The sequence below is a fragment of the Piscinibacter gummiphilus genome (assembly GCF_032681285.1).
In the GTDB taxonomy this organism is placed as follows: Bacteria; Pseudomonadota; Gammaproteobacteria; order Burkholderiales; family Burkholderiaceae_C; genus Rhizobacter; species Rhizobacter gummiphilus_A.
Window position 1 is genome coordinate 4417471 of the sequence record NZ_CP136336.1, and the last position, 110270, is coordinate 4527740.

General features: G+C 67.5%; 109 protein-coding genes, 1 tRNA gene and 2 pseudogenes (1 of these 112 running past the window's edge). 35 read left to right on the forward strand and 77 right to left on the reverse strand.

Translation table 11 applies throughout. The features are described 5' to 3' along the window. The first annotated feature begins 180 nt into the window (after window positions 1-180). Window positions 181-1761, forward strand: coding sequence for an ATP-binding protein (locus RXV79_RS20755; RefSeq protein WP_316700007.1), 1581 nt, complete (start codon window positions 181-183; stop codon window positions 1759-1761). 18 nt (window positions 1762-1779) lie between these two features. Here the strand turns inward: RXV79_RS20755 and argJ are convergent, their stop codons facing one another. The 3 genes from argJ to RXV79_RS20770 all read right to left on the reverse strand — a co-directional run bounded on the left by argJ (window position 1780) and on the right by RXV79_RS20770 (window position 6889). Beyond that, window positions 1780-3009: a bifunctional glutamate N-acetyltransferase/amino-acid acetyltransferase ArgJ gene (gene argJ, locus RXV79_RS20760; RefSeq protein WP_316700008.1), complete on the reverse strand. Its 1230-nt coding sequence runs from the start codon at window positions 3007-3009 to the stop codon at window positions 1780-1782. Between the two features lie 30 nt (window positions 3010-3039). Next, window positions 3040-5790, reverse strand: a complete 2751-nt coding sequence (secA, locus tag RXV79_RS20765) for a preprotein translocase subunit SecA (protein ID WP_316700009.1) — start codon at window positions 5788-5790, stop codon at window positions 3040-3042. Between the two features lie 118 nt (window positions 5791-5908). After that, entirely contained in the window at window positions 5909-6889 is a 981-nt protein-coding gene (locus tag RXV79_RS20770) for a M23 family metallopeptidase (protein ID WP_316700010.1), read from the reverse strand. On the opposite strand from RXV79_RS20770, the gene RXV79_RS20775 reads away from it, so the two are divergent. Further along, the gene (locus tag RXV79_RS20775) at window positions 6879-7223 is read left to right on the forward strand and encodes a DciA family protein (RefSeq protein ID WP_296728060.1); all 345 of its coding nucleotides are present in this window, start codon (window positions 6879-6881) and stop codon (window positions 7221-7223) included. The genes RXV79_RS20770 and RXV79_RS20775 overlap by 11 nt on opposite strands. 63 nt (window positions 7224-7286) lie before the next feature. Here RXV79_RS20775 and RXV79_RS20780 read toward each other — a convergent pair. The 6 genes from RXV79_RS20780 to petA all read right to left on the reverse strand — a co-directional run bounded on the left by RXV79_RS20780 (window position 7287) and on the right by petA (window position 11515). After that, window positions 7287-7362, reverse strand: a tRNA-Thr gene (locus RXV79_RS20780). Between the two features lie 47 nt (window positions 7363-7409). Further along, window positions 7410-7937: a ClpXP protease specificity-enhancing factor gene (locus RXV79_RS20785; protein ID WP_316700011.1), complete on the reverse strand. Its 528-nt coding sequence runs from the start codon at window positions 7935-7937 to the stop codon at window positions 7410-7412. A gap of 10 nt (window positions 7938-7947) precedes the next feature. Beyond that, window positions 7948-8565 (reverse strand): glutathione S-transferase N-terminal domain-containing protein, encoded by a 618-nt coding sequence (locus tag RXV79_RS20790; RefSeq protein ID WP_201811583.1) that lies wholly within the window; start codon window positions 8563-8565, stop codon window positions 7948-7950. Window positions 8566-8685: 120 nt separating this feature from the next. After that, window positions 8686-9456 (reverse strand): cytochrome c1, encoded by a 771-nt coding sequence (locus RXV79_RS20795; RefSeq protein WP_316700012.1) that lies wholly within the window; start codon window positions 9454-9456, stop codon window positions 8686-8688. Between the two features lie 26 nt (window positions 9457-9482). Further along, window positions 9483-10883, reverse strand: coding sequence for a cytochrome b (locus RXV79_RS20800; protein ID WP_316700013.1), 1401 nt, complete (start codon window positions 10881-10883; stop codon window positions 9483-9485). 32 nt (window positions 10884-10915) lie between these two features. After that, window positions 10916-11515 (reverse strand): ubiquinol-cytochrome c reductase iron-sulfur subunit, encoded by a 600-nt coding sequence (gene petA, locus RXV79_RS20805; protein ID WP_316700014.1) that lies wholly within the window; start codon window positions 11513-11515, stop codon window positions 10916-10918. Between the two features lie 202 nt (window positions 11516-11717). On the opposite strand from petA, the gene mscL reads away from it, so the two are divergent. Both mscL and RXV79_RS20815 read left to right on the forward strand, forming a co-directional pair. Continuing rightward, window positions 11718-12146 carry a large conductance mechanosensitive channel protein MscL gene (mscL, locus tag RXV79_RS20810; RefSeq protein WP_316700015.1) on the forward strand — a complete coding sequence of 143 codons (429 nt, stop codon included), beginning with the start codon at window positions 11718-11720 and terminating at the stop codon, window positions 12144-12146. A gap of 165 nt (window positions 12147-12311) precedes the next feature. Next, on the forward strand, window positions 12312-15026 hold the full coding sequence (locus RXV79_RS20815; RefSeq protein ID WP_316700016.1) for a DUF1631 family protein: 2715 nt from the start codon (window positions 12312-12314) through the stop codon (window positions 15024-15026). Here the strand turns inward: RXV79_RS20815 and pdxA are convergent, their stop codons facing one another. Continuing rightward, window positions 15027-16043: a 4-hydroxythreonine-4-phosphate dehydrogenase PdxA gene (gene pdxA / locus RXV79_RS20820; RefSeq protein ID WP_316700017.1), complete on the reverse strand. Its 1017-nt coding sequence runs from the start codon at window positions 16041-16043 to the stop codon at window positions 15027-15029. It lies immediately after the preceding gene. 1 nt (window position 16044) lies between these two features. After that, complete coding sequence (locus RXV79_RS20825; RefSeq protein WP_316700018.1) at window positions 16045-16797, reverse strand: Nif3-like dinuclear metal center hexameric protein; 753 nt, start codon at window positions 16795-16797, stop codon at window positions 16045-16047. A 21-nt stretch (window positions 16798-16818) separates the two neighbouring features. On the opposite strand from RXV79_RS20825, the gene RXV79_RS20830 reads away from it, so the two are divergent. Beyond that, window positions 16819-17988, forward strand: a complete 1170-nt coding sequence (locus tag RXV79_RS20830) for a S1C family serine protease (protein WP_316700019.1) — start codon at window positions 16819-16821, stop codon at window positions 17986-17988. A gap of 19 nt (window positions 17989-18007) precedes the next feature. On the opposite strand, the gene tatC is transcribed toward RXV79_RS20830, so the two are convergent. The 10 genes and pseudogenes from tatC to RXV79_RS20875 form a co-directional block, all read right to left on the reverse strand. Further along, window positions 18008-18802, reverse strand: coding sequence for a twin-arginine translocase subunit TatC (gene tatC, locus RXV79_RS20835; protein ID WP_316700020.1), 795 nt, complete (start codon window positions 18800-18802; stop codon window positions 18008-18010). Window positions 18803-18812: 10 nt separating this feature from the next. After that, window positions 18813-18983 (reverse strand): annotated as a pseudogene (gene tatB / locus RXV79_RS28210) (twin-arginine translocase subunit TatB); the annotation flags it as partial. A gap of 77 nt (window positions 18984-19060) precedes the next feature. Beyond that, window positions 19061-19289, reverse strand: a pseudogene (gene tatB / locus RXV79_RS28215) (Sec-independent protein translocase protein TatB); the annotation flags it as partial. A gap of 3 nt (window positions 19290-19292) precedes the next feature. Further along, a complete protein-coding gene (gene tatA / locus RXV79_RS20845) occupies window positions 19293-19529 on the reverse strand; it encodes a Sec-independent protein translocase subunit TatA (RefSeq protein WP_316700022.1) in 237 nt (78 codons plus the stop codon). Between the two features lie 53 nt (window positions 19530-19582). After that, window positions 19583-19939, reverse strand: a complete 357-nt coding sequence (locus RXV79_RS20850) for a histidine triad nucleotide-binding protein (RefSeq protein ID WP_316700023.1) — start codon at window positions 19937-19939, stop codon at window positions 19583-19585. A 1-nt stretch (window position 19940) separates the two neighbouring features. Continuing rightward, complete coding sequence (locus tag RXV79_RS20855; protein WP_316700024.1) at window positions 19941-20300, reverse strand: DUF4870 family protein; 360 nt, start codon at window positions 20298-20300, stop codon at window positions 19941-19943. Then, window positions 20297-20650 carry a phosphoribosyl-ATP diphosphatase gene (locus RXV79_RS20860; protein WP_316700025.1) on the reverse strand — a complete coding sequence of 118 codons (354 nt, stop codon included), beginning with the start codon at window positions 20648-20650 and terminating at the stop codon, window positions 20297-20299. Before RXV79_RS20860 ends, RXV79_RS20855 begins: the two co-directional genes overlap by 4 nt. Then, window positions 20647-21036 (reverse strand): phosphoribosyl-AMP cyclohydrolase, encoded by a 390-nt coding sequence (hisI, locus tag RXV79_RS20865; RefSeq protein WP_316700026.1) that lies wholly within the window; start codon window positions 21034-21036, stop codon window positions 20647-20649. Before hisI ends, RXV79_RS20860 begins: the two co-directional genes overlap by 4 nt. Before the next feature lie 12 nt (window positions 21037-21048). Further along, on the reverse strand, window positions 21049-21495 hold the full coding sequence (locus RXV79_RS20870; RefSeq protein WP_316700027.1) for an NUDIX domain-containing protein: 447 nt from the start codon (window positions 21493-21495) through the stop codon (window positions 21049-21051). Then, window positions 21492-22364: an ATP-binding protein gene (locus tag RXV79_RS20875; RefSeq protein WP_316700028.1), complete on the reverse strand. Its 873-nt coding sequence runs from the start codon at window positions 22362-22364 to the stop codon at window positions 21492-21494. Before RXV79_RS20875 ends, RXV79_RS20870 begins: the two co-directional genes overlap by 4 nt. Window positions 22365-22623: 259 nt before the next feature. On the opposite strand from RXV79_RS20875, the gene RXV79_RS20880 reads away from it, so the two are divergent. The 4 genes from RXV79_RS20880 to RXV79_RS20895 all read left to right on the forward strand — a co-directional run bounded on the left by RXV79_RS20880 (window position 22624) and on the right by RXV79_RS20895 (window position 26013). Then, window positions 22624-23253: an esterase/lipase family protein gene (locus tag RXV79_RS20880; RefSeq protein ID WP_316700029.1), complete on the forward strand. Its 630-nt coding sequence runs from the start codon at window positions 22624-22626 to the stop codon at window positions 23251-23253. A gap of 74 nt (window positions 23254-23327) precedes the next feature. Continuing rightward, window positions 23328-24221 carry a peptidylprolyl isomerase gene (locus tag RXV79_RS20885; RefSeq protein WP_316700030.1) on the forward strand — a complete coding sequence of 298 codons (894 nt, stop codon included), beginning with the start codon at window positions 23328-23330 and terminating at the stop codon, window positions 24219-24221. Next, on the forward strand, window positions 24218-25216 hold the full coding sequence (locus tag RXV79_RS20890; protein ID WP_316700031.1) for a lipase secretion chaperone: 999 nt from the start codon (window positions 24218-24220) through the stop codon (window positions 25214-25216). The genes RXV79_RS20885 and RXV79_RS20890 overlap by 4 nt, the downstream gene beginning before the upstream one ends. Next, window positions 25213-26013 carry a peptidylprolyl isomerase gene (locus tag RXV79_RS20895; protein WP_316700032.1) on the forward strand — a complete coding sequence of 267 codons (801 nt, stop codon included), beginning with the start codon at window positions 25213-25215 and terminating at the stop codon, window positions 26011-26013. The genes RXV79_RS20890 and RXV79_RS20895 overlap by 4 nt, the downstream gene beginning before the upstream one ends. Window positions 26014-26033: 20 nt before the next feature. On the opposite strand, the gene slmA is transcribed toward RXV79_RS20895, so the two are convergent. Genes slmA through argB form a run of 3 tightly spaced genes read right to left on the reverse strand, consistent with a single transcriptional unit; the run spans window position 26034 to window position 28320 of the window. Then, entirely contained in the window at window positions 26034-26684 is a 651-nt protein-coding gene (slmA, locus tag RXV79_RS20900) for a nucleoid occlusion factor SlmA (RefSeq protein ID WP_316700033.1), read from the reverse strand. 23 nt (window positions 26685-26707) lie between these two features. Then, window positions 26708-27412: a pyrimidine 5'-nucleotidase gene (locus tag RXV79_RS20905; RefSeq protein ID WP_316700034.1), complete on the reverse strand. Its 705-nt coding sequence runs from the start codon at window positions 27410-27412 to the stop codon at window positions 26708-26710. Then, window positions 27409-28320 (reverse strand): acetylglutamate kinase, encoded by a 912-nt coding sequence (argB, locus tag RXV79_RS20910; protein WP_316700035.1) that lies wholly within the window; start codon window positions 28318-28320, stop codon window positions 27409-27411. Before argB ends, RXV79_RS20905 begins: the two co-directional genes overlap by 4 nt. Window positions 28321-28437: 117 nt before the next feature. Here argB and RXV79_RS20915 point away from each other — a divergent pair, with 117 nt between their 5' ends. Beyond that, window positions 28438-30366 (forward strand): hypothetical protein, encoded by a 1929-nt coding sequence (locus tag RXV79_RS20915; RefSeq protein ID WP_316700036.1) that lies wholly within the window; start codon window positions 28438-28440, stop codon window positions 30364-30366. A 23-nt stretch (window positions 30367-30389) separates the two neighbouring features. Here the strand turns inward: RXV79_RS20915 and RXV79_RS20920 are convergent, their stop codons facing one another. The 8 genes from RXV79_RS20920 to cyoA all read right to left on the reverse strand — a co-directional run bounded on the left by RXV79_RS20920 (window position 30390) and on the right by cyoA (window position 38400). After that, complete coding sequence (locus RXV79_RS20920; RefSeq protein ID WP_316700037.1) at window positions 30390-31538, reverse strand: zinc-binding dehydrogenase; 1149 nt, start codon at window positions 31536-31538, stop codon at window positions 30390-30392. Window positions 31539-31636: 98 nt separating this feature from the next. Then, window positions 31637-32188, reverse strand: coding sequence for a response regulator transcription factor (locus tag RXV79_RS20925; protein ID WP_316700038.1), 552 nt, complete (start codon window positions 32186-32188; stop codon window positions 31637-31639). Then, window positions 32178-33512, reverse strand: a complete 1335-nt coding sequence (locus RXV79_RS20930) for an ATP-binding protein (RefSeq protein WP_316700039.1) — start codon at window positions 33510-33512, stop codon at window positions 32178-32180. The genes RXV79_RS20925 and RXV79_RS20930 overlap by 11 nt, the downstream gene beginning before the upstream one ends. Further along, entirely contained in the window at window positions 33505-34341 is an 837-nt protein-coding gene (locus RXV79_RS20935; RefSeq protein WP_316700040.1) for an SURF1 family protein, read from the reverse strand. The genes RXV79_RS20930 and RXV79_RS20935 overlap by 8 nt, the downstream gene beginning before the upstream one ends. Further along, window positions 34338-34748 carry a cytochrome o ubiquinol oxidase subunit IV gene (gene cyoD / locus RXV79_RS20940; protein WP_316700041.1) on the reverse strand — a complete coding sequence of 137 codons (411 nt, stop codon included), beginning with the start codon at window positions 34746-34748 and terminating at the stop codon, window positions 34338-34340. The genes RXV79_RS20935 and cyoD overlap by 4 nt, the downstream gene beginning before the upstream one ends. After that, the gene (gene cyoC / locus RXV79_RS20945) at window positions 34745-35377 is read right to left on the reverse strand and encodes a cytochrome o ubiquinol oxidase subunit III (protein WP_316704172.1); all 633 of its coding nucleotides are present in this window, start codon (window positions 35375-35377) and stop codon (window positions 34745-34747) included. The genes cyoD and cyoC overlap by 4 nt, the downstream gene beginning before the upstream one ends. Before the next feature lie 26 nt (window positions 35378-35403). After that, entirely contained in the window at window positions 35404-37410 is a 2007-nt protein-coding gene (gene cyoB / locus RXV79_RS20950; RefSeq protein WP_316700042.1) for a cytochrome o ubiquinol oxidase subunit I, read from the reverse strand. Between the two features lie 9 nt (window positions 37411-37419). Beyond that, window positions 37420-38400 (reverse strand): ubiquinol oxidase subunit II, encoded by a 981-nt coding sequence (gene cyoA, locus RXV79_RS20955; RefSeq protein WP_413816707.1) that lies wholly within the window; start codon window positions 38398-38400, stop codon window positions 37420-37422. Between the two features lie 310 nt (window positions 38401-38710). On the opposite strand from cyoA, the gene RXV79_RS20960 reads away from it, so the two are divergent. Further along, window positions 38711-40054, forward strand: a complete 1344-nt coding sequence (locus RXV79_RS20960; RefSeq protein ID WP_316700043.1) for an MFS transporter — start codon at window positions 38711-38713, stop codon at window positions 40052-40054. 7 nt (window positions 40055-40061) lie between these two features. Here the strand turns inward: RXV79_RS20960 and RXV79_RS20965 are convergent, their stop codons facing one another. Continuing rightward, window positions 40062-41120, reverse strand: a complete 1059-nt coding sequence (locus RXV79_RS20965) for an RNA methyltransferase (RefSeq protein ID WP_316700044.1) — start codon at window positions 41118-41120, stop codon at window positions 40062-40064. Window positions 41121-41153: 33 nt separating this feature from the next. Continuing rightward, window positions 41154-43151, reverse strand: a complete 1998-nt coding sequence (locus RXV79_RS20970) for an SDR family oxidoreductase (protein WP_316700045.1) — start codon at window positions 43149-43151, stop codon at window positions 41154-41156. Window positions 43152-43337: 186 nt separating this feature from the next. On the opposite strand from RXV79_RS20970, the gene RXV79_RS20975 reads away from it, so the two are divergent. Further along, complete coding sequence (locus RXV79_RS20975; RefSeq protein WP_316700046.1) at window positions 43338-43856, forward strand: phasin family protein; 519 nt, start codon at window positions 43338-43340, stop codon at window positions 43854-43856. A gap of 63 nt (window positions 43857-43919) precedes the next feature. Here RXV79_RS20975 and RXV79_RS20980 read toward each other — a convergent pair whose 3' ends face one another. Next, window positions 43920-44483 (reverse strand): hypothetical protein, encoded by a 564-nt coding sequence (locus tag RXV79_RS20980; RefSeq protein WP_316700047.1) that lies wholly within the window; start codon window positions 44481-44483, stop codon window positions 43920-43922. 135 nt (window positions 44484-44618) lie between these two features. Further along, window positions 44619-45104: a YqaA family protein gene (locus RXV79_RS20985; RefSeq protein ID WP_316700048.1), complete on the reverse strand. Its 486-nt coding sequence runs from the start codon at window positions 45102-45104 to the stop codon at window positions 44619-44621. A 109-nt stretch (window positions 45105-45213) separates the two neighbouring features. On the opposite strand from RXV79_RS20985, the gene dusB reads away from it, so the two are divergent. From dusB to ruvC, 6 genes are all read left to right on the forward strand, one after another. After that, window positions 45214-46254: a tRNA dihydrouridine synthase DusB gene (gene dusB, locus RXV79_RS20990; RefSeq protein WP_316700049.1), complete on the forward strand. Its 1041-nt coding sequence runs from the start codon at window positions 45214-45216 to the stop codon at window positions 46252-46254. After that, a complete protein-coding gene (locus tag RXV79_RS20995) occupies window positions 46251-46487 on the forward strand; it encodes a Fis family transcriptional regulator (protein ID WP_257825744.1) in 237 nt (78 codons plus the stop codon). The genes dusB and RXV79_RS20995 overlap by 4 nt, the downstream gene beginning before the upstream one ends. Window positions 46488-46501: 14 nt before the next feature. Beyond that, the gene (gene purH, locus RXV79_RS21000) at window positions 46502-48073 is read left to right on the forward strand and encodes a bifunctional phosphoribosylaminoimidazolecarboxamide formyltransferase/IMP cyclohydrolase (protein ID WP_316700050.1); all 1572 of its coding nucleotides are present in this window, start codon (window positions 46502-46504) and stop codon (window positions 48071-48073) included. A 94-nt stretch (window positions 48074-48167) separates the two neighbouring features. Continuing rightward, window positions 48168-48788: a lysophospholipid acyltransferase family protein gene (locus RXV79_RS21005; RefSeq protein WP_316700051.1), complete on the forward strand. Its 621-nt coding sequence runs from the start codon at window positions 48168-48170 to the stop codon at window positions 48786-48788. Further along, a complete protein-coding gene (locus RXV79_RS21010) occupies window positions 48785-49762 on the forward strand; it encodes a phosphatidate cytidylyltransferase (RefSeq protein WP_316700052.1) in 978 nt (325 codons plus the stop codon). Before RXV79_RS21005 ends, RXV79_RS21010 begins: the two co-directional genes overlap by 4 nt. Before the next feature lie 81 nt (window positions 49763-49843). Beyond that, window positions 49844-50392, forward strand: a complete 549-nt coding sequence (ruvC, locus tag RXV79_RS21015; protein WP_316700053.1) for a crossover junction endodeoxyribonuclease RuvC — start codon at window positions 49844-49846, stop codon at window positions 50390-50392. 3 nt (window positions 50393-50395) lie between these two features. Here the strand turns inward: ruvC and RXV79_RS21020 are convergent, their stop codons facing one another. Genes RXV79_RS21020 through RXV79_RS21040 form a run of 5 tightly spaced genes read right to left on the reverse strand, consistent with a single transcriptional unit; the run spans window position 50396 to window position 55920 of the window. Further along, window positions 50396-51184 carry an enoyl-CoA hydratase gene (locus RXV79_RS21020; protein ID WP_316700054.1) on the reverse strand — a complete coding sequence of 263 codons (789 nt, stop codon included), beginning with the start codon at window positions 51182-51184 and terminating at the stop codon, window positions 50396-50398. Next, window positions 51181-52272 (reverse strand): DUF3108 domain-containing protein, encoded by a 1092-nt coding sequence (locus RXV79_RS21025; protein WP_316700055.1) that lies wholly within the window; start codon window positions 52270-52272, stop codon window positions 51181-51183. The genes RXV79_RS21020 and RXV79_RS21025 overlap by 4 nt, the downstream gene beginning before the upstream one ends. After that, window positions 52257-54011 (reverse strand): M61 family metallopeptidase, encoded by a 1755-nt coding sequence (locus tag RXV79_RS21030; protein ID WP_316700056.1) that lies wholly within the window; start codon window positions 54009-54011, stop codon window positions 52257-52259. Before RXV79_RS21030 ends, RXV79_RS21025 begins: the two co-directional genes overlap by 16 nt. Before the next feature lie 10 nt (window positions 54012-54021). Further along, window positions 54022-54801: a DsbC family protein gene (locus RXV79_RS21035; protein WP_316700057.1), complete on the reverse strand. Its 780-nt coding sequence runs from the start codon at window positions 54799-54801 to the stop codon at window positions 54022-54024. A gap of 12 nt (window positions 54802-54813) precedes the next feature. Continuing rightward, entirely contained in the window at window positions 54814-55920 is a 1107-nt protein-coding gene (locus RXV79_RS21040) for an FAD-dependent monooxygenase (protein WP_316700058.1), read from the reverse strand. A 130-nt stretch (window positions 55921-56050) separates the two neighbouring features. Here RXV79_RS21040 and RXV79_RS21045 point away from each other — a divergent pair, with 130 nt between their 5' ends. The 3 genes from RXV79_RS21045 to RXV79_RS21055 are packed head-to-tail and all read left to right on the forward strand — an operon-like array spanning window position 56051 to window position 60280. Then, a complete protein-coding gene (locus tag RXV79_RS21045; RefSeq protein WP_316700059.1) occupies window positions 56051-58504 on the forward strand; it encodes an AsmA family protein in 2454 nt (817 codons plus the stop codon). Beyond that, window positions 58501-59358 carry an MOSC domain-containing protein gene (locus RXV79_RS21050; protein ID WP_316700060.1) on the forward strand — a complete coding sequence of 286 codons (858 nt, stop codon included), beginning with the start codon at window positions 58501-58503 and terminating at the stop codon, window positions 59356-59358. Before RXV79_RS21045 ends, RXV79_RS21050 begins: the two co-directional genes overlap by 4 nt. Window positions 59359-59368: 10 nt before the next feature. Further along, entirely contained in the window at window positions 59369-60280 is a 912-nt protein-coding gene (locus RXV79_RS21055) for a DMT family transporter (protein WP_316700061.1), read from the forward strand. On the opposite strand, the gene RXV79_RS21060 is transcribed toward RXV79_RS21055, so the two are convergent. Further along, the gene (locus RXV79_RS21060; RefSeq protein ID WP_316700062.1) at window positions 60252-61121 is read right to left on the reverse strand and encodes a pirin family protein; all 870 of its coding nucleotides are present in this window, start codon (window positions 61119-61121) and stop codon (window positions 60252-60254) included. The genes RXV79_RS21055 and RXV79_RS21060 overlap by 29 nt on opposite strands. Before the next feature lie 88 nt (window positions 61122-61209). Between RXV79_RS21060 and RXV79_RS21065 the strand changes: the two genes are divergently transcribed. Next, complete coding sequence (locus tag RXV79_RS21065; protein ID WP_316700063.1) at window positions 61210-63093, forward strand: ATP-binding protein; 1884 nt, start codon at window positions 61210-61212, stop codon at window positions 63091-63093. Between the two features lie 77 nt (window positions 63094-63170). Then, window positions 63171-64268: a redox-regulated ATPase YchF gene (ychF, locus tag RXV79_RS21070; protein ID WP_316700064.1), complete on the forward strand. Its 1098-nt coding sequence runs from the start codon at window positions 63171-63173 to the stop codon at window positions 64266-64268. Window positions 64269-64562: 294 nt separating this feature from the next. Here the strand turns inward: ychF and RXV79_RS21075 are convergent, their stop codons facing one another. Continuing rightward, the gene (locus RXV79_RS21075; protein WP_316700065.1) at window positions 64563-64727 is read right to left on the reverse strand and encodes a hypothetical protein; all 165 of its coding nucleotides are present in this window, start codon (window positions 64725-64727) and stop codon (window positions 64563-64565) included. 53 nt (window positions 64728-64780) lie between these two features. Between RXV79_RS21075 and RXV79_RS21080 the strand changes: the two genes are divergently transcribed. Further along, a complete protein-coding gene (locus RXV79_RS21080) occupies window positions 64781-65398 on the forward strand; it encodes a flavodoxin family protein (RefSeq protein WP_316700066.1) in 618 nt (205 codons plus the stop codon). A 114-nt stretch (window positions 65399-65512) separates the two neighbouring features. Beyond that, complete coding sequence (locus RXV79_RS21085) at window positions 65513-66532, forward strand: hypothetical protein (RefSeq protein WP_316700067.1); 1020 nt, start codon at window positions 65513-65515, stop codon at window positions 66530-66532. Here the strand turns inward: RXV79_RS21085 and RXV79_RS21090 are convergent. Continuing rightward, window positions 66507-67469: a ribose-phosphate diphosphokinase gene (locus RXV79_RS21090; RefSeq protein ID WP_316700068.1), complete on the reverse strand. Its 963-nt coding sequence runs from the start codon at window positions 67467-67469 to the stop codon at window positions 66507-66509. The genes RXV79_RS21085 and RXV79_RS21090 overlap by 26 nt on opposite strands. Window positions 67470-67701: 232 nt before the next feature. On the opposite strand from RXV79_RS21090, the gene RXV79_RS21095 reads away from it, so the two are divergent. Both RXV79_RS21095 and rpoH read left to right on the forward strand, forming a co-directional pair. Beyond that, complete coding sequence (locus RXV79_RS21095; protein ID WP_316700069.1) at window positions 67702-70890, forward strand: PAS domain S-box protein; 3189 nt, start codon at window positions 67702-67704, stop codon at window positions 70888-70890. A gap of 126 nt (window positions 70891-71016) precedes the next feature. After that, entirely contained in the window at window positions 71017-71937 is a 921-nt protein-coding gene (gene rpoH / locus RXV79_RS21100; RefSeq protein WP_316700070.1) for an RNA polymerase sigma factor RpoH, read from the forward strand. 53 nt (window positions 71938-71990) lie between these two features. Here rpoH and RXV79_RS21105 read toward each other — a convergent pair whose 3' ends face one another. The 5 genes from RXV79_RS21105 to RXV79_RS21125 are packed head-to-tail and all read right to left on the reverse strand — an operon-like array spanning window position 71991 to window position 76040. Beyond that, complete coding sequence (locus RXV79_RS21105; protein ID WP_413816637.1) at window positions 71991-72590, reverse strand: SCO family protein; 600 nt, start codon at window positions 72588-72590, stop codon at window positions 71991-71993. Further along, window positions 72587-73498: a heme o synthase gene (gene cyoE, locus RXV79_RS21110; protein ID WP_316700071.1), complete on the reverse strand. Its 912-nt coding sequence runs from the start codon at window positions 73496-73498 to the stop codon at window positions 72587-72589. The genes RXV79_RS21105 and cyoE overlap by 4 nt, the downstream gene beginning before the upstream one ends. A gap of 22 nt (window positions 73499-73520) precedes the next feature. Further along, window positions 73521-74633, reverse strand: coding sequence for a COX15/CtaA family protein (locus RXV79_RS21115; RefSeq protein ID WP_316704176.1), 1113 nt, complete (start codon window positions 74631-74633; stop codon window positions 73521-73523). Window positions 74634-74638: 5 nt separating this feature from the next. After that, window positions 74639-75337, reverse strand: coding sequence for a hypothetical protein (locus tag RXV79_RS21120; RefSeq protein ID WP_316700072.1), 699 nt, complete (start codon window positions 75335-75337; stop codon window positions 74639-74641). Continuing rightward, complete coding sequence (locus RXV79_RS21125; protein ID WP_316700073.1) at window positions 75291-76040, reverse strand: SURF1 family protein; 750 nt, start codon at window positions 76038-76040, stop codon at window positions 75291-75293. The genes RXV79_RS21120 and RXV79_RS21125 overlap by 47 nt, the downstream gene beginning before the upstream one ends. Before the next feature lie 32 nt (window positions 76041-76072). On the opposite strand from RXV79_RS21125, the gene RXV79_RS21130 reads away from it, so the two are divergent. Next, entirely contained in the window at window positions 76073-76294 is a 222-nt protein-coding gene (locus tag RXV79_RS21130) for a twin transmembrane helix small protein (RefSeq protein WP_316700074.1), read from the forward strand. A 67-nt stretch (window positions 76295-76361) separates the two neighbouring features. Here RXV79_RS21130 and RXV79_RS21135 read toward each other — a convergent pair whose 3' ends face one another. The 7 genes from RXV79_RS21135 to RXV79_RS21165 form a co-directional block, all read right to left on the reverse strand. Continuing rightward, complete coding sequence (locus tag RXV79_RS21135; RefSeq protein ID WP_316700075.1) at window positions 76362-77246, reverse strand: cytochrome c oxidase subunit 3; 885 nt, start codon at window positions 77244-77246, stop codon at window positions 76362-76364. 56 nt (window positions 77247-77302) lie between these two features. Continuing rightward, window positions 77303-77536 (reverse strand): DUF2970 domain-containing protein, encoded by a 234-nt coding sequence (locus tag RXV79_RS21140; protein WP_316700076.1) that lies wholly within the window; start codon window positions 77534-77536, stop codon window positions 77303-77305. Further along, window positions 77533-78135 carry a cytochrome c oxidase assembly protein gene (locus RXV79_RS21145; RefSeq protein WP_316700077.1) on the reverse strand — a complete coding sequence of 201 codons (603 nt, stop codon included), beginning with the start codon at window positions 78133-78135 and terminating at the stop codon, window positions 77533-77535. Before RXV79_RS21145 ends, RXV79_RS21140 begins: the two co-directional genes overlap by 4 nt. A gap of 1 nt (window position 78136) precedes the next feature. Next, window positions 78137-78247, reverse strand: coding sequence for a cytochrome oxidase small assembly protein (locus tag RXV79_RS21150; RefSeq protein ID WP_316700078.1), 111 nt, complete (start codon window positions 78245-78247; stop codon window positions 78137-78139). A 19-nt stretch (window positions 78248-78266) separates the two neighbouring features. Beyond that, window positions 78267-79904, reverse strand: a complete 1638-nt coding sequence (gene ctaD, locus RXV79_RS21155; protein WP_316700079.1) for a cytochrome c oxidase subunit I — start codon at window positions 79902-79904, stop codon at window positions 78267-78269. Between the two features lie 32 nt (window positions 79905-79936). After that, window positions 79937-81121: a cytochrome c oxidase subunit II gene (gene coxB, locus RXV79_RS21160; protein ID WP_316704177.1), complete on the reverse strand. Its 1185-nt coding sequence runs from the start codon at window positions 81119-81121 to the stop codon at window positions 79937-79939. 234 nt (window positions 81122-81355) lie between these two features. Next, on the reverse strand, window positions 81356-82267 hold the full coding sequence (locus RXV79_RS21165) for a class I SAM-dependent methyltransferase (RefSeq protein WP_316700080.1): 912 nt from the start codon (window positions 82265-82267) through the stop codon (window positions 81356-81358). 24 nt (window positions 82268-82291) lie between these two features. Between RXV79_RS21165 and RXV79_RS21170 the strand changes: the two genes are divergently transcribed. Next, the gene (locus tag RXV79_RS21170) at window positions 82292-82996 is read left to right on the forward strand and encodes a ComF family protein (protein ID WP_316700081.1); all 705 of its coding nucleotides are present in this window, start codon (window positions 82292-82294) and stop codon (window positions 82994-82996) included. A gap of 11 nt (window positions 82997-83007) precedes the next feature. Continuing rightward, entirely contained in the window at window positions 83008-83478 is a 471-nt protein-coding gene (gene trmL / locus RXV79_RS21175) for a tRNA (uridine(34)/cytosine(34)/5-carboxymethylaminomethyluridine(34)-2'-O)-methyltransferase TrmL (protein WP_316700082.1), read from the forward strand. A 6-nt stretch (window positions 83479-83484) separates the two neighbouring features. On the opposite strand, the gene RXV79_RS21180 is transcribed toward trmL, so the two are convergent. The 4 genes from RXV79_RS21180 to RXV79_RS21195 all read right to left on the reverse strand — a co-directional run bounded on the left by RXV79_RS21180 (window position 83485) and on the right by RXV79_RS21195 (window position 85733). Then, window positions 83485-84477, reverse strand: a complete 993-nt coding sequence (locus tag RXV79_RS21180; RefSeq protein WP_316700083.1) for an NAD(P)H-dependent glycerol-3-phosphate dehydrogenase — start codon at window positions 84475-84477, stop codon at window positions 83485-83487. A 16-nt stretch (window positions 84478-84493) separates the two neighbouring features. Next, window positions 84494-84949 (reverse strand): protein-export chaperone SecB, encoded by a 456-nt coding sequence (gene secB / locus RXV79_RS21185; RefSeq protein WP_296727811.1) that lies wholly within the window; start codon window positions 84947-84949, stop codon window positions 84494-84496. Window positions 84950-85037: 88 nt separating this feature from the next. Further along, window positions 85038-85298, reverse strand: a complete 261-nt coding sequence (grxC, locus tag RXV79_RS21190) for a glutaredoxin 3 (protein ID WP_316700084.1) — start codon at window positions 85296-85298, stop codon at window positions 85038-85040. Between the two features lie 18 nt (window positions 85299-85316). Further along, window positions 85317-85733, reverse strand: a complete 417-nt coding sequence (locus RXV79_RS21195) for a rhodanese-like domain-containing protein (protein WP_316700085.1) — start codon at window positions 85731-85733, stop codon at window positions 85317-85319. A 104-nt stretch (window positions 85734-85837) separates the two neighbouring features. On the opposite strand from RXV79_RS21195, the gene gpmA reads away from it, so the two are divergent. Then, window positions 85838-86542: a 2,3-diphosphoglycerate-dependent phosphoglycerate mutase gene (gpmA, locus tag RXV79_RS21200; protein WP_316700086.1), complete on the forward strand. Its 705-nt coding sequence runs from the start codon at window positions 85838-85840 to the stop codon at window positions 86540-86542. A 6-nt stretch (window positions 86543-86548) separates the two neighbouring features. Here the strand turns inward: gpmA and RXV79_RS21205 are convergent, their stop codons facing one another. Both RXV79_RS21205 and RXV79_RS21210 read right to left on the reverse strand, forming a co-directional pair. Further along, complete coding sequence (locus RXV79_RS21205; RefSeq protein WP_316700087.1) at window positions 86549-87688, reverse strand: HD-GYP domain-containing protein; 1140 nt, start codon at window positions 87686-87688, stop codon at window positions 86549-86551. A gap of 105 nt (window positions 87689-87793) precedes the next feature. Then, window positions 87794-89182 (reverse strand): MATE family efflux transporter, encoded by a 1389-nt coding sequence (locus RXV79_RS21210; RefSeq protein ID WP_316700088.1) that lies wholly within the window; start codon window positions 89180-89182, stop codon window positions 87794-87796. Between the two features lie 116 nt (window positions 89183-89298). Here RXV79_RS21210 and RXV79_RS21215 point away from each other — a divergent pair, with 116 nt between their 5' ends. Next, window positions 89299-89784: a pilin gene (locus RXV79_RS21215; RefSeq protein WP_316700089.1), complete on the forward strand. Its 486-nt coding sequence runs from the start codon at window positions 89299-89301 to the stop codon at window positions 89782-89784. Window positions 89785-89791: 7 nt separating this feature from the next. On the opposite strand, the gene RXV79_RS21220 is transcribed toward RXV79_RS21215, so the two are convergent. From RXV79_RS21220 to RXV79_RS21245, 6 genes are read right to left on the reverse strand one after another with little or no spacing between them, the layout of a single operon-like run. Beyond that, window positions 89792-90550: a lysophospholipid acyltransferase family protein gene (locus tag RXV79_RS21220; protein WP_316700090.1), complete on the reverse strand. Its 759-nt coding sequence runs from the start codon at window positions 90548-90550 to the stop codon at window positions 89792-89794. A gap of 16 nt (window positions 90551-90566) precedes the next feature. Beyond that, window positions 90567-91862, reverse strand: coding sequence for a dihydroorotase (locus tag RXV79_RS21225; protein ID WP_316700091.1), 1296 nt, complete (start codon window positions 91860-91862; stop codon window positions 90567-90569). A gap of 18 nt (window positions 91863-91880) precedes the next feature. After that, window positions 91881-92837: an aspartate carbamoyltransferase catalytic subunit gene (locus RXV79_RS21230; protein ID WP_316700092.1), complete on the reverse strand. Its 957-nt coding sequence runs from the start codon at window positions 92835-92837 to the stop codon at window positions 91881-91883. Further along, entirely contained in the window at window positions 92834-93346 is a 513-nt protein-coding gene (pyrR, locus tag RXV79_RS21235; protein WP_316700093.1) for a bifunctional pyr operon transcriptional regulator/uracil phosphoribosyltransferase PyrR, read from the reverse strand. The genes RXV79_RS21230 and pyrR overlap by 4 nt, the downstream gene beginning before the upstream one ends. Then, window positions 93343-93753: a Holliday junction resolvase RuvX gene (gene ruvX / locus RXV79_RS21240; RefSeq protein WP_316700094.1), complete on the reverse strand. Its 411-nt coding sequence runs from the start codon at window positions 93751-93753 to the stop codon at window positions 93343-93345. The genes pyrR and ruvX overlap by 4 nt, the downstream gene beginning before the upstream one ends. After that, window positions 93750-94331, reverse strand: coding sequence for a YqgE/AlgH family protein (locus RXV79_RS21245; RefSeq protein WP_316700095.1), 582 nt, complete (start codon window positions 94329-94331; stop codon window positions 93750-93752). Before RXV79_RS21245 ends, ruvX begins: the two co-directional genes overlap by 4 nt. Before the next feature lie 35 nt (window positions 94332-94366). On the opposite strand from RXV79_RS21245, the gene RXV79_RS21250 reads away from it, so the two are divergent. Next, window positions 94367-95833 carry a cryptochrome/photolyase family protein gene (locus RXV79_RS21250; protein ID WP_316700096.1) on the forward strand — a complete coding sequence of 489 codons (1467 nt, stop codon included), beginning with the start codon at window positions 94367-94369 and terminating at the stop codon, window positions 95831-95833. Here the strand turns inward: RXV79_RS21250 and RXV79_RS21255 are convergent. The 7 genes from RXV79_RS21255 to RXV79_RS21285 all read right to left on the reverse strand — a co-directional run bounded on the left by RXV79_RS21255 (window position 95830) and on the right by RXV79_RS21285 (window position 107198). Next, entirely contained in the window at window positions 95830-96858 is a 1029-nt protein-coding gene (locus RXV79_RS21255) for a GGDEF domain-containing protein (RefSeq protein WP_316700097.1), read from the reverse strand. The two genes, RXV79_RS21250 and RXV79_RS21255, sit on opposite strands and share 4 nt — an antisense overlap. A gap of 30 nt (window positions 96859-96888) precedes the next feature. Next, the gene (locus RXV79_RS21260) at window positions 96889-103155 is read right to left on the reverse strand and encodes a hybrid sensor histidine kinase/response regulator (protein ID WP_316700098.1); all 6267 of its coding nucleotides are present in this window, start codon (window positions 103153-103155) and stop codon (window positions 96889-96891) included. An 88-nt stretch (window positions 103156-103243) separates the two neighbouring features. Beyond that, entirely contained in the window at window positions 103244-105559 is a 2316-nt protein-coding gene (locus RXV79_RS21265) for a methyl-accepting chemotaxis protein (RefSeq protein WP_316700099.1), read from the reverse strand. Window positions 105560-105620: 61 nt separating this feature from the next. Next, window positions 105621-106139 carry a chemotaxis protein CheW gene (locus RXV79_RS21270; RefSeq protein WP_316700100.1) on the reverse strand — a complete coding sequence of 173 codons (519 nt, stop codon included), beginning with the start codon at window positions 106137-106139 and terminating at the stop codon, window positions 105621-105623. Between the two features lie 35 nt (window positions 106140-106174). Next, entirely contained in the window at window positions 106175-106540 is a 366-nt protein-coding gene (locus tag RXV79_RS21275) for a response regulator transcription factor (protein WP_201811401.1), read from the reverse strand. Window positions 106541-106592: 52 nt separating this feature from the next. Continuing rightward, complete coding sequence (locus tag RXV79_RS21280; protein ID WP_296729926.1) at window positions 106593-106958, reverse strand: response regulator; 366 nt, start codon at window positions 106956-106958, stop codon at window positions 106593-106595. Window positions 106959-107045: 87 nt separating this feature from the next. Further along, window positions 107046-107198 (reverse strand): rubredoxin, encoded by a 153-nt coding sequence (locus RXV79_RS21285; RefSeq protein ID WP_257829516.1) that lies wholly within the window; start codon window positions 107196-107198, stop codon window positions 107046-107048. 177 nt (window positions 107199-107375) lie between these two features. Between RXV79_RS21285 and thiD the strand changes: the two genes are divergently transcribed. Continuing rightward, window positions 107376-108311, forward strand: a complete 936-nt coding sequence (gene thiD / locus RXV79_RS21290) for a bifunctional hydroxymethylpyrimidine kinase/phosphomethylpyrimidine kinase (protein ID WP_316700101.1) — start codon at window positions 107376-107378, stop codon at window positions 108309-108311. After that, window positions 108301-109590, forward strand: coding sequence for a glutamate-1-semialdehyde 2,1-aminomutase (gene hemL / locus RXV79_RS21295; protein WP_316700102.1), 1290 nt, complete (start codon window positions 108301-108303; stop codon window positions 109588-109590). Before thiD ends, hemL begins: the two co-directional genes overlap by 11 nt. 6 nt (window positions 109591-109596) lie before the next feature. On the opposite strand, the gene RXV79_RS21300 is transcribed toward hemL, so the two are convergent. Both RXV79_RS21300 and RXV79_RS21305 read right to left on the reverse strand, forming a co-directional pair. Next, entirely contained in the window at window positions 109597-110064 is a 468-nt protein-coding gene (locus RXV79_RS21300) for a DUF6152 family protein (protein WP_316700103.1), read from the reverse strand. 15 nt (window positions 110065-110079) lie between these two features. Then, on the reverse strand, window positions 110080-110270 hold the 3' end of the coding sequence (locus RXV79_RS21305) for a hypothetical protein (RefSeq protein ID WP_316700104.1). It continues 226 nt past the right edge of the window; 191 of the gene's 417 nt are visible here — the last part of the coding sequence; its start codon lies beyond the right edge, outside the window; its stop codon occupies window positions 110080-110082.

Sequence of the window (110270 nt, forward strand, 5' to 3'; positions counted from 1 at the left end):
TCGTTTTTCTGGTGTGTGCGTGTGGCAAGCGTCACACGTTGCCGACAAGGGAATGTGCATGCTGGCGAAGACCTGCGACAGACTAGGGATTCGGCAGCGGGCCGCTCGCCATCCGAAAGCCCCTCGTTAAGATGCCCGGCCCCCGCGTGCTGAACACCCGGGTCGCCAAGGAACCCTCACATGCACATCCTGCACCTCGAGGACGATGCCCTGGACGCCGACCTCGTTCACCGCGAAGTCGCCCGGCATGAAGCCAGCACCGTCTGGACCACCGTCGACTCGGCCGAGGCCTTTCACGACGCGATGAAGCGCACACGCTTCGACGCCATCCTCTCCGACAACCGCGTGCCCGGCATCGACGGCCTGCAAGCCCTTCAGGAGGCGCGCGCGCAGCGGCCCGGCATGCCCTTCGTCTTCGTGAGCGGCAACACCGACCCGCACTGGGCCGAGCACTGCCTGGTCTCGGGCGCCACCGACTACGTGCCCAAGACGCAGCTGTGGCGCATGCCTTCAGCGCTGCAGCGCATCCGCAACTCGCGCGAGAGCGAGCGGCTGACCTGGCTCACGCGTGCGCGTGCGGTGCTCGTCGATGCGGTGAAGCAGCTGTCGCTGGCCCGCAGTGTCGAGGGCATCGTCGAGATCGTGCGCCACGCCGCACGCCAGATCAACCAGGCCGATGGCGCCACCTTCGTGCTGCGCGATGGCGACCTGTGCCACTACGTCGACGAAGACGCGATCGCGCCGATGTGGAAGGGCCTCAAGTTCCCGATGGAGACCTGCATCAGCGGCTGGGCGATGCTCAACCGGGAGGCGGCCGTCATTCCCGACATCTACGTCGACCCGCGCATTCCGCACGACGCCTACCGGCCCACCTTCGTGAAGAGCCTGGTGATGGTGCCCATCCGCGGCGAGGCGCCGATCGGCGCGATCGGCAACTACTGGGCCACGGCCCACGAAGCGACCCCCGACGAGGTGGAGCTGATCCAGGCGCTGGCCGATTCGACCTCGCTGGCCTTCGAGAACGTGGCGCTGCTGCAGGGCCTGGAAACACGCGTGCAGCGGCGCACGGCGGAGCTGGAAGATGCCAACCGCGAACTCGAGGCGTTCTCGTTCTCGGTCTCCCACGACCTGCGTGCCCCCTTGCGCGCCATGATGGGCTACAGCGACCTGCTGTCCCAGGTGAGCCCGCCGCTCGAAGGCGAAGCCCTCACCTTCCTCCAGCACATCCGCCAGTCGGCACGCCGCATGAACACGCTGATCGACGACATGCTGAGCCTGTCGAAACTCACGCGTGCGGAAGTGCGCAAGCGGCCGGTGTCGATCGGCACCATGGCGGGCAAGGTCCTGGCCAGCCTGCGCGACACGGCGCCCGCGCGACAGGTGCGCACCGTCGTCGACGAATCGCTCGTGGCCGAAGCCGACGCCGGGCTGCTGCGGCTGATCCTCGAGAATCTGTTGTCGAACGCCTGGAAATACACCGGCAAACGCGACGACGCGGTGATCGAGTTCTTCGCCGAACCGCAAGCCGACGGCCGGCTGGCCTACTGCGTGCGCGACAACGGCGCGGGGTTCGACATGGCCTATGCGCAGCGGCTCTTCGAGCCCTTCCGCCGCATGCACACCGAGGCGGACTTCCCCGGCACTGGAGTCGGCCTCGCGATCGTGCAGCGGGCCGTCCGCAAGCACGGCGGAGAGCTGTGGGCCGAGGCCGCGAAGAACCGCGGCGCGACCTTCCGCTTCACGCTGCCACCCGCGGCCTGAGACCGCAGCGCACGCCGCTCAGCTGCGGTAGTCGGCGTTGATCTTGACGTAGTCGTAGCTGAGGTCGCAGGTCCACACCGTGGCCTGTGCCCCGCCGCGCTTCAGGTCGACCCTCACGGTGATCTCGGCCTGCTTCATCACACGCGCGCCGTCGGCTTCCTGGTAGCTCGGCTTGCGCCCGCCACTCGTCACCACGTGCACGTCGTCGAGGAAGAGTTCGATGCGCGACTGGTCGAGGTCGGCGATGCCGGCGTAGCCCACGGCCGCGAGGATGCGGCCGAGGTTGGGGTCGCTCGCGAAGAAGGCGGTCTTGACCAGCGGCGAATGCGCGATGGCGTAGGCCACCTGCTTGCACTCGGCCTCGGTCTTGCCACCGTCGACCTGCACGGTGATGAACTTGGTGGCGCCCTCGCCGTCGCGCACGATGGCCTGCGCCAGCTCGGTGGCCACGGCGAACACGGCGTCGCGCAGGAGCGCACCGTCGCCGCTGTCGAGCTGGGTGATGGGCGCGTTGCCCGCCGCACCCGTGGCGACGACCACGAACGAATCGTTGGTGGAGGTGTCGCCGTCGATCGTGATGCGGTTGAACGAACGGTCGGCGGCCTGTTGCGTGAGGCCCTGCATCAGCCCTGGCGCGATGGCCGCGTCGGTGGCGAGGAAGCTCAACATCGTCGCCATGTTGGGCCGGATCATGCCGGCGCCCTTGCTGATGCCGGTGATGGTGACCGTCTTGCCGCCGATCGTGACGCGGCGCGACGCGGCCTTGGGCAGCGTGTCGGTGGTCATGATGCCTTCGGCTGCGGTCGCCCAGTTGTCTTCCTTCAGGTCGGCGATGGCGGCGGGCAGCCCGGCCTCGATGCGGTCGACCGGCAGCGGCTCCATGATCACGCCGGTGGAGAACGGCAGCACCTGCTCGGGCACGAGCTTCAGCTGCTTCGCCAGTGCCACGCAGGTGGCGCGCGCGCGGGCCAGGCCGTCTTCGCCGGTGCCGGCGTTGGCGTTGCCGGTGTTGATGACCATCGCCTGCACCGCCGAGCCGCCCGCCAGGTGCTGGCGGCACAGCTGCACAGGGGCTGCGCAATAGCGGTTGGTGGTGAACACACCCGCCGCCTGGGAGCCTTCGGCCAGCGTGATGACGGTCAGGTCGCGGCGATTCGCCTTGCGCACACCCGCCATCGCGATGCCCAGCTTGACGCCGGAAACGGGGAAAAGCGCCTTGGGGTCAGGCGCGTTCAGGTTCACAGGCATGGAAGGCTCCTGATCGAGGGGCCGAGAAACTCAGGCGAGTTTCCCGTGGCATTGCTTGTATTTCTTGCCGCTGCCGCACGGGCAGGGGTCGTTGCGGCCCACCTTGCCGAGGTACTGGTCCGCCACGGCCTGCGCGGCATCGGTTTCCTGCGACACGCTACCGTCTTCGTTCGGGTGCGTGTAGGTCACGTTGGAGATGGCCTCGGCGCGTTGCTCGATGGCTTCGGCGGCTTCCGCCACCTGCTCCTGCGTCTGGATGCGCACGGTCATCAGCACGCGCGTCACGTCCATCTTCACCACGTCGAGCAGCTGGCTGAAGAGTTCGAACGCCTCGCGCTTGTATTCCTGCTTCGGGTTCTTCTGCGCATAGCCGCGCAGGTGGATGCCCTGGCGCAGGTAGTCGAGCGCGGCGAGGTGCTCGCGCCAGTGCTGGTCGATCGACTGCAGCAGGATCATGCGTTCGAAGGGCATGAACTGCTCGGTGCCCACGCGGTCGAGCTTTTCCTGGAAGGCCTCGTTGCCGGCCTTCACCACCATTTCGACGATGTCTTCCGCCGACACGGCCGCACTCTTCTCGACGTGCGCCTTGAGTGCGAGTTCCAGCTGCCATTCCTCGCGCAGCGTCTTCTCGAGGCTATCGAGGTCCCACTGTTCTTCCACGCTCTCGGGCGGCACGTAGGTGTGCACCACATCGGTCAGGGTGCTTTCGCGCAGGCTCGTGATCTGCGCGGTGAGGTCGGCCGCTTCGAGGATCTCGTTGCGCTGCTGGTAGATCACCTTGCGCTGGTCGTTGGAGACGTCGTCGTACTCCAGTAGCTGCTTGCGCATGTCGAAGTTGCGGGCCTCGACCTTGCGCTGCGCGCCTTCGATGCTGCGGGTGACGATGCCGGCTTCGATGGCCTCGCCCTCGGGCATCTTCAGGCGGTCCATGATGGCGCGCACGCGGTCGCCCGCGAAGATGCGCATCAGCGGGTCTTCGAGCGACAGATAGAAGCGTGACGAACCCGGGTCGCCCTGGCGGCCGGAGCGGCCGCGCAGCTGGTTGTCGATGCGGCGGGATTCGTGTCGCTCCGTGGCGATGATGCGCAGGCCGCCGGCGGCCTTCACCTTCTCGTGCAGGCCCTGCCATTCGTCGTGCAGCTGCTTGATGCGCGCGGCCTTGTCGGCCTCGGGAATGGACTCGTCGGCCTCGATCAGCTGCACCTGCTTCTCGACGTTGCCACCGAGCACGATGTCGGTGCCGCGGCCGGCCATGTTCGTCGCAATGGTGATCACGCCCGGGCGGCCGGCCTGGGCCACGATCTCGGCTTCCTTGGCGTGCTGCTTGGCGTTGAGCACCTGGTGCGGGAGCTTGGCGGCCTTGAGCTTCTCGGAGATCAGTTCGGAGTTCTCGATCGAGGTCGTGCCCACCAGCACCGGCTGGCCACGCTCGTGGCAGCTGCGGATGTCGTCGATCACCGCGTTGAACTTCTCCTTGTTCGTCTTGTAGACGAGGTCGAGTTCGTCCTTGCGGGCGGTCGGCTTGTTGGGCGGGATCACCACGGTCTCGAGGCCGTAGATCTCCTGGAATTCGTAGGCTTCGGTGTCGGCCGTGCCGGTCATGCCCGACAGCTTGCCGTACATGCGGAAGTAGTTCTGGAAGGTGATCGAGGCGAGTGTCTGGTTCTCGCTCTGGATCTGCACGCCTTCCTTGGCCTCGACGGCCTGGTGGAGACCATCGGACCAGCGGCGGCCCGTCATCAGGCGGCCGGTGAACTCGTCGACGATGATCACTTCACCGTCTTGCACCACGTAGTGCTGGTCGCGGTGATAGAGGTGCTTGGCCCGCAGCGCGGCGTACACGTGGTGCATCAGCGTGATGTTCTGCGGGTCGTAGAGGCTCGCGCCTTCGACCAGCAGGCCTGCCTCGGCCAGCACACGCTCGGCGTTCTCGTGGCCTTCTTCGGTCAGGAAGACCTGGTGCGACTTTTCGTCGACCGTGAAGTCACCCGGCTCGATCACACCTTCGCCAGTGCGCGGGTCGGCTTCGCCGATCTGCTTCTTGAGCCTGGGCACCACGGCGTTGATGCGCACGTAGAGCTCGGTGTGGTCTTCGGCCTGGCCGCTGATGATGAGCGGCGTGCGGGCCTCGTCGATCAGGATGGAGTCGACCTCGTCGACGATGGCGTAGCTGAGGCCCCGCTGAACGCGATCGGCGGTCTCGTGGACCATGTTGTCGCGCAGGTAGTCGAAGCCGTATTCGTTGTTGGTGCCATAGGTGACGTCGGCGGCGTAGGCGGCCTGCTTCTCCTCGCGTGGCATCTGCGGCATGTTCACGCCGACGGTGAGGCCGAGGAAGGTGTAGAGGCGGCCCATCCATTCGGCGTCGCGGCGCGCGAGGTAATCGTTGACCGTCACCACGTGAACACCCTTGCCGGTGATCGCGTTCAGGTAGACGGGCAAGGTGGCCATCAGCGTCTTGCCTTCGCCGGTGCGCATTTCGGCGATCTTGCCGTTGTGCAGCGCCATGCCGCCGATGAGCTGCACGTCGAAGTGACGCATCTTCAGCACGCGCTTGCTGCCTTCGCGCACCACGGCAAAGGCCTCGGGCAGAAGCTTGTCGAGCGACTCGCCTGCAGCAGAGCGGGCGCGGAATTCGTCGGTCTTGGCCTTCAGCGCCGCGTCGTCGAGTTTCTCGAACTGTGTCTCCAGCGCATTGATCTGCTGCACCACTACCCGGTACTGCTTGAGCAGGCGGTCGTTGCGGCTACCGAATATCGAAGTCAGGACTTTGGGCAACATGCAGCGTCAGGGGATTGGAGCGAGGGATTGCGAGGCCCGGACGCACGCGCGCGCAGAGCCCGCGCGGCGCGGGAAAAGCCGCGAATCTTACACCGCGGGTCTGGCGGCGCCGGGTGGGTCAGCGGGGTGACTGCGCTGCGGCAGGGGCCGTAGCGGCCGTGGTGCGCGGCAAGGCGGCGGGGGCCTTGCCGGAGAGGAACTTCGCCGGGTTTTGCAGCACGCCTTCCACGCTCACTTCGAAGTGCAGATGCGGCCCGGTCGACCGCCCGGTGGTGCCGACTTGCGCCACGACCTGGCCGCGTTTGACCAGGTCGCCCGGCTTCACGAGGATCTTGGAGGTGTGGGCGTAGCGGGTCGCCAGGCCGTTGCCGTGGTCGATCTCGAGCAGGTTGCCGTAGGCCGGGTGGAAGTCGGTCGAGCGCACCACGCCCCCAGCGGCAGCCATGATGGGCGTACCCACGTCGGCGGGGAAATCCAGGCCGGTGTGCAGCGCCGGCCGGCCCGAGAACGGATCGGAGCGGAAGCCGAAGCCGGAGCCCACGACACCGTTGACCGGCGGGCTGTTGGGCACCATCAGCGCTTCGAGGCGCTTTTCGAACAGGCGCGACTCGATCATCGTGAAAAGGTCGGCGCTCTGTTCGGCCGACTCGTCGAGCGAGTCCATCATGCCGTTGAGCTGCTCCAGCGACGGCTTGCGGGCCGGCACGAACGGGCCGCCCTGGCCACCGCGTCGAAGGGCCGGCGCGATCTGCTTGAGTTCGTCAGGTTTCACACCGGCCAGGCCCGAGACCCGCTCGCCGATGGCTTCGAGCTTGATGAGCTTGGCCTGCATCTCGCCCACCTTCTGTGCCATCGCATCGAGGTTCTCGCGCATGAAGCGGTCGCGCTGGGCGAACTCGTCGCGCACGACGAGGCGCACGATCTGGCTCACCACCGGCCAGCCCTCGCGGGCGGCCTTGAGGAAGATGACGTGGTAGATGGTGCCCGACAAGGCGAGGATCCCGATCAGGAATCCGATTGCGAGGGCGATCAGCTGCAGCCGGTTGAAGTGCAGGACGCGCGTGCGCGCCATGCTTCCGTGGGTGATCATGATCTGCATCGCTAAACTCCTTGCGGTGAACCCGAAGCAACCCCCGGTCACCCCCAACGCCATGCGCATGCAGGAAGCCATGGCCTCGAGCCCCCCTCTTGCGCGCCTGCAACAGCTGATGCGGGAATCGAACGACCGCTTCGACGCTGTGCGCCCTGTCTTGCCGGCGGCTCTGGCCGCTCATGTGAAACCCGGACCCGTGGATGGCGACGGGTGGTCGTTGCTGGCGGCGAACGCCGCCGTGGCAGCCAAGCTGCGCCAGCTTCAACCTCGGCTCGAGGATGCACTCAAGCAGCGGGGATGGCAGGTTACTTCAATCAGGATCAAGGTTCAATCGGCGTAGGGCCAGCCAAACGCCGAGCTGATACGAGACGTATCAGTCCCTCTGAGAAGAACTCGAAAGAGGTGGTGCCCCCGACAGGATTCGAACCCGTGACCTTCGGTTTACAAAACCGCTGCTCTACCAGCTGAGCTACAAGGGCAAACGCGAAACGCGTGGCGATTCTAGGACTTGCGCCCGTTACGACGGTTACTTGATGCGCTTGAGTGCGGGCCTTCCGCCGGTGGGCGGCTCGGGAGGCTCGCCGTCATCGGTGGGCTTGCTGGATGCTGCTTCCGTCGTCGGCAGAGCATCCCCCGTGGCGAGACGCAAACCACCGGGCTGCGTCGGCCGCTCGGGGACAAGCGCCGGCTCGGGGGACGTCACCGTGGCAGGCTCGCTGGGGACCGGGAAGGCCATGCCCTGGCCGTTCTCGCGTGCATAGATGGCGATCACGTGGTCCACCGGCACGGCGATGTCGCGCGATGCGCCACCGAAACGTGCCTTGAACTCGATCAGCTCGTTGCCGAGCTTAAGCGAGGTGGTGGCCTCGAACCCGACATTGAGCACGATCTCGTTGTTCTTCACGTACTCCATCGGCACCTGCACGCTGGCGTCGACGTACACCGCCAGATACGGCGTGAAGCCGTTGTCGGTGCACCAGTCGTGCAACGCCCGGATCAGGTACGGCCGGGTGGACGTTCCCGCGTTGCCAGGCGTGGTCGGGATCAGGCTCATGCGAATGCGCTTACTTGCGCATCACCTTTTCGGAAGGCGTCAGCGCCTCGATGTAGGCCGGGCGCGAGAAGATGCGCTCGGCGTACTTGAGCAGCGGCACGGCGTTCTTCGACATGTCGATGCCGTAGTAGTCAAGGCGCCACAGCAGCGGGGCGATGGCCACATCGAGCATCGAGAAGTCGTCGCCCAGCATGAACTTGTTCTTCAGGAAGATCGGCGCCAGCTGCGTGAGGCGGTCGCGGATCTGCGAGCGGGCCTTCTCGAGCTGCTTGTCGTTGGGCTTGGCGCCGGTGCTGCGGCCTTCGAGCACGTTGACGTGGGCGAAGAGTTCCTTCTCGAAGTTGAGCAGGAACAGGCGCACGCGCGCGCGTGCCACCGGGTCACCCGGCATCAGCTGCGGGTGCGGGAAGCGCTCGTCGATGTACTCGTTGATGATGTGCGACTCGTACAGGATGAGGTCGCGCTCCACCAGGATGGGCACCTCGTTGTACGGGTTCATCAACGCGATGTCTTCGGGCTTGGCGAAGAGGTCGACGTCGCGGATCTCGAAGTCCATGCCCTTCTCGAACAGGACGAAGCGGCAACGGTGCGAGTAGGGGCAGGTGGTTCCGGAGTAAAGCACCATCATGATGGCGGCTCCTTTGAGCTAGAGGTCTTGCAAAACACAAACGGAGTGGGCGGGCCAGGGTGGCAGCGCTCCACTCCGCAGACGGTCAGCGGCCGGGACATCCGGCCGCCTCGCATTCGCTTATTTCACGTCTTTCCAGAAGGCGGCGTTCAGACGCCAGGCAATGAACGTGAAGAGGGCCAGGAAAAGCAGCACGAAGACACCGAGCTTGACGCGGTCGTGCTGGGCGGGTTCGCCCATCCATTGGAGGAAGGCCACGAGGTCGCCCACGGCTTCGTCGTAGTCGTTCTGGCTCAGCGTGCCCGGGGTGAGCTGGGTGTAGCCCACGAAACGGTGCACGGTCTTGCCTTCGTGGTGCGGGTCCTTTTCCTCGACGTACTTCGGCGCACGCTGGCCCTGCAGTTCCCACAGCACGTGGGGCATGCCCACGCTCGGGAAAGCCAGGTTGTTCCAGCCGGTGGCCTTGGTGTCGTCGCGGTAGTAGCTGCGCAGGTAGGTGTAGAGGTAGTCGGCACCCGAGCCCTTGCCGATGTCGGCGCGCGAGCGTGCGATCACGGTGAGGTCGGGTGGCATGCCGCCAAACCATTCCTTGGCCTGCTTCGGATCCAGCGAAGTCTTCATGGTGTCGCCGACCTTGTCGGTGGCGAACATGAGGTTCTTCTTGATCTGGTCTTCCGACAGGCCGATGTCGCGCAGACGGTTGTAGCGCATGAACGAAGCCGAGTGGCAGTTCAGGCAGTAGTTGACGAAGAGCTTGGCGCCGTTTTGCAGCGACGCCACGTCGGTCGTCTTGGCGACGGGGAAACGGTCCCAGGCGATGCCACCTTCGGCCGCCACGGCGCCCGCGGTGAAGCCGAACGACGCCAACAGGATGAGGAGGAGTTTCTTCATGGTGTGTGATTCCGGCTTGCGTCTCGTCAGTGGGCGCTGAAGGTCACGCGGTCAGGCACCGGCTTGGATTGGCCGATGCGGCTCCACCAGGGCATGAGCAGGAAGAAGCCGAAGTAGAAGAGCGTGCCGACCTGCGACACCCGTTCACCGATGGGCGATGGCGGCTGCACGCCGAGGTAGCCCAGCACCGCGAAGACGACCACGAAGATGCCGTACATCACCTTGTGCCAGCTCGGGCGGTAGCGGATCGACTTGGCTTCGGCGCGGTCGAGCCAGGGCAGGAAAAACATGATGATGACGGCGCCGCCCATCACGACCACACCCCAAAACTTGGCTTCGAAGGTCAGCAGCAGACCGGCCGCGACGAGTGCCCCGATCGCGATGACCAGCTTGGCAACGCCTGAGAAGCCACCGCGCACGATGGCCAGCACGGCCCCCAGGCCGACCAGTGCGACGAGCACGTAGACCATCTGGTCGGTCGTGGCCCGCAGCATCGAGTAGTAGGGCGTGAAGTACCAGACCGGGGCGATATGCGCCGGGGTCTTCAGCGGATCGGCCGGGATGAAGTTGTTGTACTCGAGGAAGTAGCCCCCGAACTCCGGCGCGAAGAACACCACCGCCGCGAAGAAGAACAGGAAGATGCTCGTCGCGTAGATGTCATGCACCGTGTAGTACGGGTGGAAGGGCACGCCGTCGAGCGGGATGCCCGCCGCATTCTTCTTGGCCTTGATCTCCACGCCATCGGGATTGTTGGAACCCACTTCGTGCAGCGCAATGATGTGCGCGACGACGAGGCCAAGCAGCACCAGCGGCACGGCGATCACGTGGAAGCTGAAGAAGCGGTTCAGCGTTGCGTCGCTCACGACATAGTCGCCGCGGATGAGGATGCCGAGGTCCGGACCGATGAAAGGCACGGCGGTGAACAGGTTCACGATCACCTGTGCGCCCCAGTACGACATCTGGCCCCAGGGCAGCAGGTAGCCCATGAAGGCTTCGGCCATCAGGCACAGGAAGATCGCGCAGCCGAAGATCCACACCAGCTCGCGCGGCTTCCGGTAGCTGCCGTAGATCATCCCGCGGAACATGTGCAGGTAGACCACGATGAAGAAGGCGCTGGCGCCGGTCGAGTGCATGTAGCGCACCAGCCAGCCCCAGGGCACGTCGCGCATGATGTACTCGACCGAGGCGAACGCGAGGTTCGCATCGGGCTTGTAGTGCATCACGAGGAAGATGCCGGTGACGATCTGGATCACCAGCACCAGGAGCGCGAGCGAACCGAAGACGTACCAGAAGTTGAAGTTCTTCGGAGCGTAGTACTCGCTCATGTGCTCTTTGTAGAGCTTGCTCGCGGGGAAACGGTTGTCGACCCACGTCATCAGCTTCTCGCCGATCGGGGCATTGGGGCTGACTTGCTTGAACTCGGCCATGTTGTTCTCCTGAATTGCCTCTGCGCCTGGGATCAGGCCTTCTTGTCTTCGCCGATCAGCAGGCGGGTCTCAGACAGGTACATGTGCGGAGGCACTTCGAGGTTGTCAGGGGCGGGCTTGTTCTTGAACACGCGGCCGGCCATGTCGAAGGTGGAGCCGTGGCACGGGCAGAGGAAACCGCCGGCCCAGTCATCGGGCAGCGAAGGCTGCGCGCCGGGCTGGAACTTGTCGGACGGCGAGCAGCCGAGGTGGGAGCAGATGCCCACGGCGACGAGGATCTCGGGCTTGATCGAGCGATGCTCGTTGCGCGCGTATTCGGGGGTCAGCTCGTCAGGCTTGCGGGCCGACTTCGGGTCGGCCAGCTGAGCGTCGATCTTGGGCAGCGCGGCCAGTTGCTCGGGTGTGCGCTTGATGATCCACACCGGCTTGCCACGCCATTCGACGGTGACCTTCTCGCCGGATTTCAGCGAGCTGATGTCGACTTCGACAGCAGCACCGGCCGCACGGGCCCGCTCGGACGGTTGGAAGGTGCTGACGAACGGCACGGCGGTGGCAACGCCACCGACTGCGCCTGCACCACAGGCGATGGCAACCCAGGTGCGGCGGCCTTGATCGACTTGCTGGTCACTCATGGAGGTCCTCAATACGGGTCTTACGGTCTTCTTTGCAGAAGAATGACTTCTAATCAGGGGCAACCGACGATTCTAGCGGACGTGTCAAGCCCATCGACCGCGACATCGGGCCCCGCGGCGGCCAGGCCACAGCGACCGCACGCGCCTTGACTTCGCCCGGGCGTGGGCAATACTGCGCCGCACCCGTTTGCAGGAGGAAACCATGGGATTCGCCAAGGAGTTCAAGGAATTCGCGATCAAGGGCAATGTCGTCGACCTGGCGGTCGGCGTCATCATCGGCGCGGCCTTCGGCAAGATCGTCGACTCGATCGTCAAGGACCTCGTGATGCCCGTCATCGGCAAGATCATCGGCGGGCTGGATTTCTCCAGCTACTTCATCATGCTGTCGGCGCCACCGCCCGACTTCAAGGGCCCGATGACCTACGAGGCGCTCACCAAGGCCGGCGTGCCGCTGTTCGCCTACGGCAACTTCATCACCGTGGCGATCAATTTCGTGATCCTCGCCTTCATCATCTTCATGATGGTCAAGCAGATCAACCGGCTCAAGAAGGAGGCCCCGCCGCCGGCGCCGGCCGCCACGCCGGAAGACGTGGTGCTGCTGCGCGAAATCCGCGACGCGCTCAAGAAGTAGGCAGGCCGCCCCTCGGGCGATCGATTCGCGGCTCCAGGCCAGGCCCGTCGCCCAGGGGCAACGCCGTGGCGGCCACCGTCGGTTTGGCCCCATACTTGCAGGACGTGCGCTCAGAAAGGCGAGACATGAGCGCGTCCCGGCCGGCCGACGACGGCCCCGTTCGAGATGAATCAGACCGACCCACGCGCCCAGGCTGCGTTCGACGCAGCCATGCATCACATCAAGACGACCACGGCCACGGTCGCGGATCGCGTGAGCGACCATCTCGGCGTGCTGGCCTCGGCCGCCACCCGCATCTTCGACCGCGATGCGCTGATCAACACCCAACTCGACTTGCGGCGACACATGAGCACGTTTGTGCTCGTGTTCGCGGACACCCTCGCCAAACGCGTCACGCGGGAGCTGAGCCCCAACCGGGAAACCGGCCGAAGCCTCGCCGAAACCGACTGGCAATCACTGAGCCTCGTCGACGACAGCGAAGTCGAAGAGCAGATGCACGCCGACCGCATCGGCCAGGCCATCAGCCACGGCTGCGAATGGGAGTTGCGCGAGATCGCCTCCTATACCGGCCAGTTGCTGGGGATTGGCCGAGCAGAGCATGAACGCAACCCCCTGCGCGGCGAGGTGCTGGGCGAAGCCATGTACCGGGCGATCACCTCGGTCAGCAACGACCGCGACTGCCGCAAGATCCTGGCCCGTGAGTTGGCGATCGGCATGTCTCGCGTCATGCCGCAGTGCTACGCCGACATCCTGAAAGACTTCCGCGCCCGCGGGATCCAGCCGGTCGGCCTCACCGTGCGCGGCGTCGAAGGACCGGGCAACGAGATTGCCCGCGACCACGTGATCTCCGGCTACGACAAGCTGCGTCGCGAGCACGACCAGTCGACCGGCGGTGGGCATTTCAGCGGAAGTGCCCACGCCCATTTCGAAGACACGAGCACCGGCACGCCCAGCCGATCCGGGCCTGCCACAGGCCGTGGGGGTGGTGCCGGCGTCGGCCCGGGCCTCGCCGGCTTGGCGGGAAGCGGCGGCCCCGGCGGCGCCGGGCAAGGCGCGGGGTTCGCCGGAGGGCCGGGCCAACCTGGTGCCTATGGCGGGCGAGCCACCCCAGGCTCAGCGCCCCCACCAGGCGCAGGCATGGCGCGCGGCGGGGCTGACGGTGTGGGTCGCGGTGGCGTGAGCGGCCGCTCAGGGCCATCGGGCGCTGTCAACCCGGGCGTTCAGGCCGATGCGGAGATGATGGCGCTGATCCGCCGCCTGACCTTCCTCGCCACGCGACCGGCAGACCTGGGAGGACCGACATCTCCTTCCGGCCTGGGCGGCACCAGCGGCTTCGGGAGTGCACGATCCGCGGGCGGCGCCGTCACCGGCGGCAGCGGCTACGGCGATCTCGCCTCCGGCCTGATGGCCGCCAACCTCATCCGCGCGCACCGCGACGAGCTGCGACAGGCGTCCACCGGCGCCCTCGATCACATGGTGATCGACGTGGTGGGCAGCCTCTTCGACCAAATCCTCTCCGACCCGCGCGTGCCGCCGCAGATGGCGCGCCAGATCGCGCGCCTCCAGCTGCCGGTGTTGCGCGTCGCCCTGCAAGACAACAGCTTCTTCTCCTCGCGCAAGCACCCGGTCCGGCGTTTCGTCAACCGCATGGCTTCGCTGGCCGCGGCCTTCGAGGACCTCGACGAAGGCACCGGCAAGCAGTTCATGGCGCGGGTGCGCGAGCTGGTGCAGGAGATCGTCCAGGGCGACTTCGACCAGATCGAGATCTACTCGAGCAAGCTCACAGCGCTCGAGAATTTCGTTGCGCAGCAGGCCAAGGCCGAGGTCGAGGAAACCGCCAAGGCCGTCTCCGTGCTCGATAGCAAGGAATCCGACCTGCGCGTGCAGCAGCGCTACATGCTGCAGCTGCGCACTGCGCTCGGACCGCTGTCGCTGCCCGACTACCTGCGCGACTTCCTGGCCCAGGTGTGGAGCCAGACCATCGCGCTGGCCACCCGCCGCGAAGGCGCCCAGTCCGAGACGGTGCAGCGCCTGAAGCGCGCCGGCCGCGATCTCGTGATGAGCGTGCAGCCCAAGGGCTCGCCCGCGCTGCGCAAGAAGTTCCTCATGCAGCTGCCGCCGCTGATGAAGGACCTGAACGAGGGCATGAAGCTCGTCGGATGGCCCGAGGCGGCGCAGAAAGACTTCTTCGGCAAGCTGCTGCCCGCGCATGCCGATTCGCTGAAAGCGCCACCGCTCACCGAGCTCGACTACAACCTGCTCGCCAAGCAGGTCGAGGGCGTGTTCAACACGCCGGTGCCCGAGCCCGATGCCTTGCTGCGCGACGTGCCGATCTCGAGCACCGCCGGCGCAAGCTCCTCGGCCGTCGCGGCCCTCGAGCCGCATTTCTCCGACACCGAAGCCCAGCAGATCGGCCTCGTCGACGAGACGGCGGTCGACTGGTCGAAGGAAGTCGACATCGATCTGACGGCGGTCGAGCCGGAGCCGGAGCCGGTCAACAGTTCCCCCGACACGCAGCCGGTCGACCTCAACCTCGACCTCGCGGCGCAGCTCGACATCAACCTCGACACCACGGCGGAGCCGGCCGAGCCGACCCAGGGCGTGCAGCTGATGGACCACGTGAAGCTCGGCTTCGCGTACCGCATGCACCTCAACGACCAGTGGCAGAAAGTGCGCCTGAGCTATGTGAGCCCGGGGCGAGCGTTCTTCGTCTTCACCCGCGGCAAGCGCCACACCGAGACGGTGTCGCTCACGGCCCGCATGCTCTCGCGCATGTGCGAGACCGGGCGCTTCAAGGCCTTCGAAAGCTCCTACCTGATCGAGCGGGCGACCGCGCGCGCGCGCAAGCAGCTCGCCGCGCTCACGGCCAACAGCAAATAGCTAAGGCGAGAGCCGCCGCGCCATGCGCAGGGCGGCGATCAGGCTGGACGCATCGGCGCGGCCGGTGCCCGCAATGTCGAACGCGGTGCCATGGTCGGGGCTGGTGCGCACGAAGGGCAGGCCGAGCGTCACGTTCACGCCCTGCTCCACGCCGAGGTACTTCACCGGGATGAGCCCGTGGTCGTGCGTCATCGCCACCACCACGTCGAATTCACCCGGATGCCCAGGGGCATGGCGCGCACGCATGAAGACGGTGTCGGGCGCGAACGGGCCGGTGGCGTCGATGCCCTCGGCCCGTGCTGCCGCAATCGCGGGCGCGATGATCTGCTGCTCTTCGTCGCCGAACAACCCACCCTCGCCCGCATGCGGATTGAGCCCTGCCACGGCGACGCGTGGCGCCGCGATGCCAAAGCGGCGCATGGCGCGATCGGTGATGCGCAGGGTTTCGAGCACCGCGTCGAAGGTCACCGCATCGATCGCCTTGCGCAGCGACATGTGAATCGTCACGAGCACGGTGCGCAGTTCCTCGTTGGCCAGCATCATGCGCACCGGCGGCATCGCTTCGTCCGGGTCGGCGGCCAGCGCCTGGAGCATCTCGGTGTGGCCCGGGAAGCCCACACCGGCCGCCGACAGCGCTTCCTTGTGGATGGGTGCGGTCACGATGCCGCGCGCCTGCCCGGCACGCACCAGGGCCACGGCCTGTTCGATGCACGCGGCGGCGGCCGCTCCGGCCCGCGCATCCACGCGCCCGATGCCCGCGCCCTGCAGATCAGACGGCAACCCACGCGCTTGCAGCAGCGGCACGCAGCGAGGCGGGCACGCAGCCGCATCGCCCGGCTGCTCGATCGTCGCCACGGCCATGCTTTGGCCCAGTTGGGCCACGGCACGCCGCATCACGGCGGTATCGCCCAGGACGAACGCGCCCTGCGCCTCGCCGGCCGCAAACGCCTTGGCGATGATCTCGGGCCCGATGCCGCAGGCATCCCCCATCGTGATGACCAGCGGTGCGGTGCTCACGTCAGGCCGGGTTGTCGATTTCGATGAACTGGTGCTCGAGGCCGAACTTCTCGGCCACGTGCGCCCCGAGTGCCGGAGCGCCGTAGCGTTCGGTCGCATGGTGGCCGCAGGCGAAGAAGGCGACGCCCGTCTCGCGCGCCAGGTGGGCCTGCGGCTCGGAGATCTCGCCGGTGATGTATGCCTCGGCACCGGCCGCGATGGCCGACTCGAAGTAGCCCTGCGCACCGCCCGTGCACCAGGCGATGCGCTGCAAGGTCACCCCGGGACGGCCCTCGACCATCACCGGCTCGCGGCCGAGCCGGTGGGTCAGCATGGTCTTCAAGGCGTCCGTGGTGAGGGGCTGCACTGGTGCACCCACGAAGCCGATGTCCTGCTCGCCGAAGCGTCCGTCGGGCACGAGATGGAGCTGGACCCCGAGCTGCGCGTTGTTGCCGTACTCGTGGTGGGCATCGAGTGGCAGGTGATAGGCATAGAGGTTGATGCCATGCGCCATCAGCAGCTCCACCCGCGCCTTCAGCCAGCCGGTGAGACGGCCATCGTGTCCACGCCAGAAGAGCCCGTGGTGCACGAGGATGGCGTCGGCCTGCTGCTCGATCGCGGCCTCAATGAGCGCGCGGCTCGCGGTCACACCCGAGACGAGTTTCTTCACCTCCGGCTTGCCCTCGATCTGCAAACCGTTCGGCCCATAATCCCGGAACTTCCCCACGTCGAGCAAGGCGCCGAGGTACGTCTCGATGTCAGAGCGTGAGGCCATGAAGATTTCAGGATCGGGTTGATGCGCAGGACGTGGCTCATTTTCTCCCAAGCCGTCACCGTGGCGGTGGCCTTGTGGTTCGTGATCGCGACGCTCAAGCCCGAGTGGATTCGCCGCGACACCGTCTCCGGCCTTCCCGCCGCGGTCTCCATCCTCCAGGCCCCGGCCCTGCCCGCCTCTGCAGTCGCAGCAGGCAGCGTTCCCAGCTACGCGGCAGCGGCGAAGCGCGCCACGCCGGCCGTGGTCAGCATCACGGCCAGCAAGACGCCGCAGCGCAACCCGCAGACCGAAGACCCGTGGTTCCGCTTCTTCTTCGGCGACCAGCCGCAGCGCCAGCAGCAACCCCAGATCGGCCTCGGCTCGGGGGTGATCGTCTCGGCCGATGGCTACCTGCTGACCAACAACCATGTGATCGAAGGTGCCGACGACGTCGAAGTGCAACTCTCCGACGGCCGCCAGGCACGCGCCAAGGTCGTCGGCACCGACCCCGAAACCGACGTGGCGGTGCTCAAGATCTCGCTCGACAAGCTGCCCGTCATCGCCTTCGGCAGCGTCGAATCGGCCCAGGTGGGCGATGTGGTGCTGGCGATCGGCAACCCCTTCGGCGTGGGCCAGACCGTCACCTCCGGCATCGTGAGCGCCCTCGGCCGCAACCAGCTCGGCATCAACACCTTCGAGAACTTCATCCAGACCGACGCGGCCATCAACCCCGGCAACTCGGGCGGTGCGCTGGTCGACGCCCAGGGCAACCTGCTGGGCATCAACACCGCGATCTACTCGCGCTCGGGCGGCAGCATGGGCATCGGCTTCGCCATTCCCGCGAACACCGCGCGGCTGGTGATGGAAGGCCTGATCCGCGACGGCCAGGTCACCCGCGGCTGGATCGGCGTGGAGCCACGCGACCTCACGCCCGAGATCGCCGAGACCTTCAACCTGCCGATCAAGCAGGGCGTGCTGATCACCGGTGTGCTTCAGAACGGCCCGGCCGCCGCGGGCGGCGTGCGCCCGGGCGACGTGGTGGTGAAGGTGGCTGACACACCCGTGGCCAACACGGTGCAACTGCTCGCGGCAGTGGCAGAACTCAAGCCGCAGGCGGCGGCCACGCTGTCGGTGCAGCGCGGCGACCGCACGCTCGAACTCAAGGTGGTGGTGGCGCAGCGGCCCCGCTCAGGGCGACCGCGCGAACGCTGAGCGCCGCACAGGGAGGCGTTCAGGTCGTCGTCTTCTCTTCTGCCGGCTTGTCTTCCGGCGCCTTCGTGTGCCTGATGAACAGCACCGAGGCCCAGATCCCGAGTTCGTACAGGATGCACATCGGGATCGCGAGCGCCAACTGCGAGATCACGTCGGGCGGCGTGACCACCGCGGCGACGATGAACGCCAGCACGATGAAATAGCCGCGAAAGCCTTTGAGACGCTCGATCGACACGATGCCCAGCCGGGCTAGCACGATCACGACGATCGGTACCTCGAAGGCGAGGCCGAACACGATGAAGAGCGTGAGCACGAAACCGAAGTACTGCTCGATGTCCGGCGCGGCGGTGATGCTGGTGGGCGCGAAATTCTGGATGAACTGCGCCATGGCCGGCAGCACCAGGAAGTAGCAGAACGCCACACCCACGAAGAAGAGGATGGTGCTCGACACCACCAGCGGCAGCACCAGGCGCTTCTCGTGCGTGTACAGGCCTGGCGCGACGAAGGCCCAGGTCTGGTACAGCACATAAGGCAGTGCCACGAGGAAGCCTGACATCAGCGTGATCTTGAGCGGCACCAGGATGGGCGAGATCACGTTGGTCGCGATCAGCGTGGCGCCCTTGGGCAAATGCGACACGAGCGGCGCCGCCAGCAGGTCGTACAGCGCACCCGAGCCCGGCCAGACCATCAGGATGCCGAAGCACACGAGGATCGCGATCGTCGCGCGGATCAGCCGGTCACGCAGTTCGACGAGGTGGGCGACGAAAGGCTGCTCGGTCCCGGCCAGCTCGTCGGGTTTTTCTTCTGTGCTCATGCCAGGGAGTTCATGCCGACGAGCCGCTGCGAGGCGGGCGGAAACGCGCCACCCGTGCCGCGCCCGACTGGGCCTTGGCGCGGATGCCGGTGCGCTGCTTGTACCAGAGCGGCATCGCGCTGCGCTTCACGCGCCACTTCTTGCGCGGGTGCTTGTAGACCGGCACGGCGTCGTGCAAGCCGCCGGTGAAGGGGGCCGGCTCGGCGTCGGCCCAGGCGTTCTCGAGCGCGGCGGTGGCCTGGTTGACTTCGCTCGTCACGCTCTGCTCGACGTCGCGCGCTGCATCCTCGAACTGGCCCTTCATCTTCTTGAGCTCTTCCAGTTCGATGGAGCGGTTGACCTCCGCCTTCACATCGGCCACGTAGCGCTGGGCCTTGCCCAGCAGGTGGCCCACCGTGCGGGCGACACGCGGCAGCTTCTCGGGCCCGATGACGATGAGCGCCACCGCGCCGATTAGCGCGAGTTTGTCGAAGCCGAAATCAATCAAGGATCAGGACTTCGTCTTGGCGTCGACGTCGACGGTGTTGTTCGGGTCGCTCGTCTTGTTGACCGTGACCTGCGGGTTGACGGCCGGGGCGTCGCTGCTCGCGCCGTCTTTCATGCCGTCCTTGAAGCCCTTGACGGCGCCGCCGAGGTCGCTGCCGATGTTCTTCAATTTCTTGGTGCCGAACACCAGGACGACGATGGCCAAGACGATGAGCCAGTGCCAGATGCTGAATGAACCCATGTGGATCTCCTGAAGGGAATACGGAAGTTTAGGTGACGCTTACGCGCCAGGGTTCACCCCTTGGCCCAGGGGCGCGGGCCGCCCATGGCATGAAGGTGCAAATGCGGCACTTCTTGGCGCCCGTCGGGGCCGTTGTTGACCAGCACGCGGAAGCCCCCGGTCACGCCGAGCTGCTTCATCAGCACCGGCGCCAGCGCCAGCATGCGCCCGAGCAGCGCCTGGTGCTGCTCGGGCGTGGTGTCGTAGAGCGACTCGATGTGCTCCTTGGGGATCACCAGCACATGCTGCGGCGCCCAGGGTGCGATGTCGTGGAAGGCCAGCAGGTCGTCGTCTTCGTACACCTTGCGGCTCGGGATCTGCCCGGCGACGATCTTGCAGAAGATGCAGTTGGGGTCGTGTCTCGCAGTCATGTCACTTCACGTCCATCGGTTTGCCGTCGTTCCAGTAGATGAAGCCCTTGACGAGGCGGTAGATCGCCCAGATCCCGGCGGCGATCAGGATCGGGATGCCCACCAGCACCCAGACCAGCACCCAGCCGATCACCGCCCACAGCAGGCTCCACCAGAAGGTGCGGATCTGCCAGGTGAAGTGGCTCTCGTACACCGTGCCGGCGGCGTCTTCGCGCTTCACGTAGTTGATGATGATCGCCACGATGGCCGTCAAACCCGTGAACACGCTCAGCGCGTAGAGGATGTAGGTCACCAGCGTGAGTTGCTTGAGGCTCGCAAGCTTCTCGGCGTCGGGGGTCTCGGTCGTCAGGGCGTCAGTCATGGTTGCCTTTCGTCATGGTCGCGCGATTGCACCTTGCGCAGCGCAAACTCTTCCAGACCCGACAGGCCTTCGCGCCGCTCCAGCTCGGCCAGCACGTCAGCAGGTTTCAGGCCAAAGGCAGCCAGCGCGATCATCGAATGGAACCAGAGGTCGGCCACCTCGTAGACGATCTTCTTCGCATCGCCATCCTTGGCCGCCATGACGGTCTCGGTGGCTTCCTCTCCGATCTTCTTGAGGATGGCATCGTTCCCCTTGTGGAACAGGCGGGCCACGTAGCTCTTGTCCGGGTCGCCGCCGCGGCGCGATTCAATGACCTCCGCCAGGCGCGCGAGGGTGTCGTTGCCACTCATTTGTAGATGCTCTCCGGGTCTTTCAGCACGGGCTCGACCGTCTTCCACACGCCATCTTCCAGCTTCTGGAAGAAGCAACTGTGACGCCCGGTGTGGCAGGCAATGCCGGGCTCGTGCCCGAGCTGCGTGACCTTGAGCAGCAGCACGTCGTTGTCGCAATCGAGGCGCATCTCGTGCACCTTCTGCAGGTGGCCCGATTCCTCGCCCTTGTGCCACAGGCGCTTGCGCGAGCGGCTCCAGTAGACGGCTTCACCGCGCTTGACGGTCTCCTGCACCGCCTCACGGTTCATGAAGGCGAACATCAGCACGTCTTGTGTCGTGGCCTCCTGGGCGATCACGGGCACCAGGCCGTCGGCATCCCACTTGATGGCGTCGAGAAAATCCATGCGGCAGTTTACCTATCGGGGTGGCGCCGCTTCATGCGTGGGACCGCTGAAACCACGCTCGGTGGCAAACCATTCGAGCACCGGCACGGTGCCGGGCAGCACGGGTTTCACGTCCACCGGCAGCGTCTGCCAGGCCATGCTCTGGCGCTCGCGCATCTCGAACTCGCCTTGCCACGCGTAGACCTTGCAGAAGTGCAGGCGCACGCGGGCGTGTTCGTAGTCGACGATCTCCACCTTCCAGGGGTGGGCGGCGCCAATCGTGATGCCCAGCTCTTCATGCAACTCGCGCCGCAGCGCCTGCTCGACCGTCTCGCCCACTTCGAGCTTGCCGCCCGGAAACTCCCAATAGCCGGCGTACACCTTGCCCTCGGGGCGCGAGGTCAGGAGGAAGCGCCCGTCTCCATCGATGAGCACCCCCACCGCCACGTCGACGGGCGTTCGTTCACCAGCGGTGCTCATGTCGCGTGCCGCCCGGCGTAGTCCTGCGCAAACTGGAAGGCCACCCGGCCGGAGCGCGAGCCGCGCTCGAGCGCCCACACCAGGCTCTCCTGGCGAGCCGCAGCGATGGCCGGCTCGGGCACGCCCTGGTTGCGCAGCCACTGGGCGACGATCGCGAGGTATTCGTCCTGCGTGAACGGGTAGAAGCTCACCCACAGGCCGAAGCGCTCGCTGAGGGAGATCTTTTCCTCCACCACTTCGCCGGGGTGCACCTCGCCGTCTTCGGTGTGCTGGTAGGTGAGGTTTTCCTTCATGTACTCGGGCAGGAGATGGCGGCGGTTGCTCGTGGCATAGATCAGCACGTTGTCGGACGCCTGCGAGACGGAGCCGTCGAGGATGGACTTGAGCGCCTTGTAGCCCGGCTCGCCCTCGTCGAAGCTCAGGTCGTCGCAGAAGACGACGAAGCGCTCCGGGCGGCCGGCCACGAGGTCAACGATGTCCGGTAGGTCCACCAGATCGGCCTTGTCGACCTCGATCAGGCGCAATCCCTGGCCTGAAAACTCATTGAGGCAAGCCTTCACTAGCGAACTCTTGCCCGTGCCACGGGCGCCGGTGAGCAGAACGTTGTTCGCTGCACGGCGGTTCACAAATTGCTCGGTATTGCGCAGCAGGCGCTCTTTCTGGGGCTCCACCTCGACCAGCGATGCGAGCCTGATGGTGGCCACGTGGCGCACCGGCTCGAGCACCGCGCGGTTGTGGCGACGACGGTAGCGGAAGGCCGTCGACGCCGACCAGTCAGGGGCCTGCAAACCCTGTGGCAGCGCGGCTTCCAGCCGGGTGATGAGGGTTTCGGCGCGTGCAATCAGATGCGTCAGCGAGTCGGTCAACATGGCAGATCAATTGAAACGGAAATAAGGCACGGGCCCGCGATAGTAAGGAGTTGCCATCACGGGTTTTCGAGAGCGGGAAAACGAGACGACCCAAAAACTAAACAGCCGTCCACAATTAGATCGCCTCTTGGTTGTTTGTCTGGGGTGCAGTGCCTGCCAGGGCCCACGGCGTCAGCACCTCCGGCAACGAGTGGCAAACCGGAAGCAGGCGGACGCGCCCGTCTCCGGGTTCTTCCAACCATTGCAGGAGACTCACCACATGAAACGCACCGCCATTCTCGCGAGTGTCGCACTCGCCTCCGTGCTGGCCTGCGGCCAGGCTGCCGCCCAGACGGAACCCATCGTGTTCGTGCACGGCTACAGCGGCAATTCGGGCAACTGGTCGACCATGATCAGCCGCTTCACCGCCAGCGGCTACCCGTCGAACAAGCTGTACGGCTTCAACTACAACTCCTTCCTCAGCTCCGACACCGCCAGCGGTGCCCAGCTCGCCAGCTATGTGAACACGGTGCGCGCCCGCCACGGCGGCGAGAAGATCAGCATCGTCGCCCACTCCAACGGCGGCCTCGTCTCGCGCGCCTACCGCGTGTTCAACGGCGGTTCGTCGCAGATGCGCCGCTTCGTGACCCTTGGCACGCCACACCTGGGCACCACCTCGGCCTACGCCTGCTTCAGCCCGGCCTGCTATGACATGTGGCCCGGCTCGCTCTTCATCCTGCGCCTGGCCGGCCGCGGCTGCGACCGCTCGCTGTGGTCGGCCCTCGACGGTGTGATCATCCCCGCCACCAACGCCATCTGCGGCAACAGCACCCAGGTGGCGCCGGTGAACCACCTGGCCCTGCTGACCGACGGCAGCGTGTACAACGCGGTGCGCGCAGCGCTGCGCTGAGCCACTCCGCCAGCGTTCTCTGAGCCGTTCCCCGCCGGGCCACACCTCCCGTTGCCCGGCGGGCCCCACGCACCATGTCCATGATCCGAACGAGCATTTCAACCCTCGCCCTGGCCGTGCTGCCCGGCCTCACCCTGCTGAGCGCATGCAAGCCCGCCGCGCCCGACACGGCCACAAGCGCGCCCACGCCTGCCAAGCCCGATGCCGTGGCCTTGCTCGACGGCGAGCCGCTCACCCGCCCCCTCCTCGACGAGATCGCCCGCCAGTACGCCGGCTCGGCCAACCCCTACGACGCCCCCACGGCTGCCGCCAGCGCCGCCTCTGCGGCAAGCGCGCCTAGCGTGGGCCGCCAGCGCCTGCTCGACGAACTCGTCGACATCGAACTGCTCGCCCGCAAGGCACGCGAGCACGGCGTCGACAAACAACCCGCCTTCATCGCCGAAAACGAACTGCAGGCCAAGACCATCCTGGCCCAGGCGATGGTGCGCGAGCAGATCGCCGGCTTGCAGGTGACCGACGCCGAGCTGGCCGCCGCCTACGACGAGCGCGTGCCGCCCTACCAGTTCAAGCTGGCCCACATCCTCGTCGCCGAGCAGGCCACCGCGCAGGCCGTGCTCGAACAACTGAAGCAAGGCCGGCCATTCGCCGAGCTGGCCAAGCGTTATTCCATTGACACCGACAACCGCCTGCGCGGCGGCAGCCTCGGGGTCATGCTGATGGACCAGCTGCCCACCGAAATGGGCGCTGCCGTGCGCTACTTGAAGCCCGGCGAGCACGCGGCCCAGCCGGTCCGAACGCCGCAAGGCTGGCACGTGATGCGCCTGGAAGGCCTGGAGCCGCTGGCGCACCGCCCGACGCTCGAAACCGCACGCGTCTGGCTGCACCCGCAGATCGTGCATGCCAAGGTGGAAGCGCAGCAGAAACAATGGCGGCGCGAGGCCAAGATCCAGTTGGCCGAATCGCCATGAGCCCCAGCGCCTTCCGCGTCGTGCTGATCGCCGCCTCGCTGGGCGCGGTGGGCATCGGCTCGTGGCTGGCCACGTCGGGCCGTGCGGACACCGACGCGGCGCCGGCCAGCACCGGCGCCTCGCCGGCCGGCGCCCTCGCCCGCAGCGGCGTCGCACCGCCCGCCGCGCACACCGACAGCGTGCCGCGCACCATCGAAGAGGCTTCCCGACTGCTCGAGCTCGGTGCCTCGGGCGATCTGACTGTCGACATGAACACCCGCGCCGCGCTGGATGTGCTGCTCGGCCTGCTTGGCCCCGAGGCCACGCCGGCCGACTTCCAGCGGCTCGAAGATGCACTTCGCCGCTCCATGCCGGGCGAGGCCGCGACACAGGCCATCGCGCTCGTGCGGCATTACGACGCCTACCAACGTGCGGCCACCACTCAGGCCGCCGAGCAACAGCCCCCCGCCAGCCCCGAAGAGCTGAAGGCCCTGCTCGACAAGACCATCGCCCTGCGCCGTCAGCATTTCGACGAGCCCACCGCACGCGCCCTCTTCGGCGCCGAAGAAGAACTCACCCGGCTCGACATGGCGATGAACGCCATCCAGGCCGACCCCAAGCTCTCGGCGCAGGAAAAGGCCACGCAGATCAGCGCCCTGCGCGAACGCATGCCGCGCGACCTGCCGGGACTGCAGGCGCCGGTGGCGGCGTCGTTCGGCGAGCTGGACACCCAGGTGGCTGCCCTGCGCCAGCAAGGCGCAACTCCCGCGCAGATCGAGCAGTTGCGCCAGCGCTACCTCGGCGAAGAAGCGGCCAAGGCCATGACCGAGATGGAAGCCCAGCGCGCCCAGTGGGAGTCGCGCTACCAGGCCTACGCCCAGCAGAAGAAGGCCATCGTCGCCAGCGCATCGCCCGACATGGCCGCCCAGCTCGACGCCGCGCTGCGCCAGCACTTCAAGGAAGAAGAACTGGCCGCCGCCCGCGCCTACGACCGCAACCGCACCTCCACACCATGAGAGCCTTCGCCCTACTTCTGATTTGCACCAGCGTCGCGGCGCCAGCCGCCTGGGCCGCCGACGCCGCCTTGCCACCCGGCGCCGCCGCGCTGGTCAACGGCCAGCCCCTCAGCCGAGCCATGCTCGACGAGCTGGCGCGCGCGCGCGCCGCCAATGGCGCCCCAGCCGAGATGCAAGAACGCCGTCGCATGCTCGACGACCTCGTCGACATGGAGCTGCTGAGCCAGCGCGCCAATTCGAGCGGCGTGGCCGCGCGAGCGCAGACCCGCGCCGAACTCGAACTCGCCCACAAGACGCTGCTCGGCCAACGCTTGCTGCAGCAGATGGCCGCCGAGATGCCCATCGCCGAGGCCGACATCCAGGAGCGCTACCGCACGCTGCAGCTCGACGTGCAGATCGACGCCAGCCACATCCTCGTGAAAGACGAGACAACGGCGCGCGACCTGATCGCCCAGCTCGACCGTGGCGCCTCGTTTGCGGCGCTCGCGCGCAAGCACACGCTCGACACCGAGACCGTGCCGCGCGGCGGCGCGCTGGGCAGCATGTCGGTCAGCCAGCTGGTGCCGCCCTTCGCCGCGGCGGCGCAAGCGCTGAAGCCGGGGCAATACACGCGGCAACCCGTGCAGACGGAGTTTGGCTGGCATGTGATCCGCCTCACGTCGATCCAGACGCAGCCCAAGCCACCTTACGAGAAGGTGAAGGCCGAGATGCGCAAGCAGATCGCCACCGAGCGCCTGCAGGCGCAGGTGGCTCAGTGGCGCAAGGAAGCGAAGCTGACGGTGTTGCAGGCGCCCTGAGCCGGGCGCCCGCGCCCCGCTCAGGCGGGGACGAGCAGCGCGAGCGCGCCGTCGAGGTGCTCGGTGGGCATGCGCTTGAAGCCCGAGCGGGCATAACGCTGCAGGCGGCCGACGGCGAAGCCCGTCAGCACCGACGACTGTGCATTCGCATCGACGGTCGGCGTCTGCGAGCCGGCCGATTCGGCGGCCAGGCGCAGGCTCTGGCGCAACTGCGATTCGATGCGGTCGAAGAACTGGTTCATGCGCGAGACCAGGCGCTCGTTCTCGAACACCAGCGCATCGCCCACCATCACGCGGGTCATGCCGGGGTTCTTTTCGCCGAACTGCAGCAAGACCGACAGGATCTTCTGCGCCTGCACCTTGCCGCTGGTCTCACGTTCGCCGATCTGGTTGACGAGGGTGAAGACGCTCTGCTCGATGAACTCGATCAGGCCTTCGAACATCTGCGCCTTGCTGGCGAAATGGCGATAAAGCGCCGCTTCCGAAACTTCGAGCTTGGCGGCCAAGGCGGCCGTGGTGATGCGCTCGGCGCCCGGTTGCTCGAGCATGCTGGCCAGGGTGTGCAGGATCTGCACGCGGCGCTCGCCAGGCTTGGGCCGCTTGCGACCCGTTTCGGCCACGGCGGCGGTGGATGGCGCGTTCGCTTCTTCAGGCAGGGTGGCGTCGGTCATCTCGTCGTTCTAGCCTTGTTTAGTCACAAGGCAAGCAGGGTCTTGAGCGAACGAATTCTTGCATAGACATAGGAGGGAGCAGGGCATGGGTGAACACCAACTTCCATGCGGTTGTTCACACTCTTCCTCGCCTCATGAAGGTAGCGCCGCATCCAGATGCCCTTCATGCCGATGCCATGCGCGGCCTTCTGATGCTGCAAGGTGTCTTCCACCAAAACGCAGCGGCTGGGCGGCACTTTGAGCTGCGCCGCAACATGCCGCAGCATGCGCGCGTCGGGCTTGGGCCGCAGGTGGCCGAACATCTGCATCTCGTCGATGGTGATGACGCCGTCGAAGAAGTCGATGAGCTTGAGCGCGTTGAGCACGCGCAGTGCGTAGGCACGCGGCGCGTTGGTCAGGATGTACTTGCGGCCCGGCAGGCGCTTCAACACCGCGCGGTCATGGGCGCTCATGCGCAGCTGTGCCTCGAGGCCGGGCAGTTGGTGCGTCTCTTCGAGGAAGTGGCTCGCCTTCACGCCGTGGTGTCGGATGAGGCCGAGCAGCGTGGCCCCATAACGCCGCCAGTACTGGGCGCGCAGCGCCGAGGCGTCTTCGAACGAGAGGTCGAGGTACTTGGCAACGTAGTCCGTCATGCCTCGGTTGATGCCCGGCATCGACGCATGGCTCGCGTCGTGCAGGGTGTCGTCCAGATCGAAGAGCCAGACGCGCTGGCGGCGTTGAAGACTCAATGCGACCTGATCATCGTGCCGTAAGCCTGCTCGGTCAGGATCTCGAGCAGCATCGCGTGCGGCACACGCCCGTCGATGATGTGCACGGAGTTCACGCCGTTCTTGGCGGCATCGAGCGCCGACTGGATCTTGGGCAGCATGCCGCCGCTGATCGTGCCGTCGGCAAACAGCTCGTCGATCTCGCGCGCCGAGAGATTCGTGAGCAGCTTGCCGTTCTTGTCGAGCACGCCGGGGATGTTGGTCAGCATGATGAGCTTCTCGGCCTTGAGCACTTCAGCCAGCTTGCCGGCCACCACGTCGGCGTTGATGTTGTAGTTCTCGTTCTCGGCGCCGAAACCCAAGGGCGAGATGACGGGGATGAACTGGTCGTCCTGCAGCGCCTTCACGACCGACGGGTCGATCGATTCGATCTCGCCCACCTGGCCCACGTCATGCACCTTGCTCGGGTCCTTGTGGTCGACCATCTTCAGCTTGCGGGCACGGATCAGCCCGCCATCGCGCCCGGTCAGGCCCACCGCCTTGCCGCCAGCCACGTTGATGAGGCCCACGATGTCTTGCTGCACCTGCCCGGCCAGCACCCACTCCACGACTTCCATCGTCTCTTCATCGGTGACGCGCATGCCCTGGATGAAGGTGCCCTTCTTGCCGATCTTGGCCAGCGCGTCTTCGATCTGCGGGCCGCCGCCGTGCACCACCACCGGGTTCAGGCCGACCAGCTTGAGCAGCACCACGTCTTCGGCGAAGTCCTGCTGCAGCTCGGGGTCGGTCATCGCGTTGCCGCCGTACTTGATGACGATCGTCTTGCCGTGGAACTTGCGGATGTACGGCAGGGCCTGGGCCAGGATCTCCGCCTTGTCGCGCGGCGCGATGTTGGCCAGCTCGGCGGTGTGGGGGGCAGCGGTGCTCATGGGCGGCGCGAGGTGAGAGTTGGATGCGGCAAATTGTAGGGGTCGACCGTTTCACTGCGGCTGGCGCGCGCCGTCCTCCTACAGATGAAAAGGGCGACCGCTGCGACACTGCGCGCCATGTTCATGCTCCGATTCGCCCCACGCGCACTCGCCCTGGCCCTCGCTGCAGGGCTGTGCGCCTTGGCGGCGGCGCAAGAGCCTGCCCCAGCCACGCCGCCGGCGCCACCCGCCCCGGCGGAGCCCGCAGCCTCGGCCCCCACCCTGCCGGCGGACTCCACCGCGCCCGAAGCGGTGCCCGAGAGCGAGACCGGCCCGGTCGACAAGCTCAAGCAGCGCGTCGAAGACACGCTCGATTCGTGGGAGGAGTTCCTCAACGAGCTGCTGGTCGACGCGCTCGGCCCCAACTACGAGCGGCGCTACCGTGTCTTCGGCCAGAAGAAGACGGTCGACCTGGGCAAGCGCTGGATGCTCTCGCTCGACGAACGCCAGACCGGCCTGCTGAACAGCGCCGGCACCGGCATCCCTGCTGCGGGCCGGCCCTCGCGCACCTACGAGCTGACGCACGTCGGCAAGGTCAACGACGTGCGCTTCTACAACCAGCACGACGGCACCGGCCTGGAAAACGGCGGCTCCATCAGCACCACGCTCGGCCACGGATTTTCGCTGCAGACGAGCGGCCGGCACCTGCACGACGACACCGTCAACGTCGCCCGCACCGACGCCCAGCTCGGCCTGCGATACGGCCCGGGCGACCTGTGGGTCGAAGGCTTCGTGCACCACGCGCAGCTCGAAGACCGCAGCCTGCTCCAACCCTGGGCCGACCGCGAACCCAAGGCCAACTTCGGCGGCGTGCAGGCGAAGTGGGAAGCGGCCCCCGGCCTCGCCTTCAGTGCCCAGCACCAGCGCGCCATCAAGCCCGAGATGGCGCCGGGCGACGAACGCCTGGCCGACGCCCGTACCGAGTTCGGCGCGGACTACCGCCCCGGTGGCCAGTGGAGCGGCTCGCGCGTGTACTGGCGCGAAGCCCCGCAGCTCGGGCTGCTGTCGTCCACGGGGGTCGACGAGCGCACCACCTACAAGCGCGTGATCGGCGGCGAAGTGCCCGAGGGCTCGAAGGACGGCATGGTCTACGCGCAGGTGCGCCACCAGAGCCTGGCCTCGGACGAAGACGCACTGCTCGTGGTCGGCTGGCGCCACACGCACACGCTCGCGCCCAAGTGGGAATCGCAGTCGCTCATCGAATCGGGCATTCCCATCGCGGGCGACGCGCTGCGCTCGACGCTCTTCGACCTGCGCATCCAGCACAACGACTTTCCCCGCCGCGCACTGGGCACCGAGCTGCAGGCCGTGCGCACGCCGATCCGCAACAGCGACTTCGCCAGCGCCGACTACACGCAGCGCGTCGGGCAGAACATGCTCTTCGTCACCCGCGCCAGCGCCACCGAGCTGAAGTCGACGCTCCCGAGCGAGACCCCCTTGGTCTTCGGCGACGCCAGCATGGGCCTGGGCTGGCAGGAGCCCGAGGAGCGCAAGCTCAGCACCTTCTGGCGATTCACGGTGCTGGCCCGCGAGCCCAAGCAAGACGGCGTCACGGCGCCGGGTGCCGCGAAGCGCCGCGCACGCATCGCCTTCGGTGAACTCGAATACCAGCCGACGGAAAAGCTCGATCTGCTGCTGCGCGGCTCACGCCGCTGGGACCGCGACGAATCGTTCCAGGGCGGCGCCCAGCGCATCACAGATCTCTACGTGCTGCGCCCCACCTATCAGCTCGACAGGCGCTGGCGCTTCGGCTTCCACGTCGCCAACTGGAAAGACGAGTTCTACGGTGTGCAGCGCGGCTACGGGGCCGAGCTGTCCGTGCAGATGAAGCGCAAGATCGTGCTCGCGCTCGGCTACAACGCGAAGGGCATCGACGACGGCGAAATCGCCGCCGACGACCGCCTCGGCAAAGGCTTCAAGCTGCGCCTGTACATCCCGACCGAGGCCACCCTCAAGTACTGGCTGCGCTCGGCACGTGGCGAAGAAAAACCCGCCAACGTGCGCTGAGCGCGCGTGCTCTCAACCCCTTCTCACAGCCCCTTCTGCGGCGTGATCAGGTACTTGGTGCCCGTCGCCTGCTTGCCGTAGGCGTTGATCGCCTCCAGCGACAGCGCCTCGGCCAGCGACACCTCGCGGGTGTAGTGGCTGGCGAAGGTGGTCTTGAGTTCGGCCGCCACACGCTCGCGCAGCTTCTGCGCATCGGCGAAACCGATCTTCTGCAGGAAGGGCGTCAAGAGCCAGCCGCCCACGCCCCACTGCATGCCGAAGCTGCGGTTGAGTTCCGTCGGGCTGCGGTCGAGGCCGCCGTAGATGTAGACCTGCTTGTGGACGTTGGAGCCGTATCGGCTGTATTCCTTGGCGTTGGCGTTGGCCGCAGCTTCCATGCAGGTGAGCACCTGGCCGGCGAGCTTGCCGCCGCCGATGGCGTCGAAGCACAGCGTGGCGCCGGTCTCGATCAGCGCCTTCGTCAGGTCTTCCATGAAGCTCGGGCTGCTGGAGTCGACGATGTACTTCGCGCCGATCTTCTTCAGGATCTCGGCCTGCTCGGGCTTGCGCACGATGTTGACGAGCGCGATGCCGTCTTTCATGCAGATCCTGTTGAGCATCTGGCCGAGGTTCGACGCGGCGGCGGTGTGCACCAGCGCCTTGTGGCCTTCGCGGCGCATCACCTCGGTCATCGAGAGCGAGGTGAGCGGGTTCACGAAGCACGAGGCGCCTTCGGCGGCGGTGGTGCCCGCCGGCAGCAGCAGGGCCTGCTTGGCCTTCACGGCGCGGTATTGCCCGTACATCGCGCCGCCGAGGATGGCGACCGTCTTGCCGACCAGCGCCTGCGCCTCGGGCGACGAGCCGGCCTTCACCACGGTGCCGGCGCCTTCGTTGCCGACGGGCATCGACTCGTCGAGGCGGCCGGCCAGGCCGCGCATCATCTTCTCGGGCACCTGGGCGGTGATCACCGGGTTGGCCGCGGTGCCGGAAGCCTTGGCGGTCGACATGTCGGCCAGGCCGAAGAGCAGCGCCAGGTCGGACGGGTTGATCGGCGTGGCCTCCACGCGCACCAGCACCTCGTCGTCGGCCGGTTGTGGCACGGGCACGTTCTGCAGCGAGAGTTCGAGTTCGCCGCTCTTCTTGACGAGCGAGCGCAGTTGCAGCGCGGTGGCGGGAATGGTGGGGGTGCTCATGCAGGTCTCCTCTGTGGCCCAAATGGGATGGGAAAGAGGCGCAGTGTAGGAAGCGCGATCCGGCGAGGCTGTCGCCAACATGCCACCCACCGGCAGGGCTATTTGATGCGCTGCTTTTCCAGCTTCCGGGCGAGCGTGCGCCGGTGCATGCCGAGGCGACGCGCCGTTTCCGAGATGTTGAAGCCCGTCTCGGCCAGGGTCTCGTGGATTCGCTCCCACTCCAGCGTCTTGATCGAGGTGGTGCGCTCGGTCAACTCGACCTCGGCATCGCCCTGCTTGCGCTCGAAGGCGGCTTCGATGTCATCGGTATTGGCCGGCTTGGCGAGGTAGTGGCGCGCCCCGAGCTTGATGGCCTCGACCGCCGTGGCGATGCTCGCGTAGCCGGTGAGCACCACGATGACGGTGGTGGGGTCATGCTCGTGCAGCACCTGCACGCAGGCGAGCCCCGAAGCCCCCCCGGCGAGCCGCAGGTCGACCACGGCGAACTCAGGCGTCGCTTCAGCGAGCAGCGCACGCATGTCGTCGAGGCTGGTCGCGCGCAGCACCTGGTAGCCGCGCCGCTCGAACGAGCGCACGAGGGTGCGCGCGAAAGCATCGTCGTCTTCGACGATCAAGAGCAGCGGGTCGGGCACGTTGTCTTCAGTGCTCATGGCGGGGATTCTCGGCGGCCGGGGCCAAGGCCGCGAGCGGCAGACGGATCTCCACTTCGGCGCCGCCCTCGGGTCGGTTGCGTGCGCCCATGCGCCCGCCCAGCGAGCGGGCCACGTTCACCGACAGGAAGAGCCCGAGCCCGCCCCCCGCGCGCCCCTTGCTCGACTGATAGGGCTTGCCGAAGCGCTCGATCATGCCGGGCGCAAAGCCGGGGCCTTCGTCCTGCACACGCAAGATCAGCTCCTCGTGCTCGCACTGTGCGATCAGCCGAGGCGCCGCATGCGGGGCCGCTTCGAAGGCGTTGTCGAGCACGTTGTCGATCATCTGGCGCAGCGCAAAGTCCGAGATCATCGGCAGGTCGGGCACGTCGACGCGCTCGTGGTGCAGGCCTTCGGCGGCGCGTGTGCGGCGCCAGTGCGAGACGAGGTCGTCGAGGAAGGCATGCAGCGTGGTCTGCACCGGCGCCTCGCCACGCGCCTCGCCGGCCGACATCAGGATGCCACTCACGATGGTCTTGCAGCGCTGGATCTGGATCTGCATCTCCTCGATCTCTTCGCGCAGCTCGGGCTCGGCGGCAAACGGCGCCATGCGCGACCAGTCGCCGAGGATGACCGACAGCGTGGCGAGCGGCGTGCCCAGCTCGTGCGCCGCGCCCGAGGCGAGCAGCCCCATGCGCACGATGTGCTCTTCTTCGGCGGCACGCTGGCGCAGGTCGGCCAGGCGCGCATCACGCCGCCGCAGGTTGCGCTCGATGCGCACGATGAAGAGCACGAGCAGCCCCGCGTTCAGCAGGAAGCACAGCAGCAGGCCGCCGATGTAGGGCGCCGACAGGGCCGCGGCATCGAGCCCGGTGAGCTTGAGCGGGTGATACCACTGCGTGAGCGCGACGAAACACCCGCTCGAGACGCCGACGATGGTCCACGCATAACTCGGCCGCAGCATCACCGAGGCCACGGCCACCTGCAGCAGGTACAGGAAGATGAACGGGTTGGTGACGCCGCCCGCGCAGTACAGCTGGGCGCTGAGGATGGACACATCGACCAGCAGACCGCCGAGCAACTCGGTGTCGCTCACCCTTGGGGCGGTGCGGCTGCGCAGCCAGCACGCGAGGTTGAAGATGGAGAGCGCGCCCAGGAGCGAGAGCATCTCCGGCAGCGGCAGCGTGATGCCGAGCACGAAATGCACCACCAGGATGGTGGCGAGCTGGCCCGCCACCGCGAGCCAGCGCAGCTGGATGAGCTGCAGGAGGTTGTTGCGGCCCGCGAGTTTCTCGGGGGCCTGCCCGGTGTCCAGCGCCGGCGGGGGGTGTGACGCTTCAGGCACCCTGCTGCGCGGCGGCACGGCGGCGCGAGGCGCGGATTTCCGCCACCGCCGCAAAGGCGATCGCGGCCGCCACCATGCCCGCGAGCACGAACCACGTCAGTGCATACATCAGGTGATTGTTGCTGAAGTGCAGCACGGTGAGGCCCGGGCGCGGCCAGTCGAGCGGCGCATCGTTGGCGGCGGCCACGTCGACGAAATACGGCGCGACCGACTTCGCGTCGCCCACGCCGCGCGCGGCCGCGATGGCCGCCACGTCGCGCGAGTACCAGCGGTTGGCGACGGCGTCGTTGTCCTGCAGCACCCGCCCGCCCGGCTCCGACATGCGCAGCAGACCCTCGACCGACTGCAGCGCATCGCCCGTGGCGACGGGCCGGGTGGCCGGGTCGCGCTTGTCGGGCGGCACGAAGCCGCGGTTGACCAGCACGACGAAGCCCTGCTCGGTGCGCATCGGCGTGAGCACCCAGTAGCCGCTGCCGAGCGCCGTCATCGCCTGCACCAGCGTCTCCTGCTCGTGGGCATAACGGCCACGCAGCGTCACGCGGCGGTACTCGGCGCTGGACTCGTTCAAACCCGCCCATTCGGCCGGGCCGGGCGCGGGCACGGGAGCGGCCTTCACGCGCTGGTCGACGCGCTCGATCAGCTCGGTCTTCCAGTTGAGGCGGTTGACCTGCCACATGCCGAGGGCCACGAAGCCGGCCAGCGCGAAGAGGCCGGTGAGCAGCAGCACGACCCAGAGCACCGGGCGGGCCGACGCGGTGCTGGCGTCGAAGTCTTCGTTGTCGTCGGCGCTGTTGTCGACGGCGGGGGTCTGGAGGGAAGTGGTCGTCATGGCATGTTCCGCATGTCGTGCACCGGCATCATGTTGGTGTTCAGGTGGTACATCACCCAGATCGAACCGGCCAGCATGATGAGCACCAGCGCGCCCGTGAAGATCAGCGCGAGCATCGACCAGCCGCCTTCGATCTTCGAGTTCATGTGCAGGAAATAGACCATGTGCACCACGATCTGCACCGCCGCGAAACCGAGAATTACTGCGGCCGTGAGGCCGGGCGTCGGCAGCACCTTGCCCATCACCAGCCAGAACGGGATGGCGGTGAGCACCACCGCCAGCAGGAAGCCGATCACGTAGCCTTTGACGCTGAAGTGGTAGCCGCCGTCGTGATCGTCGTGGCCATGCGGCTCGCTGTGACCGGGGTCGTGCGCGCCGTGCGCGAGTTCAGCATGTGCGCCGCTCATTGCATCACTCCCATCAGATAGACGAAGGTGAAGACGCCGATCCAGACGACGTCGAGGAAGTGCCAGAACATCGACAGGCACATCAGCCGGCGCTGGTTCTCGGCGATGAGGCCGTGCTTGCTCACCTGCACCATCAGCGTCACGAGCCAGATGCAGCCGAAGGTGACGTGCAGGCCGTGCGTGCCGACCAGCGTGAAGAACGACGACAGGAAGGCACTGCGCTGAGGGCCGGCGCCTTCGTGGATGAGGTGCGCGAACTCGTACAGCTCGATACCGAGGAAGCCCAGGCCCAGCAGGCCGGTGATCGCGAGCCAGCCCAGCACCTGCCGCTTGCGCTTGTTCTGCGCGCCGATCATGGCGAAGCCGTAGGTGATGGACGACAGCAACAGCAGGCCGGTGTTGATGGCGACGAGGTTCAGGTCGAACAGGTCGGCGCCCGACGGGCCCGCCGCATAGGAGCGGCCCAGCACGGCGTAGGTGGCGAAGAGCACGGCGAAGATGAGGCAGTCGCTCATCAGGTACAGCCAGAAGCCCAGCAGCGTGCCCTGCTGCGGGTGGTGGTCGCCGTTGTCGTAGAAGACCGGCGGCGCGTCGTTCAAGACGGCGGAGGGGCCGCCGGGGGTCGCCATCGCAGGTTGCAGGATCGTCATGGTGTTCAAGCCCTCGCTGCCTGGAGCGCGAGCGTGCGCTGGTCTTCGCTGCGCGTCACTTCATCGGCGGGGATGTAGTAGTCGCGCTTGTAGTTGAAGGTGTGGAAGATCGTCGCGCCGATGGTGGCGGCGAACAGCAGCGCGGCCGGGATCCACATGTGCCAGATGAGCGCGAAGCCGAGCGCGGTCGACAGGCCCGCGATCACGACGCCGGCCGCGGTGTTGGCCGGCATGTGGATGGGCTTGAAGCCGCTCGTCGGGCGCTGCGCACCGCGGCGCTTCATGTCGTGCCAGGCGTCGTTGTCGTGCACGACCGGGGTGAACGCGAAGTTGTAGGCCGGCGGCGGCGAGGAGGTCGACCATTCCAGCGTGCGGCCGTCCCACGGGTCGCCGGTCACGTCGCGCAGCTGGTCGCGGCGCATGTAGCTCACCACCAGCTGGATCAGGAAGGCGGCGATGCCGAGCGCGATCAGCACGGCGCCGAAGGCGGCCACGATGAACCAGATCTGCAGCGACGGGTCGTCGAAGTGGCTCATGCGGCGCGTCACGCCCATCAGGCCCAGCACGTACAGCGGCATGAAGGCGAAGAAGAAGCCGATCTGCCAAAACCAGAAGGAGCACTTGCCCCAGAACGGGTCGAGCTTGTAGCCGAAGGCCTTGGGGAACCAGAACACGATGCCGGCGAAGAGGCCAAACAGCACGCCGCCGATGATCACGTTGTGGAAGTGCGCGATCAGGAAGAGGCTGTTGTGCAGCACGAAGTCGGCCGGCGGCACCGCCAGCAGCACGCCCGTCATGCCGCCGATCACGAAGGTGACCATGAAGCCCACCGTCCACAGCATCGGCACGTCGAACTGGATGCGGCCGCGGTACATGGTGAAGAGCCAGTTGAAGATCTTCGCGCCCGTGGGGATCGAGATGATCATCGTCGTGATGCCGAAGAACGAGTTCACGCTCGCGCCCGAGCCCATCGTGAAGAAGTGGTGCAGCCACACGAGGTACGACAGGATGGTGATCACGACGGTCGCGTAGACCATCGACGCGTAGCCGAAGAGGCGCTTGCGGCTGAAGGTCGACACCACTTCAGAAAAGATGCCGAAGCAAGGCAGGATCAGGATGTAGACCTCGGGGTGGCCCCAGATCCAGATCAGGTTCACGTACATCATGGCGTTGCCGCCGAGGTCGTTCGTGAAGAAGTTCGTGCCGACGTAGCGGTCGAGCGAGAGCAGCGCCAGCACCGCCGTCAGCACCGGGAACGCGGCGACGATCAGGATGTTGGTGCAAAGCGAGGTCCAGGTGAACACCGGCATCTTCATCATCGACATGCCGGGGGCGCGCATCTTGATGATGGTGGCGATGAGGTTGATGCCGGAGAGCGTCGTTCCGACCCCGGCCACCTGCAGCGACCACAGGTAGTAATCGACCCCCACCCCCGGGCTCTGCAGGATGCCCGACAGCGGCGGATACGCGAGCCAGCCGGTGCGCGCGAACTCACCGACGAAGAGGGAGGCCATGGTCAGCATGGCGCCGCCGGCGGTCATCCAGAAGCTGAAGTTGTTGAGGAAGGGGAAGGCCACGTCGCGCGCGCCGATCTGCAGCGGCACCACGTAGTTCATGAAGCCGGTGACGAGCGGCATCGCCACGAAGAAGATCATGATCACGCCGTGGGCGGTGAAGATCTGGTCGTAGTGGTGCGGCGGCAGGTAGCCGAGGTTGTCGCCGAAGGCGATCGATTGCTGCAGCCGCATCATCAGCGCGTCGGCAAAGCCGCGCAGCAGCATCACCAGGCCCAGCACGATGTACATGATGCCGATCTTCTTGTGGTCGATGCTGGTGAACCAGTCGCGCCACAGCGGGCCCCACACGCGGTAGCGCGTCATGAGGGTGAGCACCACGGAACCGCCCAGCACCACCATCGCGAAGGTGGCCCAGATGATCGGGTCGTGCGGGATCGCGTCGGGCCCGAGGCGGCCGAAGACGAGTGTTTGCAGGTCGAGGGAAGCGGAAGACATTTCAGGCTCTCAGCGGCGGGCCACGGCCGATTGGCTGTCTGCCAGGAGCGGCGAGCCGGTCGGGTTGTCGGGGGTGCACAGGGCGGTGGCGACGTAGGGGCGCTCCGTGTCGCGCCAGGGCTTGCGCTCGAGGTAGGCGAGGCCTTGTTTGCCCATGCCGCCTGCGGCGTCGATGGCCATCATCTCGTTCATGCACATCTTGGCGGCGTCGACGCAGCGGTTGAGCACGGCGTCGAAGAGCTTGGGGTCGACACGCCCATAGCGGCGTACCGGCTCACGCGCACTCGGCTGCTCGAGCGTCATGTAGACGGCGCGGGTGAGCTCGTCTTTCGAGGCCTTGTGGCTTTCGACCCAGCGCGCGAAGCCGGCATCCGACAGGCCGTGGAACTTGAAGCGCATGTGCGAGAAGCCGTCGCCGCTGAAGTTGGCCGAGAAGCCGTCGTACACGCCGGCGCGGTTGATCACGGCGTGCAGCTTGGTTTCCATGCCGGGCATGGCGTAGATCTGGCCGGCGAGCGCCGGCACGTAGAAGGAGTTCATCACCGTCGACGAGGTGATGCGGAACTGGATCGGCCGGTCGACCGGCGCGGCGAGCTCGTTGACGGTGGCGATGCCCTGCTCCGGGTAGACGAAGAGCCACTTCCAGTCGAGCGCCACGACCTGCACCACCAGCGGCTTGGTCTTGGGATCCACCGGGCGCTGCGCGTCGATGCGCTGCAGCGGGCGCCACGGGTCGAGCTTGTGGGTGCTGATCCAGGTGAGCGCGCCCAGGGCGATGATGATCAAGAGCGGTGCGCCCCAGATCACGAGCTCCAGCTTGGTGGAGTGGTCCCACTCGGGGTCGTAGGTGGCCTCGGTGTTGGTCTCGCGGTAGCGCCACGCGAAGACGAGCGTGAGCACGATCACCGGCACGATGATCAGCAGCATCAGCACGGTGGACGAGACGATCAGGTCGGCTTGCTGCGAGGCGATGTCGCCCGAGGGGTTCATCACCACGGTGTCGCAGCCGGCCAGCAGGGCCGCGGGCGCGAGCCCGCCGAGGCCACGGCCCCAGCGAGGCAAGCGGTTAGTGAAGGAAGGCACAGGGGTCGAGGTCACGGTGTCGAAGGGGCTCGAGGGGCGCAGGGGAAACCACACTTGCGCGTGATGCTGCAATGTAGGCAGATTGACCCAGATCAACCATTGGACAATTTGTCCCACCCCTTCGGCGAGAGGTACACCTCTGCCCACGGGGTCTTCGCTGGCGTATCCTCGTCCGCACCTCTGTCCAGCCGTCGCCCCGCTTTTGCCAGTGAACCCGATGTCGAGCACCGCCCACCCCGCCCCCCCTGCCCTGTCTGCCCGCCGCACGAGCAGCATCCACCACGCCCCGGGCAGCTCGCAGCACGAGCGAGTGGCGCCGGGCGACATCGCCGTCGGCGTGGTCATCGGCCGGGCCTCCGAATACTTCGACTTCTTCGTCTATGGCATCGCCTCGGCGCTGGTGTTCCCGGCGGTGTTCTTCCCCTTCGCCGGCCGTCTGGAGGGCATCCTCTACGCGTTTGCGCTCTTTGCCTTCGCGTTCGTGGTGCGCCCCATCGGCACGCTGGCCGGCATGGCGATCCAGCGCCGCTTCGGCCGCAGCACCAAGCTGACGATCGCGCTCTTCCTGCTCGGCACCTCGACGGTGAGCATGGCGCTCCTGCCGGGCTACAGCACCTGGGGCGAACTGTCGATCGTGCTGCTGGCCGTCTGCCGCATCGGCCAGGGTCTGGCGATGGGCGCCTCGTGGGACGGCCTGCCCTCGCTGCTGGCACTCAACGCCCCCAAGCACCGCCGCGGCTGGTACGCGATGCTCGCGCAGCTGGGTGCGCCGCTTGGCTTCCTGATCGCCTGCAGCCTCTTCGCCTACCTGTGGAAGAACCTCGACGCGGCCGACTTCCTCACCTGGGGCTGGCGTTACCCGTTCTACGCCGCCTTCGCGATCAACGTGGTGGCGCTCTTCGCCCGCCTGCGGCTCGTCGTCACGCACGAATACGAGCGCGACCTGCACGCCCGCGAACTCGAGCCCTGCAACGAAGGCGAGCTCTTCCGCAAGCAGGGTCGGCACATCGTGATCGGCGCGTTTGCGGCGCTGGCGAGCTATGCGCTCTTCCACATCGTGACGGTGTTCCCGCTGTCGTGGATCCTGCTGTATTCCGACCAGGTGACGGGCGAATTCCTTGCGGTGCAGATCGTCGGCGCCGTGCTGGCCGCGGCCGCGATGCCCGTGTCGGGCCTGATCGCCGACCGCATCGGCCGCCGCCGCACGCTCGCGCTGCTGGCGGTGCTGATCGCCGTGTTCAGCCTCTTCGCACCGCTGCTGCTCGATGGCGGCACGCTGGGGCAAGACCTCTTCATCCTCGTCGGCTTCGTGCTGATGGGCCTGTCGTATGGCCAGGCGGCCGGCACGGTGACGGCCAACTTCGCGTCGAAGTTCCGCTACACCGGCGCGGCGCTCACGTCCGACTTCGCCTGGCTGATCGGCGCCGCCTTTGCGCCGCTGGTGGCGCTCGGCCTGTCGGCCCGCTTCGGGCTGATCGCGCTCACCGTCTACCTGCTGTCGGGCTGCGTGTGCACGCTGCTCGCGCTGCGCGCCAGCCGCTCGCTGGCGGCGCGCGGCTGAGGTCGCTTCAGCCCGAGACCGGGCGCAGCGGCACCACGCGCCGCGCCCGAGGTGCCACCGGCTCTTCCGTCGCGCTCACACGGGCGCGCAGCTGGCCACAACCGCCGTCCACGTCCTGCCCCGCCGAGTGGCGCAGCTTGGTCAGCACGCCACGCTGGTGCAGGCGGCGCGCGATGGCCGCGGCCTTTTCCCATGAAGGCCGCTGGTAGGGCAAGCCGTCGATCTGGTTGTACGGGATCATGTTCATCACCGCGTACTTGCCCTTGAGCAGGCGCACGATGCCATCGAGTTCGTCGTCACCGTCGTTGATGCCGTCGAGCAGCGTCCACTGGTACTGGATGGGGTAGTGCGTGAGGCGGGCGTAGCGCTCGCCCTCCTCCACCAGCTCGGCCGGGTCGATGCGCGGTGCGCGCGGCAGCAGTTCGGCGCGCAGCGCAGCCTTCGTGGAATGCAAGGACAGCGCGAGCGCCGGCTTCACGGTCTGCAGCGGCAGTAGCTCGAAGACACGCGGGTCGCCGACGGTCGAGAACACCAGCTCCTTGTGGCCGATGTTGCCGCCCGTGCCGAGGAGATCGATGGCTTCGAGCACGTTGTCGAGGTTGTGGGCCGGCTCGCCCATGCCCATGAAGACGACCTTCTTCACCACGCGGCGGGTGCGGGCGAGCGCCACCTGCGCCACGATCTCGGCGCTGCCGAGCTGGCGCAAGAGGCCGCTCTGACCGGTCATGCAGAAGACACAGCCGACGGCGCAGCCGACTTGCGTGGAGACGCACAGGCCGTCGCGCGGCAGCAGCACGCTCTCGACCGTCTGGCCATCGGCCAGCTCGACCAGCAGGCGCGACGAGCCGTCTTCGCCGATGTGCTCGGCACGCAGGCGTGCGAGACCGCGCAACTCGGCATCGAGCGCCGGCAAGGCCTCGCGCACGCGCTGCGGCATGAAGTCTTCCAGCCGGCGCTTGCCGCTGTCTTGCGGCTGTGCCTGCGACCACAGCCGAAGCACACGCGCGGTGTGCTTCGGGCCGGCCCCGAGGGCGGCAAGTCGTTGGCGGATGTCGGCGAGGCGCATGAGGCGATTGTCGCCGCGCCGAGCCGCGCCAGCTCAGAAGTGGATGCCCCTCATCATCTGCTGCATTGCAATCGCCTCTGGCGACAGCGTCGGCTTGCCGCTCTTGTCGCCCTTGGCCGCCGAGCTGTCGGGGAACATGCGGAAGCTGGTGTTCATCACGATCTGCGCCACCCGCGGCAGCAGCGCGTGCAGCACCTCGCCGGTGATGCCCAGCCGCGTGGCGATGCGCACCGGCTTGTCGACACACGCCTCGGCGATCATGTCCGCTGCCTCTTCAGGCGCGAGCGTCGGCACGTTGTTGTAGATCTTGGTCGGCGCGATCATCGGCGTGCGCACCAGCGGCATGTTGATCGTCGTGAAGGTGATGCCGGTGTCGGCATACTCGCTCGACGCGCAGCGCGTCCACGCATCGAGCGCCGCCTTGCTGGCCACATAGGCCGAGAAGCGCGGCGCATTCGTCAGCACCCCGATCGAGCTGATGTTGACGATGTGTCCCTTGCGCTTGGCCACCATGCCCGGCAGCAGGCCCATGGTCACGCGCAGGCAGCCGAAGTAGTTGAGCTGCATCGTGCGCTCGAAATCGTGGAAGCGGTCGTAGCTGCTCTCGATGGCGCGGCGGATCGAGCGGCCGGCGTTGTTGATGAGGAAGTCGACACCCCCGTAGGTGTCGGTCAACCAGGTGATGAGCCCGGCGCAGCTGGCCTCGTCGGCGATATCGGCGGAATAGGTCGCCACGTTGGCGCCCTTGCCGGCGGCGGCCATGATTTCCTTCTTCGCCTCGGCGAGCTTCGCTTCGTCGCGCGCACAGATCACCGTGATGGCGCCCGCCTCGGCGAACTTGATCGCCGCCGCGAGCCCGATGCCCGACGACCCCCCCGTCACCAGCACCACCTTGCCGCCCACCGTGCCACGCAGGCTGCGGTCGACGAAAAGCGCCGGGTCGAGGTGGCGCTCCCAGTAGTCCCACAGGCGCCAGGCGTAGTCGGGCAGCTTCGGGCAGGCGATGCCGCTGCCCTTGAGCGCCGCAGTGGTATCGCGGCAGTCGAAGCGCGTGGGGTAGTTGACGAAGGTGAGGATGTCTTCCGGCAGGCCCAGGTCCTTCATCACCGCGTGGCGCACGCGGCGCACCGGCGCCAGGGCCATCATGCCCTTCTTGATGCTCTTGGGGATGAAGCCGAGCAGCGCCGCGTTGATGAAAAGGTTCATCTTCGGCGCGTGAGCCGCCTTGCTGAAGACGTCGAGCACGTCGCCCACGCGGTAGCCTTCGGGGTCGACCAGATGGAAGCACTTCTTGTTGAGCTCGGTCTTCTGGTGGCTGATGTGGTCGAGCGCGCTGACCACGAAGTCGACCGGCACGATGTTGATGCGCCCGCCCTCCAAGCCGATGCTGGGCAGCCACGGGGGCAGCAGCTGGCGCATGCGCTGGATGAGTTTGAAGAAGTAGTACGGCCCGTCGACCTTGTCCATCTCGCCGGTCTGCGAATCGCCCACCACCAGCGCCGGGCGGTAGACCGTCCAGGGCACCTTGCTCTCGGTGCGCACGATCTTCTCGCTCTCGTGCTTGGTCATGAAGTACGGGTGATCGAGGTTCTCGGCCTCGTCGAACATGTCTTCGCGAAACACGCCTTCGTAGAGGCCCGCGGCGGCGATGCTGCTCACGTGGTGCAGGTGGCCGGCGTCGATGGCCTTCGCGAACTCGACGAGGTTGCGCGTGCCTTCCACGTTCACGTGCACCTGCGACTCTTCGTCGGCCTTGAGGTCGTACACCGCGGCCAGGTGGTAGACGTGGTCGATGTGGCCCTTGAGCTTCTTGATCGCCTCGGCCGAGACGCCGAGCTTCTTGGCCGTCAGGTCGCCATAGACCGGCACCGCACGACGCGCGTCGACGCCCCAGTACTCCAGCAGTGCCGGCAGCTTGCCCTCGCTCCCCTCGCGCAGCAGAAAGTGCACGGTCGCACCGCGACGCTGCAGCAAGGTCTTGACGAGGCGTTTGCCGATGAAGCCGGTGGCTCCGGTCACGAAATACTGCATGCGTTCCTCCTGTGGATGACGGGCGCATTCTTCTCCAAAGGCAAGGGCGTGCCCTGCGAAGTTTCCCGAGCCCTTGGGGGCTCTCACTAGAGAAAGCGGGTGCGATGTAGCGCCGTCGCTCCTATAGTGACGCCTCGTGCCGCGACGGCGCACCGTCTTTCATCCACCACTCACAGGAACGAGACCATGGTCAAGAAACTCAAGCAGATGGCCGACAAGAAGGCCGCGTCGCCCGCAAGCCTGCTCGACAGCCAGTTCGCCGCCACGGTGAAGGACTCGGCCCAGCAGATCTGGCTCGCCGGCCTGGGCGCGTTCTCCAAGGCTCAGGAAGAAGGCGGCAAGGTCTTCGAAGCGCTGGTGAAGGAAGGTGTCACGCTGCAGAAGAAGACCCAGAGCGTGGCCGAAGGCAAGCTCAACGAGATGGCCAACAAGATGACCGGCATGGCCGGCGAAGTGAGCAGCAAGGCTGGCCAGCATTGGGACAAGCTGGAGTCGATCTTCGAGGAACGCACTGCGAAGGCGCTGGCCAAGCTGGGCGTGCCGAGCGCGAAGGACGTGGCCGCCCTCCACAAGCGCATCGACGAGTTGAGCGCGCAGCTGGGCAAGGCCGGCAAGGCTTCGGCGCCGCGCGCGGCCACGGCCAAGACGGCCGCCAAGACCCCCGCCAAGCCGGCTGCCAAGAAGGCCGCCCGCAAGACCGCCTGAGCGTTTTGCGCGACCCATGAAAAAAGGGCGCCTCGGCGCCCTTTTGCATTCCCGCGCAGCCCGTCAGCGGCTGCCGGTGAGCGAGGTTTCCCAGCGCGCCTGGGCGTCCATGAAGACAGAGACGCTGGCTTCGTTCACCTGCATGCGGCTGTTGTCGAAATCGGTCGACTGCTTCGGCGCCTGCGCACCCCGCGGCACGTCGAAGCGGCCCGGCTTCGCCATCGCGGCCTTGATCTGCGCGCGCAGGGCGGCGATGCCCGCCTCGGACCAATCCGACACCAGCATCTCGAGTTGCGACAAGGCCTTGCCGAGCACCTCGGCCGGCACGTCTTCCAGGGCATGCAGCCCGCCGTGCCCGAGTGCCTGCTCGACCACGCTCAGGTGTGCGAGCACCGACCGTGAGGCGCCGTGCCGGTCGAGCACGACCTTCAGCGCCTTCAGCATGTGCGCCACGTTCGTGGCGCCCTTGCCACCACTCCTGCTGCCCTTGGCGCTGGGGCGCGAGCCGGCCTTGCCGAGCACCTGGTTCAGGCTGGGCGGGGCGGCCTCAGGCTTCTTGAACAGGCTCTTGAGCCGGTCAAACCAGTTGATGCGCCTGGCGCGAGGCTGTGGGGACTTGCTGGGCATGGGCACCTCGCGGTCGGGACGACGATCGTTTCATCGTGCCATGCACCACCCGCGATGCCGCACCGCCATCTGCGCGAAGCGTCGACTTTCTGACAAATTGCCAAGCGCCGAACCCTCGGCCAAGGCCACAAGCGTTTAGCCGCCGTACTGCCCCGGCCACATCCACAGCAGCACCACCGTCATCACGAGGTAGCGGCCGAACTTGCCGATGGCCATGTAGAGCACGCACGGCCAGAAGGGCAGCCGCATCCAGCCGGCCACGCCGCACAGCGGGTCGCCGAGGACGGGCAGCCATGACATCAGGCACGCCCGGGGGCCGAACTGGCGCAGCCACGTGAGCACTCGCGCCTCGTGCGGCGCGTGATGTGCCACCTTTTCGTAGGCACGCTCCGCGCCATAGCCCATCCAGTAGGTGACGATGCCGCCGAGCGTGTTGCCGGCCGTGGCCACCAGCACCGCGGGCCAGAAGAGTTCGGGGTTGAGCTTGATGAGGCCGAACACCGCGGGTTCGGACCCCAGCGGCAGCAGCGTCGCCGAGATGAAGGCGACGACGAAGACGGTGCTCAGCCCGTACTGGGGGAGCGCCAGAAGCGCCATCAAGGAGTCGATCCACGCCTGCATTGCGGGCCATTATCCGCACGCAGTTTTGTGCACAAGACCTGTAGGTTTCAGGGCTTATACTCTGCCTCCTTTTTGAGCAGCCCGGCCGCTTCTTCACCTCTTCTCCACCATGCAGATCGGCCACATTTCGCTCGCGAACAATCTGTTCGCCGCCCCGATGGCGGGGGTGACCGACAGGCCCTTCCGCCAACTGTGCAAACGGCTGGGCGCGGGCTATGCGGTGAGCGAGATGGTGACCTCGCGCCGCGACCTCTGGCAAAGCCTTAAGACCACGCGCCGCGCCAACCATGAGGGCGAGGTGGCGCCCATCGCGGTGCAGATCGCCGGCACCGAGCCGCAGATGATGGCCGAGGCCGCTGCCTACAACATCGACCGCGGCGCCCAGATCATCGACATCAACATGGGCTGCCCGGCCAAGAAGGTGTGCACCAAGTGGGCCGGCTCCGCGCTGATGCAGGACGAGCCGCTCGCCACCGCCATCATCGACGCGGTGGTCGCCGCGTGCGCACCGCGCAACGTGCCCGTCACGCTCAAGATGCGCACCGGCTGGTGCCAGGCCGAGCGCAACGCGGTGCGCCTGGCACGTGCGGCCGAATCGGCCGGCATTGCGATGGTCACGGTGCACGGCCGCACGCGCGAGCAAGGCTACGGCGGCCACGCCGAGTACGACACCATTGCGGCGGTGAAAGCCGCGCTGAACATCCCGGTGGTCGCCAACGGCGACATTGACAGCCCCGAGAAAGCGCGCGAGGTGCTCGCCGCCACCCACGCCGACGCGGTCATGGTCGGCCGCGCGGCGCAGGGCCGGCCGTGGATCTTCCGCGAGATCGCGCACTTCCTCGAGACCGGCGAGCACCTGCCCGCACCCGAGGTGCTGCAGGCCAAGCAATGGCTGCTCGAGCACCTGCACGAGCACTACGCGCTCTACGGCGAATACACCGGCGTGCGCACCGCGCGCAAGCACATCGGCTGGGCCGTGCGCGCCCTGCCCGGCGGCGTGGATTTCCGCGCCGTCATGAACACGCTCGAGACCTGCGACAGCCAGGTCCGGGCGGTGAGCGACTGGTTTGACCAACTGGCCGACACCCATCACCGGCTGCCCGCCATCCGCGTGGCCGCCAACGACGACCTCATCGAACAACAAGCATGAGCAAAAAACACATCGAGGAGTGCATCCGGGACAGCCTGGAGGCTTACTTCAAGGACCTGCGCGGCGTGGAACCCGCCGCCATGTACGACATGATCCTCAAGGTGGTCGAAAAACCGCTGCTCGACGTGGTGATGAAACACGCCGACGGCAACCAGAGCCGCGCCGCCGAATGGCTGGGCATCAACCGCAACACGCTGCGGCGCAAGCTGCTCGACCACAAGCTCGTTAAATAAAAGAGAACGTTCTCATGCAAGCCCTGATTTCTGTTTCCGACAAGACCGGTGTGCTCGACTTCGCACGCGAGCTGAACGCACTCGGCGTGAAGCTGCTTTCGACCGGCGGTACCGCCAAGCTGCTGGCCGACGCCGGCCTGCCCGTGACCGAGGTGGCCGACCACACCGGCTTCCCCGAGATGCTCGACGGCCGCGTGAAGACGCTGCACCCCACCATCCACGGCGGCCTGCTGGCCCGCCGCGATCTGCCCGAGCACGTGGCGGCGATCCAGAAGCACAACATCGCGCCGATCGACATCCTCTGCGTCAATCTCTACCCCTTCGAAGCGACCGTCGCCAAGCCCGGCTGCACGCTCGAAGACGCGATCGAGAACATTGACATCGGCGGCCCGGCAATGGTGCGCAGCGCCGCGAAGAACTGGAAAGACGTGGCGGTGCTGACCGATGCCTCGCAATACGCCCAGGTGATTGCCGAGCTGAAGGCGAACAAGGCCGTGAGCAAGGAGACGAAGTTCGCGCTGTCGGTGGCTGCCTTCAACCGCATCTCGAACTACGACGCCGCGATCAGCGACTACCTCTCGTCGCTGCAGGCCGATGGCTCGCGCACCGAGTACCCCGCACAGAGCAACGGCCGCTTCGTGAAGCTGCAGGACCTGCGCTACGGCGAGAACCCGCACCAGACCGCCGCCTACTACCGTGACCTGCACCCGGCCCCGGGTTCGCTCGTCACCGGCAAGCAACTGCAAGGCAAGGAGCTCTCGTACAACAACATCGCCGATGCCGACGCGGCATGGGAATGCGTGAAGAGCTTCGACACGCCTGCCTGCGTGATCGTCAAGCACGCCAACCCTTGCGGCGTGGCCCTCGGCGCCAACGCGGCCGAGGCCTATGCCAAGGCCTTGAAGACCGACCCGACCTCCGCCTTCGGCGGCATCATCGCCTTCAACACGGAGGTGGATGCGACGACCGCCGAGCACGCCACCAAGTTGTTCATGGAAGTGCTGATCGCCCCGTCGTTCACGAGCGACGCCCTGGCCATCTTCGCCGCCAAGAAGAACGTGCGCGTGCTGCAGATCGCACTGCCCAAGGGCGGCGCCACCGCGTGGGAACAGGGCCGCAACGCGCAGGACGTGAAGCGCATCGGTTCCGGTCTCCTGATCCAGAGCGCCGACAACCACGAGCTCAAGCTTTCCGACCTGAAGGTCGTCACCAAGACCAAGCCCACGAAGCAGCAGCTCGAAGACATGCTCTTCGCCTGGACGGTGGCCAAGTACGTGAAGAGCAACGCCATCGTCTTCTGCGCCGGCGGCATGACGCTCGGCGTGGGCGCGGGCCAGATGAGCCGGCTCGACTCGGCGCGCATCGCCGGCATCAAGGCCGAAGCCGCGGGCCTGTCGCTCAAGGGTTCGGCGGTCGCAAGCGATGCCTTCTTCCCGTTCCGCGACACGCTGGACGAGCTGGTGAAGGCGGGCGCGACGAGCGTGATCCACCCCGGCGGCAGCGTGCGTGACGAAGAAGTGATCGGCGCGGCCAACGAGCATGGCATCGCGATGGTGCTGACGGGCGTCCGTCACTTCCGGCATTGATGTTGGCCCCCCAGTCGCTGCGCTCCTGCCCCCAAGGGGCGCCGTCGGGCTTGGGGCGGCCCGGCGCCCGACAGTTTCCGCATCGGGAGATGCTGTGACGCTGCCCGAACTGGCAGGCCTGATCCTCGCCTTCCTCGCCCGTCTCATCACGGGCGCGCAGGGCCACTGGTACGGCAGCCCGCCCAAGGCCGAGCAGCGCATCTATTTCGCCAACCACCAGAGCCACTTCGACTGGGTGCTGATCTGGGCCTCGCTGCCGCGCGACCTGCGGGCCGTCACCCGGCCCATCGCCGCCCGCGACTACTGGACTTCGTCACCGCTCAAGCACTGGATCACCCGCGAGATCTTCAACGCGGTGTACGTGAGCCGCGTGCGCACCGCCGATGAAGACCCGCTGGAGCCGCTCGTGGAAGCGCTCAAGAGCGGTGACTCGCTCGTCATCTTTCCCGAGGGCACGCGCGGCAACAAAGGCGAGCCGCAGGCCTTCAAGGCGGGCCTCTTTCACCTGGCCGAGCAGTTCCCCGAGGTGCAGCTGATCCCCACCTGGATCGACAACGTGCACCGCGTGATGCCCAAGGGCGAAGTGGTGCCGGTGCCCATCCTGTGCTCGGTGACCTTCGGGGCGCCGATCCAGCTGCAGCCTGGCGAGGAGAAGCGCGCCTTCCTGGCACGGGCGCGTGACGCGGTGATTGCCCTGTCGAAGGTGGCCGCATGAGGGAAGTCGGCCACTGGCTGCAGAGCCTGACGATCTCGCAGCAGATCGGCCTGCTGTTCGTGCTGATCTTCGGCGTGCTGTCCTTCGTCACCGCCGCGGCGTTCATGAAATCGTTGCAGGCCACGCCCGAGAAGCAGGAAGCCACCGATGCGATGTGGTGGGACCTGCGGGCGCTGTGGATCGGCACGGTGCTCTTCTGGATCTCCTGGGCCACCGGCGCTTTCGTGTCGACCCTGCTCTTCGCCATCGTCTCGTTTCTGGCGCTGCGCGAGTTCATCACGCTCACCCACACCCGCCGCGGCGACCACCGCGCGCTGTTGATGGCCTTCTTCTTCGTGCTGCCGGTGCAGTACTGGCTGGCGGGCGGCCGCTACTTCGATCTCTTCAGCGTCTTCATCCCGGTCTATGCCTTCGCGGCGCTGCCCATCCTTGCGGTGTTCGGCAACGACGCGACGCGCTTTCTCGAGCGCACCGCCAAGATCCAGTGGGGCACGATGGTCTGCGTGTACGGCATGAGCCACGCGCCCGCGCTGCTGCTGCTCGAGTTCCCGAACTACGAAGACCGCGGCGCCTTCCTCGTGCTCTACCTGGTGGTGGTCGTGGTCACGGCGCAGATTGCGCAGCACGCCGTCAAGCGGCGCATCCGCACGCTGCCGGCCGCACGCCACATCAGCCGCACCTTCTCGTGGCGGGCCTGGGCGCTCGGGGCCCTGGCCGCCGGGCTGGTCGGTGGCATGTTGTTCTGGATCACGCCCTTCAAGGCGCCTCAGGCCATCTTCATCGGCTTCGTGGCCGGCGGTTGCGGCACGCTGGGCGAGCTGGTGATGCAGGCGCTCAAGCGCGACGCCGGCGTGCGGCATTGGGGCGGCCGCGCCACGGTGACGGGGGCGGTCGGACTGCTCGACCGTGTGGCGCCGCTCTGTTTCGCTGCCCCAGTGTTCTTCCACTCCCTGCGCTGGTATTTCGGCGCATGATGACAGCCCCCCAGTCGCTACTCGCTCCTGCCCCCAAGGGACGCCGTTCCGGCTTGGGGCGTCCCGGCGCCGGAACTTGACATGCGAATCCTCGGCATCGACCCCGCCCTGCGCACCACCGGCTTCGGTGTGATCGACGTCGAGGGCAGCACGCTGCACTACGTGGCCAGCGGCACCATCAAGACCGACGCTGCGGCCCTGGGCGACCTGCCGGGCCGCCTGAAGATCATCTACGACGGGGTGCGCGAGGTGGCGGCGCGCTACGAGCCGACCTGCGCCTCGATCGAGATCGTGTTCGTCAACGTCAACCCGCAGAGCACGCTGCTGCTGGGGCAGGCGCGCGGCGCGGCGATCACCGGGCTCGTGTCTTCCAACATCGACGTGGCCGAGTACACCGCCCTTCAGATGAAGAAAGCCATCGTCGGGGCCGGCCATGCGCGCAAGGAGCAGATCCAGGAGATGGTCAAGCGCCTCCTGAAGCTGCCCGGCCTGCCCGGCAAGGACGCGGCCGATGCACTCGGCCTCGCGGTGTGCCATGCGCATGCGGCGCGATCGTTCGCCGCCATCGAGAAGAGCACGGCGCGCACGCGCAGCACCAAGGCCCAGTTCAAGGGCGGGCGCAGCTACTGAGCGTCAGCGTTGCTTGAACGCGGGCTTGCGCTTGGCGACGAACGCGTCCATGCCTTCCTTCTGATCCTCTGTCGCGAAGAGCGAGTGGAAGACACGCCGCTCGAAGGTCACGCCTTCCGACAGCGGCGATTCGTAGGCGCGGTTCACGCACTCCTTGGCCATCATCACGCTCGGGCCACTGAATTCGCAGATGTTTTGCGCCGCGGCGAAAGCCACGTCGAGCAGCTCGGCGGCGGGCACCACGCGTGACACGAGCCCGGCACGCTCGGCTTCGGCGGCGTCCATCATTCGGCCGGTGAGCACGAGGTCCATCGCCTTGGCCTTGCCCACGGCGCGCGGCAGGCGCTGGGTGCCCCCAGCGCCGGGGATGATGCCGAGCTTGATCTCGGGCTGGCCGAACTTGGCGGTGTCGGCGGCGATGACGATGTCGCACATCATCGCGAGCTCGCAGCCGCCACCGAGCGCGAAGCCGGCCACCGCGGCGATCACCGGCTTGCGAATGCTGCGGATCGTCTCCCAGTTGCGGGTGATGTAGTCGCTCTTGTAGACGTCCATGTAGCCCCACTTGGCCATCGCGCCGATGTCGGCGCCGGCCGCGAAGGCCTTCTCGCTGCCGGTGATGACGATGCAGCCCACGGTGTCGTCGGCATCGAAGGCCTTGAGCGCGGCACCCAGCTCGTCCATCAGAGTGTCGTTGAGCGCGTTGAGCTGCTTGGGGCGGTGCAGCGTGACGAGGCCGGTGCGCAGCGGGCCGTTGCCGCGGAGTTCGGTGAGGATGTTTTCGTAGGTCATGGTCGGGTTCGGGCGGGGGTGTCGGAGGCACCGAGTTCGGGGCGCCGGTCGAGCATCAGGTCGACGAAGTTCTCGGCGTCCTGGCGGATCACAAAGCGTATCGGCAAATGGCGCAGTTGCGGCGCAATCCAGAGTTCGGTGACGAGGTCACCGCCGGCGCGCGGCTCGCGGCGCGGCTTCAAGTGGTAGGAGGGCACTTCGCCGAACGGTGTGTAGAGCAACTCCTCCTCGACCACGTCGTACACCCACACCGACACGTTGCGCGGCATCGCGAGCAGCACCTCGACCGTGGCCCCCACCCGCAGCCGCTGCGGCTCGCGGTCGAAGAGGTAGGCAAGCTGCACGAACTGGCTGGCGGTGTCCTGCACACCCGGTGGGTGGTCGACGGGTGTGCCGTTGGCCAGCCATACGCGGCCACCTTCGAAGCGCAACGTCGCGCGGTAAGGGTCTCCGAACGCGAGCCGCGTCTCCTGCTCGTAGCGGCGCGGCAGCAGGCCGTCGGGCGTGATCTCGCCTTCGCTGCTCATGCGGCGCGTGGCCAGCGGCGCGAAGCTCGGACCGACCTGCACATCGAGATGCACCTGGTAGCGCGCGCCGGCGCGAATCCACTCCACCTGCGCCTGGCCCTGCACCTCGCCACGCACGTTGCCCGTGAGCACGTAGCGCAGGCGCGTGGACACGGGCCACTCGAAGGCGTCGGGGGCGCTGGCGGCCGGCTCCGGGGCCGACGCGGCGGCGGCCAGTCCCTGTGGCACTTCCGGCTCGGGCGCGGAGGCGGCTGGCTCGGGCTCCGGCACGGCCGGTGGTTCGGGCGCCGATGCTGCCGGCGCAGGTGACTCGGGTGCTGGAGCGCGCCGCTTCGCCAGGGCAGGCTTGGCGGCGGGCCGGGCCACGGGCGGCGTGAACGCCATCTCGCGCACGTAGGCCACCTCGATGCGCTGCATCGCGGGAGACGCGTTCTCAAACGCGATGAGCTGCTCGCCGATCCAGTCGGCCACGCCGACGTGGACCGAGATCACCAGCAGCACCAGCCCCAGCGCCGCCCACCTGCGGGGCGCGGCGAGCCAGCGTGTCAGGTGGTGAGCCATGCGCGCCGCAGCGCCATGGCAGCCGGCGGGGTCTTGTCGGCGCCAGCCAGGGTGAGCGAGACGGCGCCAGCTTCGGGTGCCGGCGGCAACGAGAGCGTGAGCGTGCGCAGGCGCTGGTCGCGCGAGACCAGCAATTGCATCGCACCGCGCTCGGGCAAGAGGCGCGGCAGCTCGTCGAGGCGACGCACACGCCAGCCGTCGACCCCCAGCACCTCGTCGCCAGCGGCGAGGCCCGCGGCTTCGCCGGCACCGGCGCGCAGCACGTGCGTCACCTTGATGCCGGTGAGCGCGCTCTCCGACACGCGCAGGCCCAGGCGCTGCGCGACGGTGGGCGCCTGCTGGCCCCACTCGACGGCGGCACGGGCGAGCTGAAGGCGCCACGGCGGGTCGTCGGTGCCATGCACCCAGGCCTGCAGTTCCTTCTCATACGAACGGCCACCCACCTCGGCCAGCGCGGCGGCGATGTCGCCCTCGCCCACCGGGCCGCCACCGCTGCGCTCCCACAGGAGTCGCATCACGTCGTCGAGCGAGCCGCGGCCTTCGTGGCGCAGCGTGAGGTCGAGCGCGAGCGCCACCAGCGAACCCTTGGTGTAGTAGCTGATGGTGCTGTTGGGAGTGTTCTCGTCGGCGCGGTAGTACTTCACCCAGGCGTCGAAGCTCGCCTGCGCCACGCTCTGCACGTGGCGGCCCGGCATGCCGAGCACACCGCTGAGCGTCTTGGCCACGAGCTTCAGGTAGCGCGGCTCGTCGATGAGCCCGGCACGCAGCAGCAGCAGGTCGTCGTAGTAGGAGGTGAAGCCTTCGAAGAACCACAGGAGTTCGGTGTAGTTCTCCTGCGTGTAGTCGTAGCGGGTGAACTCGCTCGGCCGCAGGCGCTTGACGTTCCAGGTGTGGAAGTACTCGTGGCTGATGAGGCCCAGCAGCGTGACGTAGCCGTCGGAGAGATCCTTCGCGTCGCGCCGGCTGCGCTGCGGCAGGTCGCGGCGCGCGGCGATGAGCGCGGTGCTGGCACGGTGCTCGAGGCCACCGTAGCCGTCGTCCACCGCGTTGAGCAGGAAGACGTATCGCTTCAGGAAGGTCTTCTTCTTGCCGTGCCAGAAGGCGATGACGGTTTCGCAGATGCGGCGGGCATCGGCCAGCAGCCGCTCGCCGTCGAAGTCGGGCAAAGCGCCGGCGACGACGAACTCGTGCGGCACACCGGCCGCCTTGAACTCGCCGCGCCAGAAGTCGCCGAGCTCGACCGGGTGGTCGACCAGCTCGTCGTAGTCGGCCGCTTCATAGGTGCCCTGGCCCCGCGCATCGACCTTGACGCTTGGCAAGGCGGTCGCTGCCTTCCAGCCCTTGGGCAATCCCTTGAGCTCCATGCGCTGCGGCTCGGCCTCGCGGCCGTGCACGCGCACGAAGACGCCGGTGCCGTTGAAGAACGCGCGCTGCGCGTCGAGGTAGGCCGCCCGCACCGAGGAATCGAAGGCGTAGACCTTGTAGGTGAGCGTGAGCGCTGCACGGCCGGTGCAGCGCGCGACCCAGGTCGCCTTGTCGATCTGCTGCAGCGGCACATCGCGATCACCTTGCCGCGCCGACATGCCCGACAGATGGCGCGCAAACTCGCGCACGAGGTAGCTGCCCGGGATCCACGCCGGCAGGCTCACCTGCTGCTCGGCGGCGGGCTGCGGAACGGTGACGGTGACGGCGAAGAGGTGGGCGTGCGCGTCGGCGATCTCGATGCGGTAGGTGACCATCGAGCGGCGATCAGTTGGTCGTCGCAGTCGGGGTGGTGGTCAGGCCGGGCTTGGTGGCCGCGGCGCTGGCCACCAGTTGCTTCTCGATCTGCTCGGCGCCGATCGCACCGGGGATGCGGGTGCCGTCGCTGAAGATGATAGCCGGCGTGCCGTTGATGCGGTACTTGCGCGAGAACTCGAGGTTGCGCTCCAGCGGCGTGGCGCACTGGCCGATGTTGCGCTGCGGCGCCTTGCCTTCGAGCATCCACGACAGCCAGGCCTTGGCCTGGTCTTTCGAGCACCAGATGGCTTCCGACTTCTGCGGCGAGTCGCCACCCAGCACCGGCAGCAGGAAGGTGTAGACGGTCACGTTCTTGATCTTCTGCAGATCCTGCTCGAACTTCTTGCAGTAGCCGCAGTTGGGGTCGGCGAAGACGGCCAACTTGCGGGCGCCGGTGCCGTTCTTCCAGACGATGGCGTCTTTCAGCGGCAGCTGCGCGAAGTCGATCGCGGTGAGCTTGTTGACACGCGCTTCGGTGAGGCTGGTGCGCGTCTTGGTGTCGATCAGGTTGCCCTGGAAGACGTGGTTGCCGTTCTCGTCGGCATAGACGATCTCGGTGCCGATGCGCACCTCGTAGATGCCGGGGATCGCCGTCTTGCTCACCTCGTCGATCGGGGGCAGGTTGGGCAGGCGCTCGGCGAGGTTCTTGCGGATGGCCGCTTCGTCGGCAAACGCCGCGTGCGACAACACCGTGCCGAGGGTGAGGGCAGCCACGGTGCGGGTGGCGCGGAAGACAAGGGAGGACAACATAGCGAATCTCTTTCAGGAACCCAGCGCACGCGAGGCGAGCCAGCGTTTGAGCGGTGGTAGGTGGTTGACGAGAGTCATGCCACGGTTGCGGAGTTCCCGCAAAGCCGGCTGCTCGTGTGAAAACAAGCGCAACAAGCCATCGGTGAGCTGGCCCATTGCGATCGTGGGTGCCTGACGCTGCCGCTCGTAGCGGCGCAGCAGACGCGCATCGCCCAGCTCGCGCCAGGCTTCGCGTTGTGAGATGACGGTGGCGAGCGTGGCCACATCGGCCAGCCCGAGGTTGAGGCCCTGCCCGGCGAGCGGGTGCACCACGTGGGCCGCATCGCCCAGCAGCACCCAGCCCGGGCCGCACCAGCTGCGCGCCCGCGCCAGCATCAGGGGCCAGGCCGCGCGCTCGCTGGCGAGCTGCAGCGTGCCGCAGGCGCCGCCGGTGGCCTCGTTCAGGGCGTGCTCGAAGGCGGGTCCGTCGAGCGCCATCAGCTCCTGCGCGCGGGCCTCGGGCATCGACCACACCAGCGCATGCGAGTGGCCGGGTTGCGGCGTGTCGAAAGGCAGCAGGGCCAGCACGTCGGGCTGGCGGAACCACTGGCGCGCGGTGTTGGCGTGCGGGGCGTCACCCCGCAGCCGCGCGGCGATGGCGGTGTGGCCGTAGTCGTGGCGGTCCCAGCCCACGCCGAGCGCCTCGCGCGTGGCCGAGGCCTTGCCTTCGCACAACGCGGTGAGCGTGGCCTCGACCTTCTCGGTGACCAGCGTGACGTGGGGCGCATAGCGCACAGCGGCGGCCATCGACTGCTCGAGCACCGGCGCATCCACGATCCACGCCAGCTCGCCGAAGCGCTGCTGCCAGGCCGAGAACTCGAGCAGCCCCGAAGCGGCGTCGCCCTCGATGTGCATGTCGTACACCGGGGTGGCGGCATGCGGCGGCAGTGCATCCCACACCTTCAGCGAGCGCAGCAGCTCGACCGAGGCGGCATTGAGCGCATAGGCGCGCACGTCCACGCGAGACGCATCGGCCGGCTGCGACACCAAGGCCACTTGGAAACCCTGGCGCGCCAGCGACAGAGCCAAGCTCTGCCCGACCACACCGGCACCCAGCACGCAGACATCGAAGCGTTTCATGGCGTTTCATTGTAGAGACGCCAACGTGGCAAGGGTCCCGAGGCAGAATCAGTTTCTTCCCCCATCTCCCTGTGGCTTTTCCGGGCCTCTGGGACTTTTCCCACGATCCCCACAAGGGACGCCACCACGCATGACTTCTCCCTGGATGCGCAAGCTGCTGATCGGCGCAGGCGTGTTCGTGCTGCTGATCGCAGCCGTGCTGACCTACCTCGTCGCCACCTTCGACCCGAATGCCTACAAGGGCCTGGCCGTCGACTGGATGAAAACCCATCGACAGCGCACGCTGGCGATCAACGGGCCGATCAAGCTCGCGGTGTTTCCGAGGCTCGCGGTGCAGGTGTCGGGCGTGACGCTGTCCGAGAAGAACCGGCCCGACGACTTCCTCAAGCTCGACGAAGCGGCGCTGTCGGTGGCGGTGCTGCCGCTGCTGCGCCAGCAGGTGGTGGTCGACAGCGTGCGTGCCAAGGGCCTGCGCGTCACCTATCGGCGTGACGCCAAGGGAGGTTCCAACCTCGACGATCTCGTGCAGAGCGAGCCCAAGACGGAGCAGCCCGATGCGAGCGACAAGAGCAGCAACTCGCCGCTGCGATTCGACGTGAGCAGCATCCAGCTCGAAGACCTGCAGCTCAGCCTGCGCGACGAGCAGGGCAAGCTGGCGGGCGAGATCTCGCTGGCGTCGCTGAGCACCGGCCGCCTGGCCGACGGTGTGGAGTCGCCCGTCAAGCTCAAGGCCCGCCTCGGCCTCACCGCGCCCGCCGTGCAGGGTGACCTCGACGGCAGCACGAAGCTGAAGCTCGATCTGGCCAAGAAGGGCGTGACGCTGTCGGACATGTCGCTCGCCTGGAAGGGCAAGCTGCCCGGCACCGAGTCGGTCGATGCCACGCTGCGCGGCGCCCTTGCCTTCGACACCGCCAACGGCACGCTGCGCGCCGAGAAGATCGAGCTGGCCGGCGATGCCGGCCTGGGCACGCTGCGGCTCGTCAAGTCATCGCTCACCGTCGAAGCGTTTGCCTACGACCCGAGCAACCAGGCGCTGCAGTTGGGCAAGCTGCGCATCAAGCTCGGCGGCACCAGCAGCGGCCACCCGATGAACCTCAACCTCGACTGGCCCGAGCTGGTGGTGCAGCGCGACTCGCTCACCGGCAGCCCGCTCAGCGGCCAGCTGAGCCTGGCCGGGCCGACGTCCATCGATGCGAGCTTCAAGACCGCCGCGCCGAGCGGCAGCTTCGAGCGCATCGTGGTGCCCAACGTCGAGAGCACGCTCAAGGGCCGCAGCGGCCCGCGCAACGTCGAAGGCAGCGTGCGCGCCACCTTGCTGCTGCTGCCGGCCAAGGGCGCGTTGGCACTCGAAGGCCTCAACACCCAGCTGCAGCTGCACGAGCCGTCGCTGCAGCCGCTGGCCATCACCGTGCAAGGTGCGGCCGATGCGTCAGCCCAGCAGGCCCACTGGGCGCTCAAGGGCCAGATCAACGGCAACCCGTACACGAGCGAAGGCAAGGCCATCCTCGCCACCACGCCGATGACGCTCAACGTGGCGGCGCGCTTCGATTCGCTCGATCTCAACCGCCTGCTGCCGCCCTCGGCCACCGCGCCGGCGGCTTCGGGTCCGTCATCGGGTGGGGGTGCGGCGGCCGACTCCCCCGTCGACCTTTCGGCGTTGCGCTCGCTGCAGGGGAACTTCGACCTCAAGATCGGCCAGTTCGCCTACCAGAGCTACCGTCTCTCCGACCTGGTGTTCGCCGCCACGCTCGAAGGCGGCATGCTGCGGGTGAGCCAACTCTCGGGCAAGGGCTGGGGCGGCAGCTTCGTGGCCAACGCGTTCGCCGACGCCCGCGCGAGCCGCCTGGCACTCGCCGGCAACGCGAGCGGCGTCAACGTCAACGCGCTGCTGAAAGACGTGGCGCAGAAAGACATCCTCGAAGGCACCGGCCGGGTGGTGGTCGATGTCGACAGCGCCGGCCGCAGCGTCAACGAACTCAAGTCGCGCCTGCAGGGCAAGGCCGCGCTGCAGCTGCGCGACGGCGCAATCAAGGGCGTGAACCTCGCCAAGAGCCTGCGCCAGGCCCGCGCCACGCTCGGCCTCAAGGGCGGCGACGACGTGCAGAAGGCGAACCGCACCGAGAAGACCGACTTCTCCGAGCTGAGCGCCACCTTCGCGATTGCCGAGGGCGTGGCCCGCAACAACGACCTCGACATGAAGAGCCCCTTCCTGCGCTTGGGTGGCGACGGGCTGCTCGACATCGGCAAGAGCCGCATCGACTACACCGCGCGGGCCACCGTCACCGGCACCTCCAAGGGCCAGGACGGCGCCGACCTCGCCGCGCTCAAGGGCCTCACGATTCCCGTGCACCTCACCGGCCCGTTCGATGCGATGGACTGGCGCATCCGCTGGTCGGCCATCGCGGCGCAGGCGCTCAAGACGGAAGTCGGCAGCAAGCTCGAACAGCAGGCGAAGGACCGGCTGCGCGACAAGCTCGGCCTGCCCTCGGCCGCCAGTGCGGCCAGCGGCGCGGCCAGCAGCCAGCGCCTCGAAGACGTGGCGAAAGACAAGCTCAAGGACAAGCTGAAGGGGATCTTCAAGTGAGCGATGACGTGACCGTGGCGATCTCGGCGCTGTACCTGCACCCGATCAAGAGCTGCGCCGGCATCGGCGTGCGTGAGGCGCTGCTGATCGAGACCGGGCTGGAGTTCGACCGTGCGTGGATGGTGGTGGATGCCCACGGCCGCTTCCTCACGCAACGCGAGCTGCCGCGCATGGCGCTCATCGTGCCCACGCTCAAGCACACCGAGCTGGTGCTGCGCGCGCCCGGCATGCTGGCCCTGCACCTCGCGCTCGATGCGGTGGAAGCACCGACCCGCGCGACCGTGTGGCAGGACGAGGTCGCCGCGTACGACATGGGCGACCTGGCGGCGCAGTGGTTCAGCGATTTCCTGGGGCAGACATGTCGGCTCGCGCGTTTCGACCCGGAGCAGAAGCGGCTGTCCAACAAGAAGTGGACCGGCGACATCGACGCCGAGAACGCATTCAGCGACGGCTACCCGCTGCTCGTGACCTCCGACGCGTCGCTCGCCGACCTGAACGAGCGGCTCGCCAGCCGCGGCGCTGCGCCGGTCGAGATGAACCGCTTCCGGCCCAACATCGTGCTCTCGGGGCTCGACGCCTTCGGCGAGGACCACCTCGACGAAATCCGCTTCGACACGCCGGAAGGCGAAGTCGTGCTCAAGCTCGTGAAGCCCTGCTCGCGCTGCACCATCCCGAGCGTCGACCCAGCCACCGGCGTTCAAGGCCATGAGCCGGGCGACACGCTCGCCACCTACCGCGCCGATGCGCGGCTCGACGGCGCCATCACCTTCGCGATGAACGCCGTGATCGTGAAGGGCATCGAGTGCGGGCTTCGCGTGGGGCAGACGGGCACGGCCGGCTACCGCTTCGACTGAGCGCTGCCGCATGCAGCGCCTGCCGGTCTCCGTCCTCTTCACCGTCTGCGTGCTCGTCTGGAGCACGACGTGGTACGCCATCACCTTCCAGATCGGCGGCAGTACGCCGGAGCTGGGCGTCGCGCTGCGCTTCATGCTGGCCGGTGCGTGCGTGCTGGCCTGGCGTGCAGCGCGTGGCGACACGCTGCGCTTCGGCCGCGGTGCGCACCTCTGGTTCGCGTTGCAGGGCGTGTTTCTCTACGGCGTGTCGTACATCTGCGTGTACCACGCCGAGCGCTACCTGCCCTCGGGCGTGGTGGCGGTGGGCTACTCGGCTTCGCCGCTGGCCGGCGGCATCGGGGCGGCGTGGTGCTTCGGCACGCCGCTCACCCGCCGTTTCCTGCTCGGCGGCGTGCTCGGGCTGGCGGGCGTGGCACTCATCTTCTGGCCCGAGTTCGGCAAGGCACAGGTGGGCGGCGACACCGCGCTCGGGGTGCTCTTCACCGCGGGTTCGGTGTTCCTGTCGACGGTGGGCAGCCTGCTCGCCAGCCGCAATGGCGAGCGGGGCCTCTCGATGTGGCCGAGTCTTGGCTTCGGCATGCTCTACGGTGGCGGCGCGGTGCTCCTGATCGCGCTCGCCAGCGGCCAGTCGGTCAGCCTGCCCGGCACCGCTTCGTGGTGGATCGCGCTGCTGTACCTGGCCCTCGCCGGCTCGGTGCTGTCGTTCGCCTGCTACCTCACGCTGCTGTCGCGCCTGGGCGCGGGGCCGGCCGGCACCATCGGGGTGATGACGCCCATCCTCGCGCTCGTGGTGTCGACGCTCTTCGAGGGCTACCGGCCCGACGCGCTGGCCGGCGTGGGCGTGCTGCTGGCCGTGGCCGGCAACGTGCTCATCCTGCGCAAGCCGGCACCGCTCAGGGGCGCTTCTCCGGCAACGGAATGAACTCGGTTTCGCCGGGCACGACGGGGAAACGCTGCGCCGCCCAATCGTCGGCCGCCTGCACGATGCGCTCCTTGCGGCTGGAGACGAAGTTCCACCACATGTGACGGTGGCCGAGCGGCTCGCCCCCGACCATCACCACCCGTGCGCCCTGCGGGGCGGCGAGCAGGGGCGTGGCGCCTTCCGGCAGCACCACCATCGTGGCAGGCGGCACCGGCTCGCCGTCAAGCACGAAGCCGTTGTCGATGCCGTAGAGCGCGCGTTCGCGCGCCGCAGCGGGCACCTGCACGGACGCCCCGGCCGCCAGCTCCAGGTCGACGTAGAGCGTGGGCGACAGCGTGGGCACCGGCGAGCGCAGGCCGAAGGCCTCGCCGATCATCACGCGCAGGTTCACACCCGGCAGCGTGGACGACGGAATGGCGGACGCGGGGGTGTGCGAGAACGAGGGCTCGTCTTCCTCGTGCTCGGCTGGAATCGCGCACCACAGCTGCAGGCCGTGGCTGCGGCGGTCTACGCCGCGCAGGTCATCGGGCGTGCGCTCGGAGTGCACGATGCCGCGGCCGGCCGTCATCCAGTTGATCGCACCAGGCTCGATGCGCTGCACGACGCCGGTGCTGTCGCGGTGCATCATTGCGCCCTCGAAGAGGTAGGTCACGGTCGCGAGGCCGATGTGCGGGTGCGCACGCACGTCGTGGTTGTCGCTCGGATGCGCGGTGATCGGCCCGAAGTGATCGAAGAACAGGAAGGGGCCCACGGCCTGGCGCTGAGCGGCCGGAAGCACGCGGCGCACGGTGAAGCCACCGCCCAGGTCTTTGGTGTGCGGAGAGAGCTGGAGCAGGTCCATCGGTCGTGTTTCCTTCGCGAGGCTTGTACTGGAACGGCAGTCGACCTCGATAATAGGCCGCACCACCTGCCCCTTTGCCGCGCCTGCCATGCGCAAGGATTCACTCCTCGCCCCCGACCCCTCCGCTGAGCGAGCCCCCAAGCCGAAGACCACGCCCACCATCACGCTGGTCGCGCGGGGCACGGCGTTGTGGCTCTTCCTCCTCATCGCCGCCAGCATCGCGCTGGTGTGGTGGACCGAAGCCGCGCTGGGCCAGATCTCGCACCAGGACCGCTACGCCTACCCGCTGCTCATCGTGTGCCTGCTAGGCCTCGCAGCGCTCGTGCGCTGGCGTGGCCGCTACCTGGTGCTGGCGCAAGGCCTGGGCTCGCTCACCCTGAGCCTCTATTTCATCGGCAGCGTGAGCTACATGCTGCTCGTGGCGCAGAACTTCAACACCTACGCCGCCGCGTCGATGTCGTACTGGCTGGTGGGCGTGCACCTGCTGGTCTATGCCACCTGGTCGCTGTGGCGCGCGCTCTTCATCTGCCTCACGGTGCTCGCGCTCACCGCGCTGCCGGCGGTGATCGTGCACCTGCGCGGCGGCAACCCGCCGGAATGGAACAACACCGTCTGGCCGCTGGTGGTGAACGGCTTCTTCGCGCAGCTCTTCGTGATCGGTGCGCTCTTCGGCATTGCACGCCAGCTGCGCAAGCTCTCGGTGCTGGCGCCCACGGCCGACTCGAACGTCGACGACCCGGTGAGCCAGCCGCTGACCGTCGACGACGTGGTGACGCGCCGCATGCGCGACCTCGAAAGCGCCCGCGACCAGGCCGAGCAGGCGTCGCAGGCCAAGTCGCGCTTCCTCGCGGTGATGAGCCACGAGCTGCGCACGCCGCTGCACGGTGTGCTGGGCGCCGCCGACCTGCTGCGCGACCCGGCGTTGCCCGAGCCCAACCGCCGCGAGCTGGTGGACACGGTGCGCCGTGGCGGCACCCACCTGCTGCACCTCATCAACGACGTGCTCGACCTCTCGCGCATCGAGGCCGGCCGGCTGGAGCTGCTGAACGAGCCTTTCGAGCTGCGCGCCTGCATCGGCCGCGTGCTCGAGACGATCGAGCCGCAGGCCGCGGCCAAGTCCCTGCAATGCCGCGTGGCGGTGGAAGACAGCGTGCCGGCCTGGCTGCGCGGCGACGAGTTCCGCCTGAAGCAGATTCTCATCAACCTGCTGGGCAATGCGGTGAAGTTCACCGACAGCGGCCATGTGAGCCTCGCGTTGCGCTACGAGCCGATCGTCAAGCAGCTGCACATCCACATCGAAGACACCGGCATCGGCATCGAGCGTTCGCACCAGCCGCTGGTGTTCGACGCCTTCCACCAGGCCGACAGCGGCGACACCCGCCGCCACGCCGGCAGCGGCCTGGGCCTGGCCATCACGCGCCAGCTGGTCGGCCTGATGCACGGCACGCTGGCGCTGCAAAGCGAGCCGGGCATCGGCACGCGCGTGACACTGCGGCTGCCGCTCGCGCCGTGCGAGGCGCCCGTGCTGCCCCCGACGGTGAATTCGGCGATGGCGCCGCTCTCGGTCGGCCTGGCCGGGCTGCGCGTGCTGCTGGTCGACGACGACGCGGTCAACACCATGATTGCCACGCAAATGCTGGAGACGGCCGACATCGAAGTGCACACCGCCGGATCGGGCGTGGAAGCCCTGCACCAACTGACCCGCGGCGGATTCGACCTGGTGCTGATGGACTGGCGCATGCCCGACATGGACGGCCTGGAAGCCACCCGCCGCCTGCGCGCCGGGGAAGCGGGCGAAGGCGCACGACAGCTGCCGGTGGTGGGCCTGACTGCCAACGCCTACGCCGAAGACCGCGCAGCCTGCCTGGAAGCGGGCATGGACGAGGTGCTGGTCAAGCCCGTGGGCCGCATGCGGCTCCTGCAGACGGTGCAGCAGGCGCTGGAAGCCCGCGCGGCCGCGGCCCAGAACTAGCCCGGAACGAGCGCGGAACTAAAATCCCGCCCCTGCTCCGCGTTCCCCGCGCGGGCCCCACTTTTCGCCTCTACACCATGAGCCTCAAATGCGGCATCGTGGGCCTGCCCAACGTCGGCAAGTCCACCCTCTTCAATGCGCTGACCAAAGCCGGCATTGCGGCCGAGAACTACCCCTTCTGCACCATCGAGCCCAACGTGGGCGTGGTGGAGCTGCCCGACCCGCGCCTGGCCCAGCTGGCCGAGGTCGTGAAGCCCGAGCGCATCGTGCCGGCGATCGTGGAGTTCGTCGACATCGCGGGCCTGGTGGCGGGTGCGTCGAAGGGCGAAGGCCTGGGCAACCAGTTCCTCGCGCACATCCGCGAGACCGACGCCATCGTCAACGTGGTGCGCTGCTTCGACGACGAGAACGTGATCCACGTGGCCGGCAAGGTCGACCCGATCGCCGACATCGAAGTCATCCAGACCGAGCTCTGCCTGGCCGACCTCGGCACGGTGGAAAAGACGCTGCAGCGCTCGATCAAGGCCGCCAAGTCGGGCAACGACAAGGAAGCCGCCAAGCTCGTGGCCGTGCTGCAGAAGTGCCAGGCTGCGCTCGACGAAGCCAAGCCGGTGCGCAGCGTCGCCTTCAGCAAGGAAGAGCTGGCGGTGCTCAAGCCGCTGTGCCTCATCACCGCCAAGCCGGCCATGTTCGTCGGCAACGTCGACGAGCACGGCTTCGAGAACAACCCCTACCTCGACCGCCTGCGCGCCTACGCCGAGAGCCAGAAGGCGCCGGTGGTGGCGATCTGCGCCAAGACCGAGGCCGAGATGGCCGAGATGAGCGATGAAGACAAGGAGATCTTCCTCGCCGACATGGGCCAGAGCGAGCCGGGCCTGAACCGCCTGATCCGCGCCGGCTTCAGCCTGCTGGGCCTGCAGACCTACTTCACCGCCGGCGTGAAGGAAGTGCGCGCCTGGACCATCCACATCGGCGACACCGCCCCGCAGGCCGCCGGCGTGATCCACACCGACTTCGAGCGCGGCTTCATCCGCGCCCAGACCATCGCCTTCGACGACTACATCGCCTACAAGGGCGAGCAGGGCGCGAAGGACGCCGGCAAGATGCGCGCGGAAGGCAAGGAATACGTCGTCAAGGATGGCGACGTGATGAACTTCCTCTTCTCCCCCAGCTAAACGCCCAGGCCGCCATCGGCCTGCCGCAGCCTCGCCAGCGACTCAGGCGCGGGCCTGCTGCGGCGCTTTTCTGGGCCGGGCCGTCGTCGGCTCCGGCAGCAGGCTGCTCGTCCACTGGCGCGCCATCTGCTCATAGGCCTTCCACGCCTCGTCCAGGCCGGTGGCGGGAACCGCCGAGCCTTGCTCTTCGGGGCGCCAGAGTTTCTGAAGACGCTCCTGCCAATCGAGCGAGAGTTCGGATTGGTAGGCGAGCGCGGCCCGAATGAGTTCGCTCTGGTACTCGGCAAGTCCGCCTCATGCGCTGGTGAAGAAGCCCGCCTGGGCCGACAGCAGGTCGGCCGGCACCTTGGCCCCGGCAACCCCATCGACTGCGTTCTGGATCGATTGAGCGAGCGTTTGCAGGTTGCGGGATGACGGAACGCAAGCGTCGGCACGCACATCGCCCTTGAGGAAACGCAAGACCCCGGGTGCACCACTTCCTAGAGTCGATTCACTCACGGGGAGAACAAGCAATGAACAAGGTCTTGGTGGTCACGTATTCGAACACCGGCACTTCGCTGCGACTGGCCCGGCGGCTCTGTGCGCTCAAGGGATGGCCCCTCGGCGAAGTCGACGATGCGGCACCCCGACACGGCGTGGCGGGCGCGTGGCGCTGCGTTCTCGATTCCCTGCTGCGTCGCACGCCAGGCATCGACTACGCCGGTGCCTTGCCGTCGGAGTTCGACACCGTGGTGCTGGTCGCGCCGATCTGGCTCTATCGCCTGGCAGGCCCGATGCGCAGCTTCGTCACCCGCTACCGGTCAGAGCTGCACGACGTCGCGGTCATTTCGGTGACGGAGCAACCCGGGCCGCACGATGCGCCGGACGAGATCACCCGGATCACCGGCCGGGCGCCGTTGCTGCACACGGACTTCACCGGGCAGGACGCAGACGATGGCCGGTGCGGGCTGCGCCTGCTCGCGTTCGCGCATGCGCTCGTGGAAGCCAAAGACCATGTGGAACCCACGCGCCTCGTGTTGGCCCCCACCGCGGACCAGCTGATCGCGGGGGGCCTGTCGCGGCCGCAGTTTCCGCTGCTGCCCGACCAGGATCTGCGGTCCTGGGGTTCGCGCAAAGTGCCGATCGGTTGAGCGGATCGCGCAGGTGCCAGGTGCCCCGGCGCCGGGCCAGTGCCAGGCCACCACGCTGCCGCGCGCCTTGCGTTTCATCACACCGCCTGCAGGCGACGGGTGCTGGAATGAAACATGTCGCCCAAGATTCCCACGAGTGCCGAGCAGCTCGACTTCCTGCGCGCGCAACTCGCTCTCGGCGGCGTCTGCCGCCTTGTCGAAACCCACTCGTCCTGGGTGCTGCTGGGCACACAGCACGTCTACAAGGTGAAGAAGCCGGCCTGCAGCACGCTCTTCGATTTCTCGACGCCGCAGGCCCGCGCCCGCAACGCGCGAGAGGAAACGCGGCTCAACCGCCGACTCGCCGCCGACGTCTACCTCGGCGTGCTGGCGCTGCAATGGGACGGCAGCTTGCTGCACCTCGTCCCTGAGGAAGCGCGCAACCCAGCCATGGCCACGCTCGACTCGGTGGTCTGGATGAAGCGCCTGCCGGACGATGCCATGGTCAACACACTGCTGATCTGCGGGTCGCTCACGCCGCGCCACGTGAATGCGTTGATGGACGTCCTCGTCCCGTTCTACCGGCGCGCCGACCCGGCACCTTGCAGCGGCTTGGCGTATGTCTCGCACCTGCGACGGGAACAGGCCGTGAACCGCGAGGTGCTGTGCCGCCCGGCGTTTGCCCTGCCCATCGCGCCGACGGTGCTCGACCGCCTGGACGACGCCCTGACGCTGCATGAGGCCACGATCCGCCAGCGCGCCGGCCGCCTCGTCGACGGCCACGGCGACCTGCGGCCCGAGCATGTGTGCATGCTCGACCCACCCGTGGTCATCGATGCCTTGGAGTTCAACGCGCGGCTGCGCCAGATCGACCCATTCGATGAACTGGCGTACCTCGGGCTCGAATGCACGATGGCCGGTGCGCCGTGGGTTGCCGGCCAGCTGGAAACCCTCGCACGCCAAGCGCTGGCAGACGAACCGCCTGCCCCGCTGTGGCACCTCTACGCGGCCTTGCGCGCCGCGCTGCGGGCCCGCCTCTGCGCCGCCCACCTGCTGGACGAACACCCCCGCACACCCGACAGATGGCTGCCGCTGGCGCAGCGCTACCTGGTGCAGATCGCGATGGAACTCAAGGGGATGCGAGCGACGTCTTGATGGCGTCGACGAGTTGCGGCACGCAACTCACCACGCGCAGTTTGCGGCGCAGAGGGCTCTGCGGCGGCACCCGGAACGACGCCACGCTGTCGGTGACGACCACCTGGTCGATCTGCTCGTCGGCAAGAACCCGTGCCGCATCGGCAACGAAGAGCCCGTGCGCGGCGCAGGCGACCACGCGCCGCGCACCCGCGCGCCGCAGCGCCACGGCAGCACGCAGCATCGTCTCGCCGCTGGCGATCAGGTCGTCGAACAGCAGCACGTTCGCGCCGGCCACGTCTCCTGCGACCAGATGCGACCCGCTCACGATGCCGCTGCTGCGCCGCTTGTCCACCATGGCGAAGCCGACCTCCCGGTGCAACTGGACCTCGAGCGCCTCGCGCCACAACTGGGCCCGCTTGACGCCACCGGGGTCCGGTGAGGCCACGGCCAGGGGTTCACCGCTGGCGGCGAGTTCGGCGGCCACGTCGGCGAAGGCGGGGTGTGCCGCCAGCGCGTGGGCTTCGCAGCGGAAGGCGTTGTCGAACGCCGCGACGTTGTGCGGTTCCAGCACGAAGAGCCGGGTCAGGCCCACGGCTTCGAGCATCTGCGCCACATAGCGCCCGCCCACGGGATCGAAGGGCTGCGTGCGCCGGTCCTTGCGTGCATAGGCGAGATACGGCACGACGGCGGTCACGCGGGCGGCGCCGTGGTCGCGCAGCGCGGCGATGAACATCGCCAGGCGGCAGAGCTTGTCGTGCGGGCTCTGGCCGGGTTCGCCGTGGAGGCTGCACAGCACATACGCGTCGGCGTTGCGCGGTGCGACAAGCGGCCTGAGCTTGCGTTCTCCGTCTTCGAAGCTGCGTTCCTCGCGCTTCGCCAGCATGACGCCGAGCCCTCGGGCCCACGACTGGGCGACGACATCATCGTCCGCCTCGAGAGAAAACGCGAGGAGCATGGCTGGGCGGGCCTCCACAACTTGACTCGACGTGCCGTCGATCTCGGCGAGCGACGGCCACCGCGCACAGTGTGAGAACCCGGGGCTTCGACACATTGCGTCAGCGCAATTTGATGCAAGGTTTCCCCTCGCTTGCCGCCTGCCGGCACCCGGCGCCGAGTGGTAGGCTCGGCCGCAGCCGCGCACCTGCAGTGCCTTGCGTGCCGCACCACCCCACGCCAGTGACCGCCCGATGACGCCTGCCGCGCCCTTTCGACGAACGCCCCACTGGCTGCTCGCGCTGGCCGGCACGGCGCTGGCGTATGGCATCGCGGGCTGGCTGGCGCTCTCGCTGGCCATTCCTCCCGGCTACGCCTCCCCGCTCTACCCTGCAGCCGGCGTCGCGCTGGCCTGTGTGCTCACCTTCGGCTGGCGCATGCTGCCCGGCGTGGCGCTCGGATCCTTCGCGGTCAATGCGCTGATCGCGATCGACCACGGCCCGATGGCGCTGGGCACCAGCCTGCTGTTGCCCGCCTTCGGGGCCCTCGGGGCCACCTTGCAGGCCTGGGTGGGCGCGGTGCTGGTTCGGCGTTTTGCGAGCCAGCCGCTCACGCTCAGCGAGCCGCACGACATCGTGGTGTTCTTCGGGCTGGGCGGGGTGGCGTCGTGCCTCATCAGCGCCACGGTGGGCACCGCCGCGCTCCACTGGCTGCGCGGCCCGCTGCCCGACTCGCTGTGGTTCACCTGGGCCGTGTGGGCCTCGGGCGACATCCTCGGCGTGCTCGTCGCGGCGCCGATGGTGCTCACGCTCATCGGCCAGCCGCGAAGCGAATGGGCGGCCCGCCGGCTCAACCTCGGCCTGACGCTCGCCGTGGCCACCTTGCTCATGGCGCTGGGCGTGCGGCAGGTCGCCCATTGGGCGGAGGTGCGGCTGCTGGCCGGCTTCGACCGCGATGCGGTGAATGCGTCGTCGAGTCTTGCCGCACGCATGCAGTACCCGCTGCACGCACTGGAGGCGGTGCGGGGCGCGTACCTCGCCTCGGAAGACGTCACACGCAGCGAGATGCGGCGCGCCACGCAGTCGTGGCTCACCCCGGGCAGCCAGTTGCAGGCGATGGGCTACGGCGAGTTCATCTCGCGCGCCGAGGTACCCGCCTACGAGGCGCGGGTGCGTGCGACCGATTTCCCCAACTTCACAGTCTTCGACCGGCCTGACTCCCCACTGCCGAAGCTGCCCGATGACCGCCTCGCGGTGATGCGCTACATCGAGCCCTTCGACGTCAACGCAGGCGCGCTCGGCGTCAACATCCGGTCGATCCCCGAAGCCCGCGCCGCGGTGGATGCCACCGTGCGCACCGACAGCCCGGCCGCCACCGCGGGCTTTCGCGCGACGCAGCACCTCGGCGACGAAACCATCGTCGTCATCTACCAGGCGCTGTACCAGGGCGCGCCCACGACGGTGAGCGAACGGCTGGTCAGCGCGCGCGGCCTCGTCTTCGTCACGCTGCGCATGGATGCAGCGCTCGCCGCCTTCCGTTCCAGCCTTCCGCACTACCTGACCGTGTGCGTGGTCGACACCGACCCCATGGCCACGCGCCGCCGGCTGGCGGGGCCGGCCGGCTGCGATGCGCAGACCTACGACCTCACCCACGTGCGCCCGCTCGCGTTTGCCGGCCGCCAATGGGACCTGCGCATCTCGGCCCAGCGCAACGACATGCCCGATGCCCACGAGCGCGACGCCCTGCTCTTCTCGCTGGTGGGCCTGCTGGCCACCGCGATGCTCGGTGCGCTGCTGCTCACGGTGACGGGCCGCACCCGCCGCATCGAGGCCGCGGTGCAGGACCGCACCGCCGCACTGCAACGCGAGATTGCCGAGCGCGAGCGCACCGAGGTCGACCTGCGCGAGAGCGAGCAGCGCTTCCGCAACATCCTGAACAACGTGCCGATCGGCGTGGTCTACACCGACCTGCAAGGCCACGTGCAACAGGTCAACCCCCGCTTCTGCGAACTCACCGGCTACAGCGCCGACGCCCTGATGGGCATGGACCTCGCCACCCTCACCCACCCGGAAGACCGGGCTCAGAACGCCGAGCTGTCGGCCCAGCTCCTGCGCGGGGACATCCCGATGTACCGCCTGCAGAGCCGCTTCCTCACGCGCGACAAGCGCATGGTGTGGGTGCAGGCGGTGGTGACGCTGCTGCGTGACGTGCAGGGCGCGCCGCACCGCATCGTGGGCGTGGTGGAAGACATCACCGAGCACCTGCGCCTGGCCGAAGCCGAGCGGGCGCGCGAAATCGCCGAGGCGGCCAACCTCGCCAAGAGCGAATTCCTCTCGCGCATGAGCCACGAGCTGCGCACGCCGCTCAACGCGATGCTCGGCTTCGCACAACTGCTCGAACTCGACCAGAACCACCCGCTGCCCGCCGCGCAGCGGCCATGGGTGGCGCAGATCCAGGGGGCAGGCTGGCACCTGCTCGACATGATCAACGATGTGCTCGACCTGTCGCGCATCGAGTCGGGCACGCTCAACCTGCAGCCCGACCGGCTGGACCTGCGCGAGGTCATCGCCTCGGCGTTGCCGCTCGTCGAGCAGGACGCGCGCCGCCGCCACCTGCAGGTCACGCAAGACGTGCCGGACGACGCCGCCCGGGTGATCGGCGACGCGACGCGCGTGAAGCAGATCCTGATCAACCTGCTGTCCAACGCCGTCAAGTACAACAGCGAGGGTGGGCGCATCCATGTCACGGCGCGCCGCATCCAGCCCGACGCAGTGGAACTGGTCGTGTCGGACACGGGCCTCGGCATGACGGCCCAGCAGCTCGAGCAGCTCTTCCAGCCGTTCAACCGCCTCGGCCGCGAACGCTCGGCGATGGAAGGCACCGGCATCGGCCTCGTCATCAGCCAGCGCCTGGCCGAACTCATGGGCGGCTCGCTGCGGGCGCGCAGCACGGCGGGTGCGGGCTCGTCGTTCATCCTCACCCTGCCACGCGCCGAACGGCCCGACACCGCGCCCGGGCAACTCGACGCGCTCGACGAAGAAGCCAGCGAGTACCACCAGCGCCGGGTGCACTACGTCGAAGACAACGAGACGAACGTCGAGGTGATGCGCGGCATCCTGCTGCGCCGGCCGCAGGTGCAGTTCGACGTGTCGATCACCGGGCTCGACGGCCTGGCAGCCATACGCGCCCGGCAGCCCGACCTGGTGCTGCTCGACATGCACCTCCCCGACATCGACGGGCTGGAGCTGCTGCGGCATCTGAAGTCGGACCCGACGACCGAACACATCCCCGTGGTGGTGGTGTCGGCCGATGCCCTGGCCTTGCAGATCGAGGCGGCCATGCAGGCCGGCGCCTTCCACTACCTCACCAAGCCGGTCAGCGTGGCGGAGCTGCTCTCGGTCGTCGATGCCGTGCTGGAAGGGGCCGAAACCAAGTTCGGCTGATTCCTACAGAACTTTGTCGAGAGTATTCACTCACATCAAAGTCGGCTTTTGCCTCAATCAGCACTCTCGATTCACGAGTGCTAATATTTGCGGAACGAACTCCGCTGGAGGGTGTCTGAGATGTCCATGAACGCTACTGCTTCTGCCCTGACCGTCCGTGACCCGTGGTCGCTGGTGCCGTCGCTCGGCAACCTCGACGCTTATATCTCGGCCGTCAACCGCGTCCCCCTGCTCACGCAGGAGGAAGAGGTCAACTTTGCCCGCCGCCTGCGCGAACACGGCGATGTCGAGTCTGCCGGGAAGCTGGTGCTGTCGCACCTGCGGCTGGTGGTGTCGATCTCGCGCCAATACCTGGGCTACGGCCTGCCGCACGGCGACCTGATCCAGGAAGGCAACGTCGGCCTGATGAAGGCCGTCAAGCGCTTCGACCCCGACCAGGGCGTGCGCCTGGTGAGCTATGCGATGCACTGGATCAAGGCCGAGATCCACGAGTACATCCTCAAGAACTGGCGCATGGTGAAGGTGGCCACCACCAAGGCCCAGCGCAAGCTCTTCTTCAACCTGCGCTCGATGAAGCAGAGCCTGAAGGAAGACTCGGCCGACGGCGCCACCCACCGCAACACGCTGACGCAAGGCGAGGTCGACACCGTCGCCGAGCGCCTGAACGTGAAGCGCGAAGAGGTGCTGGAGATGGAAACCCGCATGTCGGGCGGTGACGTGGCCTTGGAGCCGCAGACCGATGACGGCGAAGAAAGCTACGCGCCGATCGCCTACCTGGCCGACGACAGCACCGAGCCCACGCGCGTGATCGAAGCGCATCGGCGCGACTGGCTGGCCGGCGACGGCATCGCCCAGGCGCTCGACGCCCTCGATGCCCGCAGCCGACGCATCGTCGAGGAGCGCTGGCTCAAGGTGAACGACGACAGCTCCGGCGGCATGACGCTGCACGACCTGGCCAGCGAATACGGCGTGAGCGCCGAGCGCATCCGCCAGATCGAAGTGGCGGCGATGAAGAAGATGCGCAAGGCGCTGGCGCAAGACGCCTGAACCGCTGCGGCACGCCCCAATGCAAAACGGCCCTTCGGGGCCGTTTTTCTTTGTCAGGCGTTGGCGAGCAGCGCCTTGATGTCGGCGGTGAGGTTGGCAGTGCCGTCCTTCTCGCCGTAACGGGTGAAGAGCCGCAGGCGGCCTGTGGTGTCGAAGATGTACGAGCCGGCGGTGTGGTCCATCGTGTAGCTGCCTTCGGTCTTGCCGGGCACCTTGGAGTAGTACACGCGGAAGTCCTTGGCGGCCGCGGCCGTCTGCTCCGGCGTGCCGCGCAGCGCGATGAAGCTCGGGTCGAAGCCCTGCATGTAGGCCTTGAGGCGCTCGGGGGTGTCACGCTCGGGGTCGACGGAGATGAACACGCCCTGCACCTTGTCGCCGTCGGCGCCAAGCGCCTTCTTCACCTGCGCCAGCTCGGCCATCGTGGTGGGGCACACATCGGGGCACTGGGTGTAGCCGAAGAACACCACCGTCACCTTGCCCTTGAAGTCGGCCAGCGTGCGGGTCTTGCCATCCTGGTCGGGCAGCGAGAGCGCCTTGCCGTAATCGGCGCCGGTGATGTCGATGGCCTTGAAGCCGGTCTTGGCCCCGGTCAGCTTGTCGCAGCCGGCAAGCAGCGCAGCCAGCGCGATGAGGGTGTGGCGGCGAGTGGTCACAGCAGGGGCACCAGGTAGTGGTCGAGCAGCAAGGCCGCGAAGAGCAGCGACAGGTGCAGGATCGAGAAGCGGAAGGTGCTGCGGGCCAGCGCATCGGAGTAGTGGCGCCACAGGCGCCATGCGTAGCCGATGAACCCGGCGCCCAGCAGCACGGCCGACACGAGGTAGATCACGCCGCTCATGCCGAAGATGAACGGGAGCAGCGTCGCGGCGAAGAGCACGAAGGTGTAGAGCAGCACCTGCAGCCGGGTGAACTCGTTGCCGTGCGTGACGGGCAGCATGGGCAGGCCGGCACGGCGGTAGTCTTCGACGCGGTACAGCGCAAGCGCCCAGAAGTGCGGCGGCGTCCACAGGAAGATGATGAGGCACAGCATCAGCGCCTCGGGCCCCACCTCGCCGCGCATCGCGGCCCAGCCGAGCACCGGCGGCATGGCGCCCGATGCGCCGCCGATCACGATGTTCTGCGGCGTCATCGGCTTGAGGACCACGGTGTAGATGACGGCGTAGCCGACGAAGGTGGCGAAGGTGAGCCACATGGTGAGCGGGTTCACGAGCCAGTACAGCAACGCGCTGCCGATGGCGCACAGCACGGCAGAGAAGACGAGCGTCTGCGTGTTCGTGAGTTCGCCCTTGGCAGTGGGCCGCCAGGCGGTGCGGGCCATCTTCGCGTCGATGCGCTGCTCGACGAGGCAGTTGAACGCGGCCGCCGCCGCGGCCACCAGCCAGATGCCGGCGGTGGCGGGCAGCACCACGCGCCAGTCGGGCAAGCCCGGCACGGCCAGCAGCATGCCGATCACGGCGCAGAAGACGATGAGCTGCACCACGCGCGGCTTGGTCAGCGCGTAGAACTGGCGGACCACCGACGCCTGTGCGGCAGCCGGGGCGGGGGAGCTGAGGGTTTCGGGCATGGCAGGAGGGGAATCCGCGATTTTACGAGGCGAGGCTTGCCTGCCGGGCGCGCACCACCACCACTGAAATCACGGTGATGAGCGCGGCGGCACCCGCGGTGTGCGCGAGCGCCGCCACCAGCGGCCAGCCGAGCACGACATTGCTCAGGCCGCTCATGAACTGCCAGACCGCGATCGCGAGCAAGGCGCCTGCAAAGCGGCGGTGAGCCAGTCCGCCGGCTTGGCGCAGGCCCCAGGCGACGAGCAGCATCAGGCTGAGCACGACCAACGCGCCCATGCGGTGCGTCACGTGGATGGCCGTCAGCGCGGCAAACGGCAGGTAGCCGCCGTCCTTTCCGGCCCCGAGCTCGCGCAGCACGGCGAAGCCATGTTCGAAGTCCATCGGCGGCCACCATTCCCCCTGGCAGGTGGGGAAGTCGCGGCAGGCGAGCACTGCGTAATTGGTGCTGACCCAGCCGCCGAGCGCGATCTGCGCGACGCTCAGCAGCGCGAGCGCCCAGACGCCGATCTTCAATGCGGGCGACAGCCGCAGCGGCTTGCGCTCGTAGGCTTCACCTTGCACCGCCAGCAGCACCAGCAGGCCCATGCCACCCAGCAGGTGCAGCGTCACGATGGCGGGGTACAGCTTCATCGTGACCGTGAGCGCGCCGAACGCGCCCTGCAGGCACACCCACACCAGCGTGACGGTGGCCCACCAGGGCGACAGTGCGGCGTCGCCGCGCCGATGCGCACGCCAGCTGCCCGCGGCCAACGCGATGATCAGCACGCCGACACCCGTGGCCAGGTAGCGGTGCACCATCTCCACCCAGGCCTTGCCGTGCGTGACCGGGCCGGTGGGCATCGCGGTCTGTGCGGCCTGGATGTCGGCATGCGCGCCCAGCGGGCTCGCGCTGCCGTAGCAGCCGGGCCAGTCGGGGCAGCCGAGGCCGGAATCGGTGAGGCGCGTGAAGGCGCCGAAGATCACGAGGTCGAAGGTGAGAAAGAGCGTGAGCCAGGTCAGGGCACGCAGGCGCACGGCGGGCGTGGCGTGACGATGCCGCCACCAGTTCCAAGCGAGCGCACCGCCCCCCAGCAGCAGGCCCACACCGGCCAGCCACAACACGGGGTCGAGGTTGTAGAGCGGCTGCGACGACACGGCGCTCAACGACCCGCGGTGTCCCACGACGCCGAGGCGCGCAGGAGCTTCTCGATGTCACGCTTGAGCTTGGCGGCATCGGGGTTCGGCGGCACGCGCATCATCCAGTTGCCGAGCGGGTCGACGATGTAGAAGTGGTCTTCCAGCCGCTGGCCCGCCGCAGGCTCCAGCCACTTCGAGAGCGCCTCGGCGGGCACGGCCAGCACGGTGGCGGCACCGGCGGCCTGCATCGCCTGCACGGCCTGCGCCCGGGCCGGCACGCCGTCGTGCACCAGCCAGACCTTGTCGAGCCGGTCTTTCTCGCGGCCGAGCGCTTCGCGCAACTGGCGCTGCAGCCAGAGGCGTTTTTCGCAGGCGCCGTCGCAGGCACCGCCGGCCACGGTCACGAGCAACCACTGCCCCTTCAGCGACGCCGGCACGACCGACTTGCCCTGCACGTCGGTCAAGGGCAGGTCGGCGGGAAGGGGGCGCTGCGGCTGCACCAGCTCGCTGTAGTTGGTACGCCCTTCGGGCCGGACCACGAAGTAGGTGAAGTAGGACGCGATCACCGGTGCCGCACACACGAGCAGCACCAGCAGCATCTTCAGCCGGCCGCTGGTGGTGCGCTTCTCGTCGAGCGAGGGCGCGGGCATCGAGTGCACGGTGAAGCTGAAGGCTTCACCGGCGTCGCTGGAAGCGGGGGCGGAGGAGTTGGAACCAGACATACAAACCTGCCATCAAGGCGCACAGACCGAACCACTGGAAGGCGTAGCCGTAGTGCTTGTGAACATCGGCCGCGGGCCGCGGCCATTGGCGCAAGAGGCCGTCACCCTGGGGTGCGCCTTCGTCGCTCTGCAGAACCGTCCAGGGTCGAAGCGTCACGCCGAGCTCGCGCGAGTGATCGGCAAGCACGAGATTCTGCCGGATCGGCCCCGAGGCCGGCGCACCAGGGGCGAAGTCGAATAGACGCCCCGGCGCGGCGGCGAGCCACCCCTGGAGCTCGATCGCACCGGAAGGCGTGGCCACCGGCGGGACGTGGGTGCGGTCCTGCAGGTCGCGAGGCACCCAGCCTCGCTGCACCAGCACCGCATCGCCCGGCGCGATCAGCAGCGGCGTCATCACGAAGAAGCCGGGGCGGCCGTTCATCTGGCGGTTGTCGAGGAAGACGGTCGCCTGGGCCAGCCATTCGCCACGCAGGACGACGGGCCGATGCAACTCGGCCTGCACCTGCTCATCGCCCTGCGGCAGGGTGTTCATGCGCAAGGGCGGCAGCGTTCCGCGTGTGTCGAGCGAGGCTTGCAGTGCTTCTTTCTGCGACGCGCGGCTCAGCTGCCACACGCCCAGCCGCGCCGTCACGGCCATGCCCACGAGCGTGGCCACAAGCACGATCACCGCGCGCCGACGCGGGTCAGCCAGCCAGGAAGCCATCGCCGCAGGACCGGGTGGAATAATGGTTGACCATGAAGTACTTCATTGCCGCAGCCCTCGTGCTCATCATTGGGGCCCTGGCCTCCGCGGGCGTGTTCATGATGCGCGACGGCCGTGACGGCAAACCCAAGACCTCGAACATGATGCGAGCCCTCGCGCTGCGTGTCGGTCTGTCGATCCTGCTGTTTCTGTGCATCCTGCTCGCCTACAAGATGGGCTGGATCCGACCCACGGGGATTCCGATCGAGCGCTGAGGTTCCACTCTCGCTCCAAAGCAAAAGAGCGCCGCGAGGCGCTCTTTCTGCATCTGGATCCGTGGACTCAGAGCCAGTACACCACCACGTACAGGCCGAGCCACACGACGTCGACGAAGTGCCAGTACCAGGCGGCGCCTTCGAAACCGAAGTGACGCTGCGGGGTGAAATGGCCCTTGTGCAGGCGCAGCGTGATGAAGAGCAGCATCAGGGCGCCCACGCACACGTGGAAGCCGTGGAAGCCCGTCAGCATGTAGAAGGTCGAACCATAGACGCCCGAATTGAGCTTCAGGTTCAGGTCCTTGTACGCGTGCATGTACTCGTAGGCCTGGAAGCCGAGGAAGGTGGCACCCAGGATCACCGTGATCCACATCCACAGGATCGTCTTGCTGCGTTGGCCGGCGATCAGCGCGTGGTGCGCGATCGTCAGCGTGACGCCCGAGGTCAGCAGCAGCGCCGTGTTGATGGTCGGGATCGGCCACGGGCCCATCACCGCAAACGGCTCGACGGTGCCAGCCGGTGCGCCGGTGGTGCCCGGCACGGAGCTCGGCCAGAAGGCCTTGAAGTCGGGCCACAGCAGTGCGTTCTCGAGGCTGCCCAGGCTCGGCACCGAGTGGATGCGGGCCCAGTACAGCGCGCCGAAGAAGGCGCCGAAGAACATGACTTCCGAGAAGATGAACCAGCTCATGCTCCAGCGGTACGACACGTCGATGCGGTCGCTGTAGAGACCGCCTTCGCTTTCGCGGATGGCGTCACCGAACCACTGCTTGAGCACGAAGGCCCACCACAGCAGGCCGAAGAGCACGAAGTAGGCGCCCCAGCCGTGGCCGTTGATCCACTGGCCTGCGCCGAGGATCACCATGAAGAGGCCGATCGAGGCCATCACGGGGTGCCGCGAAGGGGCGGGAACGAAGTAGTGAGGGGCGTGCCCCGGGGTTGTCGCTGCCGACATGTTTTCTCCTACGGATCGGATCTCTTGTGAATCTGACTCTTCTTTCGAGCGACGCCCTAGGCGGCGACCCCGCTCGACAACACCCAACGCACGATCAACACCAATGCCACGATGAACACCAACGCAGCGATCACGCCCGCGATGATGACGTGCACCGGGTTCAACTGCGCCATGTCCTTCTCGTGCTCGGCGGACTTGCGAACGCCGAAGAACGACCAGCCCACCGCACGCAGCGTCTGGCCGAACGAACCTTTTCGCTTGACCGCGTCTTTGAGGCCGTCGGACGTCATGACTGCGGCTCCCGCTCTTGTGTCTTCACCGGTGCCGCCACCTTGCCGCCGACCTCGAAGAAGGTGTACGACAAAGTGATGGTCTTCACGTCCTTCGGCAGCTTCGGGTCGATCACGAACACCACCGGCCACTGCCTGCTTTCACCCGGCTTCAGCGTGTATTCGTTGAAGCAGAAACATTCGAGCTTGTTGAAGTGCGGCGTGGCCTGCTTGGGTGCGTAGCTGGGAATCGCCTGCGCCGCCATCGTGCGGTTCTGGATGTTCTTGAATTCGTACATCACGGTGGTCAACTCACCGGGGTGCACGTCCACATAGCGCTTGGCGGGTTTGAAGTCCCACGGGCCACGCGCGTTGGCGTCGAACTCGACCGTCACGATGCGCGAGGTGTCGACCTGCGTGTTGGCCGGCGTCGCCTTCGAGTTGCCGGGAACGGCCTTCTCGCTGACCGACAGCACATTGATGCCGAGCGCGGTGCAGATCGCGCGGTACATCGGCACCAGCGCGTAACCGAAGCCGAACATCAGCAGCGCCACGACTGCGAGCTTGCCCACCATGCGGCGGTTGTCGAGCAGCAGCGAAGCGCGACGGCCCTGGCTCATCTCAGTGGCCCAGGAACACCATGCGGGCCATGAACCCGAGGAAGAAGACGAGCGCGACCGACGCCAGGATCAGGCCCAGCTTGCGGTTGTTCTTCTTCTGCTCTGGCGTCATGGCGTCATCCGGAGGTTGATCAGCCGATCACCTTGGTGGCCGAGGCGTTCAGCTTCGGCGGCGTCTCGAAGGTGTGGAACGGGGCCGGCGACGGCACTTCCCACTCCAGGCCTTCAGCGGCTTCCCACGGCTTCTGGGGAGCCTTCTCACCCTTGCCACGCATCGCGGGGAAGACCACGAAGAGCAGGAAATACACCTGCATCAGGCCGAAGCCGAAGGCACCCACGGTCGCCAGCGCGTTGAAGTCGGCGAACTGCATCGGGTAGTCGGCATAACGGCGCGGCATGCCGGCGAGACCCAGGAAGTGCATCGGGAAGAAGGTGACGTTGAAGAAGATCAACGAGCCCCAGAAGTGGATCTTGCCGCGCGTCTCGGAGTACATCACGCCGGTCCACTTGGGCGCCCAGTAGTAGTAGCCGGCGAACATCGCGTACAGCGAGCCGGCCACCAGCACGTAGTGGAAGTGCGCCACGACGTAATAGGTGTCCTGCAGCTGGATGTCGATCGGCGCCACCGACAGGATCAGGCCGGTGAAGCCACCCATGGTGAACACGAAGATGAAGCCCACCGCGAAGAGCATCGGCGTCTCGAAGGTCATCGAGCCGCGCCACATCGTCGCGATCCAGTTGAACACCTTCACGCCCGTGGGGATCGCGATCAGCATGGTCGCGTACATGAAGAAGAGCTGGCCCGTCACCGGCATGCCGGTCGTGAACATGTGGTGCGCCCACACGATGAACGACAGGATGGCGATCGACGAGGTGGCGTACACCATCGAGGTGTAGCCGAAGAGGCGCTTGCGGGCGAAGGCCGGCACGATGTGGCTCACGATGCCGAAGGCCGGCAGGATCATGATGTACACCTCGGGATGGCCGAAGAACCAGAAGATGTGCTGGTACATCACCGGGTCGCCGCCGCCGGCGGGGTTGAAGAACGCGGTGCCGAAGTGGCGGTCGGTCAGCGTCATCGTGATGGCGCCGGCGAGCACCGGCATCACCGCGATCAGCAGGTAGGCCGTGATGAGCCAGGTCCAGCAGAACATCGGCATCTTCATCAGCGTCATGCCGGGCGCGCGCATGTTGAGGATGGTCACGATGATGTTGATCGAGCCCATGATCGACGAGGCGCCGAGGATGTGCATCGCAAAGATGCCGGCGTCCATCGACGGGCCCATCTGCAGCGTGAGCGGCGCGTAAAGCGTCCAGCCCGCGGCGGGCGCGCCACCGGGCATGAAGAACGAGGCCACGAGCATGATGCCGGCCGGGATCAACAGCCAGAAGCTCAGGTTGTTCATCCGCGCGAAGGCCATGTCGGCCGCGCCGATCTGCAGCGGGATCATCCAGTTCGCGAAGCCCACGAAGGCCGGCATGATGGCGCCGAACACCATGATCAGGCCGTGCATGGTGGTGAGCTGGTTGAAGAGCTGCGGGTTCACGATCTGCAGCCCGGGCTGGAACAGCTCGGCGCGGATCAGGAGCGCCAGCACGCCGCCAAACAGGAACATCGTGAAGCTGAACAGCAGGTACAGCGTGCCGATGTCCTTGTGGTTGGTGGCAAACACCCAGCGACGCCAGCCATGCGGGTGGTGGTCGTCATGCGCGTGGTCATGGCCGTGGTCGCCGGCCGCGTGGCCGTGGGGATCGAGTACAGCACTCATGTGTCTTCCTTTGGGGCGCGGTGTTCTGGGAATTACTTGCGGGCGGCCGTGACGTCAGCCGGCTGCACGATCTGGCCGGTCTTGTTGGACCAGGCGTTCTTCGTGTAGGTCACGACGGCGGCGATGTCGGTGTCGCTCAGCTGCTTCCACGAGGGCATCGCTCCGTTGGCGGCGCCGTTGAGCAGGATCGCGAGCTGCTTGTTCTTGTCGGCGTCGAGCACGATCGGCGAGGCGTCGAGCGGCTTGATCGGGCCGGCACCCTTGCCGGTGGGCTGGTGGCAGGCGGCGCAGTTGGCGGCGTAGACCTTCTCGCCGCGGGCGGCCAGCTCGGGCAGCGCCCAGACCTTGGTCGGGTCGTCGGCCTTGGCGGCCATTTCCTTCTGCTTGCCTTCGACCCACTTGGTGTAGTCGGCCTGCGACAGCACCTTCACGTGGATCGGCATGTAGGCGTGTTCCTTGCCGCACAGCTCGGCGCACTGGCCGTAGAAGTCGCCGGTCTTCTCGGCGCGGAACCAGGTGTCGCGCACGAAGCCGGGGATCGCGTCCTGCTTGATGCCGAAGGCCGGCACCATGAAGGCGTGGATCACGTCGGAAGCGGTGGTGATGATACGGATCTTCTTGTCGACCGGCACCACGAGCGGGTTGTCGACCTTGAGCAGGTAGTCGTCGCCAGAGGGCTTGCCGGAGTCGGACATCTCGCGCTGGGCGACGTCGAGCGTGGAGAGGAAGCCGATGCCCTCGCCTTCACCCTTCAGGTAGTCGTAGCCCCACTTCCACTGGATGCCGGTGGCCTTGATGGTGATGTCGGCGGAGCTGGTGTCCTTCATGGCGACCACGGCCTTGGTGGCCGGCAGCGCCATCAGGATCACGATGATGAAGGGCACCACCGTCCAGGCGATCTCGACCTTCACGCTCTCATGGAAGTTCGAGGCCTTGGCGCCCTTGGACTTGCGGTGCTTGAAGATCGAATAGAACATGACGCCGAAGACGGCGACGAAGATCACCAGGCAGACGATCAGCATGAAGTTGTGCAACCACTGCTGCTCGGCGGCGATCTTGGTGACCGGGGGATGCAGGTCCAGCTGATTCACCGCCGGGCCGCCCGGCAGGTTGTTGACGGCCATCGCGGCCGTGCCGGCCAGCGCGGTACACGCCGCCACGCAGGTCTGCCCCGCCCTCCGGGCAAAAGACTGCCACAGTGATTTCGTCGTCTTCATCATGGTCGTTTCAGTTTTCAAGAATCACATCGAAGCGGGTTCGCGCGCCTGCCATCGCATCGACGACTTGCCTGGGTCGTCGAGGCATTGCATGGGGTGGAAGTCGAAACGGGGCCGGTGTCCCTGTTTCCGTGGGACCCCGAGAGACCTACGGCGCGCAAGTACCCCCGGGCGGACCTGCATTTTTCAAGCCCACAAGTTTAGCGCACCGCGTTGAGCTGTCTCAAACCGGGCTCACGCTTTGGGCGGCCTGGTGCGGACCATGGCACGCATGTCGTCGACCGAGACGCGGGTCTCGGCCGCCAGCGGTGCACGCGGGGCGGCCTTGAAGGCATGCCCGTAGGCGATTTCGAAGTCGAGGTAGATGCGGCCGTCGGGCCGAGCCAGGCTCTCGAGTTCGGCCAGCAGGCGTTGGCGCCAGCGCGGCGTGCGAAGCCCGGCGTAGCGCTGCGGCGACGCGTTCGCACCGAGGGTGCGCAACTCCTTCAGGAGCGCCTCGGCGCTGTCCCAGCTCAGGGTCAGAACCTCCTGGTCCATCACCGGGTCGGCGAAGCCTGCCTGAACCAGCATGTCGCCGAGGTCGTGCATGTCGACGAAGTCGGCCAGTGGTGCCCCCCAGCCCATGCGGGCGTAGATCTCGTTCAGCGCTCGCAGGCTGCCCGGCCCGAGACACGAGAACATGACGAAGCCATCGGCCGCCAGCAGCCGCTGCCACTGCGCCACCAGCCGTGCGGGGTCGACCACCGCATGCAGCATCATGTTGGCCCACAGAAGCTGCACGCTCGCCGGTGCCACCGCCTCTGGTGCCACCGTCTCGACGGTCGTCCCGCGCCAGCGTCGGGGCGACCACCACGGCGTCGCCCTCTTCTGCTCCCCATGCGCCTGCAAGGCCTCGGTCGGCTCGACCGCCAGATGGCGCGCCTGCGGGTAGGCCTTCAGCAACAGCTCCGTGCTGCCGCCGCCGAACGCCCACCAGTCCAGCACGACCTGCGGCTGCACACGGATGAACGAGAGCCGATCGGCCATGCGCCGCGCGACTTCGGCGTGCAGCCAGGGCGCTTCGGGCGCGTGCGCCTGGCGGCGCAGCCAGGCTTGCACGCTCGCCGGGTCGAGCTGTCGAGCGGTCGAGGCAGGGGGCGTGCTCATGAGGTGGGGCAGTATATTGAGCCGATGTTGTTCAGCCGCCTGCTCCAGCCATTGCCGGGCCTGTGCGCCGTGTGCCGGGGTTGGGGAGATGGCGCTCTCTGCACGAAGTGCCACACACGCTATGCGAGCGTGGTGCCGCGTTGCGAACGCTGCGCCTTGCAGGTGCCGGCGGGGGTCGCGCTGTGCGGTCAGTGCCTTGCGCATCCGCCCGCCTTCGATGCTGCCTGCACGGGCCTCGACTATGCCTACCCCTGGTCGACGCTCATCGCCCGCTTCAAGTTTCGCGAGACTTTGGAGCTGTCCGATGCGCTGGTCGCACCGCTTCGCACCGCTCTTCAACGCAGCGCCGCTCCCATGCCCGACCTGCTGCTGCCGGTCCCCCTAAGCCGCGAGCGCCTGCGCGAACGTGGCTACAACCAGGCGTGGGAGGCCACGCGCCGGCTGGCGCGCCATCTCGCGATCCGCTGCGAGGCCCGCCTGCTGCTGCGGGTGAAAGACAGCCCCCACCAGCTCGACCTGCCGCCGGACCAGCGCGCCGCCAACGTGCACGGCGTCTTCGCCGTCGAGCCGCTGCGCCGCACGGACTTGCAGGGCCTGCACGTGGCCGTGATCGACGACGTGATGACCACCGGCGCCACCTGCGCCGAACTCGCCCGCGTGCTCAAGCAGGCGGGCGCGAAACGCGTCTCCGCCTGGGCGCTGGCCCGCACGCCACGTGACGCCTCTTGATTGCCACCGCCATGTTCAACATCGTCCTCGTGCAGCCGGAGATTCCGCCCAACACCGGCAACGTGATCCGGCTCGCAGCCAACACCGGCTGCGCCCTGCACCTGATCGAGCCCCTCGGTTTCTCGATGGACGACCGCCTGCTGCGGCGTGCCGGTCTCGACTATCACGAGTACGCGCCCGTGCAGCGACATGCGTCGTGGCAGGCGTTTCTCGACACGGCACGCCCCGCCCCGCAGCGCCTCTTTGCGTTCACCACACGCGGCAGCCAGCCCTTCTCGCAGGTCTCGTGGCAACCAGGAGACTGGTTGGTCTTCGGGTCGGAAACGGCAGGCCTCGCACCCGAGCTGCGCGAAAGTTTTCCGCTCCCCCAGCGGGTGCGGCTGCCCATGAAGCCCGAACAGCGCAGCCTCAACCTGAGCAATGCCGTGGCAGTCACCGTCTTCGAGGCCTGGCGGCAGAACGGCTACCAGGGCGGCGCCTGATCGCGCTCAGGCGCCTTCGCGGCGCGCGTCGCGCGACATCAATTCCTGAATCGCCTGCGGCGGCTGCAATCGGCCCTCGAGCACCCGCACCACCGCTTCGGTGATCGGCATGTCGACCCCACTCGCCTGCGCACGCTTGAGCACCGTGGCCGCGCAGGCCACGCCTTCGGCCACATGGCCGAGCTCCTGCAGGATGCGCGGCAGTGGCAGGCCCTGCGCGAGCAGCAGCCCCACCTTGCGGTTGCGCGACAGGTCGCCGGTGGCGGTGAGCACCAGGTCGCCGAGGCCGCTCAGGCCCATGAAGGTTTCGACGCGTGCGCCGAGCGCGAGGCCCAGGCGTGTCATTTCGGCCAGGCCGCGCGTGATGAGCGCGGCGCGTGCATTGAGCCCGAGTTGCAGGCCATCGGCGATGCCGGTGGCAATCGCCATCACGTTCTTGACCGCGCCGCCGACTTCCACACCCACCGGGTCGTTCGAGGCGTAGATGCGCATCGCATCGGAATGGAAGGCGTCAACGGCCTGCCGGCACAGCGCGTCGTCTTGGCTGGCGACCACGAGCGCCACCGGTTGGCCCCGCGCCACTTCGAGCGCGAAACTCGGGCCGGAGAGGATGCCGACCTGCGTCGCGCCCGGCCGCACGGCCCGCGCGATTTCGTGTCCGAGCAGGCCCGTGCCTTCTTCGAAGCCCTTGCACAGCCACAGCACACCCGGCGCATCGGCCGGCAGGCGCTGCAGCATCTCGCGCAAGCCTGCCATCGGCGTGGCCAGCACGATCAGGCCATCGCCGCGCGCATGCGCAAACGCCGCATCGAGATCGTCGGTCAGCGCCAGGTCGGCCGGCAACGGCACGCCGGGCAGGTAGCGCACGTTCTCGCGAGCGGCCTGCATCTGCCGGCACTGTGCGGCGTCGCGTGCCCACAGCAGGGTGCTGTGCCGCGCGGCCGTGCTCGCAGCCACGGCCGTGCCCCACGCACCTGCGCCGAGCACGGTCAGGTTCATCGTCGTCGACGAACGATCAGTTGAGGTTGGCGCCGCCTGCAGCCTGCTGTTGCTGCTGGGCTTCGTACATGGCCTGGAAGTTCACCTCGGCCAGCACCACCGGCGGGAAGCCGGCACGCGTGCACACGTCGGAGACGATGGCGCGCAGGTAGGGGTAGACGATCTGCGGACAGGCAATGCCGATGATGGGCTGGAGCTGCTCGTCGGGGATGTTGCGAATCTCGAAGATGCCGGCCTGCTTGGCCTCGACCAGGAACAGCGTCTTGTCGTTGACCTTGGTGGTCACGGTGGCGGTCACCGAGACCTCGTAGACACCGTCGGCCACCGGCTGGGCGGCGAGGTTGAGGTTGATGTCGACCTGCGGCTGGGCCTGCTCGAGCAGGATCTGCGGCGAGTTCGGTTGCTCGAGCGACAAGTCCTTCAGGTACACGCGCTGGATCTGGAACACGGGAGCGTTGTTGTCGTCGGCCATGGAAGTCTCGCTGGATAAGAGAAAAAGTAGACGGGCCGCCAGCGCAGGGCGGGGGCCGGCGATTATGTGCCAGTGCCGATGACGGCTCTTACGCGCCCTGCAGCAACGGCATGAGGCCGCCGCGCTGGTCGAGCGCGATGAGATCGTCGCAGCCACCCACGTGCGTGTCACCGATGAAGATCTGCGGCACCGTGCGGCGGCCGGTGATCTCCATCATCGTGGTGCGCTGGGAAGGGTCGAGGTCGACCCGCACTTCATCGATGTCATTCACCCCGCGCTGCTTGAGCAGCGCCTTGGCGCGAATGCAAAACGGGCACACCAGGGTCGTGTACATCTTGACCGGCTGCATGAACGGAACCTCCTGTCGTCAGGCGGATTTCTCGACCGGCAGGTTGGCCTCGCGCCAGGCGCGCAAGCCCCCGGCGAGAGGCCGGGCCTTCTCGAAACCCAGCTTGCGCAAGATACCGGCTGCGCGAGAAGCGCGTGCGCCGCTCGGGCACACCACCACCACCGGCAAGGCCTTGTTCTTCGGCAGGTCGGTGCTGGTCTCCAGGCTGCCGAAGGGGATGTTCTTCGAGCCACCCGCATGGCCGGCCGCGAACTCGGCCGGCTCGCTCACGTCGACCAGCACGGCGCGCTCGCGGTTGATGAGCTGCACCGCTTCGGCGACGGTCACGGCACCGTTGCCACCGCCACCACGCAGGCGCGGCCAGATCAGCAGGCCGCCGGAGACGATCGCCATGGCGATCAGGAGCAGGTTTTCGGGGTTGGTGAAGAAGTTCACGTGGTGTGTGCGGGCCGAGGGCCCGGCTGGGGAAGGCAAACGCGAATTATAGAATTCGACCCCTTGCCGACCGGCCCCACTTCTTCATCCCCACTGCCCGCGCCATGTACAAACTCGTGCTCATCCGCCACGGCGAATCGACCTGGAACCTGGAAAACCGCTTCACCGGATGGGTCGACGTGGACCTGACCCCCACGGGCGTGGCGCAAGCGCAGCAGGCCGGCCGCACGCTGAAGGCCCACGGCTACGACTTCGACGTGGCCTACACCTCGGTGCTCAAGCGCGCCATCTGGACGCTCTGGCACACGCTCGATCAGATGGACCGCACCTGGCTGCCCGTGGTGCACCAATGGCGCCTCAACGAGCGCCACTACGGCGGCCTGCAGGGCCTCAACAAGGCCGAGACCGCCAAGCAGTACGGCGATGAGCAGGTGCTGATCTGGCGCCGCAGCTACGACACGCCGCCGCCGCCGCTCGCCGCCGATGCACCGCTGAGCCAGCGCTCCGACATCCGCTACGCCAAGCTCAAGCCGGAAGAGATCCCGCTCACCGAGTGCCTGAAAGACACCGTGGCGCGTGTGATGCCGGCGTGGAACGACACCATCGCCCCGGCCATCAAGTCGGGCAAGCGTGTGGTGATCGCCGCGCACGGCAACAGCATCCGCGCGCTCGTGAAGTACCTGAGCAACATCGGCGACGACGAGATCGTGGGCGTCAACATCCCCAACGGCACCCCGCTCGTGTACGAGCTCGATGCCGACCTCAAGCCGATCAAGCCCTACTACTACCTCGAAGAGAAGAAGGCCTGATCGCGCTCAGCCCGGCAGGCCGTAGAGCCGCTCCGGCGGCACGCGGTCGAGCAGGGACTTGTCGGCCACGAAGCCGGTGATCGCGTGCTCGGCGCGGCTGGTGTCGCGGCGCACGATGTTGAGCACCGGCACCCCGGTGCGGTCGGTGATGCTTGCGGCGATCGGCGTGCTGGCGCTCGCCGTGCGCCGGATCACCACCGCGAGCTCGCCGGTCTTGAGCTTCACCAGCTCGCCCGGCGGGTAGATGCCGAACTCCTTGATGATGGCCATGGCCATCGCACCGCCACCGTCGGTCTTGAAGAGTTCGCGCGCGGCCTCTTGCGCATGCAGGGGCTTGCGGATCGCCTTCGGGCTGATCTTCGCCATAAAGTTGTCGGCGTACTTGAGGGCCTTGGCCATCTCGCTCATCTCGGTGAGCCCGCGCGGGTAGCCCTTGCCGTCGCTCCATTCGTGGTGCTGCTCCACCGCGGTGAGCCACTCCTCATCGGTGATGCCCGCTTCGCGCAGCATGCGCGCGCTCTCCAGCGGGTGCTCGTGCAGCACCACACGCTGCTCGGCGAGCATGGGCACACCCTGCGCGGCCAGCCGGCCCTGCAGCTCGAAGACCGACATGTTCATCGTCAGCGCCGCCTTCACGAGCGTAAGGCAACGCTCCCGCGGCCAGCCCATGCGCTGGGCCATCAGGAAGCAGATCATGCCGGTGTAGATCGCGTGGCTCAGGCCGTAGATCGAGAGCTTGCGGGTGTCTTGCCGCACGGCGAGGAAGATGCCGATGTCGGCGTCTTTCTCGGTGAGCAGGATGAGGTGCTGGGCCAGCTCGTCGATGCGCGCGGCAAACTGCTTCGGCTCTTCGGCCATGCCCTTGACGATGCGCTCCAGACGCCAGCGCAGCTGGTCCCACAGGCCGAAGACGCTGGTCGGGCGCGTCTCCACCGGCTCGGGCCGGCCGCCGTTGATCGTTGCGATCGCGGCCTTGGCGTCTTCCGCCTCGACCAGCGCGCCGTGCGCCTGCAGGGCGGCGAGCTGCTCATCGTTCTCGATGACGGCACCGCGCGCCAGCAGGAGATTGCCTTCGGCATCCCGCACTTCCACGAGGCACGGCATGCCGAACTGCACCAGGTGGCGATCCATCTTGATCCAGACCATGGCAGAGCTCCGCAACCACAATGACCCAATGTAGGCCCGCGTTGCCGCGCTGGACAGTGGAAAAGGAGCGCTTTTCTGCCTATTTTTTCAGCAAAGCCGCGGCACTCAGCCGAGCAGGCGATGGCGCGTCCACGCGGTGCCGCGCATGCGCTTGCGGAAGAGGATGTTGCGCACGATCCAGTCGGCGAACATGCCGAGCCAGACGCCGATCACCCCCAGCCCGCAGACGATACCCAGCACGTAGCCGGCACCGATGCGCAGCCCCCACATGGTGGAGCTGCCCACCACCAGGCCATAGCGCGTGTCGCCGGCTCCGCGCAGACCCGCGGGTAGCACCCACGAGCCCGCCCACGCCGGCATGAAGACGCAGCTGAGCGCGATCAGCCACGCCGCCTGGGCCGTCACCTCGGCGTTGTTGCCGAAGAGCCCGGCCAGCCACCACGAGAACGGCAGCACGATGGCCGCCATCGTCGACAGCGACCAGTTGGCGCTGCGGATCACCCGGCGCAGCACGAGTTGGGCGGCCTTCACACGACCGGCCCCGAGGCGCATGCCCACCAGCGTGGTCGCCGCGACGCCGAGCGCCGTGCCCGGCGTGTTGACGAAGTTGCTGACGTAGAACGCGATGAAGTTGGCCGCCATCGCGGTGGTGCCCAGGCCCACCACGATGGTCTGCGTGACGATCTTGCCGAGGTGGAAGAACGACGATTCCAGCGCCGCCGGCCAGCCCACCCTCAGGATGGATTGCATGAAGGCCTTGCGCACCGGCCAGCCGCCCGCATGCTCCGCCCCTTGTCGCAGCGTGGGCCAGAGCGCCAGCAGCACGAGCGCCACCCCGCCGCAGCGCGCCAGCAGCAGCGCCGCGCCAGCGCCGTTCACGCTGCCATCCGCACCACGCATGAAGATGGCCGCCATGACGATCTGCGACACCGCCATCACCACCTGCACCCGCATGGCGGTGTCGGTGCGCGCCATGCCGCGCAGCACGCCGCAGCTGGTGAGGACGATCGAGGTGGCCATGCCGGCCACGATCACCCAGCGGAAATAGCGATCGGCCTGCACCTTCACCGCCTCTTCGGCGCCGGGCAGCACCATCGCAATCCAGACGCCGCGGGTGTTCCACAGGAGCAGGGCCACCAGCACGCCGGCACACAAGGCCAGGGCCAGGGCGCTGAAGGCCACGGCGCGCAGGTCGTCGCGCCGGCCGGCACCCACGCAATGCGCGACCGTCACCGTGGCACCGATGGCCAGGCCGCCGTAGATCGCGATCAGCAGGAAGTTGAGCGCGTCCATCATGCCGATGGCCGCCACCGAGGCCGGGCCCAGGTGGCTGGCCATCGCCATCACCACCGTGCCGGTGAGCACCAGCGCGAACTCCTGCAGCAGCACCGGCCCGGCCAGCGACCACACCCCGCGTGGCCGCGCGAAGCGGCGCTGCACCTGGAAGCGAATCCAGCGCCAACGGTAGCTGGTGGAAAGGGAGGAGAAGCTCAAAGGGCTGACAAGACCTGTGCACACCCACCATAGCGCCGCCCCGATGACAGCGCTGTCACCTGGGGGATGCAAACCGTGCGGGCCGCCCTGCGAGCTGTGACACACTGCACGCCGCCATGACATGCACTGCCTTCCGCCGCGGCTTCACGCTCATCGAGGTTCTGGTCGTGATGGCCATCCTCGCCATCCTGGCCTTGATGGCCGTGCCCAGTCTGCAGGGCAAGTACATCCGCGAGCACATCGTCGAAGGCGTGACGCTCGCCAAGCTGGCCAAGGACAACGTGGCCGCCGTCTGGGCCACCACCAAGGCCTTGCCGGCCGACAACGCCGCGGCCGGCCTGCCCGCCCCGGAGAAGATCGTCAACAACGTGGTGAAGTCGGTCACCGTCGAAGGCGGCGCCATCCACATCGTGTTCGGCAACCGGGCCAACGGCGCCCTGCAAGGCAAGACGCTCACGCTGCGCCCGGCCGTGGTGGAAGACGCGCCGGTGGTCCCGGTGGCCTGGGTGTGCGCCTTCGCCAGCGCGCCCGATCAGATGAAGCTCTTCGGCCCCAACCGCACCGACATCGAACGCCGGCACCTGCCGGTGAATTGCGTCTAGCCGTCTTTCAGTGGTCGGCTGCAAGTGCCGACACCTCGAAGCCCAGCGCTTCGCCGATCTGGCCACGCAACCGCGATGCGAGATCGCGCCTGTCCTGCCCCGCCGACGGCAGCGGCGCCAGCTGCGTGACCCGCACGCGCAGGCCGCGCGCCGTGGCCACCTTCCACAACGACTCGGCGAGCGTCGAGTCGCCGACCCACACCACCGCCTGGCTGGGCGAGCCGTCGTCGTCGGCATAGCGCAGCGCGATGGGCTGCAGCAGGGCGTCGGTCGAGATGGCGGCCTGCAGCAGGTTGGCGTGGAAGGGCAGCAGCGTGCTGCCGTCGCCCGTCGTGCCCTCGGGAAACATCGCGACCGTATCGCCCTGCTTCAGCGCCGCGGCGATCTGGTGCACCACGCGCAGCGCATCGCGCTTGCGCTCGCGCTCGATGAAGAGCGTGCCGCCGCAGCCGACCAGCCAGCCGAGCACCGGCCAGTGCTTCACGTCGGCCTTGGAGACGAAGCGTGCCGGGTGCACCGCGTTGATGGCGAGGATGTCGAGCCAGGAGATGTGGTTGGCGACGAGCAAGGCCGGGCCGTCGTGCGAGCGCCCTTCGCCTTCGATCGTCACGCCCAGCGCCCGCGCCACCTGGCCGCACCAGCGCCCGGTCTGCCACAGGCGCTTCGCCGGCGTGATGAACGGGAAGATGAAGGCGCAGCGCAGCACGCCCGCAACAAGCAGCCGGCCCACGCAGGCCAGCCGCCACAGCGCGATGAAGCTGCGCACGTCGCTCGAGACCGATTCAGGCCGCTTCGTGGGCCACGTTGCCGGCCACGAGCGTGTACTTCACCGTACCCGGCACTTCGTAGCCCGCGAACGGCGAGTGCTTGCCCTGGCTCTTGAGCGCCTGCGGCCGCACCGTCCAGTGGGTGGCCGGGTCGAAGATGCAGACGTCGGCCACGCCGCCTTCCACGAGGCGCCCCGCGCTCGACGCGAGCGAGCCCAAGGCCTCGCCCAGCACCCGCACCGGCTCGCAGGTCACCTTGGCGAGCGACTGCGCCAGCCCGAGCTTGTGTTCGGTGCCCCACTTGAGCGCCAGGCTCAAGAGCAGCTCCAGCCCGGTCGCCCCCGGTTCGGCTTCTGCGAAGGGCAGGTTCTTCGCGTCTTCGTCGACCGGCGTGTGGTCGCTGACGAGCGCGTCGATGGTGCCGTCGGCCAGTCCGGCGCGGATCGCATCGCGGTCACGCTGCTGGCGCAGCGGCGGCGTGAGGCGCATCGCGGCGTTGAAGTAGCCGATGTCGACGTCGATGAGGTGCAGGTGGTTCACGCTCACGTCGCAGGTGACCGGCAGGCCCTCGGCTTTCGCGGCGCGCACGAGTGCAATGCCGGCTGCGCTGCTCAGGCGGCACAGGTGCACCCGCGCGCCCGTCACGCGCATCAGCTCGAAGATGGTGTGCAGCGCGATGGTCTCGGCGATCACCGGCACACCCGAGAGGCCCAGGCGCGTGGCCAGCGGCCCGCTCGCGGCCACGCCCTTGCCGAGGTAGGCGTCTTGCGGGCGCAGCCACACGCAGTAGCCGAAGGTGGAGGCGTATTGCAGCGCGCGTTGCATCACCATGGTGTCGGCCAGCGCCACGTCGGCCTGCGAGAAGCCGACGCATCCGGCTTCGGTCAGCTCGGCCATCTCGGTCAGCACCTCACCGGCCAGGCCGCGGGTCAGCGCGCCCAGCGGATAGAGGTGCGACTGGTTCAGGTTGCGCGCGCGGAACTTGAGCATCTCGACCAGGCCGGGCTCGTCGAGCGCGGGGTCGGTGTCGGGTGGGCAGACGAGGCTCGTCACGCCGCCGGCCACGGCCGCGGCCATTTCCGACTCGAGCATGCCTTCGTGCTCATGGCCCGGCTCGCGCAGTCGTGCGGCGAGGTCGACGAGGCCCGGTGCCACGACGAGGCCGCTCGCATCGAGCGTGCGCGAAGGCTTGAAATCGGGGTTCACCTTGCCCAGCGTCACGATGCGGCCGGCGGCGATGGCCACGTCGGCCACTTCATCGCGGCCGGATGCCGGGTCGATCAACCGTCCGTTCTTGATCAGCAGTTTCATGTGGGTCTCGGGCTCCGGTCAGGCGTTGTTGCCGGCGATGGTCGACATCACCGCCATGCGCACCGCGATGCCGAAGGTGACCTGCGGCAGGATCACGCTCTGCTGGCCATCGGCCACCGACGAGTCGATCTCGACGCCACGGTTGATCGGCCCCGGGTGCATCACGATCGCATCGGGCTTGGCGTGGGCCAGCTTCTCCACCGTCAGCCCGTAGTTCTTGAAGAACTCGCCGGCACTCGGCAGCATCGCGCCGCTCATGCGCTCGTTCTGGAGGCGCAGCATGATGATGACGTCGGCACCCTTGATGCCCTCGATCATGTCGTGGCACACGCGCACGCCCATCTCCTTCAGGTCGCCGGGCACGAGCGTCTTCGGGCCGACGGCGCGGATGTCGGGCACACCGAGCGTCGCGAGCGCGTTGATGTCGGAGCGGGCCACGCGCGAATGCACGATGTCGCCCACGATGGCCACGCTCAGGTTCGTGAAGTCGTGCTTGAAGTGGCGGATGGTGTACATGTCGAGCAGGCCCTGCGTCGGGTGCGCATGCCGGCCGTCACCCGCGTTCACCACATGCACGTGCGGTGCGCAGTGCTGAGCGATGAGATATGGAGCCCCGCTCTCGCTGTGGCGCACCACGAACATGTCGGCGTGCATGGCCGACAGGTTGGCGATGGTGTCGAGCAGGCTCTCGCCCTTGGCGGCGCTCGACTTCGCGATGTCGAGGTTGATCACGTCGGCGCTCAGGCGCTTGGCGGCGATCTCGAAGGTGGTGCGGGTGCGCGTGCTGTTCTCGAAGAAGAGGTTGAAGACGCTCTTGCCGCGCAGCAGCGGCACCTTCTTCACCTCGCGGTCGTTCACGCTCAGGAAGGTGCCGGCCGTGTCGAGGATGTGGTGGATCACAGCACGCGGCAGGCCCTCGATGGAGAGCAGGTGGATCAGCTCGCCGTGCTTGTTGAGTTGGGGGTTGCGTGTCACGAACCCTCTCCCTTCTTCTCTTGGATGTCGAAACTGAAGCGGCCGTCGTCGTCGCGTGCGAGGCGCAGGCGCGACGCCTTGGGCAAGGTGACGCGGGCGGCCGCATAGGCCGGCTGGATCGGCAGCTCACGCCCGCCCCGGTCGACCAGCACCGCGAGCGTCACGCTCGCCGGGCGGCCGAAGTCGAAAAGCTCGTTGATGACAGCGCGTGTGGTGCGGCCGGTGTAGAGCACGTCGTCGATCAGCACGATGGGGCGGCCTTCGATCTCGAAGGGCAGCTTCGTCGGGTCGGCGGTGGAGAGGCCGCGCGAGGAGAAATCGTCGCGGTGCAAGGCGCTCGAGATCACGCCGTGCTCGCCCGCGAGCTGGAGGTCGCGTTGCAGGCGTTCGGCCAGCCAGGCGCCACCCGACCAGATGCCGACCAGCACCGAGTCGGGTCGCAAGAGGGTGCGCACGCCGCTCAGCAGGTCGGTGTACAGCGCTTCGGCGTCGAGGTGCAGCGTGCTCATGGCAATGCTTTCAGGAATTGCTCCAGGATGATCGCGGCCGAGGCGGCGTCGACGTCGCTTGCGCCGGCCGCATGCGCCTCGGTGGTGGTGTAGCGCTCGTCCACTTCATGCACCGGCAGCCTGAAGCGGCCGTGCAGCTGGCGGGCGAAGCGCTGCGCGCGGGCGGTATTGTCGTGCGCTGCGCCGTCGGGGTAGTAGGGCACGCCCACGACCAGCGCGTCGGGTTTCCATTCGGAGATCAGCGCACCGAGTGCGGCGAAGCGTGCGTCGCCTTCGGCGGCCACGGTCTTGAGCGGCGTGGCCGTGCGTGTGATGGTGTTGCCGCTGGCCACCCCGACACGCTTGGTGCCGAAGTCGAATGCCAGGAAAGTACTCGGGGACGTGGGCACTGGAGCCACGAGGCTCATGCGTGCCCCGCCTCTTGGCTCAGCATGCGCGGGTCGATGCCCAGGAGCGACAGCGCCTTGTCGTAGCGCTGCTCGACCGGCGTGTCGAAGATGATGCCGGGCTCGGCGCTGACGGTGATCCAGCCGTTGCGACCGATCTCTTCCTCCAGCTGGCCGGCGCTCCAGCCGCTGTAGCCGAGCGTCACGAGGATCTTCTTCGGGCCCGCGCCGTGGGAGAGCGCTTCCAGCACGTCCTTGCTGGTGGTCATCTCCAGGCCGCCGGGGATCTGCAGTGAGGAGTTGTAGTGCCCGCCGTCATCGCCGCCTAGCCGCTCGTGCAGCACGAAGCCGCGCTCGGTCTGCACCGGCCCGCCGAAGTACACCGGCTCGTCGGCCAGGTCGGCACGGTCCAGCGTGAGTTCGACCTTCTCGAACAGGTTCTTGAGCTTGATGTCGATGGGCTTGTTGATCACGAGGCCCAGCGCGCCCTTGTCGGTGTGCTCGCACATGTAGACCACGGCCCCCGCGAACGTCTCGTCGGCCATGCCGGGCATGGCGATCAGGAACTGGTTGGTGAGGTTGATGGACGAGCCGGGCATGGGCGCGATTTTATTCCTGCGGCACACTCGCGCCGATGGAAAAGGTCTTGGACACCGCCCTCGTCTGGTTTCGCCGCGATCTGCGCAGCAGCGACCACGCCGCCCTCTTCCACGCACTGAAGGCCGCCCGCAAGGTGTGGTGCGTGTTCGTGTTCGACACCGCGATCCTCGATCCGCTGCCGCGTGCCGACCGGCGGGTGGAGTTCATCCGCGACAGCCTGCAGGGGCTCGACGAGGCCCTGCGGCGATGGCAAGCGCACGGCGGCCTGATCGTCCGCCACGGGCTGGCGGTGGACGAATTGCCGCAGCTTGCCGACCGGCTGCGGGTGCAGGCGGTCTACGCCAACCACGACGACGAGCCCGACGCCCTTGCCCGCGATGCGCGGGTGCGCGGCGCACTCGCCGACCTCGGCGTCTCGCTGCACACCAGCAAGGACCACGTGGTCTTCGAGCGCCAGGAAGTGCTCACCGGCAGCGGCTCACCCTACAGCGTGTTCACGCCCTACAAGAACGCCTGGCTGAAGAAGGTGGAACCCTTCTACGTGAGCGCCTACCCCATCGAGAAATTCGCCGACAGCCTGGCGCCGCTGCCCGAGGGCGTGGAGGCGGGCGTGCCGTCGCTCCCGCAGATCGGCTTCGAGCCGACCAACCTGCACGAGATGAAGCTGGGCGTGGGCGAGACCGGCGCGCAGGCGATGCTCGCCGACTTCCTGCCGCGCATGGACCGCTACGACACCACGCGCGATTTCCCCGCGGTGAAAGGGCCCAGCTACCTGTCGACGCACCTGCGCTTTGGCACCGTGTCGATCCGCCAGCTGGCGCGCGAAGCGGCCAGCCGCATGCACCACGGCTCGCGCGGCGCGGCGGTGTGGCTGTCGGAGCTGATCTGGCGCGACTTCTACCACCAGGTGCTGCACCACCACCCGCATGTCGTCGGCGCGAGCTTCAAGCCCGAGTACGACGCGATCAAGTGGGAGCACGGCAAGCATGCCGACGCCCTCTTCGCCGCCTGGTGCGAAGGCCGCACCGGCTACCCGCTGGTCGACGCCGCCATGGCGCAGATCAACCAGACCGGCTACATGCACAACCGCCTGCGCATGGTCGTCGCGAGTTTCCTCGTGAAGGACCTCGGCATCGATTGGCGCTGGGGCGAGCGCTACTTCGCCGAAAAGCTGATCGATTACGACCTCGCCGCCAACAACGGCGGCTGGCAATGGGCCGCCTCGACCGGCTGCGACGCGCAGCCCTACTTCCGCATCTTCAACCCGGTGAGCCAGAGCGAGAAGTTCGACAGCGAGGGCAAGTTCATCCGGCGCTACCTGCCGCAGTTGGCGAAGCTCTCCGACAAGGCCATCCACGCCCCGTGGCTGGCACGGCCGATCGAGCTGGCGGAAGCCAGCGTGCGGCTGGGTGACAACTACCCCGAGCCCATCGTGATGCACGACGAGGCGCGTGCGAAGACGCTCGAACGCTATGCGGTCGTGAAAGCGAAGAGCCGCTAGAACAGCTCGACGTCGCCGATCTTGGATTCGTCTTCCAGGTCACCGCGAGCGACCAGCTCGGCATGGCTCTGCACCTGGTTGCGGCCGTGGCTCTTGGCGAAGTACACCGCCTTGTCGGCGCGCTCGAAGGCGGCACTCGGCGTGTCGCCGGGCTTCACCTCGGTGAAGCCGATGCTGATGGTGATCTGCCCTACCTGCGGGAAGGGGTAGCTGGCGGTGTTGCTGCGCATGCGCTCGAGTGCCAGCGCGGCATCCTGCTCGTTCGCACAGCGCATCAGCACCACGAATTCCTCGCCGCCGAAGCGATAGAGCCGGTCGTGGAAACGGAAGCTGCTGCGCATCAGGCGCGACAGCAGCAGCAGCACTTCGTCGCCGATCAGGTGGCCGTAGTTGTCATTGACCGACTTGAAGTGGTCGATGTCGATCACGCCCAGCCAGTGGCGGTGGCTCGCGGTCGGCAGACGGCGGCCATCGGCGGCCATCGGGATGCCGGTGGGCTCGTTCGTCGCCTTGAGGAAGCTCTCATCGAAGGTCTTGCGGTTGAGCAGGCCGGTGAGCGTGTCGCGCTCGCTGTAGTCGAGCAGCGCCTGGAAGTTGCGGTAGATGCGCAGGATGCTGCCCACCAGCCGGCGCGATTCGTCGGAGAGTGGGTCGAGCGTCTCGATCTCCATCACACCGACGACCTCGCGGTCGGTGCTGACGGGGAAGAGGCTCAAGGAGTGGCGGCCCGGCACCGTGACGACCGTGGCCTGGCCCTTCATCGCCTGCAGGCGTTCGGGATAGAGGCCGAGCGGCGGCAGGCTGTCGATGTCGGCCCATGCCGGGTCGGCGGTCGCGACGGCGTCGTTTTCACCCAGGCGCGCGCGGGTGATCCAGCGCTCGTTGCCGGCATCGCCCACGGCCCGATAGATCGTGACCACCCGCGGGCGCAGCAGGTCGCGCAAGGCGCCCACCAGCGTCACATCGAGGATGTCACGGTCACGAAAGCCGGTGAGCTCTGCGAGATGGTCGACCAGTTCCGACATGGCGACTTCAGAGACTCACCGGGAGCCGGTTCACACCGGCGCGGGCATGGCCGTGTAGCGGCCGATCAGGGCGAGCAGGTCTTCTTCCGAATACGGCTTGCCGAGGTAGTGGTCGACGCCCAGCTCGGCGGCGTAGTCGCGGTGCTTCTGCGCGATGCGCGAGGTGATCATGATCACCGGCAGCGCACGCAGGCGGGTGTCGCCGCGGATGTTGCGCACGAGGTCGAAGCCGTCCATGCGCGGCATTTCGATGTCGCTGAGCACCACCTGCGGCAGCTCGTCGGCCAGGCATTCGAGGGCTTCGATGCCGTCCTTCGCGAGCGTCACGCGGTAGCCTTCGCGCACCAGCAGGCGCTGGGTCACACGGCGCACGGTGAGCGAATCGTCGACCACCAGCACGAGCGGTGCAGCCTGCGCGGCAGCCTCTTCCGCGCTCGGTGCGACCGGCTGGCTCGGCGACCGCAGTGCGGCGACGGTCGCGGCACGCGCGCTTTCGCCGTACAGCGTGGCCAATGCCACCGGGTTGTAGATCAGCGCGACGGCACCCGAAGCCAGCAGCGTCATGCCGGCAAGGCCCGGCAGGCGCGACAGCTGCGGCCCGAGGTTCTTCACCACCACTTCCTGCGTGCCCAGCACTTCGTCGACGTGCAGCGCGATGCGCTGCTGCGCCGAGCGCACCACCACCACCGGGCGGGTGCGGCCCACCGGCTCCTGGCTGAGGGCGCTTTCCTGCAGCAGCGAGCCGAACCAGAAGAAGAGCAACGAGCGCTCGCCGAGCGTGTAGCTGCCGCTCGCGTAGGCCTCTTCGAGTTCCTTGGCGCTGGCCCGGCGCACGATCTCGATCAGCGTGGCTGGCAGGGCCACGACGGTCGAGCCGCTGCGCACCATCACCACCTGCGTCACGGCGGTGGTCAGCGGCAGCACCAGCTTGAAGCTCGTGCCCTGGCCGGCGGCGGTGGCCGTCTCGATGCGGCCGCCCATCGCGTTCACCTCGGAGCGCACCACGTCCATGCCGACACCGCGGCCGGCGAGTTCGGTCACCGTCTCGGCGGTCGAGAAGCCGGGGGTGAAGATCAGGTTGGCGAGGTCGCCAGCGCTGTGCTCTTCGCCTGCGTTGAGCAGGCCCATCGCGACGCCCTTGTCGCGAATGCGGGCAAGGTTGAGGCCGGCACCGTCGTCGCGGAATTCCACCGCCACTTCGTTGCCTTCCTGGTGCAGGGCCACGACGATGTTGCCGGTCGCGTCCTTGCCGGCGGCCGAGCGCGCATCAGGCGATTCGATGCCGTGCGTCACGCAGTTGCGCAGCAGGTGTTCGAACGCGGGCGTCATGCGGTCCAGCACGCCGCGGTCGATTTCGATCGAGCCGCCGACGATGTCCAGACGCACCTGCTTGCCGGTTTCCTTGGCGGCCTGGCGCACCACGCGGTAGAGACGATCGGATGCCGATTCGAACTCGACCATGCGGGTACGCAGCAGGTCGTCTTGCAGGTCACGCGTGAGGCGGGCCTGCGAGGCCAGTTCGTCTTCGGTCGTTTCCAGCGTGCGGGTCAGCGTGCGCTGCACCGTGGCCACGTCGTTCACCGACTCGGCCATCATGCGGGTCAGTTCCTGGAAACGGGTGAAGCGGTCGGATTCGAGCGGGTCGAAGGTCTCGTGCGCAGCCTTGGCAGCTTCCTGGCGCGAGATCATCTGCGTCTCGGCCTGGAACTCGATGTCGCGAAGCTGAACGCGCAGACGCTCCAGGTTGTCGGTCAGGTCGTTGAGCGAGCCGCGCATGTTGCCGACTTCCGACTCGATACGCGATCGCGTTATGCTGACCTCACCGGCCTGGTTCACGAGACGTTCGAGCAGTGGTCCACGCACACGCACAGCGGCGTTGGACGCCGCCACGTTGCGGTCGCCCGTGGGGGTGGCCGCATCGGTTTCGGCAGTGCCGAAGAACCGCGACCAGTCGACATCGCGCGCCGTCGGCGCTGCCGCATCGGCCGCAGGCGAGACACGCGGTGCGGCGGCAGCCACGGGGGCCTCGGCCGGCGCCGGCACCACCGGCTCGACAGCCTGCACCGGCGTTTCGATCACCGCGACGGGCGGCAACACGGGAGGGGCCACCACCGGCTGCACCAGCGGCGCCACGACGGGTGGCGGGACCGGCTCGTCGGACAAGGCCGCATGCAGGGAGTCTTCGGCTTCGGCGTACGCCTGCGCGTCGCGGGAGCGCAGGGCTTCGAACACGGTCGACAGCGCATCGGAACGCGCATGCAGCGACTCGACGTCGGCCGGCGTGACGGCGCTTTGTGCCAGCAGGTGCTCGATGGCCGTTTCCAGCCGGTGCGCCATTTCACCGAGGCGCATCGCACCTGCGAGGCGGGCACCGCCCTTGAGGGTGTGCAGCGTGCGCATGCAGGCGGCGGCCGGACCGTTGTCGGTCGGGCGGCGGGCCCATTCGCGCAGCTTGCTGTCGAGCTGCGGCAGCAGTTCTTCGGCTTCTTCCTCGAAGATCGGGAAGAGTTCGGCGTCGACCGCGTCGACCGCGTCGATGTCGTCTTCGCCATCGAACGCGTCGGCGCGCACCGGGGCCGCACGGGCGGTGTCTTCCACCGGCAGCGGTGCCAGCGTCTTGAACTCCGCCTGGCCGAGCGAGCCGACGTTGGTGTCGAGACCGCCGAAGCTGCTGTCGACGTGGGCGACGAGCGCATCGTCACCATGCTCCAGCGGCACCGGGCGCGACGTGCGCGGCGCAGGCGGCGGCTCGGCGGGTTCTTGCAGCATCACCGGCGGCGCTTCCACCGGGGCGGCGTGTTCCACGATGGCCGGCGCTGCGGCTTCCGCGGCATTGGCCGCTTCGAGGCGGCGCGCCGAGCTGATCTCGTGATCGGCCAGGCGTTGCAGCAGCTCCGGCGCCACGGGCTTCAGGAAACCGGCGGCGAACTGGTGCAGCAGGCGGCGGACTTCTTCCGACGCGTCGACGAAGAGGCGTGCCTCCTCGGGCGTGCCCGAGCCGATGGCCTGCGAGCGCATCAGGGCGTGTTCGACCAGACGCGCCAGGTGCGACAGGTCGGCAAAGCCGACCGTGGCCGAGTTGCCGGCCAGCGAGTGGGCGAGCGCGATCGGCACTTCACCGACGGGGCGGTGCAACTCCATCGCCCACTCGGCCACTTCGGTGGTGAGGCGGCGCGACAGTTCGTCGGCTTCGTTGAGGTAGATGTTGAAGAGCGGGATGCTGATGCGCAGGTCACCCACGACCTTCACCTGGTCGTCATCGGACGGCGCTACCGCAGGCTCCACGGGCGCCGGCTCGGGGGCCTCGGCCACGGTCACCTCGGGCAGGCTCACCACCGGCACCGTGACTTCGGGCAATGCCACCTCGGGCGCCGCTTCCGGCGCGAGTGCCACCGGGGCGTCGGCCGCGAACAGCTTGTCGTCCAGCTCCAGCTCGATCATCTCGACCGACTCGGCAGCCGGCAAGGGCTCGGCGGCCGGGGCAGGCTCGATGACCGTCTGCTCGTCGAAGCTGTCCGGCAGCTCCAGCGAGCGAAGCTCGATGCCAGGCGCCGGGGTCGCGGCCTCAGCGGCCGCGAGGGGTTTTGGGTCGTCGAACGATCCCAGGTCCAGATCGAACGACACCTCGGGCAGCTCGGGGGCCGCCGCAGGCGCTGCAGCAGGGACGGGAGCCGGTGCCGCCTTGAGTTCAAGATCGTTCTCGGTCGGCAGGTCGGCCGGGAACGAGAGCGAGACCATTTGCAGGTCGTTGGCAGGCGATGCCGCCACCGGCGGGATCGGTTCGCCACGGCTCAGCGCATCGGCGGCAGCCTTGACCGGCGCGGAGGTGAAGCCTGCCGGCTGCTGGCGGGCGATGGCTTCGACCCAGTCGGCGAAGTAGTCGAGCGTGCCGCTGGTGAAGCCCAGCAGGCTCGGATCGGCGGCCTTCTGCTCGGCCAGCCAGCTGTTGTAGACCTGCTCGCAGGCCCAGCCGGCTTCGCCGAATTCCTTCAGGCCCACCATGCGCGAGCTGCCCTTCAGCGTATGGAAGGCGCGGCGCACGGTCGTGAGCTGCTCGATGTTGGCAGGAGAATGCTCGAGCGCACCCAGTGCGGTGCGGGCGGTGTCGATGACCTCGCGCGCTTCCTCGAGGAAGATCTCGCGCATCTCGGGGTCGTCGCCGAGGTCGGTTGCCATGCTGGTGGGCGTGGGCGACAGCGGCGGCGGTGGCGGCGCCTTCGCAACGATGACGGGCGCTTCGTCGAGCGGGATCGGGCCGCTCGCGGTGTGGACAAAATCGGCCAGCTTGTCGGACAGCTCCTCGCGCACGGCGGCCACTTCCTCGGGGCTGGCGGCGTGCTCGATCGCTTCCTTGGCTTCTTCGACGGTGGCCAGCAGCTCGGTCTGGTCGGCCGCCTTGGCTTCCTGCGACAGGTGGTCGAGGTCGCGTGCCACTTCGTCGAGCGGCACACGGTCGCTCACGGCGGCAAAGGCCAGCGACTGTGCCTGCTCGATGAGGCGCGGCTCCACCGGCGGGGCTGCGGCCGGCACGACGAGATTGGTGGCCTGGCGGGCTGCAGCGCTGCGGCCCATCAGCGGGCTCAGGGTGCCGGCCTGGGCATCGAAGACGAACAGCGACTTGGCCACCTGGGGCTGCACGCTGAGCATGTCGATCAGGAAGCCCAAGGCGCCGAGGTTGCTCGCAAGGCGGTCGAAGGTGCCGGACTGCACGACCATCTGCGGGTCGACTTCGGTGCTCAGGAGCCCGTCGACGTCGTCGCGCATGCGCAGCACCGCATGCGCGGCCTGGTCCATGCCGAGCACCGACAGCACGCCGCGCATCGACGACAGCAGCTGAGGCACCGGCGAGAGTGCCGGGCGGTCGGCCGGGTTGCGGAAGAACTGGTCGATGTGCTTTTCAGCTTCAGACAGCGAGGCGCGCAACTCCTGCACGACGCTGCCCATGGTCTGGCGGTCGGAGACGCGGCGGTACAGCTCCTCCATCCACGCTTCGAGCGGGTCGGGGGTGTGGCCGGCGCGAACGGACGCGATGCGCTGGGCCAGGCGCGCCACACGCTTGCCCTCGTCGGGGTTGTCGAAGTCGCCATCTTCCAGCGAGGCTTCGAGGTAGAGCACGCTGGTCGCGACTTCCATCGCGAGCGGCGGTTGCGGCGCTGCGCCCGACTGTTGGGTCTGGGCGATGGCGTTCTGCAGCTCGTCGGCAAGCATCTCGCCGTTCGGGTAGAGGCGCTTGAGCGAATCGCCGACCAGCGAGAACTGCTCGGACAGGCCACCCATGCGGTGCATTTCGCCACCAGCCACGCCAGACCACGCATCCTTGGCGCTCGAAACACGCTTGCGTGCCTGCGCGATGAGGGCGGGGTCGAAACGGCCGAGGCGGTTGACTTCATAGTCGGCCGGCACGTGCTGCGCGAGGCCATAGGCCTGGCGCGCCGCAGCCAGGCGCGGCGCCTTGCGGCCATCGCCGGGCGACGCGCTCTGGGCGCAGAAGAAGAGCATGTCTTGCGCGAGGCGCTCCGACACGTCGGCATCGCCGCGCTCGAAGGCGCGCAGTTGGGCCAGCAGGCGCGAGGCCACGCGCTTGCTGTAGAGATCGGGCTTCAAAAGGCCGGTGGCCTGGCTTTCGAAGAAGGCCGCGGCCAGCTTCCACTGCGTGGCGGCGGGCAGGCTGGTGGCCCCGAGGCCAAGGCCAGCACACAGGTCGCTGAGCGCGCCGGCGGCTTTCGGGTTGTTGCCGCGCAGAAGCGGCAGCAGCTGCTTCTCGAAGTCGGCGTGCGACTGCTGATCGAGCGCACGCGGCGTGGCGCTAGCGTCCTTGCCCAGATCGAGCCAGCGCCAGTCGTGGTTCCACAGGTCGGCGGGATGGATGCGCTCGGCACCGGCCAAAGCCTGCACCGCCTGGTAGCGCGGGAAGAGCGCGAGCGAGGAAACCGGCTTGCCCGACAGCATGCGCTGCAGGTAGTCGAGCAGCGCGAACGAGGCCAGCTCGATCGCATCGACATCGGCTTCGGTGATCTTCTCGGGCTTGGCGATGAAGCGCTGCACCGCGGCTTCGCTGGCACGCAGCACCACGGCCACCGCCGGCAGCCCGACGAGTTCGAGGGCGCCGACGCCCTGGTGGATTTGCTGGCGCGCGGTGCGCAGCACGGCGGGGTCGACCGCGTCGACGTCGGAGCCGCTCATCGACTCCGATTCCTTGACGAACCGACGCAGGGCCTTGTGGGCGTTGTCGAGGGAGCGGCGAAGCTCCTCATGCACCCACGCCAAGGCACTCAGGTCGTCGGTCATCTCGCTCATGGTCTCGCTCATCGTCGCGTGGCTTTCCGTGCGTGCCTAGTGTCGAGTCGGGTGCCGCGGCTTGCGCCACGGCGCTGTCTTCGTGCGATCAGCTGATCTTGAACCGTGCCACCGACTGCTTCAGTTCTTCAGCAGTACGGGACAACTCACGCACCATCTGAGCGGTCGAGCGGGTACCTTCACCGGTCTGCTCCGTCACCGCGAAGATGTGCTGGATGTTGGCAGCCACCACGTTCGCAGATTCGGCTTCCCGAGACGCTTGTGAGGAGATCTGCTGAATCAGCTCGGCGAGCTGGCGTGACACGCGGTCGATGTCGCCGAGCGCGTTACCTGCCGCGTCGGACAGTCGGGTACCTTCCACCACACCCTGCGTGGAACGTTCCATGGCGCCCACCGCGTCTTGGGTGTCGGTCTGAATGGTCTTCACCAGGGCCGCGATCTGGCGGGTTGCATCGCCGGAGCGTTCTGCAAGCCGCTGCACTTCTTCCGCAACCACCGAGAAGCCCCGGCCGGCTTCACCGGCGGACGCGGCTTGAATGGCGGCGTTCAGTGCCAGCACGTTCGTCTGTTCCGTAATGTCGGAAATCAGTTCGGTGATTTCACCGATCTCCTGCGACGACTCGCCGAGTCGCTTGATCCGCTTGGAGGTTTCCTGGATCTGGTCGCGGATGGAGTTCATACCGCCGATCGTGTTTTGCACCGCGGTCAGACCGGTTTCTGCAGCTTGCAGCGACTGGCGCGCCACCTGGGCCGTCTGCTGGGCTTGCGCCGACACTTCGTTGATTCGGTTCGCCATCTGGAGCACCGACTCGCCGGTTTCGCGAATCTCGCGCAGCTGTTCGTCAGAGGCGGCCAGCAGTTCGGTCGACGTGGCTTCCACCTGTTGCGTCGTTTCGGTCACCCGGCCCACCGTGCCCTGCACCTGCGACACCAGGGTTCGAAGTTCTTCCACCGTGTAGTTCACCGAGTCGGCAATAGCGCCAGTGATGTCCTCGGTCACGGTGGCTTGTTGGGTCAAGTCACCTTCAGCAACCGTCTGCAGTTCGTTCATCAATCGCAGAATGGCCGCCTGGTTGGCGTCGTTCACGCGCTTGGCTTCCTGCTCCTGGCGTTCGGCTTCCATCTGCTGCGCCTTGGCGACCTGCGCTCGTTGCGCCTGATCGTTCACGTACAAGCGCACCAGGCCGTAACCGCCGATGGCAATCATCGCGGCGAAGAGGCCGATCACCACCACGGCAATCGCGCTGAAGCCGGTCACGACGCCGAGGCGGTCCTGCACGGTTTCCAGGCCCTTACGCAGCGGCTCGCTGTCCTGAATGATGGATGCCTGCGCTTCACGGGCCGAGACCAGACCCTGCAGGTTGCCCAGAATCGAGCCGGCTTCAGAGCGGGTCTCTTCGTATTGCTTCAGCAGGGCCTGCAGACGCTCCTTGGTCTGCGGATCCTTTGTGCCGGGCAGGCGAAGTTCCTGGTTGCCGTTGAGCAGGCCATCGGCAATTTCGCGGAAGGAGTTCAGGTCCTTGCCCAGCAAGAACACGGCTTCCGGCGACACGCCTTCCATGGTCAGGAATTCGTTGGCGGACTTGCCGATGCGCTGCGTCAACATCACGAGCTGGCCGACGGCCGACAGCTCGGCCGGGGAGGCTTCCTGTTGCAGCTTCAGCGACGACACCGTTTCGGCGATTTCCAGCAGGTCGGACGACTGGCGGTTGATGGTGCGAAGCGCCTTGCCCACCTGCGTCAGGATCTTCTGCTGACCCATCACGGTGTTGGCGTTCTTCTCGGCACGGTCGACCAGCGGCACCATCGGCGCGAGCGCCTCCTGCACCGACGACGGCGCGGCGTCGAGGCCGCCTTCGCCCTTGGCCAGGCCGCGCACGCTCTTGGCCAGCACTTCGGTCGACTCCTTCACCTCAGGGAAGGCCGCCGCCGAGCCGATCAGTGCCTGCGACACCGACTTCGCAAGACGCTGCGACTGCATCAGCGCCTGGCCGGAGGCGGCCACCTGCGCTGAGCCCTTGGCCGCGGAGTTGAACGAGTACAGCGTCATGCCGACCAGGCCCAGCAGGCCGACGGCCACTAGGCCGAGCAGCACACGCTGCTGTGTCGCGACGGGCTGCTTGCCGATGATCGGCAGACCCGTGGTGCTGGCTTCCTCGCCCATGCCGGCCGGCAGGCGTGTCTCGGAAAAGTCGGCAATCTCGGATGGCGCCGCCTCGGTGATGATGGACGAGTCCATGTGCGCCGTGCGGGTGGGCGCCTCCGTGGCGGTGGCCGTGCTGGCACCGTCCATCGACGACCGATCCAGGGTCATGACGTCATCGAGAGGAATGACCGGGTTGTCATCCAACGCGTTGGAATCGCGGCCCTTGCCAAAGCTTTTGATCTTGTCCAGGAAGCTCATATGTTCCTCGTTCCGTCGTGTCTCAAAGTGACTGTCAGAAGGTCGAAGCGCCCAACACGCTTCAGCCCGCGATTCTCAAAAATGCCGACTCGCTCGCCAGCGCCGCGAGATTCAGCTCGCGCCACAGGCGGTTGTTCTCGTCGCGATACGGTGCGCCCACGAAAGCCGGCTTGGCCTGGCCGTCGTCGGCTTCGCGCTTGAGCTGCTCCAGGCTGCGCAGGCCGGAGAGCCGGTCCACCATCAGCGCGGAGTTGATGTTCAGGTCGTTGTTGAAGGCCACGAACCAGGACTGGTCGCGTGCAGCCTCGTTACCCCGGATGCCCAGGAAGCCCGCCAGGTCGACCACGCCGTGCAGCTTGCCGCGCAAGTTGGCCACGCCGAGGAACCAGCGGCTGGTGTAGGGCACGGGCACCGCCGGTGCAAAGGGAAAGATTTCGCCCGCCTCCTGCAGCGGAAACAGGAATCCGTGGCCTGCACACTCCACGGCCAGCCAGGATCTCCCGCGCTCTTGCGACTGAGCCGCCTTCAGCCTTTCGGCGAGGCGGCTTTGCAGTTCGCGTAGTGCTTCCTTATTGGCCATTCACACCTGCCTGCATGACGTGGGTTTGGGGAGACTCAGTCGAACGCCTTGATCTTGGCCACCAGCTCGTCGGCATCGACGGGCTTCACGATGTAGTCGCGTGCACCCTGGCGCATGCCCCAGACCTTGTCGGTCTCCTGGTTCTTGCTGGTGCACATGATCACCGGCACATCGGTGAAGCGCGGGTCGCGGGTGATGGCGCGGGTGAGCTGGAAGCCGTTCTGGCCCGGCATCACGACGTCCATGAGGATGAGATCGGGTTTGTCTTCTCCGAGCCGGCGCATCGCGTCTTCGCCATCTTCGGCGGTGCGCACCGAGTAGCCGCGCTTCGTCAGCAGTTCGGAGAGGAAATGCAACTCGGTCTTCGAGTCGTCCACCAACAGAATTTTCTTGATCGCCATGCTCGCTACTCCATCTCGGCCGGCGCCCTGATGCGCCTGCCATCACTCATGCTCATTCAGACCTGCGGTGCTGCTCTACCGCCTGCAGCAGCTGGTCTTTCGTGAAGGGTTTGGTCAGGTAGGCCTCGGAGCCCACCATGCGGCCACGGGCCTTGTCGAACAGGCCGTCTTTTGAAGACAGCATGATCACCGGCACCGCCGAAAACTTGGGGTTGCGCTTGATGATGGCGCAGGTCTGGTACCCATCGAGCCGCGGCATCAGGATGTCGCAGAAGACAAGGTCGGGCGCGTGGTCGTTCACCTTGGACAAGGCATCGAAGCCATCCTCGGCCAGCAGAACCTGATAGCCACCCTGCTTCAGGAAAATCTCTGCGCTGCGGCGGATGGTGTTGCTGTCGTCGATGACCAGCACCTTCATGCCAGCAGGGGCGTCATTGCTCACCGGGTTGTCTCCTCAACGGCTTCGGGTCGACACTGTCAGATCATCCCAACGAGGTCCGGAACGTCAGATCTGGACCATCTCGAAATCTTCCTTGCGGGCGCCACACTCCGGACACGTCCAGTTCATGGGCACTGACTCCCAGGGCGTCCCTGGGGCAATCCCGTGATCAGGATCTCCAGCCGCTTCGTCGTAGATCCAACCGCAAATCAGACACATCCAAGTACGTGTCGCGCTGGCGTCTTTGCTCACGTTAGTTCTTAATCGCTCACTACAATGAAAATTGATTGTAGCCACGCAAAATGCCAAAAAGGCGTTAGTTTGTGGGCACATACGCCACATTCCTCACATATTTCTAGAAGTGCTGGCATACCCTGAATTCCGGACGAACGCCCCATGACGACGAACGACGTGACCACCGCGGACACCAGCACCGACAACCCCCACGACGCGCCCGCGCCGGCCTGTGTGATGAGCTTCAATGCGAGCGACCCCAGTGGGGCTGGCGGCCTCGCGGGAGACGTCGTCACCATCGCCGCGATGGGCGCCCATGCCCTGCCGGTGGTGACTGCAGTCGTCTTGCGGGATACAGCCGAAGTGTTTGATCACACAGCACTCGACCCCGATGTGCTGGTCGAGCAGGCCCGCAGCATCCTCGAAGACGTGACCATCGCCGCCTGGAAGGTCGGCTTCCTGGGCACGGCCGAAAGCGTCAGCGCGGTAGCCGAAGTGCTGTCCGACTACCCCGAGGTGCCACTCGTGGCCTACATGCCCAATCTGTCGTGGGTCGACGAAGATGACCAGACGGCCTACCTCGACGCCTTCCGCGAGCTGGTGCTGCCGCAGACCGAGGTGCTGGTCGGCAGCCACCAGACGCTGACCGATTTCCTGCTGCCCGAATGGAGCGGCGACCGCCCGGCCTCGCCGCGCGAGCTGGCCGTGGCCGCGTCGCAGCACGGCGCCCGCTTCGTGCTGGTGACGAGCGTGCCGCTGCCCGATCAGTTCCTCGACAACGTGCTGGCCTCGCCCCAGGGCGCCATCACCGGCGAGAAGTTCGAGCGCTTCGAGGTGAGCTTCGTCGGTGCGGGGGACACCCTCTCCGCCGCCCTCGCCGCCCTGCTGGCGTCGGGCAGCGAGCTGCACGCAGCGGTCGGCGAATCGCTCGCCTTCCTCGACCAGGCGCTCGACGCCGGCTTCCGCCCTGGCATGGGCAACGTGATCCCGGACCGCTTCTTCTGGGCGCTGCCGCCTGCGGAAGAAGGCGCGGAAGGTGCAGCCCCCGAGGGCGATGGCGGTGAGCAGGCTCCGAAGGACCCGCGCCATGTCCACTAACGCCCAGCTCTTCGAACGCGCGCAGCGCGTCATCCCCGGCGGGGTCAACTCGCCGGTGCGCGCGTTTCGCGCCGTTGGCGGCACGCCGCGCTTCATCAGCCGCGCACAAGGCCCCTACATCTTCGACGCCGAAGGCAAGCGCTACATCGACTACATCGGCTCCTGGGGCCCGATGATCCTCGGCCACGGCCACCCCGAGGTGCTCGACGCGGTGCAGAAGGCAGCGCTGGAAGGCTTCTCGTTCGGCGCGCCGACCGAGCGCGAGATCGAGCTGGCCGAAGAAATCCTGAAGCTGGTGCCGAGCATGGAGCAGGTGCGACTCGTCAGCTCCGGGACCGAAGCTGCGATGAGCGCCATCCGCCTCGCCCGTGGGGCGACCGGACGCCACAAGCTCATCAAGTTCGAAGGCTGCTACCACGGCCATGCCGATGCGCTGCTGGTGAAGGCCGGCTCGGGCCTCGCCACCTTCGGCAACCCGACGAGCGCCGGCGTTCCGCCCGAGGTGGTGCAGCACACGCTGGTCCTCGAATACAACAACGTCGCCGAACTCGAAGAAGCCTTCCAGCGGCACGGCGCCGACCTCGCCTGCGTGATGATCGAGCCGATCGCCGGCAACATGAACTTCGTGCGGGCGAGCATCCCTTTCATGACGCGCCTGCGCGAGCTGTGCACGCAGCACGGCGCGCTCCTGGTGTTCGACGAGGTGATGACGGGCTTCCGCGTGGCCCTCGGCAGCGCCCAGAGCCTCTACGCGAAGGCAATCCCCGGCTTCGCGCCCGACATGAGCGTGTTCGGCAAGGTCATCGGGGGCGGCATGCCGCTCGCGGCCTTCGGCGGCAAGCGTGCGGTGATGGAGAAGCTCGCCCCGCTCGGCCCCGTCTACCAGGCCGGCACGCTCTCGGGCAACCCGGTCGCGACCGCCTGCGGCCTGGCCACGCTCAAGCAGATCCAGAAGCCGGGCTTCTTCGAAGCGCTCTCGGCCAGCACCCGCACGCTGGTCGATGGCCTGAACGCCGCGGCCAAGGCGGCTGGCGTGCCCTTCGTCGTCGATTGCGAAGGCGGCATGTTTGGCTTCTTCTTCGGCGCCGCCCTGCCGCAGAACTACCCGGCCGTGATGGCGACCGACAAGGAGCGTTTCAACCGCTTCTTCCACGCCATGCTCGACCGTGGGGTGTACCTCGCGCCGGCGCTCTACGAAGCCGGCTTCGTGAGTGCGGCGCACACCGCCGCCGACATCGCCGCCACCGTCGAGGCGGCACGCGAAGCCTTCAAGGCCTGACGCGGTTCAGGCCGGCGACGACCGCAAGGCGTAGGCCTTGCCGTCGACGAAGAGGTACTCCACCCGCGCCACGGCTTCGCCCTTCTCGCCGGGGAAGGTGTACGCCACCACCGCGAGCGATGTGCCGGGTTTGATCTCGGCCACCTGCCAGGCCTGCATGCGCGACAAGGGCGCGAGTTCCAGCTCCCAGCGCTTGTCGCGCCGCGTGGGCAGGACCGTCTTCGCGAGGATGGCCGGCGCGTCCACCGCGGCCGACTGCGGCGGCACCGGCCGCTTCGCAAGATCAGACGGCAGCGTCAGGGGAGACGCCAACTCCAACTCCACTTCGGCATGCGGGTTGCGCCACGCCACCTTGGCGGCCCGGCCCTCGAGGTAGATCGGCCGCTCGGCATCGAAGTTGCTCCAGCCGTGATGGGCCCACGCCGGCAAGACGCAGACACCCGCGCCGGCCACCAGGATCAGACGTCGTTGCATGGAGGTCTCCACATGTCAGACATAGGCGATGAACCGGCCGCAGGCTACGACAAGCAGCCAAAGCCCCATCGACAGCGCGGTCTGCAGGCGGGCCACGCGGTCGATCTTGTCGAGCCCGCCGCGCAGATGAAACGCCGCGGCGTTCGCCCCTGCAGCGACGAGCAGCCCCGCCTTCAGCCACAGCGCGCGGTTCGCCTGCAACTCGG

What these genes read in the sequence shown, in the direction of transcription:
- RXV79_RS21165 (WP_316700080.1), bottom strand. Translation starts at nt 82,267, where the DNA reads ATGAGCACGCCCCCTGCCTCGACCGCTCGACAGCTCGACCCGGCGAGC.
- RXV79_RS20895 (WP_316700032.1), top strand. Translation starts at nt 25,213, where the DNA reads ATGAGAGCCTTCGCCCTACTTCTGATTTGCACCAGCGTCGCGGCGCCA.
- ruvC (WP_316700053.1), top strand. Translation starts at nt 49,844, where the DNA reads ATGCGAATCCTCGGCATCGACCCCGCCCTGCGCACCACCGGCTTCGGT.
- trmL (WP_316700082.1), top strand. Translation starts at nt 83,008, where the DNA reads ATGTTCAACATCGTCCTCGTGCAGCCGGAGATTCCGCCCAACACCGGC.
- RXV79_RS20985 (WP_316700048.1), bottom strand. Translation starts at nt 45,104, where the DNA reads ATGCAGGCGTGGATCGACTCCTTGATGGCGCTTCTGGCGCTCCCCCAG.
- RXV79_RS20775 (WP_296728060.1), top strand. Translation starts at nt 6,879, where the DNA reads ATGATCTGCATCGCTAAACTCCTTGCGGTGAACCCGAAGCAACCCCCG.
- RXV79_RS20800 (WP_316700013.1), bottom strand. Translation starts at nt 10,883, where the DNA reads ATGGCCGAGTTCAAGCAAGTCAGCCCCAATGCCCCGATCGGCGAGAAG.
- RXV79_RS20890 (WP_316700031.1), top strand. Translation starts at nt 24,218, where the DNA reads ATGAGCCCCAGCGCCTTCCGCGTCGTGCTGATCGCCGCCTCGCTGGGC.
- RXV79_RS21095 (WP_316700069.1), top strand. Translation starts at nt 67,702, where the DNA reads ATGACGCCTGCCGCGCCCTTTCGACGAACGCCCCACTGGCTGCTCGCG.
- RXV79_RS20925 (WP_316700038.1), bottom strand. Translation starts at nt 32,188, where the DNA reads ATGAGCACTGAAGACAACGTGCCCGACCCGCTGCTCTTGATCGTCGAA.
- RXV79_RS21205 (WP_316700087.1), bottom strand. Translation starts at nt 87,688, where the DNA reads ATGGTCTGGATCAAGATGGATCGCCACCTGGTGCAGTTCGGCATGCCG.
- dusB (WP_316700049.1), top strand. Translation starts at nt 45,214, where the DNA reads ATGCAGATCGGCCACATTTCGCTCGCGAACAATCTGTTCGCCGCCCCG.
- tatA (WP_316700022.1), bottom strand. Translation starts at nt 19,529, where the DNA reads ATGGGTTCATTCAGCATCTGGCACTGGCTCATCGTCTTGGCCATCGTC.
- mscL (WP_316700015.1), top strand. Translation starts at nt 11,718, where the DNA reads ATGGGATTCGCCAAGGAGTTCAAGGAATTCGCGATCAAGGGCAATGTC.
- RXV79_RS20965 (WP_316700044.1), bottom strand. Translation starts at nt 41,120, where the DNA reads ATGCGCCTCGCCGACATCCGCCAACGACTTGCCGCCCTCGGGGCCGGC.
- rpoH (WP_316700070.1), top strand. Translation starts at nt 71,017, where the DNA reads ATGAACGCTACTGCTTCTGCCCTGACCGTCCGTGACCCGTGGTCGCTG.
- RXV79_RS21090 (WP_316700068.1), bottom strand. Translation starts at nt 67,469, where the DNA reads ATGCTCCTCGCGTTTTCTCTCGAGGCGGACGATGATGTCGTCGCCCAG.
- hisI (WP_316700026.1), bottom strand. Translation starts at nt 21,036, where the DNA reads ATGGATTTTCTCGACGCCATCAAGTGGGATGCCGACGGCCTGGTGCCC.
- RXV79_RS20970 (WP_316700045.1), bottom strand. Translation starts at nt 43,151, where the DNA reads ATGCAGTATTTCGTGACCGGAGCCACCGGCTTCATCGGCAAACGCCTC.
- secA (WP_316700009.1), bottom strand. Translation starts at nt 5,790, where the DNA reads ATGTTGCCCAAAGTCCTGACTTCGATATTCGGTAGCCGCAACGACCGC.
- petA (WP_316700014.1), bottom strand. Translation starts at nt 11,515, where the DNA reads ATGAGTGACCAGCAAGTCGATCAAGGCCGCCGCACCTGGGTTGCCATC.
- grxC (WP_316700084.1), bottom strand. Translation starts at nt 85,298, where the DNA reads ATGCAGCCGGTCAAGATGTACACGACCCTGGTGTGCCCGTTTTGCATT.
- cyoA (WP_413816707.1), bottom strand. Translation starts at nt 38,400, where the DNA reads ATGAACCCCTCGGGCGACATCGCCTCGCAGCAAGCCGACCTGATCGTC.
- RXV79_RS21170 (WP_316700081.1), top strand. Translation starts at nt 82,292, where the DNA reads ATGTTGTTCAGCCGCCTGCTCCAGCCATTGCCGGGCCTGTGCGCCGTG.
- RXV79_RS20935 (WP_316700040.1), bottom strand. Translation starts at nt 34,341, where the DNA reads ATGACGACCACTTCCCTCCAGACCCCCGCCGTCGACAACAGCGCCGAC.
- tatC (WP_316700020.1), bottom strand. Translation starts at nt 18,802, where the DNA reads ATGAGCACAGAAGAAAAACCCGACGAGCTGGCCGGGACCGAGCAGCCT.
- pyrR (WP_316700093.1), bottom strand. Translation starts at nt 93,346, where the DNA reads ATGAGCACGCTGCACCTCGACGCCGAAGCGCTGTACACCGACCTGCTG.
- RXV79_RS21275 (WP_201811401.1), bottom strand. Translation starts at nt 106,540, where the DNA reads ATGGCGATCAAGAAAATTCTGTTGGTGGACGACTCGAAGACCGAGTTG.
- RXV79_RS21260 (WP_316700098.1), bottom strand. Translation starts at nt 103,155, where the DNA reads ATGAGCGAGATGACCGACGACCTGAGTGCCTTGGCGTGGGTGCATGAG.
- RXV79_RS21120 (WP_316700072.1), bottom strand. Translation starts at nt 75,337, where the DNA reads ATGTCTGGTTCCAACTCCTCCGCCCCCGCTTCCAGCGACGCCGGTGAA.
- RXV79_RS21150 (WP_316700078.1), bottom strand. Translation starts at nt 78,247, where the DNA reads ATGACGCCAGAGCAGAAGAAGAACAACCGCAAGCTGGGCCTGATCCTG.
- RXV79_RS20875 (WP_316700028.1), bottom strand. Translation starts at nt 22,364, where the DNA reads ATGTTGACCGACTCGCTGACGCATCTGATTGCACGCGCCGAAACCCTC.
- ruvX (WP_316700094.1), bottom strand. Translation starts at nt 93,753, where the DNA reads ATGAGCCTCGTGGCTCCAGTGCCCACGTCCCCGAGTACTTTCCTGGCA.
- cyoD (WP_316700041.1), bottom strand. Translation starts at nt 34,748, where the DNA reads ATGAGCGGCGCACATGCTGAACTCGCGCACGGCGCGCACGACCCCGGT.
- hemL (WP_316700102.1), top strand. Translation starts at nt 108,301, where the DNA reads ATGTCCACTAACGCCCAGCTCTTCGAACGCGCGCAGCGCGTCATCCCC.
- RXV79_RS21130 (WP_316700074.1), top strand. Translation starts at nt 76,073, where the DNA reads ATGAAGTACTTCATTGCCGCAGCCCTCGTGCTCATCATTGGGGCCCTG.
- purH (WP_316700050.1), top strand. Translation starts at nt 46,502, where the DNA reads ATGCAAGCCCTGATTTCTGTTTCCGACAAGACCGGTGTGCTCGACTTC.
- RXV79_RS21255 (WP_316700097.1), bottom strand. Translation starts at nt 96,858, where the DNA reads ATGTCGGAACTGGTCGACCATCTCGCAGAGCTCACCGGCTTTCGTGAC.
- ychF (WP_316700064.1), top strand. Translation starts at nt 63,171, where the DNA reads ATGAGCCTCAAATGCGGCATCGTGGGCCTGCCCAACGTCGGCAAGTCC.
- cyoC (WP_316704172.1), bottom strand. Translation starts at nt 35,377, where the DNA reads ATGGCGACCCCCGGCGGCCCCTCCGCCGTCTTGAACGACGCGCCGCCG.
- RXV79_RS21250 (WP_316700096.1), top strand. Translation starts at nt 94,367, where the DNA reads ATGGAAAAGGTCTTGGACACCGCCCTCGTCTGGTTTCGCCGCGATCTG.
- thiD (WP_316700101.1), top strand. Translation starts at nt 107,376, where the DNA reads ATGACGACGAACGACGTGACCACCGCGGACACCAGCACCGACAACCCC.
- RXV79_RS21145 (WP_316700077.1), bottom strand. Translation starts at nt 78,135, where the DNA reads ATGAGCCAGGGCCGTCGCGCTTCGCTGCTGCTCGACAACCGCCGCATG.
- RXV79_RS20980 (WP_316700047.1), bottom strand. Translation starts at nt 44,483, where the DNA reads ATGCCCAGCAAGTCCCCACAGCCTCGCGCCAGGCGCATCAACTGGTTT.
- RXV79_RS21035 (WP_316700057.1), bottom strand. Translation starts at nt 54,801, where the DNA reads ATGTTGTCCTCCCTTGTCTTCCGCGCCACCCGCACCGTGGCTGCCCTC.
- RXV79_RS21065 (WP_316700063.1), top strand. Translation starts at nt 61,210, where the DNA reads ATGCGCAAGGATTCACTCCTCGCCCCCGACCCCTCCGCTGAGCGAGCC.
- RXV79_RS21265 (WP_316700099.1), bottom strand. Translation starts at nt 105,559, where the DNA reads ATGAGCTTCCTGGACAAGATCAAAAGCTTTGGCAAGGGCCGCGATTCC.
- RXV79_RS21140 (WP_316700076.1), bottom strand. Translation starts at nt 77,536, where the DNA reads ATGACGTCCGACGGCCTCAAAGACGCGGTCAAGCGAAAAGGTTCGTTC.
- coxB (WP_316704177.1), bottom strand. Translation starts at nt 81,121, where the DNA reads ATGAAGACGACGAAATCACTGTGGCAGTCTTTTGCCCGGAGGGCGGGG.
- RXV79_RS21180 (WP_316700083.1), bottom strand. Translation starts at nt 84,477, where the DNA reads ATGAACCTGACCGTGCTCGGCGCAGGTGCGTGGGGCACGGCCGTGGCT.
- RXV79_RS21025 (WP_316700055.1), bottom strand. Translation starts at nt 52,272, where the DNA reads ATGGCTCACCACCTGACACGCTGGCTCGCCGCGCCCCGCAGGTGGGCG.
- RXV79_RS20885 (WP_316700030.1), top strand. Translation starts at nt 23,328, where the DNA reads ATGTCCATGATCCGAACGAGCATTTCAACCCTCGCCCTGGCCGTGCTG.
- RXV79_RS20995 (WP_257825744.1), top strand. Translation starts at nt 46,251, where the DNA reads ATGAGCAAAAAACACATCGAGGAGTGCATCCGGGACAGCCTGGAGGCT.
- RXV79_RS20960 (WP_316700043.1), top strand. Translation starts at nt 38,711, where the DNA reads ATGTCGAGCACCGCCCACCCCGCCCCCCCTGCCCTGTCTGCCCGCCGC.
- RXV79_RS20770 (WP_316700010.1), bottom strand. Translation starts at nt 6,889, where the DNA reads ATGCAGATCATGATCACCCACGGAAGCATGGCGCGCACGCGCGTCCTG.
- slmA (WP_316700033.1), bottom strand. Translation starts at nt 26,684, where the DNA reads ATGACCGACGCCACCCTGCCTGAAGAAGCGAACGCGCCATCCACCGCC.
- RXV79_RS21300 (WP_316700103.1), bottom strand. Translation starts at nt 110,064, where the DNA reads ATGCAACGACGTCTGATCCTGGTGGCCGGCGCGGGTGTCTGCGTCTTG.
- RXV79_RS21010 (WP_316700052.1), top strand. Translation starts at nt 48,785, where the DNA reads ATGAGGGAAGTCGGCCACTGGCTGCAGAGCCTGACGATCTCGCAGCAG.
- RXV79_RS20785 (WP_316700011.1), bottom strand. Translation starts at nt 7,937, where the DNA reads ATGAGCCTGATCCCGACCACGCCTGGCAACGCGGGAACGTCCACCCGG.
- RXV79_RS21055 (WP_316700061.1), top strand. Translation starts at nt 59,369, where the DNA reads ATGCAGCGCCTGCCGGTCTCCGTCCTCTTCACCGTCTGCGTGCTCGTC.
- RXV79_RS21085 (WP_316700067.1), top strand. Translation starts at nt 65,513, where the DNA reads ATGTCGCCCAAGATTCCCACGAGTGCCGAGCAGCTCGACTTCCTGCGC.
- RXV79_RS20850 (WP_316700023.1), bottom strand. Translation starts at nt 19,939, where the DNA reads ATGACTGCGAGACACGACCCCAACTGCATCTTCTGCAAGATCGTCGCC.
- RXV79_RS20825 (WP_316700018.1), bottom strand. Translation starts at nt 16,797, where the DNA reads ATGGCCTCACGCTCTGACATCGAGACGTACCTCGGCGCCTTGCTCGAC.
- RXV79_RS21280 (WP_296729926.1), bottom strand. Translation starts at nt 106,958, where the DNA reads ATGAAGGTGCTGGTCATCGACGACAGCAACACCATCCGCCGCAGCGCA.
- RXV79_RS21245 (WP_316700095.1), bottom strand. Translation starts at nt 94,331, where the DNA reads ATGCCCGGCTCGTCCATCAACCTCACCAACCAGTTCCTGATCGCCATG.
- RXV79_RS21125 (WP_316700073.1), bottom strand. Translation starts at nt 76,040, where the DNA reads ATGGCTTCCTGGCTGGCTGACCCGCGTCGGCGCGCGGTGATCGTGCTT.
- RXV79_RS21040 (WP_316700058.1), bottom strand. Translation starts at nt 55,920, where the DNA reads ATGAAACGCTTCGATGTCTGCGTGCTGGGTGCCGGTGTGGTCGGGCAG.
- RXV79_RS20860 (WP_316700025.1), bottom strand. Translation starts at nt 20,650, where the DNA reads ATGAGTGGCAACGACACCCTCGCGCGCCTGGCGGAGGTCATTGAATCG.
- RXV79_RS20755 (WP_316700007.1), top strand. Translation starts at nt 181, where the DNA reads ATGCACATCCTGCACCTCGAGGACGATGCCCTGGACGCCGACCTCGTT.
- RXV79_RS21030 (WP_316700056.1), bottom strand. Translation starts at nt 54,011, where the DNA reads ATGGTCACCTACCGCATCGAGATCGCCGACGCGCACGCCCACCTCTTC.
- RXV79_RS21020 (WP_316700054.1), bottom strand. Translation starts at nt 51,184, where the DNA reads ATGACCTACGAAAACATCCTCACCGAACTCCGCGGCAACGGCCCGCTG.
- RXV79_RS20855 (WP_316700024.1), bottom strand. Translation starts at nt 20,300, where the DNA reads ATGACTGACGCCCTGACGACCGAGACCCCCGACGCCGAGAAGCTTGCG.
- RXV79_RS21285 (WP_257829516.1), bottom strand. Translation starts at nt 107,198, where the DNA reads ATGTGTCTGATTTGCGGTTGGATCTACGACGAAGCGGCTGGAGATCCT.
- RXV79_RS21270 (WP_316700100.1), bottom strand. Translation starts at nt 106,139, where the DNA reads ATGGCCAATAAGGAAGCACTACGCGAACTGCAAAGCCGCCTCGCCGAA.
- gpmA (WP_316700086.1), top strand. Translation starts at nt 85,838, where the DNA reads ATGTACAAACTCGTGCTCATCCGCCACGGCGAATCGACCTGGAACCTG.
- cyoB (WP_316700042.1), bottom strand. Translation starts at nt 37,410, where the DNA reads ATGTCTTCCGCTTCCCTCGACCTGCAAACACTCGTCTTCGGCCGCCTC.
- RXV79_RS21080 (WP_316700066.1), top strand. Translation starts at nt 64,781, where the DNA reads ATGAACAAGGTCTTGGTGGTCACGTATTCGAACACCGGCACTTCGCTG.
- RXV79_RS20870 (WP_316700027.1), bottom strand. Translation starts at nt 21,495, where the DNA reads ATGAGCACCGCTGGTGAACGAACGCCCGTCGACGTGGCGGTGGGGGTG.
- cyoE (WP_316700071.1), bottom strand. Translation starts at nt 73,498, where the DNA reads ATGCCCGAAACCCTCAGCTCCCCCGCCCCGGCTGCCGCACAGGCGTCG.
- RXV79_RS21135 (WP_316700075.1), bottom strand. Translation starts at nt 77,246, where the DNA reads ATGTCGGCAGCGACAACCCCGGGGCACGCCCCTCACTACTTCGTTCCC.
- secB (WP_296727811.1), bottom strand. Translation starts at nt 84,949, where the DNA reads ATGGCCGACGACAACAACGCTCCCGTGTTCCAGATCCAGCGCGTGTAC.
- RXV79_RS20915 (WP_316700036.1), top strand. Translation starts at nt 28,438, where the DNA reads ATGTTCATGCTCCGATTCGCCCCACGCGCACTCGCCCTGGCCCTCGCT.
- RXV79_RS21060 (WP_316700062.1), bottom strand. Translation starts at nt 61,121, where the DNA reads ATGGACCTGCTCCAGCTCTCTCCGCACACCAAAGACCTGGGCGGTGGC.
- ctaD (WP_316700079.1), bottom strand. Translation starts at nt 79,904, where the DNA reads ATGAGTGCTGTACTCGATCCCCACGGCCACGCGGCCGGCGACCACGGC.
- RXV79_RS21045 (WP_316700059.1), top strand. Translation starts at nt 56,051, where the DNA reads ATGACTTCTCCCTGGATGCGCAAGCTGCTGATCGGCGCAGGCGTGTTC.
- argB (WP_316700035.1), bottom strand. Translation starts at nt 28,320, where the DNA reads ATGAGCACCGCTGCCCCCCACACCGCCGAGCTGGCCAACATCGCGCCG.
- RXV79_RS20830 (WP_316700019.1), top strand. Translation starts at nt 16,819, where the DNA reads ATGCGCAGGACGTGGCTCATTTTCTCCCAAGCCGTCACCGTGGCGGTG.
- RXV79_RS20790 (WP_201811583.1), bottom strand. Translation starts at nt 8,565, where the DNA reads ATGATGGTGCTTTACTCCGGAACCACCTGCCCCTACTCGCACCGTTGC.
- RXV79_RS20920 (WP_316700037.1), bottom strand. Translation starts at nt 31,538, where the DNA reads ATGAGCACCCCCACCATTCCCGCCACCGCGCTGCAACTGCGCTCGCTC.
- RXV79_RS20815 (WP_316700016.1), top strand. Translation starts at nt 12,312, where the DNA reads ATGAATCAGACCGACCCACGCGCCCAGGCTGCGTTCGACGCAGCCATG.
- argJ (WP_316700008.1), bottom strand. Translation starts at nt 3,009, where the DNA reads ATGCCTGTGAACCTGAACGCGCCTGACCCCAAGGCGCTTTTCCCCGTT.
- RXV79_RS20880 (WP_316700029.1), top strand. Translation starts at nt 22,624, where the DNA reads ATGAAACGCACCGCCATTCTCGCGAGTGTCGCACTCGCCTCCGTGCTG.
- RXV79_RS21225 (WP_316700091.1), bottom strand. Translation starts at nt 91,862, where the DNA reads ATGAAACTGCTGATCAAGAACGGACGGTTGATCGACCCGGCATCCGGC.
- RXV79_RS20795 (WP_316700012.1), bottom strand. Translation starts at nt 9,456, where the DNA reads ATGAAGAAACTCCTCCTCATCCTGTTGGCGTCGTTCGGCTTCACCGCG.
- RXV79_RS20975 (WP_316700046.1), top strand. Translation starts at nt 43,338, where the DNA reads ATGGTCAAGAAACTCAAGCAGATGGCCGACAAGAAGGCCGCGTCGCCC.
- RXV79_RS21215 (WP_316700089.1), top strand. Translation starts at nt 89,299, where the DNA reads ATGACATGCACTGCCTTCCGCCGCGGCTTCACGCTCATCGAGGTTCTG.